Genomic DNA, 114161 nt, shown 5'->3' with positions numbered 1-114161 from the left:
TGCAGTTTGTTGGTCAGATGGTTGCAACCTTTTACTGAAGCCGCATTTGACTCCGTCTGGCCCCGCGGCGTCTGGGGGCGGGCATGGGCCGTGTCGCTTCGACCAGCAGGGTTTCGAACGCGGCCAATGCTGCTGAGTCGGAATCGAAATAGTGCAGTTTCGCGATTGCTGCGCGGGCCTCTGCGCGCATGTCGGTCGTATCCTCAAGGCTCAGACACCATTGAAGAAAGCCCGCCCGCGCCCGTTCCGTCGGATCAATTTGAGAATGTTTTGCGGCCGTCAGTCCGGCCACGATAGTCGTTAAGGTCATAGCGCCCTCCGCGCGTTTGGACCAAGGAGGACAGGCGGAAACCGATATGCCCGAACGCTGCAGAAGCTGGGGCCACCGCATCCGCCGGAACACCCCGTCCGGGTTTGCATTGCTTAGATGGCAGGTCTCCTGACTCGCGTGTCTTTGCCGTTTCGGACCTTCCCGGCGCGGGGCCAGTGGTTCTGCCGAAGAGCTCTTCGCTTACAGTTGCGGGGGCAGTCGCGGATTTACACCACGTTCCCTTTTCATGCCGTTCCTGCCGGAGCAGGGCGGGCAACCATCTGCGCTGACCATGACGGGCCCGTTGGGGCCCGTCAATTCAATTCGCTCAGGCTTTGATGGATTGCCAACGGCATCTCGGACACAGCGTCACCGCGATCCAGAAAAATAGCCCCATAAAGCCAATTCCGAACACAGCGCCGCCGGCCTCTGCCACTGCGGGGTGCAAGGTCAGCATGCCCGCCGTGCCCACCACAACGGCCAAACCCTTTTGCGCTGGGGCGAAGGCTGAACCTGTTGCGATTCCCAAAATCCATAGCGCCCCAAGCAATTCGGTCCCGCCGCCGACCCCCTCGATCAAACTGGTGGCGATGTGCCAGTGACGGGCGGCATCCGACGGCGCGGTGCGATAGATCTCTGGCAAACTAGCCAGCGCGACCACAGCGACAAGCCCCGCCGCAATCACCAGTGCGGACCAGACAAAACCTACTCCGGTGATCCAGCGCCGCCAAAGGGGCGCATCGCGCTCTGACAGGGCCAGCACCAGCATTAGCAGCGCCAGCCCGTTGACCACGTAAATGCTGAAATACCACAGCCGCAACGCGCCGGAATGGGTGACGATAAAGGCGATGGTCCGGATTGACGGCACGCCCGCGGCATCTAGATCTGCCCCAGAAAAGATGGTCGCGTACATCAGCAGGCCAACCAGATAGGTCAGCCCGCACACTGCTGCCGCCAGCGCCGCAAAGGGTCTATCCGACGACCGCATGGCCACGCCCCTTCATGCAGTTGATCACGATGTCTTCTTTCTTGTCTTGGTTTTCGACCGCAACCGTGCCCCCCAGAATGGCGGCGCCCCCCAACGCGCTGCCGACCATGTCGTCATCGTCTGCCACTGCCGACAGCAAAGCCCCCGCGGCCGCTCCGATGGCGGCAGCACCGTAGGCCTCTTGGGTCAATTGGGTCTGGTTCTTGGCCAGTCGCTGGCAGGCAGCCAGATCGCTCTGGAACCCGATCGTGGTGGGGCCGTCATTGATCGGGGTGTAGTTTGCGCCGCTGTCACCGCAGGCGGACAGCAGGGTGCCCGCAAAAAGGGCGAGGATGAAATGCTTCGAGTAACCTTCCATGGTCATGCTCCGTGTCTGAATTGACTGACACGGCTTTTGACCGATTGGTGCAATTTCTCACATGACCGCAGGTGTCACGGACATGACACTTGGTGCCAATTGTTACGCGGGGCGCTGCAGGTGCAGGTAGGTCTCGCGAAAGCGGCGCTCCAGATGGTCGCCCGCCAGCAGTGTTCCGCCCGAGCCAAGGGGGGCGACATTGGTGTCGTAATTCGGGTTAAAGAAAAGCGGGACGCTGACGCGTTCTTGGCTCGTGCCGATGACGCGGTGCAAGGTGGCCTTGATCCGCCCGTTGGTCCAGCTTTCCAGCATTTCGCCGAAATTGATGATGAATGTGCCCGGCTCGGCTTGAACAGCCAGCCAAGCGCCGTCGCGCTGCTGCACTTCCAGTCCCGCAACGCCGTCTGTCGCCAAGAGCGTCACGCAGCCATAGTCCGTATGCGCCGCGATCCCGAAATCATTAGCGCCCGCATCGACCGGACGGGTGGGGTAGTAATTCCCGCGCAGCAAGGTCATCGGCTTGGTAAAGGCTTCGTCAAAGCTGCCCTCGGGCAGGCCGACCGCTGCAATAATCCCGCGAAGTGTGTCCATGGCGACACCGACCGCGCGGTCCGCATAATCTTCGACGGTCTGTTTGAAACCGACGGGCTGATCGGGCCACTGGTTTGGTGCGTAGCAGGTCAGATGGGCCAGTGGGTCATTGGCGGGCAGCGCGAGGCCACTGTCAAAGACCTGCTTGTAGTCGGGGTTCGCGTTGGGATCGACCTGTTCGGAATAGGGTGCACCCCAACCCCGGTTCGCGCCGGTGCGGGCCATGTTCACAGGCTCTTTGGCGGCCTCTGGCAACTGAAAGAACGCGCGATAGGCGTCGATCACGCGCAAGACGTCCTCTGGCGAGAGGTCGCTGTTCACCAAAGTCATGAAGCCGACCTCTTGGGCCGCGCGGCGCAGCTCTGCCATCGTTTCTGGCGCGCGGGAGATCATCTCGCGGGCGTCAATACGGGGGATGGTGGTCATGGCAAGGGCCTTTCGGGTGTCGCGTCGCGGCGGACCCTAGCGCCCTTGGGGTACGGTTTCCAGCGTGTTCGCAGGGCGCGCCATCAGAGCGCCGAAATCCACGACTCCCCAGAAGCCCGCAATCTTGTAGGGCTTGAGTAGGTGTTCTGGTGCAACCAACTGGTCCTGTCGCGAAAGCTCCGAGATTTTCTCGCTCAGCGCCTCAATATCTTGGCGGATCTCCAGCGCGGTTTCGGTTCGCATGCGGCGAGATATGGTAAAGAAATGATCTGCGTTACCGGATGGGGTGCTGATGCCATGCGCGATGAAGCGCAGGTTGACCTCTTTGAGGAGGGGCAGAAGCGGGCCATTGGGTCGAAACCGGATCGGGGCATGCGACAAAAGCCGAATTTTGTTGCCCGCGCCGACCTCTGCCAACCCTAGCCGTTCCAGAGTCATACCCATCTGGTGCAGCCGCGTCGGGCTCAGGTCCATGACCTGTGCGATGTATTCGGGCGCGCGCAGATCACGCAGCAGGATCAGGAAGTAAAAGAGGGGCGGGTCTGCCGCCAAACTTAGTTCGGTCGCCATGGGCAAGACAGTCGCCTCTGCCTTCTGGCGGGCGGCATTGTCGGTCACGTCTGACAGCGACAAATCGAGTGCGTCGCAAATTTCGATGATGCGGCTCAGTTTGCAATCCCGCGCCGCAAAGATGCGTTTGATTGTGGGCTCTGACAGTCCCATCGTGTCAGCCAGATCGGCATAGGTCATGCGCCGTGCGCGCAGAGCCTCTTGCAGGACTTTGAAGACATCTCCGCGCATATGGGCTCCTGTGATACGGAATTGGGTATTGGCGTATCGTTAAGTGATACCAAATCGATGATCTGCGCAATAAGCGTATCACAAGTATAAGTAGTTTTCATCTTAATCGATGGAGATTTCAGAATGACTTTACACTTGAATGTGACCCTCTTGGCAGGTGTGCTGGCGACCTTCACAGCCCATTCGGCAACCGCAGGTGAGTTCGAGTTTCCCGAGTCAGCGATCTTTGACGCGGCGCATAACCGGATCATCGTAAGCAACATCAAAGGTGGCTTCACAGACGCGGATGGAAATGGCTATTTGTCCAGCCTGAACCCTGACGGGACGTTGATGGCACAGCATTGGCTGACGGGCTTTGATGCGCCCAAGGGAATGGCGATCTCGGGGGATCGGCTGTTCGTGGCAGACGTTGCGGGATTGGTCGAAGTGGATTTGGAGAGCGCTGCAGTGGTGGCTATCCACCACGCGAAAACGGCTGAATTCCTCAATGATGTGACGGCGTCCGATGACGCGGTCTATGTCTCTGATCTGATGACCGACACGATCTGGCGCCTGCAGGACGGAAGCTTTGAACCTTGGGTGCAAAGCGCAGCACTCAGCCATCCGAACGGGATAGCCTGGGATGAAGACCGGTTGATCGTCGGGTCTTGGGGGCAGGGCCTGCACGAGGATTTCACCACAGACGCGCCGGGCGATTTGTTGGCGGTTGATGCAGCAAGCCAAGACATTGAGGTGATCGCGGAAGGGGTCGGAAACATCGACGGTGTCGTGATGGTGGACGGACGCCTGATCGTCAGCGACTGGGTGCAGGGGGCCCTGATCGAAGTTCAGGACGGCGGAGCAGAGGTGATCGGTACGTTCCCAGCAGGCTTGGCGGACATTGGGACCGATGGGGTGAACCTGCTGCTGCCGCACATGCTGGAGGGTCGCGTGCAAGTTCTGCCGCTGCCGTGAAACGAAGACCCCCGCGTCCATGTGGGGCGCGGGGGGCACTGTTTAGGCGGTGGTGCTGATCGCTTCGCCAAGAATATCGATCAGGGTATCAATATTCTCTTTCTCAAAAATCAGCGGCGGCGACATTGCAATCGTTTCGCCTGTATAGCGGACCATGGCACCGGCCTTGTAGCACTTGAGGAAGACCTCGTAAGCTCTTGTTCCGAATTCACCTTCGCGGCTTTCCAGTTCCACGCCACCGATCAGGCCGATGTTTCGGATATCCTTGATTGGGCCTTTGTCGCGCAGGCTGTGGACCTTTTCTTCCCAGTAGCTTTCCAGCTCTGCGGCGCGAGTCAGCAACCCGTTCTGCTCGTAAATGTCGAGTGTCGCCAAACCTGCCGCGCAGGCCACGGGGTGACCCGAATAGGTGTAGCCGTGGAACAGTTCGATCATGCCCTCGGGGCCGGTCATGAAGGCGTCGTGGATAAAGCCCTGCGCGAACACAGCGCCCATGGGCAGCGTCCCGTTGGTGATCCCTTTGGCCGTGGTGAACATATCGGGGACAACGCCGAATTTCTGGCTCGCGAAGGGTGTGCCAAGACGGCCGAAACCAGTGATCACCTCGTCAAAGATCAGCAGGATGCCGTGCTGGCTGGTGATCTCGCGCAGGCGCTGCAGATAGCCCTTGGGCGGGATCAACACGCCGGTCGAGCCAGCGACAGGCTCCACGATCACGGCGGCGATGGTTTCCGCACCGTGCAGAGCGATGATCCGCTCCAGATCATCAGCCAGATGCGCACCATGCTCGGGCTGGCCTTTGCTAAACGCATTCTCGGGCAGGTGGGTGTGGGGCAGGTGGTCCACGCCGGTCAGCATTGTGCCAAAGTTTTTGCGGTTGTTGACGATACCGCCCACGGAAATGCCGCCAAACCCGACGCCGTGGTAACCACGCTCGCGACCGATTAGACGGGTGCGCTGGCCTTCGCCGCGCGCACGGTGGTAGGCGAGCGCAATTTTCAGCGCGGTATCTACGGACTCAGAGCCGGATCCGGTGAAAAACACGTGCTTGAATTCGTCGGGCGCAAGGGCGCGCAAACGATCGGCAAATTCAAACGCGATCGGGTGACCCATCTGGAACGCAGGCGCATAGTCCATTTCCAAGAGCTGGTTATAAGCTGCCTTCGCGATCGATTCATAGCCGTGGCCCGCGTTGCAGCACCACAGACCAGCAGTGCCGTCCAAAATATCGCGCCCGTCGTCAGAGGTATAGTGCACCCCCTTGGCCCCAACCAGCATGCGCGGGTCGGCCTTGAACTGGCGGTTGGCGGTAAAAGGCATCCAGAAGGCGTCCAGCGGGATATTGCGCGCAGCTTGATTCATCAGAGCGATCCTATAAGTCGTTTGAGACAGATTACGCCTTTGTTTTGCCAGCGGAAGTCTGTTTTTTGCTTTCTCTAAGATATTGATATAACGATACCGGATCGGAAAACGTTGCGGATCGTGGACATGGTGAACAACTTCGATGACCCAGAAAACGAGGTGGCCATCCGGCTGCGCCGATTGCGGCTTGCGCGGGGGCTCTCCCAACGGGCGTTGGCCAAGGCAGCAGGGGTCAACAATTCCACGGTGTCTCTGATCGAGAGCGGGCAGATGAACCCGTCAGTGGGCGCGCTCAAGCGGGTTCTGACCGGCTTTCCGATTGGAATGGCGGAATTCTTTGCCTTTGACGCTACGCCGAACGAGCAGGTGTTTTTCGCAGCCGAAGAGCTGAAAGAGATTGGCAAGGGTGGTATTTCCTACCGCCAAGTGGGCGGCACTATTCCTGGTCGCACCCTGCAAATTCTGCACGAAACCTACAAAGTCGGGGCGAGCACGGGCACCGTTCTGCTCAGCCACGAGGGCGAAGAAGGCGGCATTGTCATCAAAGGCAGGCTCGAGGTTATCGTAGGGGAGCAGCGCAAGATTTTGGGGCCCGGGGATGCCTATTTGTTCGACAGTCGCATGCCACATTCCTTTCGAGCGATCGGCAAAGATGAATGCGTGGTCATCAGTGCGAGTACGCCGCCAACCTTCTGAGATTTAGCGAAAATCCTAAATACATCGCAGGGAACCGTGGTCCCGCTTTCATGAGTTGTTAGGGCCTCGGCCCGTAGCGTTCCCCCAAGACGCGGTTTTTTAACGAATGGGGGACTGCTTTGGCGAGCGATAGCCTATCAACTCTGACGCTTGAACCGGACGACTGGTTGGACGATCCCGAGACTGCAATCGGGGCGTTGTCCGCTGCGGTTGCCACAGGCGAGGTGTGTGTCGACGCAAGCGGCCCGCGCATGTTGCCAGCGCAAGTTCTACAAATGCTGATTTCGGCCCGCAAATCGGTCGAGGCGCAAGGGGGCCGGTTTGTTCTGCGCGCTCCGTCCGATGGGGTCGTGCGCAGCCTGACCGTTTTGGGCTGTGCCGACTATTTCGAGGGGGCTTTGCAATGACGGCGCTCTCTGTTCTGGCCATCGACGATTCCCGCACCATGCGGATGATGGTGACGGCGGCTTTGGAAAACGCGGGCTTTGACGTAGTGACGGCGGATGACGGCGTTCAAGGGGTCGAAGCCTTTGGTCAGCGCCGCTTTGACGCGGTCATCACCGATATCAATATGCCGAACCTTGACGGGTTTGGCGTGATCGAAGCGATCCGATCCGCCCCGAAGAACCGGCGTGTGCCGGTTTTGGTTCTGACCACGGAAAGCAGCGACGAATTCCGAAATCGCGCACGATCTTTGGGCGCAACCGGTTGGTTGGTGAAGCCCTTCGAAGAAGCTGGCCTCGTTAACACAGTTCGCATCGTGACAGGGCAGGACGTGGCATGAGTATGGACGCCCTAAAGGCCACTTTCTTTGCCGAGTGCGAGGAACTGGTCGAAGCGATGACCGAAGGCCTGCAGCAGATTGCCGGAGACGACTGGGACAGCGAAACGGTCAACGCCATCTTTCGCGCAGTGCATTCGATCAAAGGATCTGCAGGCGCCTTTGGCTTCGAGACGCTGGTCGCTTTCGCCCACCGTTACGAGACGGTACTGGACAAAATTCGCAGCAATACGCTTGGGATCGACGCCGATGTCCTGCGTGTGATTACCCGCGCCAGTGATGTTCTGGCCGAATTGGTCGAGTTGGCGCAAGTCGAACCCGATGCAAAACCGGCGGCCTACGATCCAGTCATGACAGACCTGAACGGGTATATCGAGACGGCGGTAGAGCCAGAGCCCGAAGAGGACTTGTTCGCGCCCGTCGCCTTTGCCGCCCTGCCGCTGGGACTGGACGAGCCCGAAGATGTGCGGATCGAATTCGCCCCGGATGCGAGTTTTTATCGCAATGGACACGAGCCCGAACGGATTTTCACGGCTTTGGGCCCCGATGTTTCGACAGTCTGCGACGCTGATACGGTGCCGCTCCTGTCTGATTTCAACGTCGATACCGGTTATCTGGTGTGGTCGCTCGAGATCAAAGGGAAAACCGAAAGCGAGGTTGCCGAGGCTTTTGAATACGCCAAGGGCCTTGGCCGCATTGATTACCTTTCGGACGACCCACCCACACCGGTAACGCCCGTGCCCGAGATCGCGGTAGAGGTTCCAGCACCGCCTTCGACACAAGCCAAGCCAGCCAAAGCGCGTCCTGCGTCAGCACAAACCCTGCGCATTGATCCAGAACGCGTCGACCGGCTGATCAATACCGTGGGCGAGCTTATTATCAATCAAGCCGTTATTGCCCAGAAGATTGAAGGTGATGGAACGCCTGTTGATCCCGAGGTCGCCAGCGCGTTGGACGATTACCGATATCTCGCCCGCGAGATCCAAGAAGCAGTCATGTCGATCCGTGCTCAGCCGGTGAAGTCTCTGTTCCAGCGCATGGCGCGGGTCGTCCGCGAAGCGGGTGAAGCGACGGGCAAAGAGGTCTCCTTCGAGACCCGCGGCGAGGCGACCGAGATCGACAAAACCTTGATTGAACGTCTGGCAGATCCGCTGACACACATGTTGCGCAACGCTGTGGATCACGGGCTGGAGTCCCCCGAAGATCGCGCAGCCACCGACAAACACGCGACAGGCACGGTCACGCTCAGTGCCGCCCATCGGTCTGGTCATGTGATGATCGAGGTGTCGGACGACGGCGCCGGACTGGACCGCGCCCGCATCCTGAAAAAGGCGATTGGGAACGGGCTTGTTGCCGAGGATGCCAACCTGTCGGACACAGAAATCGACAACCTTTTGTTCGCGCCAGGCTTTTCGACCGCAGATCAGGTGACGAACCTGTCTGGACGCGGGGTTGGCATGGACGTGGTCAAAACATCTATCACTTCGATCGGGGGACGGGTCACAATTGCCAGCGAGCAGGGCCGCGGATCGACCTTTACGATCTTGCTTCCTCTGACTTTGGCTGTGCTGGACGGCATCGTTGTGTCGGTCGCCGACGAAACAATGGTGGTGCCGATTGCGACCATCATCGAAACCATCCGCGCGAGTGCGGATGACGTCATTGAGCTGTCGCCGGATAACTGGGTGCTCAAGGTCCGTGGCGCGTATGTGCCGATCATCGACCTTGCGCCTCTATTGGGGTTCCGAACAGAGCGCAATGCGGCCGGGCCCTTTATCTTGGTCGAAGCAGAAACCGGCGCTGTTTACGCGTTTGCCGTCGATGAAATCTGGGACCAGCGTCAGATCGTGATCAAAAGCCTAGAAGGCAATTACGGCGCCATTCCAGGAATCTCAGCCGCAACCATTCTGGGGGACGGACAGATTGCGTTGATCGTCGATCCAGAGGCGCTGATCGCATTAGCCGGTCCCACTTCAATGACGTCACAGAAGCAAAAAGTGGGGGCCTGACATGACAGATTCAAATGTTTCAGCGGACCAACCGTCCGAATTTGTCTCGCTGACTGCGGGCGGGCAGGGGTTCTGCGTTGATATCCACGCGATACGGGAAATTCGCAGCTGGACTCCCGTCACGACGCTTCCTTTTGCAGAGCCTTCGGTCTTGGGGGTCATGAATTTGCGCGGTGCGGTGATCCCGATCATCGACCTAAAGGATCGCCTTGGTTTGGGAACGACAAGCGAAGACCATCGAAATGTGATCGTCATCGTCAATCTCTCTGGCCGCACGCTGGGCCTACTGGTCGAAGCCGTCTCAGAAATCATTTCGGTGCCCGCAGATGGAATCCTGCCGAACCCGACATCTGCAACCGAAGGCAACCCGGCCCAGATCATTGGCCTGATTTCGCGCGATAACCAGATGTTGCGGGTGCTTGACCTGACCGGCCTTGCGATGGCCGAGACCGAGGATGCCGCATGAGCCAAATAACTGAGTTGGACAGCGTTGAGAGGCCGACGCTTTCAGACGAAGCGTTTCAGCGGATCGCGACCATCGCCAAGGGGAATTGGGGCCTGCATCTCGAAGAGAACAAACGCCCGCTCGTGACGGCTCGTTTGTCCAAGCGTGTGACGGCAACGGGGGTTTCGTCCTTTGCCGACTACATCGCCTTGATCGAAGCAGGGGATGCTGCGGAATGTGACCACTTTGTTTCTGCTCTGACGACGAACGTCACCCACTTCTTTCGAGAGCAGCACCACTTTGACTATCTTGCGGAAACCGTTGCGCCGGCTTTGCAGGGGCACCGGAGCGTGCGGGTTTGGTCGGCGGGCTGTTCGACAGGGCAAGAGCCCTATTCAATCGCCGCAACCCTGTCGCGCGCACTTCCCAACGCCTCTGATCTGCGGATTTTAGCCACGGACGTCGATCAAGACGTTTTGCACAAGGCCGAGGGGGGCACCTACCCTGCGGCAGAGGTCGTCTTTCCGTCGCCCGCGCTCGAAGCGCAGGTCTTTGAGACCAAAGAGCGGGGTCCAAACCGAAGTGTGCGGCCTGAATTGCGCAGCATGGTTACGTTTCGGCGGCTCAATTTGATCCAGCCTTGGCCAGTTTCGGGCGCGTTCGATGCAATCTTTTGCCGGAACGTCGCGATCTATTTCGACAAGCCGACACAGGCAGTGCTCTGGCAGCGCTTTGCGAGCCACCTAAAGCCAAACGGTCATCTTTTCATCGGCCACAGCGAACGCGTCGAGCACCCTGAAACGCTGGGCCTGCAGCCTGCAGGCATCACCCTTTACCGAAAATCACTTGCCTTGGATGGAGGCCGCTAATGTCCTTGAAATCGAAATTGAAAGTCATGGTCGTCGACGACATGTCGGTCAGCCGCGGGCTCTTGGCACAATGTCTCGAGGAAATGGGCCTGCAGAATCTAGAGTACGAAAAGTCTGGCCAAGATGCCTATGCTAAATTGGCTGAAAGCCCCGTCCACCTTGTTATCAGCGATTACAACATGCCGGGGATGAGCGGCCTTGATCTGCTGCAGCACGTGCGCGCAAACAAAGAGACGCAAAAAACCGGTTTCATTCTGGTGACCGGCACGCCCACGCCAGATATCGTCACCCGCGGCCGAAGTCTGGGGCTGAATAACTTGGTGAAAAAACCCTTCACCACGGCGTCGCTCAAATCCTCGATCGAAGCGGTTGTCGGGCGGCTGTGATGGAGGTGCCAACCTCCGCCCTGGTTGCTGTCCTGAATGACGCACGCGCGCAATTCGCAACGTTCGAAGCCGCCCAAGAGCATTCGAACGATGTGAGCGCAGAGGTTCAGGCCTTTGATACGGCGACACAAATCCTCGCCGATCTGTCAACTTTGCTCGCAAGTGCGGTGACAGCCCACGTCGATTTCACCGATGCGGACATTGCCAGTGTCCGGCTCCAGCGGGTGCGCGATGCGCTCTCTGGCGCCTCTTTCGATGCGGCTCAGCCGCAGATCGAACTCTTTTAACTTACCTACCTTGTCATCCGTCAGGAGATCCCAATGTTCAAACGCCTGAGCCAGGCCCGGATTTCGCTACGTTTGCCCGCGTTGATCGTCGGGACGCTGATCATGACTGTGATCGTAGCGAGTGAAACCTACTACCTTCAGTTTCGCAAAGAGGCAGAGATCGCCGCTGAGCAAAAGTCCGAAGTTCTGACCGCGCAGGTCACGAACAGCCTGCAAAACTGGTTCCACTCTCTTGATCAACAGCTCGATACGCTGGCCGAGGATCCAAACACCGCGCTGGCCCTTCAGCGTTTTGGCGACGCGTTGCAAGCGGGCGGCTCGGTGTCTTTGCGGGACGTGCGTCGAATGTACCACGAGAGCAACAGCTTCCCGATGGGTGAGTTGAATAAACTGCAAGATGCAGGCGACGGCAGTCTATATTCAAGTTTCCATCGCAAGGAGCATGGCTTCTTTGACGGCGTGACAGAGCGGTTTGGCTTCTACGACCTGTTCCTGATCGATCCAGACGGCGACGTCATTTACACGGTCTACAAAGAGGCGGATTTCGGCACAAATCTGGTTGCGGGCACCTATGCGTCTTCGGGCTTGGGGCAGGTTTTTCGCGAAGCGATGAGCGCACAAAATGGTGACCTCGCCTTCGTGGATTTCGCCCCTTATGCGCCAAGCGCTGGTGCGCCAGCTGCCTTTATCGCACGCAAAGTGATGACCCAAGACGGTAGTGTCGCCGGCGTTCTGGCCCTGCAACTGCCCCAAGATGGGCCGTTTCAGGTGATTTCCAACATTGCGGGACTCGGTGCAGCCGACGAGGTCTATCTTCTGGGGGAGGATGCTCTGGCACGAACGGTATCCCGCTCGGACACTGACTTGGGACTTTTGGACCCCGCTCCGAACACCGCTGCCGGCGATGCCGTCAGGGCAGAAACCGATGGCTATTTCCCGCACGTCTCCGGTCTGTCAGGAGCGCCTGCAATGGTCACGGTCAGCGAAATCCCTGTATTCGATCAACATTGGCACATCATTGTAGAGCTTGACGAAGCAAGCCAGTTCAATGCCTTAACCCGCCTGCGTCACACCATGTTCGCTTTCGTCGCGATCGGTCTCGTTGCCTCGGCTCTGCTTGGTTGGCTGATGGCGCGATCCATTACGAAACCGCTGGCAGGTTTTGCCCACGCGATGGAGGAAATCGCAAACGAGCGGTACGAGACCAAAATCCCCAATACGGAGCGCGGTGACGAGCTTGGCGGTGTGTCACGGATCCTCGAAGATTTCCGCATCAAGCTTCAACAAAGCAGCGAAGCAGCACGTCTGCGTGAAATGGCGACTGCCGAACAAGAGCGTGTCGTCGCTGATATTTCGGGGGGCCTACGTCGTCTGTCGAGCGGCGACCTGACAAGCGCACTGAATGATCCGTTTGACAACGATTACGAGCAGTTACGGTTGGACTTTAATGCGACTGTCGACACTCTGAATACGCTCATGCTGTCCATCAGTGACAACGCCAGCGAAATTCGCTCGCGGGCCGAAGAGATCAGCGGTTCGTCGGATGACTTGTCTCGCCGGACAGAAAACCAAGCAGCGACGCTGGAACAGACTGCAGCTGCCTTGGATGAGCTTACCTCTAGCGTCCGATCGGCAGCGGACGGCGCAGCAGAGGTCGAGCGTGTCGTAACCGAAGCGCGCGCGGAGGCAGAGCAAAGCGGCAAGGTCGTGAACGACGCGGTTGATGCTATGTCGCAGATCAAGAAATCGTCGGACGAGATTGCGCAAATCATCAACGTGATCGACGACATCGCGTTCCAGACCAATCTGCTGGCCCTTAATGCTGGCGTCGAAGCGGCGCGGGCGGGCGACGCGGGCCGAGGATTTGCAGTCGTGGCCTCCGAAGTGCGTGCACTGGCTCAGCGGTCTTCGGATGCGGCCAAGCAGATCAAGACGCTGATTGGTTCTAGCACCGAGCAAGTGGAAACGGGTGTTGGCCTCGTTGGGCGTGCCGGTGGAGCGCTGACCTCTATCGTGGACCGCGTCGGGCAGATCGCTCAGCTCGTGAGCGGGATCGCAGTGGGCGCAAGAGAGCAGTCTGCGGGCCTAGGTGAAATCAACGTTGGGGTGTCCCAGCTGGATCAGGTCACGCAACAAAACGCTGCTATGGTGCAGGATGCGACAGCCGCAGCCATGACGCTCAAGAGCGAAGCCTCTGGCCTATCGCAACTTGTCTCTCGCTTTCAGCTGTCCGGAAAACCCGCTGAACCACTCACCGCGCCCATGCAATCAGCGCAGCCCTTTCCTGCGGTCATGAATGTCGAAGAGACATTTAGCGGACCTCCGCCCAAGGCCTTTGCCGCGGCGGGAAATGGTCCGACCTGGACCGACTTCTAAGAGGGCACACATGCGTATCATGATTGCCGATACTGATCTGGCGCGCGCGGAGCATGTAAACCGCGCGCTTCAGACAGACCCCAGACTCCGGGTTGCTGGACATTTTTCCAATCTCACCGATTGCTATCACGCTGTCGAGCACCGCCCGCCTGCCATTGTTTTGGTCTCAGCTGCGATGGCGCAGGCCATCGAATTCGAGGTGATGACCCATCTCTTTGACGCGCTTTCGGTGAAGTGGATCCTGCTAGGAACTCACCGAGATGCAGAGGTTTTCAATGCCCGTTCGCGTCCAAAGAGGCAGATTTCGTCAGTCGATCCGCACTGCGCGCCAGCGGACTTGTGCCGCAATATAATCGCCAGTGTGGTCCGATCGAATAGCGCGGCGCCTGACTTCCGGCACGCTCCGCGCTCTGGGACGTGGGATAGACTGTTCTTGATCGGCTCATCGACGGGCGGGGTCGATGCGCTCATGACAGTTTTGGGGACGATGCCCACCGATTGTCCTCCGGTCATGATCGTGCAGCACACGGGCGAAGGGTTCTCGGCAGGTCTTGCGCGTCTGCTTGATAACAATTGCCGCGCCAGTGTCCGAGAGGCACGCGATGGCGATCTGCTTGAACGTGGGACCGTCCTGCTTGCCCCATCGGGGCGACATCACATGAAGCTCGACATGACACGCGGCGCGCGCTGCAAACTAGTCGAAGGCCCTGCGGTCTCCGGCCACAGACCGTCCGTGGACGTACTGTTTCGGTCGGCGCTGCCGGTGGCGCGTCGCTGCGTTGCGACAATCCTCACCGGGATGGGACGCGACGGTGCCGAGGGACTACTGGAGCTTCGGCGCTCTGGCGCTGTGACGTTGGGGCAGAATGAGGAAACCTCGATGGTATATGGGATGCCAAAGGTTGCTTTTGACATCGGCGCTGTTGAGACCCAGCATCCCCTGAGCCAAATCGGACCGCAGATGTTGTCGTCCACACGGGGGCAAGCTGCCTGATGGCGCGGTGCATCGATTGGCCCGAGGGGATGCGCTGTACGCTCCGAACTGTGGTCTCCGGAGACACCTGCGTTACGGCCGAGGACGATCTTGTCATTTCAACGGTCCTCGGTTCGTGCGTGTCGGTCTGCTTATTTGATCCTGTCGCCCGCGTTGGTGGCGCGAACCACTATTTTCTGAGTTCAGGGCGCGGGCAAAACGCGAGCTACGGCGCTGTTGCCATGGAGCTGGTGATCAACGGCCTAATGCGGCGCGGGGCTGAAAGATCGAGGTTACGGGCCAAAGTCTTTGGTGGGGCGCTGATGAAATCAGGCTTGGGGGACATTGGGAAAGAGAACTCCAAATTCGCGCTTGAGTACCTGCAAACCGAACGAATGCCGATCGTTGCCATGGACCTTGGAGGATTTTGGGCGCGCCGGTTGCACTTTCATCCAACTTCCGGACGTGCGCGTGTGGTGCAAACCAAGCAGCCCCAACTTGTGAATGAAGCGGCTACGGTCGCTCCAAATGGCGCGACGCCGGTCGAGTTGTTTTAGTTTTGGTGCGCGTCCCAAGCGCTGACAATCTGTGCGTGGAGGGCAGGGTCGATATTGCTGCCTGACACAACTGCGATAGCGACATGACCTGCGGGAGTATCGCGCAGGGCTGCCGCGACCGCTGTACAGCCACCAAGTTCTGCCCTGATTTTGAGCTCATGCCAGAGCCAGCAGCAGGTGTTTTCCAACTCCGCGACGGAGACGCTCGTGAAACTGGCACGACCTGCGTTTCGCATAATCTTCGCGGGGAGTTTGCCCAAGGTTCGGATCGCGACACCTTCGGTCGATGGCGGTGGCGGAGACATGGGCGGCAGGTCTCCGGCGTCATCCCAAACAATACGCTGGACCCGTTCGTAGGGGCTAAGTTCAACGCCGACAACACTGTTCCCGTCGGTTTCAAAAGCGGTGACCGCACCCGAAAACAGACCTCCGCCGCCTATCGGTGCAAAAACTGTGTAGCCGGTGGTGTCGATTTCCTGTTGAATCTCCAAAAACACGGCGCGGTTGCCTGCGATAATGTCAGGATGGTCGTAACTTGGCACTAGCTGCGCGCCGCTCTCTTCTGCAAAGGTCGTTGCGCACGCCAATGCCATTTCGTAATCCCCGTTGATCAACTGGACCTCGCCGCCTGCGCGCCGGATGGCCTCTAGTTTCTTCGCCGGGGTGGATTCTGGCACCATAATGATAGCTTTAATGCCATGCGCGTGCGCCGCCATTGATAGCCCAATTGCATGATTTCCGGTTGATGCGGTCGTGACAATCCCCGATGGAATTTCGTTCACCGACAGGAAATGTGAGGGGCCTCTGATCTTGAACGACCCGCTCGGCTGCGCACCTTCGTTCTTGATCCAAAGGGTGCGGTCCTGTGGAAGTTTGGCCTCGATCAATGGGGTTCGGATCGGTGTCATGGCGTTCATGCCGAATGTCCTTGTGTAAGTTAAGCCAAACCATAGGCATTCAGAGACTTGGAAAACGGCGGATTTTTGGCCAACATTTGGTTATCTAGGGAGCGTGTGAAGGGGATGTCTCTGAGCGCAGGAGCCGCGCGAGCGATCAGTCGCTGGTTATACTGCAACCGGTAGCGCATGGCCGGCGGAGCGGAAGCTAAGAGGGTGATGATCTCGCGGTCACATCCGGGAGCCACGTAGAAATTCTTGACGAACCCATAGAAGGACGCGCCGAGCGAATAATTGCGGTAGAGTTCGAGCCCCATGAAATCCAACGTTCGATCGCGGGCACCATCGGGCAGGGTCGCGCGCCATGCGGCAAAATGCTTTTGCGGCCAAGGGAACAGGCCGAGTTTGGGCCGGTCGTGGTAAAGAAGCTGGGTTCCAATTTCGTCCGTGATCCCTGCAGCGCCATGTCGGATAAACGCCATGGCCCCGAGATTGCGCCACAACACAGCTTTGGAGATATCGGTAACATGTCCGCGAAGAACGACGCCGCCATCGGGCAGAGCTTGGGTCGCGGTTATTTCGCGGCGGGGGATTGTGTGCTCGGGGCTCTTCGTCGGGTAGGTGAAATTCACGTGGCCCCGCGCCAATGCTGCCTCGCGCAGGTAGCGGTAGACACGTCGAGGCGGCAAAGCCAGCGGCGAGTCCCAGTGCATCACGTCCAGCACGTCGCGCTCCCATCCAAGAGCTTCGCAGAGCTGCGCGGCAACCTCGGAATCCGCGAGGGCGTTCTTGGTCGTAATATGGGTGAAGACATAGTCAGGGGACAGGTTGCGCGCTGCGGCAATCGCCATCAGCACACGGCTGTCTTGTCCCCCTGTCACTGGGAGAATGGTCGGTCCTCTGACAGCGGTTAGGGCATGCATAATTTCGCCATGGCGGACGATGACCCTGTCGATCCCGGCGTCGAGTTCTTCTAGGCTGCTGCAGGTAAAACTCTGATCTTTGGGCCAAAACCTATGCATTTGCCCAGTTTCAAGATCCAAGTAGTGGTTCGGCATGAGCGCGAACACATCCTTGTCCGCCGTATGGCCAAACGCATACCGGCTGACTGTCAGTTCGGCAGGATAAGCGGTCGAAGGCTCGCTTGGCCGCGTTAAAGCCATATGGAGCGTTGATGCGATGCGACCCTGAGCACGGTTGATCAGCGCGCCCATAGATCCCGTTGGGTCGAGGTAAAGACGCTCTTGCGCGCCGTGTCGCAGTAGCGCGATATACCGACCGCCTAGGCCAGAGATATACCGCTCGAGGATCTCGATGTCCGTACTCTCGCTCAGGACGTCTTTCAATCGAGCGTTTCTCGCCAAAGTCCCGGTTGCGTCGACCGCGTGTCCCATGACGATCATCTGTATGGCTTTATCGTGCTTGTCTTTGACTTCGACCTCAGCGATCGGCATGCGAGGGCCCGACAGAAGAAACCATTTTCCGAAAGCGCGCCTTTGGTAGCGGGGTAACTCTTCTCCGGCGTCCGTCGTCAGCAAGAACTGCTGTGCAAAGGCTCTGGTAAAGTTAAGGCCGTGCTCCTCGCACAGACTAAGGGCCTGAACGCTCATACTCGATCCAAAAATGTAAATTGAAGTGTGTAGTAGCGTGCCGCGTAGGCATTCCGCGTAGCAAAGGCGCTCATTTCTACGGCGCGGGTCGATGCACACGGCTGACAAGCCATCGCATATCGGGGCGACTGGTTTCGGAGGAGCGATTGTCCTGTCTTGGATGCGGTCTCTGACAATGTGTTCTCGCAGCTGCTTACGCCGTGATGTGTAAAACCATACTTACAAGAAAATAAGATCAAAATGATATGGCAACAATAAGGTGTACGCCGCTCATGCGTCAACAAAATCGCCGAACATTATCGCAACAGAGATGTACAAGAGTGAAATTCGGAGTGCGAAATGCCGAAGGAACCTGAACACACACGCAGTGCGCCAAAACTGCTTTCGTTCCTGACAGGTCGAATGCTCCAAGTGGGTGTTCTAGGTCATTGCAAGACAAAGGGGAGATCGGCGCCAGCGGAAGGGGCGCGAGATTTCTATTGGACCAATTGAAATGCAGCGAAAATTTTGCAGGAGTCTTGCCCGAGCTCACGGTGCGCGCACATTCATGCTCAAGTAGCTGCACACGGTCAAGAGGTGCACTGAACGCAATGAAAGGGACCAATAAATGGAGTTTGGGGGGGCTGGAACGGCTTGTCGGTGTGGCCTTTGTGGAAGCGGATTGCCGGAAGCTGCAGTCGGTGCCTAAGATACGAGATATTCTGCGGATGCGGGCGGTGCCACGTATCCGGCGCGGAGCGCGTCACCGACCTTGAGCCTAAGAGCTTTTGACGCCGACTTTCACGCAAACGGCGTTCGGGTCATCCGCATCGTAGACATCGTAATCCGAGCTAAAAGCGCGATCGAGCGTGCTGGCCCAGATGCCTTGCCATGTGGAGGCGACGGTTTGCGGCTGCGGACCATGCGCGTCGAAGGTCATCATGCGCTGCGCAGGAATCTCTGCCGCGTGCAGCGCTTCTGGCACACTGTCCGCGGACACATTGGGCGTAGAGATGCGATAGCCGATTGTCATGCGGTAGGAGGCCATGAAGCCGCCGGTGTAGTCGTGGTATACGCAATAGACCATTTCTAACGCCTCAGCGTCGACTTTCGCGCGGTTATCGTCCGATCGAAAAGCATCCCACAATGCGCCGATCTTCGCGGTACCATCGTTGCGGACCACCCCGGACACCCCGATAACCGTGAACCCGTTCTCTTCGCACGTATGTGACCTATGGCTTTTCCCTCAAAGCAATGATTTGTAACTCAGATAACTTATGTCGGAGTTGGTAATGCACCTGTCTGAAACTGGCTAGTGGAGACTTCATGCCTGTCTCGCGTCGGCCATGTTGCCCGATGGCGCACGGGTGCCAGCCCGTGCCCTGGCCGAGTATCACGGGGTTAAACCAAGCTATTTTTCGAAGGCGATGCAAAAGCTTGTGGTCGTCTGACTAGTGCGCTCATTCGAGGGGCGGGCAGGCGGGTTGGCCCTTACGAAACCGGCGGAGGACATCACGGTTCTGCAGATCGTCCTGATGCTCGAAGAGGATCAGGACTTCTTTCGCTGCACCGAGTTGCGTCAGCAGGGGCCCTGCGCGGCCCCTGCCAGTCAATACCAAAAGCCCTGCAATATCGCGCGACTGATGCACCAGGCAGATGCCGAATGGCGGCGCGTGCTGGCGAAGACGTCGCTCTCGGATCTAAGGCAGTCCGTGTTGGACAACCGTGTGCCCGCTGTCACGGAGGCGACCGAAGCCTGGATTGCGGAAACAGGCGCCTTGCGGTGGGGGTAGGCGTCGATTGGCGCCGGATGCGGCGCGACGTCATCGAAACGGTCGTCCATGCGTCGTCCTGCACGGTCCGCTATCGTGGGCAGCTAACGCAATTCTTCGGCGCTCGGCCCCCATTTGATTTGGGAAACAGTGATATCGCGGTCGACCTTCGGGACGAGGCGTGCTGCGGCGACCGGCAATATGTGTCAGCAACCCGGTCTCTGGCAGCGACGGCGTTCGAGCATGGGATCAAGAAATCCGGCGGCGACAAGAGATAGATCGGGCTTGAATGTGCTTTCGCCATTGTGAGCGCAGTGGTCGGCATGACGAGGAGCGGCAGGTCACTCTTTTCAGTAGCGGGTGCGCCCTTCCGAATGAAACCGGGGCCCGTTTGGGGCCCCGGAGTTGGTCTCAGGTCTCGTCCTTCAATTCCTGGTATTCGCCGCGGAGTTGCAGGGTCACTGTCACGTCCGCATTGTCCCGATTGCGCCAGAACCAGCCGTGAGCGCCGTCGAACTGCGCGACCAGCGAACCTTCGGAGCCGCGCGCCTTCTCGTAGGTCGCATTCGCGCCATTGCCATGGCCGTGCATGTCGCAGTTCACCCGACCGCCTGTCACCGTAATGCGGTAGAACACCGTCTGGCCTTCGGTCATCGAAAGCTTCCATTCGGGGTGCTCGCCGGACTCGAGCGTGAAGCTGATCTCGTCACGCCACTCTTCGGCTACGGCGTCCTGCGCGGCGGCAGAACCCACGAAGAGCCCGAAGATGTCGTCGAGCAGAGAGGACTGTTCTTCGATACCGGCGTCCATCTGTCGGTCGGCCTCGGCTTCTGCGCCAAGTTGCTGCTTGATCTCACCCATCTCTGCCAGGCCCAGCATGCCACCCACGCCGGTTGGGTCGATGTTGTATTCGGCCGGTAGCACCACGGTCACGAGGATCGCGATGGCGGACGCGGCCGCGATGGCTGTGGATTGCAGAAGCTGCGCGCTGAAGGGCAACTCTTCGAGCGAGGGTCGTTTGGAATTGAACATGTTGTGTCTCCTATGTCTGAGAGTCAGGCGACGAAGTAGCCGGTCATCTGGTAGCCCGTGAGGATGAAGCCCATGGACATCGTCACCACATTGAAACTGTAAGCCTGGGTCATGAAGCGCTCCGAGCGGCGCTAGTAGCCCATGACGATCAGGATCACGCGAGCGCCAGGATCTGGCCGATTTCGACCCCGACATTGAAGGCCAGAAGGTTGGGAAGCAGCCCATCAGAGGTGATTTCGTATTGCAGGATCTTCGTTGCGAGACCCGTGCCGTGGAAGAAGCCGAAGATCAGCGTGGCGATCTTGGTGTTCGGCTGGACACCGAACCAGCGCTGGTATGCGCCGAGTTCGGCGAGCGTCTTGTAGACCACCGGCAGACCGATGATCGCGTCGACGATGTAGCTGTTGATCCCCCAGCCAAATCAGACGCCGAGCAGCATGGTCGACGAGTGACCGAAAGCGAAGAGACTGAGATAAATCGCCACGTCATTCATCTTGTAGAGGAAGAAGACCATGCCCAGCGGGAACAGGATGCGGGCGTAGCCGGTCACCATGTGCTTGGCGCCGAGGTAGAGGAAGGGGATGAGATGCACCCCCCAGATTTCCTGAATGTAGCCCGCGTCACCTTCTGTAACGTTGTGGGCAGCAGCCTGCGTGGCAAGGGCCAGCAGAAGGAAGGGCAGCGCGACGCGCCTGCCCGCCAGACGGGATGTCATATGATACTCCGATTGTGTCCGTGAAACTCCGATCCTGCAGGATCAGGCTCTTGGCGGACGCAATTGGCGATAGACCGGCGGGGGCTGATACCCGGTGTCGGGCGCATGCCAAAGCACGTCGACTTCGAGCGCCATGACATCGAAGTGATGCTCGGGCAGAAGGGCCACGGAATGGTCGTGGTCCATCTTCTCATGGCTGTGGCCATGCAATGCCCAGGCGATGTCTTCCTCCAACCCGTGCGAGTGGCCGTGTTCGGCAACCATCTCGGCATGATCGGACAGCACCTGGATCAGGCGGGGCACGTGCGGCGTGGGTAGGGCGGTGGCAAGGCTCAAGGTCAGCGCGCACAGAAGCGCGGTCAGACGCCCTGTCCAAGCTGTTCGTCCTGCCGTCATGCGTTATCCCGCGTGCCGCTTGCAGTATCCCCAGGGGAGGTTAGCCAACAGGTGTGATAGAACACCATCTTCACGCAAGTCACCCCAAAGTCGTATCCGGGCTGAAACGCGCTGACGGGCATCTGCGTTTGGTCGTCGCGATGATCGAGGAGGGGCGTTCCTGCCTGGATGTGGCGAAACAGATGCAAGTGGTCGAAGGCAACATTCGCAATGCCAAGCGGTCGCTGATCAACGATAACATGGCCCACTACCTCGATGGCGATCCCGACCGAGAAGAGCTGAAGACGATCTTTCGCTACCTTTGAGGACCCCATGTTCGACATCCTACGCGACCGCACCTACCGACATCTTTTCTTGGCGCAGGTCGTTGTGCGTCTGGGAACGGGCCTGGCGGTCGTTGCACTTAGCCTGCTGGCCTACGATCTCGCAGGGAACAGCGCCGCGATGGTGCTGGCACTGTCTTCACGATCAAGATGGTGGCCTGTGTCGGCATTCTCGGCGTACATAAGGTCACTCATCTTGATGAGGCGACGAGCCAGTGTCTTCGCGTTGAAGGGGAGATTTGTTCGAAGTGAAAAGACCGGAGCATATTTCTTGATGGGGTCCTGATCCTCTCTGGGCCACCATCGAGGCAGATCGGCGTGGCTTGACGCAGTGCAACGGGCAACCGACGGCGCGAAGAGTACAGCTTCGACGCATCGCAAGGTAGGGTGGGAAGCTCCGATTTCGGGCCATGTCCTGAGCCTACTGTGTAGATGGTGTGGACATCGTCATCGAGTCTAAATTGCCAGTATAAAAAAACAGGCGTTATCAGGACTTTGTAAGGATAATGGCTCCGGCGGTAGGGATCGAACCTACGACCAATTGATTAACAGTCAACTGCTCTACCGCTGAGCTACGCCGGAACACTGTAGGGCGCTGTCTAAGAAAATGAGTGCGGGACGTCCATAGGAAAAACGCGGTCGCGCCGAACTTTTTTCAGTTTGCTTCGAATTCGGCTGTCTCGGTTAAGGGGCCGATGTGTCTGGCCTTGGCTTGGTCGCAAAGTGCAATCAGGTGGGCGAGGACGTTGCGGGTCGCGGCTGGGATCAGCGCGGGCGCTATGTCGGTGTAGATACGTTTGGCCAGGTCCTCGGCAGTGCCGCTCTGGGTGGCAAGGGCTGCGATGATCTGCGCTTCGCGGGTCTTACGGTGGGCATACAATTCGGACACGCGGGCGGCAGGATCCGAGGCAGGTGCACCGTGACCGGGGTAGAAAACGCGCGCGGAGGTGCCCTTCAGCTTGTCGAGCGACGACATGAACGCCGTGAGGTCGCCATCCGGCGGCGAGATCATCGAGGTCGCCCAATCCATAACATGGTCGCCACTGAAAACACGGTCGCCTTGGGCGAAACACAGGTGATTACTTAGGTGTCCCGGGGTCCAGATCGCTTGGATGGTCATCCCCCCAAGCGTGATTTCTGCGCCATCAGAAAGTGTTTCATCAGGCGTGAAGGCGTGGTCGATCCCTTCGCCGCCGCCAAGGCCACCGGTCTGACGCAACTGCGACATTGCTTGGCTTTCGCCCGCCAGAGCTGTGCCATAGGCATAAACGGGCGCGCCGGTGTCCATACTCAGGCGCGCCGCCAAGGGCGTATGATCGAGATGGGCGTGGGTGCACAGGATCGCAACGATCTGTTCGCTCGGGCCAAGGGCCCGTAGGATCGCGTCGCGGTGCGTGCTGAGGTCGGGGCCGGGATCAATGACGCAGACTTCGCCTCGGCCCAGCAGATAGGTGTTGGTCCCGTGGAACGTCATGGGCGAGGGGTTCGGCGCCAAAATGCAGCGTACATCCTGCTCTAGAAAAACGCAGTCTCCGGCGGGAGGCGGGGTATAGGCCATCGTTCACTTTCGCAAAGCACTGTCTTTTCCGCGATTGCAACCGCGGCAGAAGCGATTAGCAATAGGGATATGTTTCTCTGGCTGAAAAAATATATGCCGCGCAGCCTCTATGGTCGGGCCGCATTGATCCTCATCCTGCCTGTTTTGACGGTGCAGCTCGTGGTGTCCGTGACATTTATTCAGCGGCACTTCGAGGATGTCACTCGTCAGCTGAGCCAAGGCTTGGCGCTCGAGGTGAACTACATCACCGACCAGATCACCGCACCCGACCGGCTGGACGCGATCGATCAGGGTCGTCCACTTGCACGGCAATTTCAGCTTCAATTCAGTGTTTTGCCCGAGGATGTGACAGGCCCGTTGCCCGAGCGGCGGCGGTTTTACGATTTTTCTGGCAGTATCGTTCAGGACGTTCTCTACCAGATGGTGCCGACAGTTCTGGCAGTGGATTTGCCCGACGACAAACGTGTCTCGCTTTATCTGGCGATGCCGGCGGGGATTGGCGTCTATAATTTTGACCGCACGAAGGTCAGCGCCTCGAACCCGCACCAACTGCTGGTTTGGACCGTGGTGGCGGGAGCCTTTATGACGCTGATCGCCTATTCGTTTTTGCGCAACCAGCTGCGCCCGATCAAGCGAATGGCTGTGGCCGCAGATGCCTTTGGCAAGGGACGGCACGTGCCGTACAAACCTACGGGTGCGGTCGAAGTTCGGGCGGCGGGCAATGCTTTCCTTGAAATGCGCGCGAGGATCGAGCGGCAGATTGAGCAGCGCACGCTGATGCTGTCGGGGGTGAGTCACGATTTGCGGACACCTCTGACGCGGCTGAAGCTCGGCCTGTCGATGATCGAAGACGAGAGCCGCGACGAATTGGTGGGGGACGTCGACGAGATGCAGCATCTGCTGGACGAGTTCCTGAGCTTTGCCAAGGGCGAGGGCGAGGGCGAGCCGGAGCTTCTGAACCCTGCCGATCTGGCGGCGGATATCGTGTCTGGTTTTGAGCGTTCTGGCCATAACGTGACCCTCTTGCCGGTCGAGGGCGAAGGGATGGCACGCCTGCGTCCTGTCGCCGTGCGCCGCGCGGTCGAGAACCTGATCGGGAACGCGGTGCGCTACGGCACCGAGGCGCACCTATCCTGCCGTATTGGCGAAAAATCCGTGCGTTTTCGGGTCGAAGATAACGGGCCGGGCATCGCGCCAGAGATGCGCGGCGAGGCGATCAAACCTTTTTCCAGGCTTGATCCCGCGCGCAACCAGAACAAGGGCAGCGGCGTGGGTCTTGGGCTGGCGATTGTAACTGACATTGCACGGGCGCACGGGGGCAGCTTGCGCCTAGACCAGAGCCCAGAATTAGGTGGGCTCATGGCCGATCTGGTGCTGCCTCGTTAGAGCGCGGCGCGCACGGCGCGGGCAATCACGATCTCTTCGTCCGTTGGGATCACGCGGACGGTGGCGCGGCCCGTGGAGATCACGCTTAGGTGCATGGCGTTCGCGGCTGGATCAAGCTGAATTCCAAGCCATTCCATGCCCTTGCACACCTCGGCACGGATGCGGGTGGAATGCTCTCCGATCCCGCCGCAGAAAACCAGCGTGTCGAGCCCCCCTAGGATCGCTGCCATTGCCCCCAGTTCCCGCCGAATGCGGAAGGTGTAATAGGCGATGGCTTGTTCGGCTTCGGGTGTGCCTGCCTCTTGGAGTGTGCGCATGTCGTTGCTGAGGCCCGAGAGGCCAAGCAGCCCGCTTTCTTTGTAGAGAAGGTTTGTAATCTGAGTGGAATCCATGCCTTCGTGGTCCATCAGATAGAGCAGCACACCGGGGTCCAATTGCCCCGACCGCGTTCCCATGGGCAGACCGTCGAGTGCTGAGAACCCCATGGTCGATCCGATGGATTGCCCGTCTAGAATGGCACACATGGACGCGCCATTGCCCAGATGCGCCACCACGGTCCGGCCGTGGGCGGCATGGTGATCAATCTCGGCCAGACGGCCGGTCACGAAATCATAGCTTAGGCCGTGAAATCCGTAACGCCGCACGCCTTGGTCATAGTACTTGCGGGGCAGGGCAAAGGTGTCATTCACCCATGGGTGATGGCGGTGAAATGCTGTGTCAAAGCAGCCGATCTGCAGTGCATCTGGAAAGGCATTCATCGCTGCGCGCACACCGGCCAGATTATGGGGCTGATGCAGCGGTGCGAGCGGTTCGAACTCTGCCAGCCGAGCCATCACCTCTGGCGTCAGTTGTTTCGGAGCGTCAAAATCGGGGCCGCCATGGACGATCCGGTGTCCGACCGCGACGATCTTGCTTCGCTTCAGGTGGATTCCGATTTCATCAAGTATACGGTTCAAAGCGCCTGCGTGGTCCACTTGGCCCACGTCCGTACGGGTCTGCTGGTTGCCGTGATTGAATTCGATCCGGCCTTCGCCTGATCCAATCCGCTCGATCTGACCGTGGGCGAGGGCGGCGCCATCCCCTGTCGGATAGACCGAGAATTTGATCGAACTGGAGCCCGCATTCAGAGTTAAGAGGACGCTCATACGGGCACCTTCCGTGCATAAAGAGCCGCCACTGCGCAAGAGGCAAGGCGTGCTTTGTCATCGTCGGATCGGGAGGTCAGGATGATCGGACAGCGGGCCCCAAGAACGATCCCGCCTGCCTCGGCCCCAGCAAGGAAAGTCAACTCCTTGGCCAGCATGTTGCCCGATTCAAGGTTCGGCGCGACAAGGATTTCGGCATGCCCTGCGACCGCGGACTTGATGCCCTTGATCCGTGCGGCAGTGATGTCGACTGCGTTGTCCATGGCCAATGGGCCGTCGACGACACCGCCACGGATCTGACCGCGATCCGCCATCTTTGACAGTATGGCGGCGTCTAGCGTCGACGGAATTTTGGGGCTCACGGTTTCGACGGCGGACAGGACGCCGACCTTTGGGACCTCGATCCCCAGCGCGATCGCCAGATCGATCGCGTTCTGGATGATGTCTACCTTGGTTTCCAGATCAGGGGCGATGTTGATGGCGGCGTCCGTTACAAACAGCAAATGATCCAGACTGGGGACATCCATCACGAATACATGGCTCAATCGGCGCCCCATACGCAGACCTGTGCCGGATTTCAGCACCGCTGACAGCAGAACATCTGTGTGGAGATGGCCCTTCATCAGAGCGTTCGCTTGGCCCTCGTGCACCAGTTTGACAGCCATGGCAGCGGCCTCGGTGTGGGAGGGTTGGTCGATGATCTGATACCCACTTAGATCCGCGCCAATCTCTGCGGCGGCGGCCTCGATCTTGGCTTGGCTACCGATCAGGATCGGGCGGATCAGCGTATGCTCGGCCCCGAGGATCGCGCCGCCAAGGCTGTTCGCCTCTTCGGGAGCAACCACGGCGGTTGGGATCGGGGGCAGGGGTTCAGCCTGTTGCAGTAGGCCATCAAAATGCACGTGGCTTTGGACGCGCAAACCAGGGATGTCATGCAGGTCATAGCTTCGCAGTTCGGTTGGCGCTATGACGACCGCTTCTCCTGTCAGGATCGTTGCACCGCCCTTGATTGCGACCGAGGTGTCAAAGCGCACGCGGTTCCCGTCCATCTTTTCTGTGAGCGTGACCGTGGCCACTAGAACGTCGCCTGCATGGGCGCGGCCCGTCCAGTTCAGAGTCTGGCTTTCGTACATTGTGCCGGGCCCTGGCAGACGGTTGCCCAGTACCGAAGAGATCAGTGCCCCGACCCAAGCCGAGGGCGCGACCGCTTCGGGGCGACCATCACCGTCGCCGTCCTCTTTGGGCAGGTGCATGGGGTTCAGGTTACCCGAGCTATGGGCAAAGACATAGAAATCGTCGGCCACGCAGAGATGCTCTGCCTCTGCCTGCATGCCGATGGTCAGCGCGTCAAAGGGCGTGTTCTTCAGAAGGGTCATAAAAGGGCCTTTCGGGCGCAATGCTTAGCTGAGGATGGAATAGCCGCCATCAATCATATGAACACCACCGGTCATGTTCTTGGCCCCGTCGCTGGCCAAAAACGCGGCGCAAGCGCCAACATCCTCGATCGTGGCCAAATGATGGGTCGGTGCGCGGTCTGCCGCATCATTCAAGAGCTGGTCAAAGTGGTCAATGCCGCTGGCCGCACGGGTCGCCAGAGGTCCGGGCGATAGAGCATGCACGCGAATGCCTTTGGGGCCTAGTTCTGCGGCGGTGTAACGCGTCACCGACTCGAGTGCAGATTTCACCGGCCCCATGATATTGTAGTGGTCCACCACCTTTTCCGCTCCGTAATAGCTGACGGTCATGCAGGTGCCACCATCCGGCATCAGCGGCTCGGCCGCTTTGATCAGGCGCAAGAAGGAATGCACCGAGACGTCCATCGCCTGCAAAAAGCCATCGCGTGAACAGTCGGTGACGCGGCCATGCAAATCCTCGGCGGGGCAAAAGGCGATGGAATGCACCATGATATCAACGCCGCCGCAGGTGTCGCTGATGGCGGCAAACAGTGCGTCCTGCTGGTCAGCGTTCGTCACATCCAGCGGCATAAACAAGTTGGCCCCCAGCGCCTCGGCCAGCGGCTCAACATAGGGGCGCGCTTTGGCGTTCAGGTAGGTCAGCACAAGGTCGGCGCCCGCGTCCTTTAGCGCTTTGGCGATCCCGTAGGCGATGGAGTGTTCGTTGGCGATCCCGACCACAAGGGCCGTCTTTCCCTGTAATGAAAACATATGTGCCCTCTGTTTTCCCTGTTTGATCAGAGATTAACGGGCGTTTGTAAATGTTGGGACACAAACAGGCGTCGGTCCGCCAAACTTTTTGCCTGTGCTGCGGAGATAGGCGGCGCGTCGATCTTTCACGCGGCTTTTGTGCAAGGAAAGGGTATACTTGCGCTGCGGTATTCTAAAACCGGCCAGTCGGCGGAGGCCGCATTTGTTTAAGCGTATATTTTTGTACTGGTTTGCCTAAAATCTATTTCTAAGAGCGGGACAGGACATGGACCGGAATCTAATCCACAAGTTGGTGTCACATCAGGTCGACAACCTGTTCTTCATTAATGAAACAGAGAAAGAGTTGCTCGACCTGTATTACCCAGACACAGAGCAAAGGGTGCGCACCTGCTTCGCTGCAAGCACCAACAAATATTATCATCACAACGGTGAAGTCCGTTTTTCACCGTATCATTCCGGCCAGTGGTGCATCTTCCTCTATTTTCTTGCCAACAGCATTTTTCGCAAGGAGAGGCGAGAAGCGGCACGAACGCTTTGCGACAAGCTGTACTTCTTGAACAAAGCGATGAACGGCCTCGACCTGTACTATGAAGTCGAAATGCCAGATATCTTCTTTCTGGATCACCCTGTTGGCACAGTTATGGGGCGAGCCAAATACTCCAACCATTTCAGCTTTGGGCAGAATTGTACGGTTGGGAACAACAAGGGAATTTTCCCCGAAATCGGTGAACGCGTGAACATGATGTCTGGATCAAAGATTTTGGGCAAAAGTCGGATCGGGAACAATGTCATCATCGCGGCCAATGCCTATATCAAAGATCAGGATGTGCCATCGCACACGATTGTCTTTGGCGCCTCGCCCAACCTGACATTCAAGTCAAACACGCTTTAAGAGATGGGAGTGTGCTCGACCTTGCAGTGTCCTAAGGACACGCGTTCTGTAGACAGGTTCACTGGTAGGCCCGGCAGGATTTGAACCCGCAACCAAAGCGTTATGAGCGCTCTGCTCTAACCGTTGAGCTACAGGCCCCCAGTGCGCAAACTCCTATTCATCGCTGTCCGTGGCGTCAAGTGGGAGGTGTGCCCGAAACGATGTTCGCCCGCACGAGTGGTTTTCGCGGGTTTTCAGCTGCGTTCCGGCATCTGCGCCATTGCCCTTGGCGCGGCATTTGGGTATCGCCACGCTAACGCGAAACAAGGGGACTCCTCATGACCGATGGCAAGAATGGGCTGAGCTACGCCGACGCTGGTGTGGACATCGACGCAGGCAACGAGCTGGTCAACCGTATCAAACCGGCAGCGGCTCGCACCAAGCGCAGCGGTGTCATGGCTGGCCTTGGTGGCTTTGGCGCTCTGTTCGATCTAAAAGCCGCGGGCTATGAGGATCCCATTCTGGTGTCTGCCACCGACGGTGTGGGCACCAAGCTGCGTATCGCCATCGACACCGGTTACTTTGAGACTATCGGCGTTGATCTGGTTGCGATGTGCGTGAACGATCTGGTTTGTCAGGGCGCTGAGCCTCTGCTGTTCCTCGACTACTTTGCCACCGGCAAGCTGGAGCTGGACGACGCGGTCACCATCATCAATGGCATCGCTGCAGGCTGCGAGCAGTCCGGTTGCGCCCTGATCGGCGGCGAAACCGCGGAAATGCCCGGCATGTACAGCGATGGTGATTTCGATCTGGCGGGCTTTGCCGTTGGTGCGATGGAACGTGGTGAGGATCTGCCCGCAGGCGTGACCGAAGGCGACGTTCTGCTGGGTCTGGCTTCGAACGGCGTGCACTCGAACGGCTACTCGCTGGTTCGCCGCGTGGTGGATGTGGCTGGTCTGAAGTGGGACGATGCAGCCCCCTTCGCGGCGGGTGAGACCGTGGGTCAAGCACTGTTGGCGCCGACCCGTCTTTACGTCAAACAGTGCCTTGCAGCGGTCAAAGCGGGCGGCGTACACGCGCTGGCTCACATCACAGGCGGCGGCCTGACCGAGAACCTACCTCGCGTTCTGCCCGAGGGCTTGGGCGCAGAGATCGACCTGAACGCATGGGAGCTGCCCGCCGTATTCAAGTGGCTGGCAGACACTGCAAGCATCTCTGAGCCGGAAATGCTCAAGACCTTTAACTGCGGCGTTGGCATGATCCTGTCGGTTTCAGCAGATCAGGCGGATGCTCTGAAAGCGCTTCTCGAAGAGCAGGGCGAGACGGTCTATAACCTCGGCTCCGTGGTTGCAGGAGAGGGCGTCAGCTACAAGGGCGCTCTGCTTTGATCCGGACGGCCATCCTGATTTCAGGCGGCGGATCGAATATGGTCCGCCTGGCCGAGTCCATGACCGGCGACCACCCCGCACGCCCTGTGCTGGTGATGTCGAACCGCCCCGATGCGGGCGGCCTGTTCAAGGCGCGCGATATGGGGATCGAGACCGCGGTCGTCGATCACAAGGAGTTCGAGGATCGCGCAGCCTTTGAAACCAAACTGCACGACGCGCTGTTGGCGGCGAACCCCGACGTGATTTGTCTGGCGGGGTTCATGCGCGTGCTAACCGCAGAGTTCGTCCAGAAGTGGCAGGGCCGGATGCTGAACATCCACCCCTCGCTTTTGCCCAAATACAAGGGACTGCACACCCACAAGCGTGCAATCGAAGCGGGCGACACTCAGGCTGGCGTTACTGTCCACATGGTGACCCCTGCGCTCGATGATGGTCCGATTTTGGGTCAGGCGCGTGTGCCGATCCACGCAGGCGACACGCCCGACGATCTGGAAGCGCGTGTTCTGACAGCAGAACATTCGCTTTATCCTGCTGTTTTCCGGCGCTTTGCCGAGCAACTGAAATAATTACGCGCACCGTCTTGGCAAGCCGCGGTCCGCGGCTTTAGCCTGCACCGCGACCCAAGAACAAGAAGATTGCGTTTATGAAAACCATCACCACCACCCAAGAGCTGGAAGCGTTTTGCCAAGCGGCGGCAAAAACGCCCTATGTGACAGTCGATACCGAGTTCCTGCGCGAGCGCACCTATTACTCGAAGCTCTGTCTGATCCAGCTGGCCTACCGTGGCGATGGTGAAAACGACGCGGTACTGGTGGACCCGCTGGTTGATGGCTTGGACCTGTCGCCGCTCTACACCCTGTTCGAGGACGCGGGCGTGGTGAAAGTCTTCCACGCGGCCCGTCAGGATCTGGAAATCTTCTACGTTGATCGTCAGATTATTCCCCATCCATTGTTCGACACGCAGGTCGCCGCCATGGTCTGCGGTTTCGGCGAGCAGGTGGGGTATGAGACGCTGGTTCGTAAAATCCCCAAGAAGTCGCTGGACAAAACCTCGCGCTTTACCGATTGGTCGCGCCGCCCGCTGACTGATGCACAAAAGACCTATGCGCTGGCAGATGTGACCCACCTGCGCGATATCTATGAATATCTGAACGAACGCCTCCAGCGCTCGGGCCGGTCGAAATGGGTGTCTGAGGAACTGAGCACGCTGACAACGCCGGAAACTTACATCACCGACCCTGATGATGCGTGGATGCGGATCAAGACGCGCACCAACTCGGGTAAATTTCTGGCGATTGTGCGCGAACTGGCCCGCTTCCGCGAGGCTTATGCTCAGAAAAACGACATTCCGCGAAGCCGGATCATGAAGGACGACGCCATCCTTGAGTTGGCCTCGACCAAGCCCAGCGATCACAAGGATCTGGGCCGTTCACGACTTCTGCTGCGCGAAGCGCGCAAAGGTGAAATTGCGGATGGTATTCTAACCGCCGTCAAAGCCGGCGTGAATTGCCCGCCCGAGGACATGCCCAAGGTCGCGGACAGTAATGACAAGCTCAAGGTTAATCCGGCGCTTGCCGATCTCCTTCGCGTACTGCTCAAGGCCAAGACCGCTGAGTCCGACGTGGCGCAGAAGCTGATCGCCTCGGCCAATGAACTGGACGCGATTGCAGCGGGTCAACGCGATGTTGCGGCGCTGCGCGGTTGGCGCAAAGAGGTGTTCGGCAATGACGCCCTGCGTCTGTGCGATGGAGAGATTGCCCTGACGGCCAAGGGCGAGAAGGTTCGTATTATCGAACTGTGACCCTTTGGCTGGATACCACGAAAAAAGGGGCCTATAGGGCCCCTTTGTCATTTCTAGCTATAAGCAGATGTTAGCGGCGAACCGACAACACATTCGCGGCAGAGCGCACGCGCAGGGTCCGTATGCCTTCGAGTCCGCGGTTGGTCAGCTTGGTCGCGACGGTCAGTTCGCGGCTGCGCTCTGTGCCCACGCGGGTCGCCACATCCGGCGGTAGGGCGACGAAATCGAAAAGCATTACGCCTGCTTCGTCTGTCGGCACGGGGACGAGCACGGCGCTGTGGTATTGCTGACGTGCCGAGACGCCGACGGCATGCAGGATCAGGCCCCCAGGGATAGGCTCCGCGTTCAGCGATTTCAGGCCAGCGACCAGCGGTAGGGCGGTCGCCTCTTCCATGATCTCGGACATATCCGAGTCCGAAACGGCAACAGCATCAGCAGGGCCACTCGGTCCGCTGTCGAACCAGTTCATAGGATTGAGCCGGCTGCCACAGCCAGAAACCAGCAAGACGGCGCAAAGAGCGACAGGCAGGGTGCGGAACATCGAAACAAGCCCTCTGAGAATTGATTGATCACAGGGCTAACCGATCCTGTCTGCGTTGAAAAGCCTTTGCGGGCTGGACCTTGGCCCCTGCAGGACTTAGATCACACTCAGGACCTGAAAGGAGCACCCATGGCAACCGAAGCATTCGAAGCAATTGTCGAGGATTTCGAGTTTCTGGAGGATTGGGAGGACCGGTACCGCATGGTCATCGAAATGGGCAAGGACATGGCCCCGATGGACGATGCGCTCAAGGTGCCCGCGACCAAGGTGGACGGCTGCGCCAGTCAAGTGTGGATCCACCCAGAGGTCAAAGAGGGCCGTTTCGATTTCCAAGGCGACAGTGACGCGATGATCGTTCGCGGTCTGATCGCCTTGTTACACACGCTCTATTCCGGATTGCCACCAGCCGAAGCCGCGCAGGTCGACGCCAAAGCGGAACTGACGCGTCTGGGACTTGAGGAAAACCTGTCCTCTCAGCGGTCAAATGGCCTCCGTGCCATGATCCAGCGCCTCAAGGAAAGCAGCGCAGCGGCAGCGGCCTAAGCGCTGCCGACAAATTTCTGCATTTCATTGGCCAGATCGCCATATCCAGTAAAGCGCCGTTCGAATGGCAAGCCCAAGCGCGCGGCGCAGTCCTCGGCTTTGGCCGTAAGGACCGGATCATCGGTTTGTGCTTGGTAGACCAGCTTTTCGTAGTTTCCGAAGTACATGTCCTTGAGCGATGGATGTTTGTCGAGCCCAAGGGGTTTCCAGACAAAAGCATCGAATTGGCGGACCAGAAAATCCGTTAGGTAGAACGCTGTGAATTCGTCCCGCGCTGCAAAGGCCGCGTTCCCCTCGAAAAAGCTGTAGCAATGCGGGCCGCGGAGCATCTCGACGCCGAGTTCTCCGCATGTTGCCTGAAGCAGACCGCCGGTCCCACAGTCCGCATAGAGCACATAAATCTTGTCATAGGACGTGCGGTGTTTCTCAACAGCGGCACTGACGGCTGCGGGAATCTTTTCCGGCGTATTGTGCAGGATCGCGGGCAAGCACGTGACGGTGATGTGCGACCAGCCGTTGCCCTCGCAAATGGCCAGAACCTCGCGGGCCAAGGCGCCGCAGGCTATCAGCAGAACCGATTTGGTGCCTGTCTGCAGGGCAACATCAGAGTAAATGAGGTCGGAATCATTTGGCGTGATCGCCATGGGCCACCTATGCGCGGATCAATCTGGATCACGACGCTAAGGCAAACTCCGACGGCTTCCAAGGTGTGGTCGCGACCACATCGCGCAGGATTGCGGCAACCTCGTGCCGCTTCATCACAAAGCGCGCGGTTGTCCCGTACGCAGCAGGACGATCAACCAATTCGGGGAAGAGGCTCAGGACCTCGACCCGCGCCTCGTCGGTCAGGCAGGTCATCGCATAGTCGCCGGGATGAAAGCTTTCGGCCAGAACGCCGTTGGCCAGTACGATCTGATGACGGTCGAACATCATGTGCATGTAGGTGACCTTGGCCTGCGGCGCGACACGCACATCCGCACCGTTCACCATATGCTTGGCCATCGCCAGACCGTCTTCTTCGCCCAAGTGCAGGGCGAGCGATGCACCGAAAAGGTACATCCGGTGGTTTGGAGAAACCTTGAGAACCCGCTCAGACCCTAGGCTGCCCGCCGCAAACTCGATGGGCGCCAGATCGCCCGTGCCGTCGACGTCTTTGCTGCCGATCCAGCGTAGGGGCTGTAGACCGTCATCCATCGTCCAGATCATGTCACCGGGGCGCAAGTCCTCGATTGGGCGCTCGCCGTTGGAGGTCAGGATCATGGTGCCTTTGGTAAAGCACGTCACGAATTCAAAGGTTTGGCGGTCCTCGTTCAGGCCAAGAGAGGAGTCAGTTTCGAGCGAGTCCAGCGTGACCATCCGAATGCCGCGATATTCGAGGTAGGTCTGGTCTTGGTTTTCGCTGTATTCGGGCGCGAGAAAGGTGTTGCCATACCGATCTTGGAACACAACAGCCGTGATCTGGGCTGTTTCGCCATTCATGTAGGTCAGGGTTGCGTTGTAGACGACGGTCGAGTCCATCTCGAGCACATAAGACGTCCCATCCTGCGCCGTCACTCGGAAGTCGTCGTAAGTGTCACCCCAGCCGGAGTTGTCCGTGCGGTAGTACCCGTCTTGGTTCGATACCTTGGAAAATTCGTAGTAGCTGTCTTGGATCGGCGCGTCTTGCGTGCCAAAGGTCATCCCGACCAAAGCATCCGCATTTTCGGCAACATAGTTGCCCTCGTTGGTATCGAGGTCGACCAGATTGCCCAGAAATAGAACGTTAAACGTCGTCGCCACAACGGAAACTCGCACTAAAGTTAATCAGTACGTCCGGAGGTATTAACTAATTGTGGCTAAATTTAGGAAAGATGCATTTACGTTTTTGCAATTAGTGCATGAGGGCGGGTGTCGTGGCGTTAGTCTTGGGTTTTAGCATGCTCTGAACAAGCTTGGCTTCGTATCCGCGCAGAACCGGACGGGCGACTTCGCCAAAGCCGTCGGCGCCAAAGAACCTAATCTCTGGAAATAAAGCGATAATCTCCGATTGGCTCGCCCGAGAGAGCATGGACCACGACTTGTCACCGGGGTGGAAGCTTTCGCTTGGCATTCCTTCGGCATAGATGATTTCGTGCCTGTCAAAGAGCAGATGCACGTAGGTGACATTCCCGCCGGTCTGCAAGGTGATGTCACTTCCGTTAACAAGATTTTTGGCCGCGGTCAGGGCCTCTCTTGCGCCAGAGACAAGTTCGGTCTGCCAACCGGACAGCAGCACGCGATGTTGCTGCGACAGGCTGATCGCGCGTTTGTTGCCCATGGCGCCCGATGCGAAGCGCACGGGGGCAAAGGCGCCGGAGGCTACGACCTCTTTCTTGCCGATCCAGCGCAGGGGTTGCAGGCCATGATCCACGGTCTTGACCAGATCACCTGCGCGCAGGGTTTCGACAGGGCGCTCGCCCGTCGCTGTCTCAATCAGCGTTCCAGCGGTAAAACACACCGCGTAATTCCACGTCTGACGGTCGGCAGTCATGCCGTTGTAGTCCGACTTGTTGACGGAGTTCAGCGTTAGCGACCGGATCGGTTTAACCTCGAGCTGATCCTGCGAGGCGCCAGCAGCCGCAAAGGGGGCCATATAGGTGTTGCCGGCATCGTCCTGAAACACCGCGACGACCATATCCGCCGTCGTCCCATCGACATAAGTGATGGTGGCATTGTAAGCGACGATCGCGTCGAAGTTGGCTTGATTGGTGCCGTCGACCGTAAAGGGCTCGGTCGCTTCCCAGTTGTCCTGATTGTAGTAGTCGCCGGTAAAACCAGCCGGCGCGATCTCCACAAAGTCGTTTACCAAAGCGTCATTTTCGCCGCCAAAGGTCATGCCAACAAGCGCACCTGCATTCTCGGCGTTATAGTTCCCTTCGGTCGGGTCGATCAGCGCATGCTGGCCCAGATAGATCGCGTTGAAGGTTGTAGACATGACACTCGTGCTCCCAGAATATCTTTATTCTAGTGATGATTAACGACTTGTGAATGTTAGATTTTATCGTTGCTTAGAGCATCACTTTGGTGGTGTCAAAGGTATGTAATACTTACATAATGCGCAAAAAGAAAACCGCGCTTTTGCAAGCGCGGCTTTTAATCAAATCGATTTTAGCGTGGATGACGCTTAGGCGTTCATCTGGTTGTGACGACGCGAGATGAAGTCTTTGGCCATCTCGACCGCAACGGCTGCGTCGCGGCAGTAGCCGTCAGCGCCGATCGCTTTGCCGAACTCTTCGTTCAGGGGTGCACCACCGACCAGAACGATGTAGTCGTCACGAATGCCTTGCTCCTGCATGGTGTCGATCACGACCTTCATGTAAGGCATGGTAGTGGTCAGCAGAGCGGACATGCCCAGAATATCGGGCTTCTCGGCTTCCAGCGTCTCCAGATAGGCTTCAACGGCGTTGTTGATGCCCATATCGACCACTTCAAAGCCAGCGCCTTCCATCATCATCGCAACAAGGTTCTTGCCGATGTCGTGGATGTCGCCTTTGACGGTGCCGATGACCATCTTGCCCATGCGCGGTGCGCCGGTTTCGGCCAGCAGAGGCTTCAGAATGGCCATGCCGCCCTTCATCGCGTTGGCGGCCAGCAGCACTTCGGGAACGAACAGGATGCCGTCGCGGAAATCGTGGCCCACGATGGTCATGCCTGCAACCAACGCTTTGGTCAGGATGTCGTAGGGGGCCCAACCGCGTTCGAGCAGAATGTTAACGGCCTCTTCGATCTCTTCCTTGAGACCGTCATAGAGGTCGTCCATCATCTGTTCGACCAGTTCCTCGTCATTCAGTTCCGAGAGGATGATGTCGTCTTCTTCCGACATGGCGCGTATCCTTGCAAAGAGATGGGGCCCGAAGGCGCTGCGATTTTCTTTGGTTTTACTGTCGTAAATCTGTGATCGGGCTGTGCATTTACGACATTCCCGATCACTTCACCGACTTCTGTTAATTAGCTGCGACGACGGCTGCGGCGCGAACGGGCAGGGGCATCGCTCTGGTCGCCCGTTCCGTCGCTGGCCGAAGAGAATCCGCCCATCTTTTCGGCGATATCTTCGAGCGTCGGACGCGGGCCTTTGGGCGTGTTTTCCAGTGCGGCGCGCATGGCTGCCAAATGCTCGGGCATGGTGCCACAGCATCCGCCAATAATCCGCGCGCCCATGTCCCGTGCCAGAACGGCGTACTGGCCCATCAACTCGGGGGTGCCGTCATAGTGGATGTGGCCATCGTGGTATTTGGGAATGCCCGCGTTGCCCTTGGCGATCACAGGGATTTCGGTGCCAGTTGCGACAAAGCCCGCCACGGTCCGCAGCAGGTCCGCCGCGCCAACGCCGCAGTTTGCGCCGAACGCCAGCGGCTTGTTGTCCAGCGCGTTCACCATGTCGACCATGGACTGGCTGGTGACGCCCATCATGGTGCGGCCTGCGGTGTCAAAGCTCATGGTGCCACACCACGGCATGCCCGCCAGCGCAAAGGCTTCGGCGGCTGCTTGGTATTCTTCGGGGGCAGAGATGGTTTCCAGCCAGAGCACGTCCGCGCCGCCTTCTTTCAGGCCCTCGGCCTGTTCGTGGAACATCTCGACGGCGGCGGCATGGGTCAGCGGGCCCATGGGTTCAAAAATCTCGCCGGTCGGGCCGACAGAGCCTGCGACGATCACGGGGCGGCCAGCGGCATCTGCCACTTCACGGCCGAGTTCAGCCGCCAGACGGTTCAATTCGCGCACACGGTTTTCCGCGCTGTGGAGTTTGAGGCGCGAGGCGTTCCCGCCAAAAGAGTTGGTCAAGAAGATGTCGCTGCCCGCATTCACGGCAAGGCTATAGAGCTTCTTGATCTTTTCAGGTTCGTCGGCATTCCACAGTTCGGGCGCGTCCCCAGAGGAGAGCCCCATGTTGAACAGGTTGGTGCCCGTCGCCCCGTCGGCCATGAGCCAGTCACGTTCAGAAAGCAGTTTGGTCAGCGCATCGGTCATTATGTGTCGTCCTGTGTGTTCGTTTTCCAGCGGGTGCCACGGATTGGCGACGGGATCAAATCTGAAATCGTCATAAACATCATGAAGGGGTTGCCGCCATACCGGAAAACGACACTCGGTCTGGGGTGTCGCGCTTATGATGGGCTAGCGTCAGGCGCCGTCGTCTACCTTTTGCCGGGCAGTGGCGTCGATCGCGTCCATCTTGACCGCCAAGGTTGCCGCAGAAATGGCGTCCTGTAGATCGTCGCTCAGGCGATCCAAGAGTGTATCACATTGATCCAAGTCGCGCGGCGCACAGACCTGATCGTGAACAATGCTGTCGACATAGTCCTGCGCTTCGGGCCCCGTTTTGCCCATCAGGTCCGCAGCCCAAGCCGCCATCATGCGGCTGCGCAACGCCGACACGCGGAACGCTTTGTCCTCTTCGTGGGCGAAGCGCGCTTCAAACGCGCGCTGGCGGTCGTCAAATAGTCCCATCGGGTTCTCCTGTGTGCTGCCTGTAAAGCCTAGCATGTTAGCGCCCTGATTCCGCCTGACTGCATGGATAGGTGACACCCCGTCTTGCGACATTCCAAGGCTTGCTCTATGAGGGCGCTTTAAGGCCCTTGTTCGGGCCAAACTCAGGAGACCGACACAGCTCATGGCACGGCGCACGAAAATCTACGAAGGCAAGGCGAAAATTCTGTACGAAGGCCCCGAGCCGGGCACCATCGTTCAGTATTTCAAAGACGACGCCACCGCTTTCAATGCCGAGAAGAAGGACGTGATCGACGGTAAGGGCGTGTTGAACAACCGTCTGTCCGAGTTCTTTATGACCGGCCTGAACAATATCGGTGTCCCGACGCACTTCTTGCGTCGTCTGAATATGCGCGAGCAGCTCTGCCGTTCTTGCGAGATCATTCCTCTGGAAGTGATTGTCCGCAACTACGCGGCTGGTTCGCTGTCCAAGCGTTTGGGGATCGAAGAGGGCACGCCGCTGCCCCGTCCCATCGTGGAATATTGCTACAAAGACGACAAGCTGGGTGATCCGCTGGTGTCCGAAGAGCACATCGCGGCATTTGGTTGGGCCAGCCAGCAGGACATGGACGACATCGTTAGCCTTGCGCTGCGCGTCAACGACTTCATGTCGGGCGTGATGATGGCCGTCGGCATCCGTCTGGTGGACTTCAAGATCGAGATTGGCCGCGTGTACGAAGGTGACTTCCAGCGTCTGGTCGTTGCGGATGAAATCAGCCCCGATAGCTGCCGCCTCTGGGACCTGAAGACCGGCCAGAAGCTGGACAAAGACGTGTTCCGCCGTGATCTGGGCAGCCTGACCGATGCGTATGCCGAAGTGGCCCGCCGTCTGGGGATCATCCCCGAGGGCAACAACGGCACCGGCCCCGTAGCCGTCAACTAATACTCGTGGCGCTGGGGTCCCCTCAGCGCCATTTGACTTTACCAAAGACTGACGGGGCCATGCCCCCAAGCGACATGCCGAGGAGACTGCCATGAAGGCGCGCGTTCATGTGATGCTGAAAGAAGGGGTTCTGGACCCGCAAGGCGAGGCTGTGCGCCACGCTCTTGGTGCATTGGGCTTTGACGGCGTTGGCGGTGTGCGTCAGGGCAAAGTGATCGAACTGGATCTGCCCGAAGGCACCACCGAAGAGACCGTGACCCAGATGTGCGAACAGCTGCTGGCAAACACCGTGATCGAAAAATACGAGATCGAGCTGGTCTGATGCGCGCAGCAGTCATCACCTTTCCCGGATCGAACTGTGACCGCGATCTCGCGGTTGCGTTCGAGAGCGCTGGCGCGGAGGTTGTTCGCGTTTGGCACAAGGATGCAGAGCTGCCCGTAAATGTCGACGTGATCGGCATTCCCGGCGGCTTTTCGTTCGGTGACTATCTGCGTTGCGGCGCGATTGCGGCGAATTCGCCGGTCTGCCGCGCCGTCGTCGATCACGCGAACCGCGGCGGCTATGTGCTTGGGATCTGTAATGGTTTTCAGGTTCTGACCGAGACCCGTCTGGTTCCCGGCGCGCTGATCCGCAACACCAACCTCAAGTTCGTGTGCAAGCCTGTTGGCCTGAAGGTCGAGAATGCGGAAACCGATTTCACCAGCGGCTACGCGGCTGGCGCTGAAATCACCATTCCTGTCGCGCACCACGATGGTAACTACCGCGCCGATGACGAGCTGCTGGCTCGTCTGCAAGGCGAAGGTCAGGTGGCATTCACCTATACCGACAACCCCAACGGGTCGGCTGGCGACATCGCCGGTGTCTTCTCCGAGAACCGCCGCGTTCTGGGGATGATGCCGCACCCTGAGCGGGCGATTGAGCCTTTGCAAGGAAGTGCCGATGGACAGGCGCTTTTCCGCACACTGATCGACGGCTTTGTTTCTGCCTGACTTGAGGCTAAAGGGGGCTTGGCATAGTCTTTGACCATGAACCAAGCCGCTCGGACAAAACCACGTTCCTTGCGTCATCGCAAACGGGTCTGGGTGACCCGCTTTGCGGTGGCGCTTTTGCTTTTGGTGGCCGTGGCGATTGTCTGGGGCACCAAGGTTTGGCTGACCTCGCGCTTCATCGAGACCACGCAAAATAGGGCCGAGGTGCGCTTGGCCTTGTATTCCGGCCAGTTGCTGAGTGAGCTCCGCCGCAACGCCATTGTGCCACAGCTTTTGGCGCGCGATCCCTCGCTGATCGGGGCGCTTAATTCGCAAGATTTCTCGCGCAGTTCCCAGCGTCTGATTTCGTTCGTGGATGAAATCGGGGCTGCGTCCCTGATGCTGCTGGACCGTGACGGGCGGACCGTGGCGGCAACGGCGCGGGAACGTCTTGGTAGCACGCACCGGAACTCGAATTACTTTGTCGAAGCTTTGCGCTCGAACGGGACCGTTTTCACCAAAACCCTGCGTCCCACGGGGGCTTTCGTATTCGCCTATTCCCGCCGGATCGAAGAGGGCGGCGTCCCCATCGGCGTCATTGTTGTCGAAGCAGACTTGGGCAAATTCGAAAGCGCTTGGGCGGGGATCACCGATGCGGTGATCGTGACTGATAGTGAAGGGCAGATCATTCTGGCCACAGAACCCAAGTGGCGCGGCCTGAGCGAAGATGCAGCGCTGGAACGGCAGCCTGCCACGACAGCGATCGAACGCGCTTTGCAGGCGACCGCCGAGTGGACAGGCGATGTGAACGACGTCTACCTGCGCGGCGAAGCCGTGATGCGGCTGTCTGGCCGGATCCCGTTCCGTGGCTGGAATATCGTCACCTACACCAATTACAGCAGTGTTCGCGAGAAAGTGAACGGCGTTCTGGCGCTGGAAATCATGGCCTTTGCGATCGCGCTTGCGCTTGGATTTTATTTTCTGAGCCGCAAGAACGCCACGCGGGTGATGTTGGTACAGCGCGAAAGTGCAGAGCTGCGCGCCCTGAACCTGCGTTTGCAGCGAGAAATCGCCGAACGCGAGCGCGTTCAGGAGACACTGGCTGTGACCGAGCAATCCCTGGCACAGTCGTCGAAACTGGCAGCTTTGGGCGAGATGTCTGCGGCTGTCAGTCACGAGCTGAACCAGCCGCTGGCCGCGATGAAGACTTATTTGGCGGGGGCGCGACTGCTGCTGAGCCGAAACCGCGCCGAAGAGGCGCTGGCCTCGATCCAGCGCATCGACGACCTGATCGAACGCATGGGCGCCATCACCAAGCAGCTGAAATCCTACGCTCGCAAGGGGTCGGATCAGCTGCAACCCGTTGATATGAAAGAAGCGCTGTCCTCGGCCTTGTCGATGATGGAGCCGCAATTGCGCCAAGGCCGTGTGCGTCTGGAAAAGGCTGTGCCTGAAAACCCTGTGGTCGTCATGGGCGACCGCGTCCGGATCGAGCAGGTCATGATCAATCTCGTGCGCAATGCATTGGATGCTGTTGGCGGGCGGACGGATGCGCGTGTCGATGTGCTATTGAGCGCAGGCGAGACGGCGACCTTGACCGTGCGGGACAATGGGCACGGGATCGAAGATCTCGATGAATTGTTCGAACCCTTTTACACCACCAAACAGCCTGGCGAAGGTGTCGGCCTTGGTTTGGCGATCTCGTCTGGGATTGTAACGGACCTTGGCGGGCGCCTGACGGCCCGGAACGCCGAAGGCGGGGGGGCTGTTTTTGAAATGCAATTACCTATCTACCTCGAAGATATTGAAGCCGCGGAGTAAACTATGTCGCAAGTGATTAAGATCGCCATTGTGGATGACGAACAGGATATGCGTCAGTCCATTAGCCAGTGGCTGGCGCTTTCTGGCTTCGACACAGAGACGTTTTCCTCGGCCGAGGATGCGCTGACCAAGATCGGCAGTGACTATCCGGGCATCGTGATCAGCGACATCAAAATGCCGGGCATCGGCGGTATGGGTCTGCTGAAAAAGCTGATGGGCAACGATAGCAGCCTGCCGGTGATCATGATCACAGGGCACGGCGATGTGCCGATCGCGGTCGAAGCGATGCGTTTGGGCGCGTTCGACTTCCTTGAGAAACCGTTCAATCCAGACAAGATGACCGAGATTGCCCGCAAGGCTGTGAACCAGCGGCGTCTGGTTTTGGACAACCGCGCACTGCGCCGCGAGCTGTCCGACGGGGCAGGACTGATGAACAAAATCATCGGTACAGGCCCCGATATGACCCGTTTGAAAGAGGATATCCTCGATCTGGGTCAGGCGGATGGTCATGTCATGATCGATGGCGAAACGGGGACCGGCAAAACCCTGACGGCCCACGCGTTGCACGCGGTCGGCAGTCGGGCAGGGCGCAAGTTCGTTCTGTTGTCCTGCTCTGCCTATGACGAAGATACGCTCACCAAACGCCTGTTTGGCCCGATGCAGCCCGAAGACACCCAATTGCCTGCGGTCGAAGAGGCCCGTGGCGGGACGCTCGTTCTAGAAGACATTGAAACGCTGAGCGACACCGTTCAGGCCCGACTGTTGTCCTTTATCAATGAGCAAGGCACGCCTGCCGAGACCCGCATCATCGGCATTTGCAACATGCAAGAGCAGGGCAAGACAGTCGAAGACGCGCTGCGCAATGACTTGTTCTACCGCTTGGCCGCCCTCCGGATCACTCTGCCGCCTCTGCGTAATCGTGGCGAAGACATCCTGACCCTGTTCAACCGCCATGCCGAACAGTTCGCAGATGAATACGGCTGTGATGCGCCCGAACCCAGCGCCCAAGAGGCGGCGCAACTTTTGCAGGCGCCTTGGCCCGGCAACGTGCGCCAGTTGATCAATGTTGCCGAGCGCGCAGTTCTGCAGTCGCGCCGAGGCTCGGGCACCATCGCCAGCCTCTTGATGGCGGATAATGACGATTTGCGGCCCGTGGTGACGACCGAAGGCAAACCGCTCAAGGAATACGTCGAGGCATTCGAACGCATGTTGATCGACAACACCATGCGCCGCCACAAGGGTTCAATCGCCAGCGTGATGGACGAGTTGTGCCTTCCGCGCCGGACCCTGAACGAAAAGATGGCCAAATACGGTCTTCAGCGCGCCGATTATCTGTAAGCGACTTGGCCAAAGGCAATTTATTCATTGTCTTTTCGGGAATTTCGCCTTTAAGGTGGAAGAACAGGCGCATTCTCTGCGTTCTGAACAGTTTTCTCGCCGCAAAGGCCGCGCGCCTACCAGAGCCGCCCTTTCCGACGGAACCGCTTGGGGCCTGCACACAGGTCCAAAGAAATCAGCCCGGCACGCGAACAGCGACGGGCCATAAACATGGCGCCACAAGGCGTCGGAGAAGAACCGCGATGAAACGCGCAAACGTAAGTTTAGTGAAGTGTAGGGCGCAATCCGCGCCCACTCTTTGCGCGTTTCCGCTCGCCCTTACAAAACACAGCCACACCGCGCGCGTCCGGCATGTTCCGGACCCCGATGGACTGTGCAAAGAGATACCATGGGAAAGAAAATGCTCATCGACGCCACCCACGCGGAAGAGACCCGCGTCGTGGTGGTTGACGGAAACAAGGTTGAGGAATTTGACTTTGAGTCCGAAAACAAACGCCAGCTTGCTGGCAACATCTATCTAGCAAAAGTTACAAGGGTCGAACCCTCTCTTCAGGCAGCATTTGTAGATTACGGCGGAAACCGCCACGGGTTCTTGGCGTTCTCGGAAATCCACCCCGATTACTACCAGATTCCGGTTGCAGATCGCGAAGCGCTTATGGCCGAAGAGCGTGCTCTGGCCGCTGAACAGCAATCCGACGACGAAGAAGAGAACGATCGCCCCAAGCGGTCGCGGTCCCGCTCGCGCCGGAAGAAGTCGGACAAGCCCGAAGCGGCCAAGACTGACGCGTCTACCGAAGACCAGGCAACCGAGGATAAGTCCGAAGCACCTGCTGAAGCTACCTCGTCCGAAAACGCCGTAGAGCCTGTAGCGGTCGAAGAGCCCGCAGCAGCTGTCGCCGATGCGCCGGTTGCCGAAGAAGCGCCCGCTGAAGCCGAGGCGGCTCCTGCCGAAGCAGAAGCCTCTGCGGAACCTGCCGCTGAGGAAGCGCCCGCAGCCGAGACCGCTACTGAAGAAGCGTCTGTCGAAGAAGCGCCTGCCGCAGAAGCCGAAGACGCTTCGGTCGAAGAGCAGGCGGCGGAAGAGACCCAAGCCGAAGATTCAGCGGCAGAAGAGGCTAAGGACGAAGATGGCGATGACCGTCCGCGTCCCGCTCAGGCTGCGCGCAACGATGACAGCGATGACGCGGTGGAAACCCGCGAAATCTCTGGCATGGAAACCATCGACCTTGATGACGCGGAAGAGGGCGCATCCGAAGAGACCAACGCCGACGACGCTCAGACATCTGACGACGCTCCGAAAGCGGAGGAGGCGGCCAAAGACGAAGGCGAAGCCAAGCAGCCGTCGAAGCCTAAGCGTAGCCCGCGCAAGTCGACCAAGAAAGCTGCCGTGGAAGAAACCGAAGAGGAGTCTGACGCAGACCCCAAATCGGAGATCGAATCGGTCGCCGAAGAGGACGAGTCCGAGGATATTCGCCCTGCGCGCAAGCCCCGCGCTCGCCGTTACAAGATCCAAGAAGTGATCAAGGTGCGCCAGATCATGCTGGTGCAGGTCGTGAAAGAAGAGCGCGGCAACAAAGGCGCGGCTCTGACAACCTACCTCAGCCTTGCTGGTCGGTATTGCGTCCTTATGCCCAACACGGCGCGTGGCGGTGGCATCAGCCGCAAGATCACCAATGCGGCTGACCGCAAGAAGCTGAAAGAGATCGCCGGTGAATTGGCCGTGCCGCTTGGCGCTGGCCTGATCATCCGCACCGCAGGCGCGCAGCGCACCAAGTCCGAGATCAAGCGCGACTACGAATACCTGCAGCGCATGTGGGAACAGATCCGTGAAAACACGCTGCAATCCGTCGCGCCCTGCAAGATCTACGAAGAAGGCGATCTGATCAAACGCTCGATCCGCGACCTGTACAACCGCGAGATTGACGAAGTTCTGGTAGAAGGCGATCGCGGCTACCGCAACGCCAAGGACTTCATGAAAATGATCATGCCGTCCCACGCCAAGAACGTGAAGCACTACAACGAGCGGATGCCTTTGTTCGCGCGCTACCAGGTGGAAAGCTACCTGAGCAGCATGTTCAACCCGACCGTCCAGCTGAAATCCGGCGGCTACATCGTGATCGGTGTGACCGAGGCGCTGGTGGCGATCGACGTGAACTCGGGCAAGGCGACCAAAGAAGGCTCGATCGAAGAGACCGCGCTGAAGACCAACCTCGAGGCCGCCGAAGAGGTGGCGCGCCAGCTTCGTCTGCGCGACTTGGCCGGTCTGATCGTCATCGACTTCATCGATATGGACGAGCGCAAGAACAACACCGCCGTCGAAAAGCGGATGAAGGACAAGCTCAAGACCGACCGCGCCCGCATTCAGGTGGGCCGCATCTCGGGCTTCGGCCTGATGGAAATGAGCCGTCAGCGTCTGCGTCCGGGTATGATCGAGGCGACCACCCAGCCGTGCCCCCATTGTCACGGCACAGGTCTGCTGCGCTCGGATGACAACGTGGCTCTGGCCATCCTGCGCCAGCTCGAGGAAGAGGGCGTGCGCGGGCGTAGCAAAGAAGCCTTGGTCAAGGTGCCGCTGCAGATCGCGAACTACCTGTTCAACCACAAGCGTGAACACATGGCGATGATCGAGAACCGCTACGGCATGGCCGTGCGGATCGAGGTTGACGGCAACCTGATCAGCCCTGATTTCTCGATCGAGAAGTTCAAGACAGCGGTCCGTGTGATCGGTGGCTTTGTCCCCGAGGCGGAAACGCTGGATACGTCGATCATGGATGCGCTGGACGCGGATAGCGACCAGCCCTCGGATGAGGACGACACCGCAGAAGAAGCGGCCGAAGCGAAAGCGCCCGAGCAGAAGCCCGAAGGGGATGACAACGGCAAGCCCAAGAAGCGCCGTCGCCGTCGCCGCCGTGGTGGCAAGAATAAAGAGGGCGATGAGGCCAAGTCGCAAGACGCCGAGGGCAAATCAGAGAATACCTCTGATGATAATGCTCAGGCCGTAGACAAACCCTCAGAGGCGCCCGCCGCAGACAGCACAAGCGAGCCCGCGCCTGCAACCGAAGAGCCGGCCAAGGAGGAGGCGCAGCCCGCGAGCGACGCGCCCGCGTCCGAAGAGCCTGCGCCTGAGGCCCCCGCTGAACCTGCTGAGCCCGCTGTCGAAGAGCAGCCTGCTGCCCCCAAAGCGCCTGTCGATTCACCCATTGTCGAGACCACAACGCCCGTCGAAGTGCCCGAGCCCGTCAGCGAACAGCCAGCGCCGGTGAGCGAAGTGCCCGAGCCTGTTCAAGAGGATACCGCACCCTCTGCGCCAGAGCCCGAGATTGCGCCTGAAGAGCCGTCGAATGAACCGCCGAAGCCCAAACGCACCGGCTGGTGGAGCGTATAACGATCCCAAGGGCGTCCCAAGCGGGCGCCCTTTTTCAATCGGACGCAGCGTAGATCGTTTGGCTGCATTGACCCGCCCAACAAACTTGTGAGAGGTCGCGACGTGACGCACGCGCGCCACATGCGGTAAGGAGAGATCATGTTCGGAATCGACCTCTTTGATGCAGGGCTTTTGCCCGCCATGATCGTTGCGCTGATCGCTGGGGTGATCAGTTTCCTTAGCCCGTGCGTGTTGCCGATTGTCCCGCCGTATCTGGCCTACATGAGCGGCGTCAGCCTGAATGACATGACCAAGGACGGCAGTGCCCGGGGGCGGACCTTGCTGGCCGCGCTTTTTTTCGTCTTGGGTCTGTCGACCGTCTTTCTGCTGCTCGGCTTTGCTGCCTCGGCGGTGGGGCGGGCGTTTCTGTCGTACCAAGGGTATTTTAACACCGGCGCAGGCATCCTCGTGATGGTGTTCGGCATGCACTTCCTTGGGGTGATCCGGATTGGCTTTCTCAGCCGCGAAGCGCGGATTGATGTTGGCGATCAGGGGGGATCGGCGTTCGGGGCCTATATCCTTGGGCTCGCGTTTGCCTTCGGTTGGACGCCCTGCATTGGCCCGCAGCTTGGCGCAATCTTGTCGCTGGCTGCCAGCGAGGCGAGCGTTGCGCGGGGCACGACGCTGTTGGCGGTGTATGCTTTGGGCCTTGGCCTGCCGTTCCTGATTGTGGCGGCGTTCCTGCCGCAAATGGGCGGGATCATGGGCTGGATGAAGCGCCACATGGAGCAGATCGAGCGTGTGATGGGCTTGCTGCTGTGGACCATTGGTCTGCTGATGCTGACAGGTGGCTTCTCGCGGTTCTCTTATTGGCTGCTGGAAACTTTTCCGGCTCTAGCGACACTGGGCTGAACTTTAGCCCTATCCCTTGGCCCATCTGCCATGTTTAATGCCCTTATATTAAGGGGTTGGCATGGACGAACGCTTTGACAGACCAGTGCGCCGTCGCCGGGTGTTTTACATTCCGGGGTTCGATCCCTATCCGCCGCGCCGCTACCGCGAATTCTATCGCAAAGAGGGTGCTGACCAAGCGCGCTACTCGGGATATCGGATCGCTCTGCGCGGGGCCGGCCCCGCAGCGTGGGAGGTGGATGCGACGATTGAGGACCAAGATGTGTCGGCCCGCGTCGACGTTTTGGTTTGGTCAGACATCGTAAATGCCTCGATGGATCAGGGGATCTTTGCGACTTACCTGCAGATGGTCCGGACGGCGTGGATTTATATCGGCTCGGGCGCACTGTTTCGTTTGATGCGGTTGCGGCGTGGGCCGGTGATCGCGGCGCTCTATCCGGTTGCGTTCCTGATGCTGCAATTGATCCTTGCGGCGACGGTTGCGGGATTGCTGGGATATATCGGCTACGAGTTGCTCCCGCTTAGCCTCTGCTGGATCGGCTTTGTTTTCGGCTTGGTCGCGGCGGTGATGCTGCTGCGCGCGGGGCGGCGGATGGATAATCGTATTCTCGCCTATTACCTGATGCACGACTACGCATTTTCCGCAGGTCTGCGCGGGGCCTATCCGCCCGCGCTCGAGTCGCGCTTAAACGCGTTTCAGGATCAGATCGCGGCCGCTATGGCCGACCCAGACACGGACGAAGTGCTGGTGGTCGGCCATTCTTCAGGGGCTTATCTTGGTGTGTCTGTGCTGGCCGATCTTCTCCGCGATGGGCGACTGGGGCAGAGCCATGCGGCCGTTGGATTTCTAAGTCTGGGGCAGGTGGTTCCGATGGTGTCCTTTCTGCCCAATGCCGACAGATTGCGGCGTGACCTTCATGATCTGAGCCAAACAGACGCTCTGGCGTGGGTCGATATCACCGCCCTTGGCGATGGCTGTGCCTTTGCGCTGTGTGATCCGGTTGCGGTGAGCGGCGTGGCACCAGAGGCTGGCCAGCGTTGGCCGCTTGTCATCTCTGCTGCCTTCTCGCGTACGCTTGGGGCAGAGCAGTGGAAGCGTCTGCGCCGTGCGTGGTTTCGTCTGCATTTCCAATATCTTTACGCGCTGCCACAGGCCGAGGATTACGACTATTTCCGCGTGACGGCGGGGCCACAGACTTTGGCGGCGCGCTATGCGGAACGCGCCCCATCGCCATCGACGATCCGCAAACCGATCTCTGGCTACCGGAGTATGTCCTCGTGATCCCGCCAAAGCCCGCCGCCCGACAGGACAAGGTGTCCCTCTGGCGCTACCTCAAACTCTTTCGCCAAGATATCCTGTCCGCGCAACCGCAACGCCTGTATCGGGCGTGGATGGCCGAATTCAAAACGGCGTTCTTTCGGTCCTATTTGGTGAATCAGCCTGAACTGGTTGATTTGGTGCTCAAGGGCAGGCCGATGGACTTTCCCAAGTCCGACCGCGTGAGCGAAGGGTTGCGGCCGCTTCTTGGGCGGTCCGTCTTTTTGACCAACGGGGCAGAGTGGGAACGGCAGCGCCGCATTATTGACCCTGCCTTCGAAGGTGGGCGTTTGCGCGACACCTATCCGGCCATGTGGGCCGCTGCTCAGGCGGCGGTTCAACGCATGGATGGCCATGTGGGGCAGGTGATTGATATCGAGCCAGAGACAAGCCACGTCGCAGCTGATGTTATATTTCGCACATTGTTCACAATTCCGATCGAGCATGAAATCGCGAGCCAAGTCTTCCACGAATTTCGCGCGTATCAGCGCAGCCAGCCGATCCTGAATTTGGCAGCCTTTATCCCACTGCCAAAATGGATGCCGCGGTTTTTTCGCAAGGACACCAAGGACAGTGCGCGCCTGATCCGCCGGTTGATCACCCAACTGACGGCCGAACGTATGGACGCCATTCGCGCGGGGACCGCGCCCGACGATCTGGCGACCAAGATTATGACCACCGCGGACCCCGAAACCGGAGAGACCTTTACCACCGAGGAGATGGTGGATCAGGTGGCGATCTTCTTCTTGGCGGGGCATGAAACCAGCGCGTCGGCGTTGGGCTGGTCGCTCTATCTGATGGCGCTCTATCCAGAATGGCAGGACAAAGTCGCCGCAGAGGCCGAGGCATTGAAAACAGGTGATTTTTCCGAGGTTTCTTCGTTGAAGATCAGCCGAGATGTGTTCCGCGAGGCTTTGCGGCTTTACCCGCCCGTGCCCATGATGGTCCGCGAAACGACACAGCCCGAGTGCTTCCGTGATCGCAAGGTCCCCAAGGGGTCGCAGATCGTCCTCAGCCCATGGCATCAGCAGCGGCACGAACGGCTGTGGGACAACCCCGACGGCTTTGATCCCGACCGGACCAAAACCGAAGAGGGCCGCGCCGCATCGCGCTGCGCCTACATGCCGTTTTCAGCGGGGCCGCGCGTCTGTACAGGGGCGGGCTTTGCGATGGTCGAGGGGCCGTTGATCCTGTCGATGCTGCTCAAGCATTTCCGGTTCAAACTCACCGATTCTGCGCCGCCAATACCGGTCGCACACCTCACTTTGCGGTCCGCCAATGGCATATATCTGGAGGTCGAGCGCCGTTAGCGTTAAATGTTAGCGTTAAACATAACAGTGTTTGCGCTAAACATCACTTAAAACTCTATGCTGATCCCGTGAGATGGGTTAAAAACCCCACAAGGTTTTAACGCATCGAAGGGATTTTCAGATCATGGCCAAGGACACTGTACTCGAGCAGAGCCAAGCCGATCGCATTGCAGCGGGCGCGGGTTTTATTGCCGCTTTGGACCAGAGCGGTGGCTCGACCCCCAAGGCTCTGAAGCAGTACGGCGTTGAAGAGGATGCGTACTCGACCGAAGAAGAGATGTTCGGTCTGATCCACGACATGCGCTGCCGCATCATGACCGCGCCCGAGTTTACTTCGGAAAAGGTTCTAGGTGCGATCCTGTTCGAGCGCACCATGCGCGGTGAAGTCGCCGGCATGCCCGTGCCCACCTACCTGTGGGAAGAGCGCGGCGTTGTTCCCTTCCTGAAGATCGACAAGGGCATGGAAGACGTCAAAGACGGCGCTCAGATCCTGAAGCCGATCCCCGGCCTGACCGAACTGCTGGCGACTGCCCGTGAGTTCGGCATCTTTGGCACCAAAGAGCGCTCGGTGATCCACGAAGCGAACGAAACCGGCATTGCAGCGGTTGTGGCGCAGCAGTTTGAACTGGGCAAAGAAGTCATCGCAGCTGGTCTGGTGCCGATCGTCGAGCCCGAAGTTCTGATCGACAGCCCCACCAAAGCCGAAGCAGAAACCATTCTGAAGGCCGAGATCGAAAAGCAGCTGGACCTGCTGGACGAGACCCAGAACGTCGTTCTGAAGCTGACCATCCCCACCGAAGCTGGCCTCTATGACAGCCTCGCTGATCATCCCCGCGTTCTGCGCGTTGTGGCTCTGTCGGGTGGTTACTCGACCGCAGATGCTTGCGAGAAGCTCTCGAAGAACGAGAAGATGATCGCATCGTTCAGCCGTGCACTGGCCGAAGGCCTGAGCGCACAGCAGTCGGATGACGAGTTCAATGCCGCGCTGGCAGAGAACATCAACAAGATCTATAGCGCCTCGGTCTAATCCGAGCGTTTACAGATAGATAGAGCGGGGTCTTCATCCAGAAGGCCCCGTTTTTCTTTGCAGGAATGGGTGGGGAATTCAGTCCAGTTTCGCCTGATACCAGCGCAGCACAAAGACCCGAATGGCCGAGGCCAGCCCCTCGCTTTCCGGATCGCGTCGAACGTCGATTTCAGCCGCGAGCTGATTGATCGGTTTTTCCTGAGCCTCGGCAATAGCGCGGAAGGCTTGCCAGAACGGCTCTTCCAAAGAAACAGAGGTCCGATGCCCGCGCAGGGTCAGTGACCGTTTGATGGGGCCGCCGCTCATTCGTCGTCGCGCTTGTGCTGGTTTAGGTGACGCTCGGCTTTCTCGGCCTCAATAGCGTCGCGCTGCTTTTCGGCTTTGGTGCGTCCGAATTTGGCAGCGTTCTGATCAGCACGGGCCTTTTTCTCGGCCCGTGCTTTGTCTTTGCGAAACCGGTTCAGATTGACCGGCGCGGCCATTACTTGGGGCCGATCATGTCTTCGGGGCGGACAACGCGGTCAAAGGTTTCTTCGTCCACAAAGCCAAGAGCGATCGCCTCTTCTTTCAGAGTGGTGCCGTTCTTGTGCGCGGTCTTCGCAACCTTGGTGGCGTTGTCGTAGCCGATGGTCGGGGCCAATGCGGTTACCAGCATCAGCGACTCTTTCATCAGCTTGTCGATGCGCGCGGTGTTCGCCTGCGTGCCAACAACCATGTTGTCGGTGAAGGCAGAAGCGGCATCACCCAAGAGCTGGATCGACTGCAGAACGTTGTACGACATCATCGGGTTGTACACGTTCAGTTCGAAGTGACCCTGCGAGCCCGCGAAACCAACTGCCGCATCGTTGCCCATGACGTGGGCGCACACCATGGTCAGCGCTTCGGCCTGAGTGGGGTTCACTTTGCCGGGCATGATCGACGAGCCGGGCTCGTTTTCGGGCAGGATCAGTTCGCCAAGACCCGAACGGGGACCCGAACCCAAGAGACGCATGTCGTTCGCGATTTTGAACAGCGAACCGGCCACAGTCTTCAGCGCGCCCGAGAACATGACCATTGCGTCGTGCGCGGCCAGTGCTTCGAACTTGTTGGGGGCGGTGACGAAGGGCAGGCCGGTGATCGCTGCGATCTCGGCGGCGACCTTCTCGGCAAAGCCCTTGCGGGTGTTCAGACCGGTGCCAACCGCGGTGCCGCCCTGCGCCAGTTCGTAGATGTCGGGCAGGCAGGCTTCGACGCGCTTGATGCCTTGAGCAACCTGATGGGCGTAGCCACCGAATTCCTGACCCAGAGTCAGCGGGGTCGCGTCTTGGGTGTGGGTCCGGCCGATCTTGATGATCTCCTTGAACTCTTCGGACTTGGCGGCCAGAGCGGCGTGCAGCTTGCGCAGGCCGGGCAGCAGGACGTCGCGGGTGTGCATGCCGATGGCGACGTGCATCGCAGTCGGGAAGGTGTCGTTCGACGACTGGCCCATGTTGCAGTGATCGTTCGGGTGCACGGGCTTTTTGCTGGCCAACTCGCCACCCAGCATTTCGATCGCGCGGTTCGAGATGACCTCGTTCGCGTTCATGTTCGACTGGGTGCCGGAACCGGTCTGCCAGACAACCAGCGGGAAGTTGTCGTCAAACTTGCCTTCGATCACTTCGGTGGCAGCGGCTTGGATCGCCTTGGAAAGTTCCGCGTCCAGATCGCCAAAGCTTTCGTTCACGATGGCCGCAGCCTTTTTCACCACACCCAGAGCGCGGATGACAGGCACGGGCTGCTTTTCCCAGCCGATGGGGAAGTTCATGATCGAGCGCTGGGTCTGCGCGCCCCAATACTTGTCTGCGGGAACTTCGAGAGGACCAAAGCTGTCGGTTTCGGTACGGGTATCGGCCATGAGGCAACCTCCTGTATAACGGTTGCCGTGGGTTTACAGGCAGAAAAGCCCTGTCGCAATCGCGTCAGGGCCTTGGATAGCGTTAACGGGGTCGAAAAATCGCCTATGTGATCACAAATTTAAAGGGTGTGATCGCAGTTACTTGCGGAATTTGTCCAAGCTGACGATTTCGGCGTCGGTGGTGGGCTCTTCCTCAACCTCGGCCAGTTCGATGTCGAGTTCATCCTCTTCCTCGTCCTCTTCGCCAACGCTTTCGAAGCGGAGGCCAAATTCGACCGAGGGGTCCACGAAAGTGCGGATCGCATCATAGGGGATATACAGGCGTTCGGGGCTGTCACCGAAGTTCAGCGTGACGCCAAAGCCATCGGGATCAACATCCAGAGAGTCGAACCAGTGCTGCAGCACGACAGTCATTTCCGTGGGATAGCGCTGAACCAGCCAGTCCGCCAGCTCGACACCCTCGGCACCCGTGGAGAAAGTGATAAAGAAATGGTGCTCACCCGGCAGGCCGTCCTGTGCCACGCCTTCCAGAACCTGACGGATCAGGCCCCGCATCGCAGCGTGCATCAGATTGCCGTAGTCGATATCGCCCATTTCAAGTGCCTCCGATTTTCAATCAGCATAGTACATCGAAAAGCAAACTAAAGGGGAGAATGCAATCAGATTGCGTAGATGCCTGATGCCAAGCCGAAAATTGCGGTCACAAGAAGGGTCTTTTCGATCCCAATCTTCAGCAACAGCAGCATAACGGCAGCCTGCAATGCCAATGCCACCGAGATCAGATCCAGCGAGGCCCAGTCTGGCGCAATGACATTCACGGGACCAAGGGACGCTTCGCCCACGGAGCCAAAGAAAACATGGGCTGCGAACCAGATCGACAGGTTCAGAATGACCCCAACCACCGCCGCTGTGATGGCGGCCAGCGCCCCTCTGAGGCGGGGCATCGAGGACAGCAAATCGAGGTAGGGCGCGCCCACAAAGATCCACAGAAAGCATGGCACAAAGGTCACCCAGAGAGACAGGGCGCCCGCGGCCAGCGCCACCGCAGGACCGCCCTCGGCAAAGCCGGCGAGCAGCGCGACGAACTCTGTCACCAGAATCAGCGGGCCCGGTGTCGTTTCGGCAAGGCCGAGCGCGTCGATCATTGCTTCGGGGGAAATCCAGCCATAAGCGGACACGACTTCTTGGGCCATATAAGCGAGGACCGCGTAGGCTCCGCCAAAGGTCACAATCGCCAGCTTGCTGAAGAAGAGTGCGATGTCAGTGAAAAATGGTGCCTCCAGCGCAATGCAAAGCGCGATGGGAGCGGTCCACAAGGCAGACCAGAAGATCAGCGTTTGAAGGGTTTTGGGCTTGACGACAGGGTCTGATGGTGTCGCGCTGTCGTTCTTACTGCGGATCGCACCAATGATCCCTGCAACCGCGATAACGATAGGAAATGGGATATGCAGCGCAAAGAGGCTGAGAAAGCCCGCACCTGCGATTATCCAGTCGGTCGCATGGTGCAGCGCCCGCTTTGCTACCTTGTAGAGCGCCTGAAGGACGATGATCGTCACAGTCGCCTTGATCCCGACGAAGGCGGCTTGGACCCAAGGGATGTTCCCGAAATAGGCGTACCCCAGCGCGAGCGCCGCAACGACCAGCGCGCCAGGGATCACAAATAGCAGGCCCGCAATCAGACCACCCAAGGTCCCGCGCAGTCTCCAGCCTGCATAGGTGGCCAGCTGCATCGCCTCTGGTCCCGGCAAGAGCATGCAGAACGAGAGTGCACGCAGAAACTGCTCTTCTTTCAGCCAGTCCCGATCTTCGACCAACTCTTTGTGCATCAACGCAATCTGCGCGGCCGGTCCGCCAAAGGACAGAACGCCGATGCGGCCAAAGACTTGGAAGAGCGTGCGAATGTCAGGAGCCATCAAGAAAGCCCTCGTATGTGTCGTGCGCCGGTAGGCCTATGGGCTTGGCAGGGAAACGCAAGCGAAATCAGCGCACTGTGATGAAACCTTCACATAGCGCCGTGATGCGTGCGGCTGTCCAAAGGCGCTTCGTCGCGCGCCTCCATCCCGTAGTCGCGCATCACATGGGACACGCGCAGTCGGTAATCCTCGAAAAAGCGCTGACGCCCCATCTCTTGGGCGCCGCGATGGGCGGTGAGCTTGCGCCAGCGTTGGACGGCCTCTTCATCTTCCCAAAATGACAGAGATAAAAGCTTGCCCGGTGTGGTCAGGCTTTCAAATCGCTCCACGCTGATGAATCCGTCGAACCCCTCAAGGTGCTCTTTCATGCGGGCGGCCATATCTAGATAGGGGCCCATCATGCCCTCTTTTGGGGTCACTTCGAAAATCACTGCGATCATATCTCTCCTCCCACGATGCCGAGGTAGAGTGTCCGAGCCGTGCTGATTGTCAAAGGATTTTGTTGCGGGCGCCGTTCGGCAGCCCGCGGGGTTAGCGCGCGGAGCTCAGGTAAGAAACGGCAGCCTGCGCGAGAGTGGCCGAAGCAGCGACACCGTCGATCAAGACCACGCCTGTGCGCGTGGTCAGATCCTGCCGCAAGGGGGCCATTCCCGCACAGCCCAAGATAACCGCGCCAGCCTTGGTGTCGCGTGCCGCCTGATTGATGCAGGTCGCAAGATGAGCGCGGGTTTCTTCTGACCCCTCGTCGATGGTCAGGACGGGCAGGTCGCTGGCCAGAACGCCCGCACAGTTGGGGGCGTAGCCGCCGCTATTGATATTGCCCTCGATCACAGGAATCGAAATCGGCAAAGAGGTCATGACTGCGAACCTTCGCCCCAGAACCGCGGCCATCACATAAGAGGACTGACCGATCCCAAGGACGGGCAGGGATGTCATGCCCTGCGCCTCGGCCAATCCTGTGTCGTCAAAGCAGCCGATCACGACAGCATCTGCCCCGTCTGCCTCGGCCTGCGCAATCCGCGCCAGCACGCCTGGCAAGGCCGCTTCGCCATCCGCCGCCCCTTGGATCGCGGGCGGTCCGTCATGGTTGGTCAAGCCGATGATCTGCGCGCTCGGTAGAACCTGCGCTGCGACCGCGACCATGGCGTCTGTCATCGCCACAGTCGCGTTGGGGTTCACGTAAGCGATTTTCATCAGACCGCTTTCCCAGCGTCATTGCCCATCTTGGCGCGGCGTTTCGCCATAATCCGGACCGATATCAGGAAGACCCCGATAATGCCAAAAGAGAAGAGCGTGGTCAGCGTGCCGAGCGCATAGATCACCGGTGTGGTCACGTTGGTGGTCATGCCAAACACCTCAAGCGGTAGGGTGTTGTAGCTCCCCGATGTCAGCAGGGTCCGCGCGAATTCGTCGTAGGACAAGGTGAACCCGAACAAAGCCACACCAATCAGAGAGGGTGCAATGATGGGCAGAACCACGTGGCGGATGGTTTGCCACTGGGTCGCCCCTTGGTCCCGCGCGGCTTCCTCGTAGGATTTGTCAAATCGGTTGAAGACGGCAAACATGATCAGCAGACCAAAGGGCAGGGTCCATGTCAGCTGCGAGCCAAACCCAGAGGTCGCCCAATGAATTTTTAGGCCCAGCTGGTTAAAGATTAGGCCGACCCCCAGCGAGATCAGGATCGACGGGATCACCAACGATGTGATCGCCATGTAGAACAGAACGCCAGAGCCCTTGAACCGTTTGCGGAAGGCCAGACCGGACATTACCGACACGACAACGGTTGTGACCATGACCATTAGCCCCAAGGCAAAGGACCGGCGAAACGCGCCCCAGATATCCCCGACGGCCTGCTGCTCGAAGAGCTCGCGGAACCAGTGGAGTGACACGCCGCGCATGGGGAAGGTCAGACCGCCCGTGGGCCCTTGGAACGACAGAATGCCAATGGTCAGCGTGGGACCATACAGGAACAGAACAAACAGGCCAAAGAACGCTGCCAGTACGTAGAAGGAAAGAGACCGCTTTTCCATGACTTACAGCTCCTTGCGAATGTTGACAAAGCGCAGCAGGATCCCGATCACAATCAGAACGGTGATCAGTAGCACCACAGAGGTCGCCGCTGCTGACGGATACTGTAGCAGCGAAATATCGTTGGAGATCAGACGGCCGACATTGGCCTTTTGTGAGCCAGACATGAAGCGCACGGTGATAAAGTCGCCCATCACCAGCGTCACCACAAAGATCGTGCCGATCATGATGCCAGGCTTGGTGAGCGGCAGGATCACATGACGCAGGGTTTGCATCGCGGTGGCGCCGTTATCGACCGCCGCTTCGATCAGGGACCGATCGATCCGCATCATGGTGTTAAAGATCGGGACCACCATGAACAGCGTATAGAGGTGGACAAACGCCAGAATGACCGAGAAATCCGAATAAAGCAGCCATTCCAGCGGCTCATCAATTACGCCCCACGAAATCAGCGTCGAGTTTGCGATCCCGTTGCGCCCCAGAAACGGAATCCAAGAGATCATCCGGATGATGTTCGAGGTCCAGAACGGAATGGTACACAGCAAAAACAGTGCGATTTGCATTGACTGCGTGCGTACATGGAATGCCAGAAAATATGCCACCGTAAACCCGATGGCCAAGGTAAACGCCCACGTAATGAAGGCGTATTTGAAGGTCGCAAAGAACACCTTCCACACCACAGCCGATCCGAACAGATAGCTGTAGTTGTCAAACTGAAAGGCAGGATAGATCGAAAACTCGGTCGCGCCCCAAAAGCTTACCACGACGATCATGATAATAGGTGCAATTAGGAAACACCCTAGAACCACGGTCAGAGGCACAGCCTGGAGCCACCCTGTGACATGCCGGCTCATCGCCATAAATCCATCCCCGGGGCGACTGCCCCTTTCATCTTTGCGCTAAATACTCTGGGGTGAATGGGCGGGCCCAAAGGCCCGTCCAGAGGGGCAACGCCCCTGCAAATCCGCCGCTTATGCCGCGATGAATTCGTTCCACTTGCGAACCATGTACTGGTTCTCGTCCATGACGGCGTTCCAGCACGCCACCGAACCCATGCGCTCTTCGAACGAGCCACCGTCGCGGGTTTCGCCCGCTTGGGCCAGCACGTCGCCGAAGGGCGAGGTGATTTCGCCGGTCGCTTCTTTGCCCTCGAACCAGTAGCCCCATTCGTTTTCGGACATGTAGTTCTTGGAGGTTTCGGGAACCGCCGAGTAGTAGCCCTGACGCATCAGGAAGCCGCCGACCCAGCCGTCGAGGTACCAGTTGATGTATTCGTAGGCTGCATCCAGCTCCATGCCGCTCAGCGACTTGGACAGGCCCAGACCGCCGCCCCACGAACGGTAGCCTTCCTTCAGAGGCTGGTAGACGCAGGGGATGCCGCGCGATTTCACAGCGGTGATCGCAGGCGACCACATGGACTGGATCACAACCTCGCCCGACGCCATCAGGTTGACCGACTCGTCAAAGGTTTTCCAGAACGCGCGGAACTGGCCAGCACGCTTGGCTTCGGTAAAGATCGCAAAAGTCGCGTCGATCTCTTCCTTGGTCATGTTGCCTTTGTCGCCGTACTGGATTTCGCCCATGGCTTCGCAGACCATTGCCATGTCCATGATACCGATCGACGAAATGTCGAGGATCGAAGCTTTGCCTTTGAACTCGGGGTTCAGCAGCTCGGCCCAAGTGTTGATGGGTCGGTTGATCAGGTCAGGACGGATGCCCAGAGTGTCTGCGTTATAGATGGTGGGGATCAAGGTCATCCAGTTGGTTTCCTGATCCGCAAAGGTGGTTGCGCCGGGCTCTTCGACAAAGCCAACGGTGTGGGGTGCAGTGCCCTGCGCGATGGTGCTTTCGGGGGTCAGTTTACCCGAACGGAAGATGCCAACGATCTTGTCGTAGTTCTTGATCTTGCTGGTATCCATCGCCTGCAGGTTGCCGGTCGGCCAAACCTTTTTACAGATCCAGTATTCGATATCCGCAATATCAAAGCTGTCGGGCTGGGTCGCTGCACGCTGGGTCACGCTGTCGGAATCCAGAGCGGTCATTTCCAGAGTGAAGCCAAGATCTTCTTTCACCTTCTGGCCGACTTCGTTCAGGTTCGACACGCCCGTGCCGAACTGGCGCAGGGTGATGTCTTTGATCTCCTGAGCCCAGACCATGGGTGCGGGCAGGGTCGATGCCGCAACGGCTGCTGCGCCGCTTTTCAGGATGGATCGACGGGAATAACGCATTTTCGACATAGTACTAAATCCCTGTTGTGGATTGAGGAGTTGCTTATGCTTGGAGGCGGTGAACCCGCCCTTCGTCCCAGACGAAGCTGACCGCTTCGCCGGTTTCTTTTGGTGCAGCAAAGAAGGCTGCTTCGGGCACGAGAGCCACGATCTCTTCTCCGGCGGGGGTGATCGCTGTCAGCGACACGTGGGCGCCTTGGTATTCCACGGCAGTCACGGTGGCGGGCAAGCCGGTGTCGGCCATGCGGACCTCATCGGCGCGCAATGCAATCTTGTGCCCTTCGAAGGAGATGACGTTGTGGCCGCCCATAAAGCGGGCCACGAATTCGGTGCGGGGGGCCATCCAGACGTCACGCGCCGGACCCGCCTGTTCGATGACGGCGTTGTTCATCACCACGATCTCGTCCGCCAGCGCCAGCGCTTCGTCCTGACCGTGGGTCACGTGAATAAAGGTGATGCCAAGTTCGCGCTGCAGCCGCTTAAGTTCAGTCCGCATGCGAATGCGCAGAAAGGGGTCGAGCGCGGACAGCGGTTCATCCAGCAAAAGGACGCGAGGTTTGGTCACCAGAGCGCGCGCCAGAGCCACACGCTGCTGCTGACCGCCAGAGAGTTGGTCGGGCAAGCGGTCGGCAAGGTGGGTCATGTCCACCAGTTCCAACATCTCGTCAGCCGCCTTGTGTCGGGTCGGCTTGTCCACGCCCTTCATGTGCAAGGAAAAAGCGACGTTGTCGCGCACGCTCAGGTGCGGAAACAGGGCGTAGTTCTGGAACATCATCGCCGTGCCGCGCTGTGCGGGCGACAGGTGCGAGATATCGTGCCCATCCAGCACAATCGAGCCGTCCGACACGCTCTCGTGTCCTGCGATCATGCGCAGGGTCGAGGACTTGCCGCAGCCCGAGGGTCCCAGAAGGCACACATAAGAGCCATTCAGAAACACATGATTGATGTTGTCCACCGCGGTGGTGTCCCCGTAGCGTTTGCTCAGGTGTACCAGTTCCAGATCCTGACCCGATCGCATGTGCTGTGCCCCTATGAGTTGCGTCTTGGGTTCACGTTGGTCTGTAAATTTCCTGACCGTGAAGAAAAAATCCGCATACGGCAGTGCAGAAACTTGAGATGGCGCGAAATTGAGCAGCTGGTGCAAAGCTGTGCACAAATCATAATCCAAAATCGTATACAATATCGTGCACGGAGGAATGCAGGACCTCCTGACTTGCGATTCGGGCCCGAAGTGGGGATCAGTGAAGCAATAAAATAGGGGTTCGGGCACATGGCACCCAAGGAAAAGGCAACAGATACAGCAAGCACCAAGGTCGCAGAGGCGCTGGCCGAAGCGATCCACGAGCATCGGATCGCCCCCGGAACGAAGTTGAACGAAGACGAAGTTGGCGAAGTCTATGGCGTCAGCCGGACAGTCATTCGCGCTGCATTGCAGCAGTTAGCCCATCAACGCTTGGTAGAGTTGAAGCGGAACCGTGGTGCTTTCGTTGCGCGGCCCACAGTGAAAGAGGCACGCGAAGTCTTTGAGGCCCGCGCGCTGCTCGAGCCGACCATGACCCGACACGCCGCAGAGCGGATGACCGAAGCGGACCTAGCGGTTTTGCAGTCCCACATTGATGCAGAGCACGCAGCACTCGCCGCAGGACAAACGGGCAAAGCACTGCAGCTCTCGGGGCAGTTCCACGTAGAGGTCGCGCGGATCGCGGATCAGGACACAATCGAAGAGATCATCGCACAGCTCGTCGCACGATCTTCGCTGATCATCGCGCTCTATTGGCAGAGGCGGGCGGCCCTGTGCGAAAGCAACGCGCACCACGCACTGATCAAGGCGCTGGCCAACAAGGATGGCGCATTGGCCGAAGAATTAATGAAGAACCACCTCTTGGACCTGCTGACATCGCTTGATCTGCGCGAGCAAACCTCGGCACCGCAGTCGCTGTCCGAAGCGTTAAAGGTCTGACGATGGTGGAAAGTGGAGGTTTCTGTTGCCAGGTACCTCCGAACCCCGCCTTACGCTGCTAGGCACAAGGACTTAGATTTCGGAAACTCCGACTGCTTACGCAGCCATTGCTACCGGAGCACGATTGTCGTTTGCAATTGTACTTGTTGAACCGATAACGGCGGTATCACACCGGGACAAAGCAAACCCCTTTAGACGTTCGTCGATCCTGTTTCGGCCCCATGATCCCAAACGATAGGATTTTTGGTGGAGCCGCCGGGTACCGCCCCCGGGTCCGATCCGCTTATTACGAGCGCGTTTATGTCCATAGTCGGTTGCCCGACGCGCTTAACCTACGAACTTATTGGCGGAATTCAAGAGGTCGTCTTCAGAATCCTGTATGGATTTTCTTGCCTGCGGGGGCGGGCTCGGTTTTCATAACCCCCGAGGATCGATTGCAAAAACACCGACAAAGGCGGGAACGTCCGATGCTGACCAAAGAATATTGCATAACGATGGCACGGTATAACGCGTGGCAGAACAGGGGGCTGCGCAAAATCCTGCAAGAGATGCCACGCGCCGAACTCACCAAGGATCGCGGCGCATTTTTTGGATCTATTTTTGCGACTGTGAATCATTTGCTGTGGGCGGACACCATGTGGATGTCCCGCTTCGAAGGAAAGCCGTCGCCGGGCGGGACGACCGAAGAGAGCAAGACATTTCAGCCCACTGCCGCCTCATGGTCCGGCGAGCGGTTCCGCATGGACGGCCACATCCTGATTTGGGCAGAAAGGGTGCGCGCGCTTGATTTGGTGTCGGACCTCAGTTGGCACTCTGGGCTTCTGGGGCGCGAGGTGTCGAAAAAAATGGGTGATTGCGTGATGCACTTTTTCAACCACCAAACCCATCATCGCGGGCAGGTGCACGTTATGTTGACCCAGATCGGGATCACACCAGAGCCAACAGATCTGTTCCTGATGCCCGAGTCGGGGCCATGGCTTTGACAGCTTTGAAATATTTCGACTTTTTGTGAACCATTGAGTGATCCGGAGCGTTTTGCCCAACGTACTAGTATGTAATTAAAACCAAGAGGCATTGCGTGGCAGAGACTTCTCCTATCATCGTCTGGTTCCGTCGGGACCTTCGTTTGTCCGACCATCCAGCACTTTGGGCCGCAATGTCGTCCGGACGCCCTGTCCTTCCAGTTTTCATTTGCGACAGGCTCGTCGAGCAGTTGGGCGCCGCGCCGAAATGGCGTTTGGGCCTTGGGGTGGAGCACCTGTCTGGATCGCTCAAGGACATTGGAAGCCGTCTCATCTTGCGCAAGGGCGACCCGACAGAGGTGCTTCGTGCGCTGATCGAAGAGACCGGCGCAGACACGGTGTATTGGTCGCGGGCCTATGATCCAGACAGTGTGGAGCGTGACAAGACGGTGAAAGCTGCTCTCAAAGACGATGGGATTGCGGCGGAAAGCCACCTTGGCCACTTGATGTTCGAACCCTGGACGGTCGAAACGGGCACGGGCGGCTACTACAAAGTCTTTACACCTTATTGGAAGAATGTGCGCGATCACGACGTTCCGCAGCCTTTGGGCCGCGTATCGAGCCTTGAGGCTCCATCGTCGTGGCCGGATTCGGACGATCTTGAGGACTGGGGCTTGGCCGATGACATGCGTCGTGGCGCGGATGTGGTCCGCCCGTTCGTCCAGTTGGGCGAGGATGCGGCGCAGGATCGTTTGGCCCACTTCATTGAAGACATCGTCGATGATTACGACACCCTTCGTGACTTACCCTCCGAAGATGGCACCAGCTGTCTGTCTGAAAACCTGTCCCTTGGCGAAATCAGCCCGCGCCAATGCTGGCATGCGGCTGCGCGCAAGCAGCACGAGGGCAGCAAAGGCGCTGAAACCTTTATGAAGGAATTGGCGTGGCGCGAGTTTGCCTACCATCTGATCTGGCACACGCCGCAAATCGCAACCGATAATTGGCGTGAAGAGTGGTCTGCATTCCCTTGGAACGAAAAGGAAAATGACGAGGTCAGGGCGTGGAAGCAGGGGCGGACAGGGATCCAGTTCGTCGACGCCGCCATGCGAGAACTTTATGTCACTGGTCGGATGCACAATCGGGCCCGCATGATTGTGGCCAGCTACTTGACCAAACATCTGCTGACTCATTGGAAAATCGGACAAAAATGGTTTGAGGACTGTTTGATTGATTGGGACCCCGCGTCGAACGCGATGGGGTGGCAATGGTCGGCAGGGTCAGGACCAGATGCCACGCCCTACTTCCGCGTATTCAACCCGGTGACGCAGCTCGACAAGTTCGACAAGCAGCGCAACTACGTGTCACGCTGGATCGCCGAAGGGCGCGGAAATCCCCACGAGGACGCTCTGAAGTATTTTGACGCGGTGCCGCGCAGCTGGAACCTGTCGCCGGACGACGATTATCCGAATGCGATCGTTAGCGCCGATGCGGGGCGGAAACGGGCACTTGATGCTTATGAAAACCGCGATTTTTGAAGACACAATAAAAAGATTTGCGGCGGTCCGCTTCAAGGACCTAGCCTAGAAATATCCACAGGGAGAAGAACCATGATCCTGACAGACACCAAAGGCCAGACCGAACTGCCCCGTTATCTGGGCTCCGTCCTGTCGATGATGGAAGGCATGCGGGCAGGGCGCTTGGACATCCGACTTGAGGATGGGCGCGTGTTCCGGTGCGAGGGCAAATTGCCCGGTCCGGTCGCAGAGATTGTAATCCATCATCCGGACGTGTTCAGCCGCCTGATCCGCGAGGGCGATCTGGGTTTTTGCGATTCCTATCTGGATGGCTGGTGGAGCAGTCCGGACCTTCAGGCCTTTATGGATCTGGTGCATGACCAGCAAGAGTCGGTCTATGACGGCTTTCCGGGGCAATCGCTTGTTCGCGCGATGGAAAAATTCCGTTTCTGGCTGCAGTCAAATACCAAGCGCCAAGCGCGCAAAAATATTTCATATCATTATGATCTTGGGAACGACTTCTATAGCCTATGGCTGGACGATACGATGACTTACTCGTCGGCGATCTTTAAGTCTGGCCAAGAAGATTTGGAGACTGCGCAGATCGAAAAATACAAGTCGATGGTCGACCGGATGGGCGTAAAGCCCGGGGATCACGTGCTCGAGATCGGCTGCGGTTGGGGCGGGTTCGCCGAATATGCCGCCAAGGAGCGTGGGCTCAAGGTTACAGGCCTTACGATCAGCAAAGAGCAGCTTGCCTATGCGCAAAAGCGCATCGCAGACGCAGGTTTGTCGGATCAGGTAACGCTCAAATTGCAGGACTATCGTGATGAGACAGGCGTCTATGACGGTATCGCAAGCATCGAGATGTTCGAAGCTGTTGGAGAGAAATACTGGCCCACATATTTCAAGACCGTGCATAACTGTCTAAAGCCTGGCGCCTCGGCAACGCTTCAGATCATTTTGATCGAGGACAAGCGTTGGGACACCTACCGTAAGGGCGTGGATTTCATCCAGAAATACATCTTTCCGGGCGGAATGCTGCCGTCTCCGCGTGTCCTTCGTAATCAGGTCGAGCAAGCTGGGCTCAAAGTCCGTGATACCTTTGAGTTTGGCCAAAGCTACAGCCAAACCCTGCGCCGCTGGCACGAGACCTTTAACGAACGTTGGGATCAGGTTGCCAGCCACGGCTTCGATGAACGTTTCCGCCGCATGTGGAATTTCTACCTGACAGCTTGCGCTGGCTCGTTCAAAGGCGGTATTTGCGATGTAACGCAAATGACAATCGAAAGACCTGCTTAAACATGCCTACCGCGTCCCGCCTGATTGCAGCACTTCTGATGGCAGGGACGGGTATCATTTTGGCGCTTGAGTTGCGCGAGCTGCGGGACAGCTTGCGCTTCTACCCATTCTTTATCGAGTTTAACGCTTTGCTTGGGGCGGTCATCGGTTGGAAACTGGTCGGGGCACGCGTTGGATATGGATGGGCACGGGCCGCAGCCACAGGGATCAGCGGCGGCTTCGTTACCCTTATCCTTGTCGTATTCGGATTGGCATTTCGGGAAATGCTAAATCGAGCGTTTCGAAAATTCTACGATCATGCTTTAGAGGCCATTCTAGCCGCAGTGAAAATTGGAATAACCGACTTGTTGGCGATTTCTGCGACTGCGATGATCTTGCCCGTGATTATGGGGGCAGTGTTGTCCGGTTTGGGGGCCGAAGCCGCAGAGCGCCGCTGGAGATAAAAAATGAACGACTTTTTCGTTTATGGCACGCTGCGCCATAAACCCCTTCTCGATCTGGTAGCTGGCGCCCCGGTCGAGGCCATCCCCGCACGTATTTCGGGCTTTGCCGTATATTGGGCGGCGGGCGAGAGCTTCCCCATGATTACTGCCGAAGAGGGCGGCCAGGCCGAGGGTCTGTTGCTGCGCAATCTCACAGGCATTCAGCGAGATCGACTGGACTATTACGAACTGGCTTTCGGGTATCAGCGCGCCGATGTCTGCGTAGACCCCGGAACGGGCCATGAGATGGCGTCATGTTACATCGCCGCGCGGCAGCTCTATTCCCAAGGTGAACCCTTTGATTTGGACGCATGGATCGGAAAATGGGCCCCGACGTCCATGCGTGCCGCCGAAGAGGTCATGATGTCTTTTGGCAACGAGGACCCGCGCGATGTTGGGACACGCTTTGGAACCATCAGGATGCGCGCCTCAAGCTATGCCAATGCACAGGCTGATCCCAGCGCGCTGACCCCGTCTGGCCTGACAGCGCAGAACGTGATCAGCCATCGCCGCATGATCCCCTACGCGAATTACTTTGCGGTGGATGAGCATGACCTTTCGTTTCAACGCCACGATGGGTCCCCCAGCGAGGTGGTGAACCGTGCGACGTTTATGGCGGCAGATGCGGTAATTGTGCTGCCCTATGATCCGGTGCGGGACCGCGTTCTGCTGGTCGAACAATTCCGTGCAGGACCCTATTTCCGTGGTGATCCGCATTGTTGGGCGCTGGAACCTGTCGCAGGCCGTATCGATCCGGGCGAAACTGCGATCGAAGCTGCCGAGCGCGAAACCCGCGAGGAAGCACGGCTGGAGATGTCGCGCCTGATTCCGGTGAATCGCGGATATCCATCGCCCGGATGCTCCAGCGAGTATTACCACCTGTTTGTTGGCCTTGCGGACCTGCCCGATGACATCGTTGGCGTCGGCGGCGAAGAAACCGAGGCAGAGGATATCCGGACCCATCTTTTCAGCTACACAGAACTTATGGAGATGGTCGACAACGACCGGATTAGCACGCAGCCGACCTGCCTTTTGGCGCTTTGGTTATCACGGGCACGCGACGGATTGCGCCAGACGGGTTGAGTTCGCCCACAGACACCCATATTCATGTCGCTGTAACACGAGAAAGGGCGCATGATGCGAATTGCACAGGATCTGGCCGGAGCCATCGGGAACACCCCTCTGATCAAGCTGAAGAAGGCCAGCGAAGAGACCGGGTGCACGATTCTGGGCAAATGTGAGTTCATGAACCCAGGTCAGTCGGTCAAGGACCGCGCGGCGCTCTACATCATCAAAGACGCGCTGGAGAAAGGCCTGTTGGAGCCCGGCGGCACCATTGTCGAGGGCACAGCCGGTAACACCGGTATTGGTCTGGCACTGGTCGGCGCCTCCATGGGCTTCCGCACTGTGATTGTCATCCCCGAGACCCAGTCTCAGGAAAAGAAGGACATGATCCGTCTGGCGGGCGCAGAACTGGTGCAGGTGCCCGCAGCGCCTTATCGCAACCCGAACAACTACGTGCGCTACTCGGGTCGTCTGGCCGAGGAACTGGCCAAGTCCGAACAGCACGGTGCGATCTGGGCCAACCAGTTCGACAACGTCGCGAACAAGCGCGCCCACGTGGAAACCACCGGCCCCGAAATCTGGGAACAGACCGGCGGCAAAGTGGACGGTTTCGTCTGCGCTGTCGGCTCGGGCGGCACCTTGGCCGGTGTGGCAGAGGCTCTGCAGCCCAAAGGTGTCAAAATCGGTCTAGCTGATCCCATGGGTGCGGCGCTGTATAGCTTCTACACCAGCGGCGAGTTGAAGTCCGAAGGTGGCTCGATCACCGAAGGCATCGGGCAGGGGCGCATTACGGCGAACCTCGAAGGGTTCACCCCCGACATGGCCTACCAGATCCCCGACGAAGAGGCGCTGCCGATCGTCTTTGACACCCTGTCCGAAGAGGGCCTGTGCCTTGGCGGCAGCTCCGGCATCAACATCGCCGGCGCGATCCGTATGGCCAAGGAGATGGGACCGGGCCACACCATCGTGACCATCCTGTGTGACTACGGCACCCGCTACCAGTCGAAGCTGTTCAATCCCAGCTTCCTCAAGGAAAAGGGTCTGCCTGTCCCAGATTGGATGACCGTCGGCCCTAAGAGCATCCCGGGTGTCTTTGTTGACAACTAAGGCCTTTACGATGATGCGGCGGCTCCTCTGGGCCGCCGTTTTTGTGACACTCGTTCCCTTTGCGGCGCTCGCGCAGGCCGACAGGGTAGATTACAGCGCATGGAACGATCTGACCCAAGAGGTCGAGGCCGAGATCGAGGCAGAACCGCACGATGTAGACGCGCTTGAAACCTTGCGCGGCCGGATCTCCGATTTCCGAAATCAGTTCCAAACCGCCCAAGACGCAAATAGCGAGCGCATTGATACACTAAAGGCGCAGATTAGTGCCTTGGGCGAACCTCCAGCCGAGGGCGAGACCGAGCCCCAAGCCATCGCAGAGCGTCGCGAGGACTTGAATGACCAGCTGCAAGAGGCTGAAGTTCCACGCGTAAAAGCGGATGAGGCTTACCGCCAGGCGGATGGCTTGATCGCTGAAATCGACCGCATCATTCGCCGCGAACAAGCAGAGCGGCTGTTCTCCTTGGGGCCTACGCCGCTTAATCCCGTGATGTGGAATGAGACCAGCAAAGCGCTGATCCGCTATGGCAGCGCGCTGGTCCAAGAGGTGCGCGATGTCTTTGCGGACAGCAACCGCCTGAATGACGCGCGCGAAGATGTGCTCCCCGCGATCTTGTTCATTATCGTCGGCGTTCTGTTTCTGACCCGTGCACCCGACTGGATCGAGGCGCTGGTCACAACGATTTGGCATCGGATCAGACGTGGGCCAGGTGTGTGGAGCCTGCTCATCTCGCTCGGCAAAGTGATTGTGCCGGTGCTTGGGGTGGCCATGATCGTCTCTGGCTTGCAGGTGTTGCAGCTGACAGGCGAGCGGGGGGCCGCACTGCTGTCGGACATGCTGCTCTATGTGGGCGTGATCATGTTTGCGGGCTGGCTGTCTGGTCTGCTGTTCCCTGACGGTGATTTTCGTGCCATCACCTCGATCCCTCAGGAAAAGCGCAAAAAAGTACGGCGCAGTGGCATATTGCTCGGGGTATGCCTCGCGGCGGATTTGTTGGTGAATGACGTCTCCAACCGAGAGGAATTCTCGGTCGGGGTGACGGCCGTTCTTATTTTTCCGATCCTGCTGGTGACGGCTTTTACGCTGCTGCATTTGGTTAATACCCTACGCCACAGCATGAAAAGCGAGTCCGAAGAGAGCGATGGGACGGCATCAAACGTCGCGCAGATATCTCTTCGGATCATGGCTTTAGCGGCCATTCTTGCACCGATCATCGCAGCAGTGGGCTACCGAAACGCGGCCGAAGGTCTGCTGTATCCGATGGTCGGCTCGCTTGCGCTGTATGGCATCTACGTGGTTCTGCAGCAGTTCATCCGTGATCTATATGCGATGCTCTCGACGCAACCCGAAAGCGCCGACGACGCGCTGCTACCGGTGCTCTTGGGATACCTGCTGGCGCTTGGTCTGCTACCGGTTCTGGCGCTGATTTGGGGTGCGCGGATCTCTGATCTGACCGAGCTCTGGGCACGGTTTCGAGCGGGCTATACCGTCGGCGATACCAATATCTCGCCCACGGATTTCATCAGCTTTGCCGTGGTTTTTGTCATCGGCTACGGTCTAACACGGTTGCTGCAACGGGCGCTGAAAACCTCGATCCTGCCGAAAACCCGTCTCGATCTAGGGGGTCGAAACGCAATGGTGTCCGGCATGGGCTATGTCGGGGTTTTTATCGCGGCAATGGCGGCGGTTGGCGCAGCTGGGATTGACCTGTCGAACCTTGCGATCGTTGCGGGTGCGCTGTCTGTTGGTATCGGTTTCGGTCTGCAAAATATCGTGTCGAACTTTGTGTCGGGCATCATCCTGCTGATCGAACGCCCGATTTCCGAGGGGGATTGGATCGAGGTCGGCGGCGAGATGGGCTATGTCCGCTCTATTTCTGTTCGCTCAACGCGGATCGAAACCTTTGACCGCACGGATGTGATCGTTCCGAACTCGGATCTAGTCAGTGGCAAGGTCACGAACTGGACGCGTGGCAATACGATTGGTCGCGTGATTGTACCGGTCGGCGTGGCCTATGGCAGCGACACACACAAAGTCGAAGAAATCTTGATGGAAATTGCCAAAGAGCATCCAATGGTTCTGCTACAACCACCGCCCTTTATCTATTTCAAGGGGTTCGGGGATAGCTCGATGGATTTTGAAATCCGTGCGATCATTCGCGATGTGAACTGGGTGCTGAACGTGAGTTCAGACTTCAATCACGCCATTGCCAAGCGCTTTGCAGAAGAGCAGATCGAAATTCCGTTCCCGCAGCGCGACTTGTGGATGCGTGGCTACCCCAGCGCGCAGCCTGTGCCGACGGACGACACACCAACCCACCAACCGGCAGCGGGCCTGCCGGACGTTTCTGACAATGGAGCTGATGAATGACCGATCCTCTGTTCCGCGACGACGCGTATTTGCGCTCGGCTGATGGCAATGTAACCCGCCTGACGGACGAAGGCGGAATCGTGCTGGACCAAACCGTGTTCTATCCCACAGGCGGCGGCCAACCTGGTGACAGCGGAATTCTGACGTGGGACGGGGGCCGGATCGAGATCGCGACCACCATCAAGGGCGAGGGGGATGAGATCATCCTTGTCCCCGGAGAGCCTGCGCCTTTGCCCTCCGTTGGCTCTGTGGTTCGTCAGGAATTGGATTGGGAACGGCGGCACCATCACATGCGAGTGCACACAGCGCTGCACCTGTTGTCTGTTGTGGTGCCTTTGCCCGTCACGGGGGGCTCTATCTCCGAAGAAAAGGGGCGTCTCGACTTTGACATGGAAGAGGCGCCCGAGGACAAGCAAGCGATTCAGGATGCCTTGAACGCCTTGGTTGATCGGGATCTCATGGTGACCACCCAATGGATCAGCGACGAAGATCTGGATGCAAATCCCGGTTTGGTTAAGACCATGTCGGTCAAACCACCACGCGGGACAGGGCGCGTGCGCCTGGTCAGGATTGGCGACACGACCGAACAAGTTGATCTACAGCCCTGCGGCGGCACCCACGTGCGCTCGACCTCAGAGATCGGATCTGTCCGGATTGGCAAGGTCGAGAAAAAAGGCCGCCAGAACCGGCGGATAAACCTGCATATTGACTGAAATTCGGTGTTGCAGCCGCTGAATGTGTGGATATAAGGGTCCGCACTGGACAGTTGGCCGAGTGGTCGAAGGCGCACGCCTGGAAAGTGTGTAGGCGGGGAACCGTCTCGAGGGTTCGAATCCCTCACTGTCCGCCACACCTCCCTACCTCTGAGCTTTGCTATGTTGGGTGCATGTTCTTCTGCGCTGTCAGTGTAGAGCTTCACCTGAACAATGACGTCCTCACCCCGCCAGTATGCTGTGCACTTTGATGGGATTATTTGTTCTGCAATTCGAATTTCGTACGGTTTTGCAAATACGTCCAATCAAGCCCTTTCATTTTTATTTATATCAAATTAATACTAATAATTGATTGGATCGTTGAATCAGTTCAATTGTTTATTTTGATTGACGCAACCTGAATTTTCCAAGGTTTTATCAAAAATCATGCCCTAGGGCTGAACTCGTGCAGACTAGCTTTAGATACGTGGCTGCTCAGGGTTGCGCTTCGATTTGATGTCAGAGTGCCATTTTATTGTTTTTAATAAAGAAATTAAAACATCTGAAACGGGATTGATATGCTGATTACCGGAACCAGCGAGCGTGACACTCTCAGGGCAGAGGAAGAGGGCGTCGTTGTAGATGCGCTTGGCGGGAATGATTTCATCTTTAATAACGTGGCAGGCACAACGCTGATCGGCGGCGCGGGAAACGATCACTATCGTTTGTACAATGGCGATACGACAATCATCGAAGAGCTCAACGGCGGCTATGATGTCATCTGGGCCTATGATCATGTAGTGATGCCCGACAATATCGAGGCTCTGGAATTCAAGCGGACGTCGAATTGGTACACGATCCAAGGGAACGCGCTCGACAATAACATCATTGCAGGGGCAGGCGACCAAGCCATCGCTGGTGATGCTGGCGATGATACCATGACGGGCGGCGAAGGGCGCGATCAGTTCTCGTTCTCTTTGGAAGACGGGCACGATATCATCACGGATTTCGCAGTAGGTGAGGATATTCTCACTTTCTGGGATATGGGGGTAGATCAGTTCTCGGACTTGATGGCGTTGGCCTCAGACACGATGGACGGGCTTTTGTTTACCTTTTCTGCCGAGCAATCGGTTCTGCTAGAAGGGGTCACTTCGGACGACTTCTCTGAAGCGGACGTTCTGGTTGAAACGCTGGATCCCGCGCTTTTCGAGAATGCAAAGATCGTGTTCGAGGATAACTTTGATAGCGAGGCATCGTTGACCAGTGGCCTTTGGACGACGACACCTGCGAACGGTCATCCAGTGACCAATGCGATCGCACGTGGGAACCGCTTCCAGCAGTATGTCGATGCGGACTCGACCACAAGCGACGGCACTCCGATCAACGTGAACCCGTTCAGCGTCGAGGATGGTGTTCTGTCGATCACTGCGACACGGACGCCCGAAGCCCTGCAGGATCAGATCGAGGAGGAGTGGCTCTCAGGAAGTCTGGAGACCCACGGAACCTTTGAACAAACCTACGGATATTTCGAGGTCCGCGCCAAAACGCCTGCGGGGCAAGGGCTTTGGCCAGCCTTCTGGTTTGTGCCCTCCGACTACACTTGGCCGCCTGAGTCTGACGTTCTAGAGGCGCTTGGGAGCTTGCCCAATGTGTATCGTGCGGCGACCCACGGGGAACTCTGGGGGGATAAGGTCACGATGGCGGATTCGTGGCTTGTCCCAGATACCAGCGAGTCGTTTCACACCTATGGGGTTCTCTGGACACCGGAAAAGCTGGTCTACACCTTTGATGGAAAGGTCATGCTCGAAACACCTACGCCAGCGAGCATGCACAAACCTCATTCGTTGCACCTGAACCTAGCTTTGGGCGGATGGGACGGCGACCCCGACGAAACGACACCAGATGGGGCCTCGTTCGACGTTGATTACGTAAGAGTTTGGGACATTCCTGAGCTGGCAGAACAAGCGGCCAATACCGACATGAGCGCTTACGGCGATCTGGAGAATGGCATCCTTTATACCAGCGAATTTGGCGAGACTGATTTGTATGGGGATGACGTCGTGCGCGCTTCTGAAGGAGGGCCCGATTTGACGCTTGCTGTAGACGGGCAGAGCACTCTGGTCGGCACCGCAGACGCAAATGTCTTGACCGGCAACGATCAAGGTACGGTATTTAACGGACTGGCAGGACATGACAAAATCGTCGCTTTGGGTGGTGCGGATTACCTAATTGGCGAATCTGGAGACGACACCCTTGATGGGGGCCAAGGGGCGGATACGCTGGTTGGCGGCGCAGGGGACGATACCTACATTCTGCGCGCGGGTGACGGTGGGGATGGCCCATCGGCCGAGCTGATCATTGAGACCGCGGGCGAAGGTTTCGACCAGATCGTTTTTGCAGATCTAAGGCCAGATGATGTCCGCAGCTACATTGATTGGGCGCGTTGGCATATCGTGGTCGATGGTGCGGATGGTCTTGAATATTTTTCGGTCAAGGTCACACCCGGACTCGGGGGGCACGATGTTGGTTCGTATATCGAGCAAGTGGTCTTTGCAGATGGGACTGTTTGGGACATGACTGGCGCGCTCTATCTGCGCGGCGACGACGAGGCGAATGTCAGCTCCGGTTCGGTTCATGACGACACCATCCTTGGCGAAGGCGGAGATGATACGCTGGTAGGTATGAACGGCGACGATACGATTGACGGCGGGGATGGCGTAGATATGCTCTACGGCTGGAAGGGCGCAGATGTACTGACAGACAGCGGCTTCGAAGATGGCGACCGGATGTATGGTGAGGGCGGCAATGACACGCTGACCGGCGGTGTTGGCTACGACTCACTGTACGGCGGGGCTGGCAAAGACACTCTCAGGGCCAGTCGAGACGCCGATTTTCTGGATGGTGGCGCGGGCAATGATACCTTGCTCGGCAACGGCGCTCGGGACACGATGAATGGCGGTGCCGGAGACGACATGATCAAGGGCAACGGCAACCGCGACTGGATTGACGGCGGCGAGGGCGACGACAAGCTGGTCGGCGGCGGCGGCAACGATATCATGTCGGGGGGCGCAGGGAACGACGTTGTCAGTGGCGGTACGCGTCATGACCTACTGTATGGCGACGATGGTAACGACAAACTCGTCGGTCAAAAAGGCGATGACACCCTGTATGGCGGCGAGGGCCGTGATGTTCTGACCGGAGGCGAAGGTGCGGATTTGTACATTCTGGATGTGACGCAGACGGATGATTTGGATTTCATTCAGGGCTTTGATCAGTCCGAAGGAGATCGCTTCAATATTATCGGGCTGACGGCTGGCGACATCCTAAGCTTTGACGTCTTCGAGCATCAGAACGGCAATATCTTCCTTGAAGTCGATATCAATGGCGAAACAACGCGGCTGGCCAAGATCACAGACTTCGTCGCCAGTGATCTGACGGTTGAAATGCTTGCGGATCAAACCGAGGCCTATCTCATCTGATGTGCTTTATCAAACTCTGCCCGGTGCATTACTGGGCAGAGTCGTCTGTTTACGCCGTAGTCACGTCTGCGAGGGCGGCAAAACGGCGCCACGGGGTTTGGCGGCCGATCAAACGCTCCAGCTTCTCGACATCACGGGCATAGTAGTCGGTTAGATAGCGCTCTGTGTCCGCGGTCATAGGCGCCACCACATCGCGGATCGACTGGCGGTTTGACGCGCGGAGTTGTTTGATCGGAGGTACGGCTTTGGCCGTTTCAACAATCCGGCCCATGCCGTTTTTTCGCGCGAAATTTCCGAACTTCCACAGGGTCTCTCCAACAGCGGCATTCTTGTAGCGCACGCTCTCGTTCGCACGCAGATCCAAGAAGTCGTCCAAGGGCCGCAGGCCCAACGCATCCGTGACCTGTCGCGCCATGGCGGCGCGGTCGATATGGATGTCTTCTTGAAACATCACGTGGATCTGGTCTGCGGGAAAGACATCGTACCATCGCTTTAGGTGATGCGCGTACCGACCCTGATCGCGGTAGAGCGGATTGTTGTCGAGTGCAGTTTCAAAGACAGTATTCTTGCCAGAGGCATGCCCTTTGCGGACCTCATGCAAATGGTTGGAAAAGCACCGCGCGACGGGATCCCGCAAAGTGACAAAGACAGTCATTTTAGGGTTGTAGGCATATGCCCGTGCGGGTGCATCTGGGTGGATGAAATATGAAGGCGAGATTTCACCGCGCGCGATGCTGGGACTGTCACACGCAAAATGACGATCGTACCACTCGTAGCCGCGGTCGAAATAATAGCTAAAGAAATCGACCTCCTTGTCTTCGCTCACCTGCACATCTGGGCTCTGTTGCAGCACACCATATAGCCAGGTCGACGCGCATTTCTGCGCCCCGATCCCCACGAAGGTTGCCCGTGTATCGTTCATCGGTGTCTCCAAAAAATCTTTGTTTTTAAATGTCGGGTAGTGGTCGGTCATCATTAACTGAGCCCAATCAATTGACGCAGCGCTTCCTGACCGATCCCCTCAACGAGCAGGCTGTCCTCGTCCGAAAAAATAATCTGCGTCCCCTCTGGGACGTCGCGGAATCGCCAGTCCGCTCGGGTTGCGTTGAGCGCGTCCGAAAACAACAGGCTGTGGTTCGGACCAAAGCCACGCAGCTGATCTTGCGCGCTGGGCAGATCAATACTGACCCGCACATTCGCTAGGTCTTGAGGAAGGACAAATAAGTCATTTCCCACGCTGCCTTCTAGCGTGACGTTCTTTACCGTCGTCTCGAGCCTGCTTCCTTCTGGTCGCGCGGTGAGCGTGATGCCTTGGGCCTGTGCGATCGCGCGTTCAATGTTCGCAGGGACCACCATGTCGATGCGCGAGATGATTTCGTCAACGCCGCCGTCTATGGGTTCGTCGATCACGGTTTCAGGGTGCGTGACAAAATAGCGGTCCGAGCCAGATGTCCCGACCATCCTAACCGGTGCGCCATCGTCTGTGTACCACGCCTCTGGGTCATCACTGTTTAATACGCCATCGCCGTCGGTATCGCTGAGCGCTGCGCTGGGTTTCAGGGCATTCACCCGCCAATGGTCCAAAGGCACCGGCCATTTGACGTCAAACTGATGAGGAGAGAATGCTTCTACGGCCGTCTCTTTGAAAATAACGGTATGAGGATCACCAGGGTCCGCACCTGTCGGCAGCCAAACGTCGGGACCCACCTGAGTCAGACGCTTCATGGCGCTCGCTGAGGAGGCAAAGGGATATCCCTCTAGCGTCACAACATCATCTGGCCCAAAACCCGAAATGACCTTGTTAAAGCGACTCCGGGTCAGTCCAATCTGGTCGCGCCCACCAGTTAGGTGAACCACATCAAAGCCATCCCCTGGCGCGATATAATCGTCCCCCTGCGTGTCAAACACTCCGGTGCTACGATGATCGAAAGCAGAGGCCCCGTCTGCCAAAGAGAGTTTGGTTTCAGGACTCAAAGCTCGCACCACGACGCTTTGCACTACGAAAGCGTTCTGAGGGTCGAGAACACGGTCAATCGCGTTCGGGCGCGGGGACCAGAAGCCCCCGCGCGCCGTAAACTGGTCATTCGCGATCAAAAACATGGGATCGTGCACGTCATCGGGCGTTGGTGTCCGGTAAACTTCCCTTAGACTGTCGCGGTCCTTGCCGAAGTAAAAGACGATGCTCTCTGGCGACCACATGACCGCATAAGTATGAAAGTCATCGTAGATATTCGCTTTGAACTCGCCTTGCGCATCAACCAGCCGCCAGAAATTATAGACAGTCGTGTTGCCGCGCTCTTTTGACTTAGGGACGGCGTTTTCCAGCTGCTCGGCAAAGGGGTTCGTGATGTTGACCTCGTGGGTCTCCTCCATGTTCCGATCCCGTGCATCAAAGAACACGGCGGTATTGAAAGTGTTGTCTTTGGGCGTCGGCTGATCGAGACCCGCGCCATACGCTTCGACGACATCGATCTCTGGCGGCCAGCCAAGCCCAGCGTGGGTTAACCAAAAAGCGGGCCATCGGCCTTTGCCCCGTGGAAACCGTGCGACAATCTCGAAATACCCATATGTCTGCGCCCACGTTTGCGACGTTGTAATCTCGGCACTCGCATAGCGCACGCGCTCCGCTTGCTTTCCTTGGCCGGTGCGGTGCATGTAATCACGAACAGCCTCTTGGGTCACGGCAGGTAAACGCGCAGACCGAAGGTGGAGTCCGTCCTTCGTTGGCGCGTGAAGAACAGGCAGCGCGTCATCGGCATCTCCCTCAAGAACGCCATGATCCAGAAATACCGCTTCGGCAGCGTTGGTCATGAGCCGCCCATTTCGGGGTAGAGTGCTCCACAGTCCTTTCACGCCGTCATATCGGTTCAGCCCCTGTTCAAACCGTTCTTCCAAAATAAGAATCGTGTTCGATAGGTCTGGCCCCGAATGACCTTGCGTACCCGTTACCCCTATCGAAATGATTGCCGCCCAAAGGTGGAGATATTTCGGGAAATGTACGGCGAAATGCATTGTCTGACGTCCAAATCGATACATTGAAAATTGCAAATACAACTATGCCGCGATATTGATAAATGCGGACTATTGCCATTTCACTAGCATTATAGCAAAGGCTCTGTCATTAAGAAGCTATTAATTGGCAAATATACGGCATCGTGGATTGCATCATGCAGGCGGATACTTCGGCGGGCGTTGCGCCCCGTTCTCCATTTCGAGAGATATTTAAGAAAGCTGCGTCTTTGCTTGGGGCGCGGGTATTTGGCAATACACTGACATTAGGATATACCGTTCTGATAGCAAGGTTGGTGCCCGCAGCGGAATTTGGTATCGTCATGGCCGGGTTCTCTTGGGCGATGCTCTTGTCTATTGTTCTGTCGCTGAATGTTGAATCCGGATCTATTCGTTTCCTTGTTGGATACATTGATGCTGGAAATCGAAGCCTTGCGACTGGCTTTGTTCACTATAATCGTCTGCTGATTGGTGCATTCAGTGGTCTGTCTCTTGTTGCTTTCGCACTGCTGTGTTGGGCAGATGTCCTCGATGCGTCTCAAGAGGTCGTGCAAATATTTGGGGTCGCGTTGATCGCCGCGCCAATCGTTGCTCTGACCCGCGTGTACGGTCGTCACGCAACAGCTTTGGGCCAAGTCTTGCGGGGCGGATTGCCGATTATGCTTGCACGGCCGGCAACAATTTTCTGTCTTGTTGGGATCGTTTGGCTGAGTGGTGCGCAACCAACTGCGCTGCAATTGATCTGCCTTATCTTGGCTGCTTTTGTTGTGACAGCGGGCATGCAGGCCTACCTACTTCGTCAAACCTTCGGGTTCGCCCAAGGTGCCGCTCCAAATTATGCCGATCAACGCAAGTGGCTCGAGACCGGCTTGGCGATGGCACCCTTGCTTTTGCTGCGTGACAACCTGAAACACGTGATTGTCGCGAGTGCGGGGCTTGTTTTGAGCGCTACGGAAGTTGGTCAAGTTGCCCTCGCGCTGTCGATCATGAGCCTGCTGTACTTTGCGATCAAGGCAGTCGACATCTCTTTGAGCCCGCAATTATCCAGAGCCCTGCAGGCCAAGAAGACCCAGCGCGTTACCGAATTGGTTGGCGCCTCTGCCAAGCTCAAGCTCGCCGTTTTGGTGTCTGGTGCCGTAGGGGTGATCGTTCTCGGTGACTGGGTTTTGGGACTGTTTGGGGAAGAATACCTTGCGGCCCACATGGCATTGTTGGCCGCAGCGATGATCCCGCTTGCGGATGGCCTGTTTGGGCCAGCGCAAATTGTTCTGAATGTAAGCGGGCACCAGCGATACGTCTTCGTGGTTGCGGGTTTTGGCGCAATACTGTTGTTCTTGGCGACACTTTTGGGGGGCTGGGGCGGTGGTGCCATCGGTGCAATCATTGGTGCAAGTCTAGCCTACACAATTCAACAATACCTTTTGTGTTTAATGTCAAATCGATCCGCAGGGATCGACACTTCTGCTTTAAGTGTTTTGCGTTAATAATCGATCAATCGACTCCCTGCGTTTATTTAACCTTCTGAATATGGAATTTGGTCGTTCTTCGGGGCTGTATTGATCAATTTGCAATTCCAACTGCATTTATTCAATTGCCTACAAATATCATTTAGGTACATTGATTGGGAATCGGATGGTTAAGTGCCTCTGAAATAAATTTCGTAATAATTAATTACACAATTTATTTGTGTCCCTATTTCGTGGAGAGAGTGCCGTGCGCTTTGATATGACGGAGCGAGATCGTTTCATGCCCGAAGTTGATCTAGGCGACGTGCTTCGGAATATGCAGCAAAAGCTGTTCCGTAGATGGCACCTGATTGCGGTATTCGTTTTCATTGCGGCTGCTTTGGCTGTGATCTACGTGGCGCGTGCAACGCCGCAGTACACGGCGAATGCGTCGATCCTTATTGACCCACGAACCGGGCTGAACCCTGGCCAAAACGAAGGTTTGGCGCCGGGGCTTCTGACCTCTGACGGACTGACTGTGGATTCCGAGCTTCGCATCCTGGGTTCGCGCGAAGTCACTGCCCGTGTGGTCAGTGCGCTCGGCCTAGAAGAGGTTGAAGAAGACAGCGAGGAAAGCTCTGGTCTTGGTTTGATGGATCTGGTCAAGGGTCTGATGGCGGGCCTGCGCGGTTCCGAAGCAGACGCGGATCCAGAGGGATTGTCTGATGAGCTGGTCCGCCAGCGCGAACTCGAAGTGCTGAGGACCGAGTTTGTGCGCGGCCTTGAGATTCGCCGATCAGGCGACAGCTATATCATCGACATTTCCTATACCTCTCCAGATCTGGAATTTGCGCCTTTGGCGGTGAATACGCTGATCACCGAATACCTTGAGTTATCGCGCGAGCAGAACATCGCGGGGGTTGAGCGGAACCAGCAGTGGCTGGCTGGCCGTATCGAAGAACTTGGCAAAGACGTGGAGGAGGCGGAAAATGCAGTCTCCGTCTTCCGCCAAGAGAACAATTTGCTGAGCCCCGAAGGATCGCTTCTGCCGATCGAGGTTGCGCTAAATGCTGCGATTGACGAGCAGGTCCGCCTGAGCACACAGGCGCTGGCGCTTGACGTCCAGATCGAACAACTTGGCGAACAGACCGCTGCAGGGCAGTTGGACGCTGTCCAAGTCCAGCCCGAAGACCGCACCAAAGCGCTCGAGGAATTCGAAGCGATCTACGTGGAATTGCTGCAGCAGGAGCGGATCGTTCTGCTGAACCGCGACGAAGAGTCTGCGGCAGCGATCAACTTGCGCAACCGGATTGAGCAGCAAGAAACGCTGATCCTAGAAGAATACGGCCAAGTGAAAGAACGGCTCGAAGCGAGAAGTGCGTCCTTGCACCGCCAGATCGCTGCGACCGAAACCCTGATCGAAGGGCTGAGTGCTGACTACGGGGATGACTCGCAAAAGACCGTGGAATTGCGCGGCCTCGAGCGCGAAGCGAACGCCAAGCGCGAACTCTATGAGCGCCTGCTCGAGCAATACAACAGCGCCTCGCAGTTGGTTAGCTTTGACGCGACTTCGGCACGGGTGATTGCGTGGGCCGTGCCGCCGGACAGCAAGTCGGCCCCCAGGTCCAAGCAGATCGTCGCAATCGCAATCTTTAGTGGCTTGGTTCTGGCTGTCGGTTTGATCGTTGTGCTTGAGGCTTGGGACAACAGCTACCGCAACAAACAAGATATCTCTCAGGAGTTGGGGCTCGACTTCCTTGGCATTTCGCCGCGGTTCGGCTCTGATCGTAGCTTCCGCCGGAATGCGCTGTCGACCAAGTGGAAAGCATTGCGGTCGCGTGGTGGCGCTCTGTCGCAGATGGACCGCAGTGCCATGTGGTTTGACTTTGCTGCGTCCCATCCAACGTCGATTTTCGCGCAAACCATGCGGGCGATCCACTTCAACCTGACGATGCTGCGGCGCAAATCGTCTCAGACGCGGCAAGGGATGGTTGTTGGTGTCACGTCGTCTGTCAAAAACGAGGGCAAGACCAGCACTGCGCTGAACCTTGCGACCTATCTAGCAAGCCAAGGCGAGCGCACTGTTTTTGTGGATCTGGACGTCATGTCGTCCGAGGCAACGCATTTGCTGAATCCTGCCGTGCCGGAAACGAACAGCCTGTCCATGTTGTTACAAAACGCAGAGCAGACGGCTGCGCGGCTCGAGCCGGTTCCTGACACCCCGAGCCTGACCCTGATTGGCAATTTCGACCAGATTTCCAGCCTTGGCCCGCAGCATAGCGATGCTCTGGCCGAAGCATTGGCGCACCTGCAGACCAAGTACGACTACGTGGTCGCGGACTTGCCCCCGTTCCACGGGGTTGCAGAGACGACATTCCTGTCTGGTCTGTGCTCGAGCCTCGTCTTCGTCGTCAAATGGGGGGGCACACAGCGTCCAGAAGTGAAGTCCGCCCTCCGCAAGGCAGGCGATGCCAAGTCCAAGATACTGGGCATCGTGTTCACCCAAGTGCGCCTCAAGGCCTACGACGCCACCAGCCGCCACGAAAGCTACTACCTCTGAACCGTTCATGGGGCCCAGAGACCCGACACGCCGATTTTGAACCGATTGAGACGATGATGAAACTTCATTCCATTCAATATTTGCGCGCATTGGCGGCGCTGGCGGTCGTGGGCCTTCATGCCAGCAAGCGGGTCGAGGATCAGCTGCCTGAGGCGGCGCTTCCACTTTTCCAGCTGGGGCACGCGGGCGTGGATTTGTTTTTTGTGATCAGCGGTTTCATCATTTGGTTCATTGGCAAAGGCTCACAGCAAGATCCTGCCACGTTCCTGATGCGCCGCGTCCTTCGGATCGCACCGATGTACTGGGGGGCAACGTTGCTTTGGCTTTTGATGGTCCAAGCGACTGGCGCTGGATGGATTTCGATCACGCCAGAGCACGTGATCCAATCCCTAACGTTCATACCGCATTTTAACCCAACATTTCCCGAGCGGATTTGGCCTGTGCTCATTCCCGGTTGGACGCTGAACTATGAGATGTTCTTTTATCTGGTCTTCGCTTCGATGCTTATTCTGCCAGAACGTCAGAGGCTCCTCGGGATCGTTTCTGTGATGATGGGTCTTGCGTCCTTGGGGGTGGTGACGTTCCCGAGTTCGGCTTTAGCGCAAGCGTACACTAGCCCGATGCTACTGGAGTTTGCGGCTGGGTGTCTGGTGGCAGAACTTTGGTTCCGTGCTCAGGGCGGACCGCTGCGCAATGTGCTGATGATTGGACTTGGCGTGTCCTTGTTCGCGATCTACGGGCCCGGCGTTGCTGAGAGTGACCACTGGAGCAGAGCTTTGTTCTTTGGCATTCCTGCGGCGCTGGTCTTGTCTGGCGTGGTAGGGCTTGGTGCGGCGATCCCCGCCATGCCGCGCCTAGAGCAGCTTGGCGACGCGAGCTACGCCATCTACCTCTTCCACGTGATTTTATTGGTCCCCGCAGAACGTGTCTGGTCCATGCTGCCGGCGTTTCATGGGTCACAAAGCGGTTTCGTGTTCATCGCTGTGTATCTCGCCATGACCTGCGTCATCGGCGTCTGGATATTCGGGCGCGTTGAAACGCCGATGCAGCGTTCTCTCGGAAAACTCGTCTCATTCTCTAAAGGAAAGCAAGCCTATGAGAAGTGATAGCCCCACACTCCAAGCCCCCAAGCGAATAGAAGTCTTTGGCTTTGATGTGGCTGAAATCTCGCAAATTCGCCGGATCAGAGCGCTGGCTGCGCTGGGTCACCAAGTGCACAGCTTTACCATGCGGCGAGAGAACATGAACAAGGCGTTCGAGCCCGATTGGCCGAACACGCACCTGTTTATGACCGAGAACGAGAACCTAAAAAAGCGTGTAGCAGTTGTTGCGAAATCCATCTGGAAGATGCGGCGATACCGCAAGAGCCTCGCGACGGCGGATATGATCATTGCGCGCAATCTGGACATGCTGGCGATTGCCTGCGCCGCGCGTGTGATTTCTGGGGCTGCGCGTACGCCCATTGTCTACGAATGTCTGGATATCAATGGGGCGCTTTGCAGAAACGATCTAAAGAGCCGGCTCATGCGTGCAGCCGAACGGTTTCTGCTGCGCCACGTTCAGTTGCTGGTGGTGTCGTCTCCGGGCTTTGTCAGAGAATATTTTGCGCCGATCCAGAAGTATGTTGGTCCAACGGCGCTGTGGGAAAACAAGCTGGCGGCTGGGTGCCATTTGCCCGCGCGGCCGACGCAGCGACCATTGGTGGATCGGCCGCTCCGGATCGGGTGGGTCGGCACTATTCGCTGTGCGCCAAGCTTGCATATCTTGGCCGACCTCGCGGACAGGCTTGGACCCAAGGTCGAAATCCGGATTCACGGTGTCGTCCATCGCCATGCGCTTCCGGATTTTGATGATGTCGTCGCGGCGCGCCCCTCGATGACGTTTCGTGGCGGTTACGCGTATCCCGATGATCTGACCCGCGTCTACGAGGACTGCGATATCGTGTGGGCGCAGGATCTGTGGCAGCGGGGGAATAACTCTGACTGGCTCCTCCCCAACCGGATTTACGAAGCTAGTTGGGCAGGGTGCCCCAGCATCGCTCTGGCTGACACCGAAACTGGGCGCCGGATCGAGGCTGATGACTTGGGCTGGGTGATCCCATCGGGTGACGGCAGAGCCTTGGCGGAACTCCTCAGCACCCTTTCGCCTTCAGCAATTCAGGCCAAGGGCCAAGCGCTGCTCGATCGTCCCGAAACCGATTTTGTCCAATCCTACGAAGAGATTGAAACCGTTGTGAGGCAACTGTGCAGCCAGAAAAAAGGATCAATCTCATGAACGCCTTAAGCCAGTCCTTTTACACGGCGAACGCGCTTGATCCGCGTTCGGTTTTGGTCGCTATCCCCACTTTTAACGAAGAGGCGCATATCGCGAACACCTTGCAAGAGCTATTGGATAACGATGTCGCCATGCTGGGTGTTAAGATCGTGGTCGCGGACGGGGGGAGCACAGACCGCACCTGCGAAATCGTGAGCCGATTGGCCGAGCGTTACCCCAATCTAGAACTCATCCATAACCCCGACAGAATCCAAGCCGCAGCAATAAATCGGGTGGTCGAAACATGCGCCGAAGCGCATCACGAGTACCTTGTCCGGGTCGATGCCCATGCCAAGTACCCGCGCGGCTATGTCTTGCGCGTCGCTAAGGCGTTGATGGTTCATGATGCCGCCGCGGTCGCGACCGTCATGGATTCTGTCGGCGACAATTGCTTTCAGCGTGGTTCCGCATGGGCCATGGAGACGATACTGGGGACTGGCGGCTCCAGCCACAGGGGCGGGCATAAGTCTGGCTATGTCGATCACGGACATCATGCAGGGTTTCGTTTGGACTTCTGGCGCCAGACCGGTGGGTATGACACCACCTTCATTGCGAACGAGGACGCGGAGCTCGACTATCGGCTGGGAATGATCGGCGGGAAGATCTGGCTCGATGCCACGATCCGCCTTGACTACATCATGCGGGCTACGGCGATGAAACTTGCCAAGCAATATTGGAACTACGGCACGGGCAGGGCGCAGACGATCCTTCATCACAAAATTCAGCCGCGTCTGCGCCAGATGATGCCGCCGGTAATTTTGCTGGTGAATTTGTTCAGCATTCTTCTCGCGACGACGTTCCCTATGCTCATCCTTTTGCCTGTTTCATACGTGCTGATCCTCGCTGGAACAGCGTTGTTTCTGGCGGCAAAGCATCGCTGTAAATGCGCCCTGATGGCGGCGCCAGCGCTGTTCATTATGCACCAATGCTGGGGGGCGGGGTTCCTTGTCTACATGTTGCGGAACGTGAGGCGCTGGGTATGAAGATCGACGTTTGCATCTGTACCTACCGACGCGCTCATATCCGCGACACGCTGCTTTCGGTTGGGGCGGCAACGATCCCAGACGGTGCGGCCGTGAACACTATCGTCATTGATAACGATGTGACACCCAGCGCATCAGAGCGCGTTGCCGAGGCGGCAAAAGCGTCTCATTTGCCGATCTCTTACCATCACGTGGCGGGTGCGAATATCTCGATCGCGCGCAACGCAGCGCTGGACCGCGCAAGTGCGGACTGGATTGCATTTCTGGACGACGACGAGGTGGTTGATCCCGATTGGCTGACCAATCTCATCGCTCGGCAGGTCGAGACTGGAGCAGATGGCGTCTTTGGTCCGAGTTATGCCAACTATGGCAAAGATGCGCCCGCATGGATCCGCGAGGGCGACTTTCATTCGCAGTTCGCAGCGCCGCGTGATGGGATTGTTCAAACTGGCCACACCTGCAACGGCCTGCTGCGTTGGCGCGGCACCCCTTGGCAATCGCAGCGCTTTGACATCACGCGGGGCAAGTCCGGCGGTGAGGATACCGAGTTCTTTTTCCGACTTTGGCGTATGGGGGCAGTCTACGCGATTGCCACAGATGCCATTGTCCGCGAAGACGTACCGCCAGCGCGCCTCTCGTTGCATTGGCTCCTCAGTCGCCGTTTCCGCATGGGGCAGAGCTACGCGGCCTCTGCGCAGTCGCCGATGCGTCGGGCACAACTCTTCAGCTTAGCGGCGGTGAAGTCGGCTTACTGCTATCTCCGCACGGTGCAAAATCTGCGTAACCCAGTCAAAAAAGCGTTCTGGATGATGCGCGCGACCATGCACGCGGGCGTTTGCGCGGGGTGTTTGGGGGTGCGTCAACCAGAGTTATACGGAGGGTAGGATGCAGCCAACAACCAAGCTTGACGGATTGCAATGCGGGCGCGCAGTGGCGGCGCTTATGGTCGCTGTGTTCCACGCCAACGTCTTTCTCTTGCCCGCCAAGTTCTATGATGGCCAAGGCGCTGGCGCGATATTCGGCTTTGGCTATGCAGGGGTCGAGTTCTTCTTTGTTTTGTCTGGATTTATCATGATGTTTGTCCATGGCCGTGACCTTGGACATCCGGACAAAGTGGGCACTTTCCTGTCAAAGCGCATTTTGCGTATTTACCCAATCTACTGGATCATTCTTACGGTCTTACTGCTTCTCTATGTTCTGTCACCTGGCAGCGGGCCGCAGCATGCGCAGGATCCGATCGCGATCTTGGCTTCATATCTGCTGTTTCCACAGCCGGACAACGGTCCGATTATGCGGGTGGCGTGGACCCTGCAGCACGAGATGCTGTTCTATCTGATCTTTGCTACTCTCCTGATCAACCTCCGCCTTGGCATTGCGTTGAGTGCGGTTTGGGTCTGTGGTTGCCTTGCTGTGCTGGTCTCTGGTGTCGATACCGCGTATCCCGTGGGCTTTTTCTTTAAATCGCACAACCTATTGTTTTTATTCGGTGTTGCCGTTGGCGCGGTTGTCCGCCGCGTGCCACAGAGCATGGCCCGCATCTGCTTCTGGGGAGGGGCGCTCGCCTTTGTCAGTCTCGGAGCTTTCGAAAGCCTCAACGACGCGCCGCTTCCCGAAGCATGGATGCCGATCCCCTATGGTGTGGCTTCGGCATTTATCATTATCGGCCTCGCGAACGGCGTTCTGCCCGCACCGCGCTGGCTGACCCTGCTGGGGGATGCGTCCTACGCGATCTACCTCGTTCACATGCCAACCATGACCATCGCTGCGGTGTTTATCGCGCGATCAGGCCTCCACCACATCTTGCATCCTTTGGCGATGCTCGGACTCATTCTCCTCCTGGTGAGTGTGGTGGGGGTCTTTGTTCACAGGGCCGTCGAAAAGCCTTTGCTTTCGTATTTCAAGCGGCGTGCCTCTCCTATTGTAAAAGCTCAGATTTAAGAGTCTCTTATGTCCAACACACTCAAAAGACTGCCTCATTTTATTATCATTGGTGCCATGAAGTCGGGGACGACCAGCCTCTATCGCTATCTGGCCGAACATCCCGACATCGAGATGTCCCGAGAAAAGGAAACAGACTTCTTTGTCGCGGAGAAGAATTGGGAACTCGGGATGGATTGGTATTCCAGCCAGTTCTCCTCTGATAAGAAGGTGCGCGGAGAGGCGAGCCCGAACTACACCAAGCAGCGCGACTTTCCCGGCGTCGCAGAGCGCATGCATGCGCTGTGTCCCGAACTGAAGCTCATCTACATCGTTCGCGATCCGGTGTTGCGTGCGGTGTCCCAGTTCAAGCACAGCTTTATTCAAGGCACACTCAATCCGGAAATTCAGACCTTTTACGGGAGCCACGAATACGAGCACATCATGGACGCGAGCAAATATGCCTCGCAAATGGATGCCTATCTCGCTGTATATCCCAAAGAATCTATTCTGGTTCTGGATTTCGATGACTTGGCGACGACACCGCAAAAGTGCATGGATCAAATCACCGACCACATCGGGATCGCGCGTCATGCTATTTTCCGCAAAGGCAAGCAAAACGATAGCGTGGAGCTGTCGCGCATTCCCGCGCCGATCCTCCGCTTTGCCCAGACACGCAGCGGGCAGCGGATGGCCGCGATGGTTCCGCGTAATGCAAGGGACAAAGTGCGCGGTCTGCTCGCACGTGGCAAAGAGCGTCGCGCGCCCGAATTCCCTGCGGATTTGTTGGCAACGATGAAGAGCGAACTTTCCGCGGAAACCGCACGGTTTCGTGCGATGACAGGGCACCAATTCGCGAATTGGTCTGTTTAACCTGACATCTGAAGATGGTCTTGAAACTCTGATGAGCCGGCGCCTGATCGCGCCGGTTTTTTCGTTTCAGCCCGCAAGGTCCGCAGACACCACCAGGATATCGCCAGGCATGAGTTCGGTGTTGATCGTGACGACCTGCGCCGCAAAACTCTCGGCGCGCGGCCCCAGGATTTCGAACACAATGCTCGCACCACCCGTGACGTTCGACAAGCTATCAAGGCCGCCAGTCAGAAGTGCGATTTCGTTCAACGAAAGCAGGTAGTTCTGCTGCGCACTCGCCAAACGGCTTTTGGCGTTTTGCAGTTGGACCAAAGCGGTCTGGCGCTGCTCCGACAGATGGTTCAGCCGCGTCCGCTCTGCCATCCCGATCGCGCGCCGCGCCGTCAATTTCGCATTCTCGAGCGCGAGCAGATCTTCGCGTTCTTCAGCCAGCCGGCGCCATGCTTCGAGCGCGCGGGAATTGGTACTCAGTCCTTTCTGCTGAAGCGCGTTGGTGTTGTCCAATTCACTGGTCAGTTGCGCGATGATCTCTCCCTTGAGGGCGATGCGCTGATCCAAGAGCTCGATCTGCTTGCCACCCTCTGCGATCTCTTGTTCCCATGACTGCAGCAACGCGGCATCGCTTTGCCGTTTGCTGGTCAGAATGATGTTTTCTCCTTCGAGCCGCTGCTCGATGTCCGCGTCTGTAAGGTTCGGGATGGCGTCGCGCATTTCGTTCGTCAGGGTCGCAGGCTGGTCATCTTCTGAAAGAAAGGCGTTCAGCCGTGCCATCAGCAGGATGTTCGCAGCGATCTGGTCCGCATGCTCCATCGACCTGCGCCGCGCCGCCATTGAGGCGACCTCGAGTCCGTCGCCACTCCGATGCAGTGTATCGCTACCGCCCGCCATCGCGAGCGCGACCCCGACCGTCATACCGGGCACGAAATCATACGCGCCGCCTTTTTCTGCCAGACCCGCGATGATCACGGGAGCGTACTCTATGATCTCGACCGACACTGTCGGGATGCCGCTGAACCCTGCATCCAGCATTTGACCTGAAATTTCCTGCTCCATTTCATCGAGCGTCCAGCCCTGGGCAGGAATGCTCCCGAGCTCTGGTAGACGCAGGTTGCCGTCTAGGTCGATGGTTGAGGTGCGGGGGCTCTCGATCAGATCGTATTGCAAAGAGAGTTGATCACCGATGGCCAACCTGTAGGGCTCTGCTTGCGCGCTAGCACCGAAAGAGATGGCAACAAGAGCCGATGTGAGCATGAAAAAGCGCATGATTTGATGCCTCCCTAATAAGAGTGCGACGTGGATGTTATTGGGTCAGTTTCTATTGGCTTTAGTGGGTCGCGCCGTCCGCTGGCCTGCACAGGAAAGCGCGGGTAGAAGTGCTGTTTGTACTGACGCATGTCTTCTTGGGCGGACACGGTTATCGCGATGATCAAAACGATCATGAATTCGTGCCCGCGGTAGAAGGACGGCCCGAGCAAAGAAGTGATCACCACGGCTGCTAAAATAGTCAGTCCAAGAGCGGCCGAGACGGACTGATAGCGCGCCAGATAGATCCAAAGCCTGCTCCAGCTAGTGAGCAGGATAGCGAGGATCGATAGGACACCGAGCCAACCACAGCCAACCAGAATTTCCATTATAAAGTTGTGAAATGACACGCTGGTCGTTGCGCCCGCGTGCTGGGTCAACAGCCTCTCATATGCAAACTCCGGCGCGGCCCAGAACGCGGAATAGCCCACCCCAAAAATTGGATGCTCTTGACTGACATCAGCCGCGACCGACCACAATTGGGTCCGTCCCGTAAGCGTTGCATCTTTGCCAACACTGTCGAGCACGGTCTGAACCGGATCAATCCCCGCCATAACCAACGCGGCAGGCACGAGCGCAATCGCAAGCCCAGAAAGGATCGCCAGCGCCGTAAATAATTGGGACGGGATATGTCTGCGGCTCAGGATGATGAACAGGGCGACCATCGGAGGCAGCAACAGCACAGATGTCATGGACCGAGAGAGAGCGAGCGCTAGCACCGTGCCCCCAAGACTGAGAAACGCTGCCGCTTTAAAGGGAAGGGAAGTCTGCCATCGCGCCATCAACAGTGTTGCAATGATCGCCAGTGCGCAGAACAGCGCTCTTTGGCCAAGCATGTTCTTGTGGGAATAGATTCCAACCAGTCCGCCGGCATTGCTATACACTTTCCATGGAAAGACACCGCTGGCCCAGTGCATCAGAGACAGCGCGACTGTGATGCTGAGCACAACGACGATGGCTTTGACAATCACGTCAAGCGAGTAGCGCCATCCCAGATAAGAGGCGATCAGGAATGTTATGGTCAGCTGAAACGCTGAAACCATCGTCTCTGCCGGTGCTTGGGACCACACAACAGAAGCCAGACACGTCAGCGGATAGGCGAATAGCAGCTTGTTCCGCATCAACATCTCAAAAACGAGTGGCCAGTTCATGAGGACGCGCAGCAAGGTGAGCGCGTAACACAGCAGCCAAATCAAGGACTGGCCAAACCCCAAGTAAATCAGCGCATCGGAACTCACCAACATAACAACGAACAACAGCCCAACATCCACCAGCGCCCAAAATGGCGTCGCGATATGTTGCGTGGGCATGAGCGCCGGACTGAAATCCAGAAACTGGGTCATGAGGATTGTGGCGCCGTGGCGTTGCGAACAGCGCTCGCGGTTGTTCTGGGCTTCGACGCGCGTAGCTCTTTGGCGAAATCGTAGATTTCCAAATCTGGCGAACACAGCTCTTTGAACTTCGCCATCTGACCGTCGCTATAGGGTGGTTTCTTGTCCGGTGCAGAATTCAAACGTGCCATCTTGAGCGGGACGCCAAAGACCTTTTTGTAGTTTGCGAAGAAGCTCTCCGTATCGTCCAGAAAACCGACCAGCGCGAAGCCTGCCAGTCGCTCCTTTGCCATAGCGACCATACGGTCGGTGTCGGCGGGATCGATGTCGTTTCGGCCCGACAGGTAGCGCAGATACACCTGAGCGTGTCTTCTGGCGACAGGGCTTTCCAGATATTCATCAACGTCTTCGCCGACGATCCCCGCACGCTGAGTCATCCGGAAATTGGAGACCATCCGTGCCACCGGATCCCGCAGCAGCGTCACATATTTGTAGGAATTGTCAAAGTGAGTCTGCGCTTTGTCAGACCAGAAGACATGGCCGTGGATGAGCATCGTCCCCCACGCCATATGCTGCAGCATCATCGCCTCGCGCAGGTCAAACGTGTGCTGCCCATGCTCTAAATCCTCATGGCACAGGAAACGGTCGTTTTGATCAAAATGCATCATAGCAGCCGCCGAGCGGGTGGAAACTGCGTCGATCACCCCAATGCGTTCATTGAACGGAACCGTGGCATACATTGCCTCGGATAGCGAAGTGCCCCCACATTTTGGCATGTGAACAAAGACACTTTTGTGGTTTGGCGCCGCGCCGGGCAGGCTGCGACGGCTCCGGCCCCGAAGGATCGCCAGTCGCCGGGTCAGTCGTTCGGTGAAGGGGGCATTGCGTGCCATGAAAATTCCTTGGTGCTCGTTAAATCTGCTGTTTCAATCTCGTATTGCGAGGCGTTCGCTGAACCAACCAGCCTCGGCGGCACGCTTTCCAAAGAGTTGCGCGCCCTGTAGCGTCCAATGGGTGTCGTCATACATGGTTTTCAGCCCTTTGGGCGTCACCAATGTGCATTCTTTCAATGTTGGACATATTAAATCACGTCTTGATAGGAATTGCACATTGGCATTTTTTGCAATTAGGCGAATTCTTTCTTCAAGAGATTTGCTGCTTGGGCGCTCGTACTTTGGTGCGATCCGATTCAACGTTTGTATCGCACTTGATCCAGCAGACTTCTGAATGAACCAATCAAATAAAGGTTGCGATCCACCGGCCTCGAATTCAGCACTTGGGCCTAGAACGATGATCTTCTTGCCTGTCGGTACAAGTGTCGACAACATGCGCTCTAATGATGTCGCGTATTCGCGATAATAACGCGATGCGATAACAATCGTGTCCGATTTGGAAAAATTAGGGGTATTCCTGAGCTGTTCGAGCCCTTCTGACACCGATTTTCGATGAATGTTGAACCGCGCGACTTCGATATCAGGAAAAAGATCTGCGTTGAGGGTCAGAGCGTTGTAGACGTCTTTGGAATGAGAATCCCCGATCAGAAGGACCTTTCGAGTAGGCGTATCGCTAAACCAAAGGTCATTCAATTCGTGGTGTGACGGCCGCAGCGCATTCCAAGACCCTATATCCTCGTCAGGAGATAGCGCGTCCAGCAACGACCAACTCGCCTGTGCCAGCATCTTGTTGTCAATTTCATTTTCCCCATAGAGTTCAGCGAGAGACTGCATTTTCGAGGTTTGTTGTAGCGTGCCACTCGTGACCAATGCCGCACCCGCGATGATCGGGAGAAGAGCGGCCCCGCAAATCGTAGCAAAGCGCATAGGTGGCATCGAGAAACGGAAGGGACGTTCGATGAAACGATAGCCCAGATAGGACGCCCCGAATGTGGCTGCGACCCAAATGCCCATCTCTGAAAGCGTGGGAGAGCCGACTGTACTGAGACGCCCGAAAGCAAAGATCGGAAAATGCCAGAGGTATAGGGAGTACGAAAGCTTACCAATCTCGACGATAGGTTTACTTGAAAGCAGACGGGTGAGTGGTTGATGAGGCGTCAAAAACCAGAGAAGCGCGCAGGTTGCGATAACCACAGGCAGCGTAACGAAACCCGGATGCGCGATTGTACTCAGATGTAACGTCGCGATGGAGACGCCAAAGACCATAAGTGCGAGAGCTGGCGCGACCCGTTCGAGAGCGCCGCCAATGAGCGCTTCTGGTCTCTTTAGCCTGAGGATCGCCAAAAGTGCGCCAGCGAGCATTTCCCACGCTCGGCTGCTGGGGGCATAGAAAGAAAATGCAGGATGGAAGCGCGTAAGGCCCTCTGCCGCAACAAGGCTTAGGACCAAACCGACAGACACCGCCCAGAAAACAGTTCGCACTGTCCCTAATTTAAAGAGGATGATCAGAAGCGGGGGGAAGATCAGGTAAAACTGCTCTTCAATCGCGAGGCTCCATGTATGGAGAAACGGCTGGAGCAGTCCAGATTGAGCGCCATATTCGCTCAGTTCAAAGAACCAGAAGAAATTGCTGACAAATCCGAGGGCGCTCAGCAAAGAAAGGGCGAAGCGATCGAGCTCGCTCGGGAGCAGGATCATCCACGCTGCCGGCAGAGACGCCAGCATCACGAGAAGCAACGGCGGCAAAATGCGCTTGGCGCGGCGCCAATAGAAATCTGCGATACTGATACGCCCTGTACTCTCGAATTCTCGGATCAGGATTTGCGTGATCAAGAAGCCCGACAGCACGAAGAAAATATCGACACCGAGAAATCCACCGGGCAGCAAGCTTTCATCGCCGATAGGTATTTTCAGGTGGTACACGATGACCGAGAGCACCGCGATCGCGCGCAGCCCATCAATTTCAGGTCGGTAAGCCAATGAATGATGCTGAGAGGCCATGGTGCATACTGACGCCAGTAAAAAGATCTTGGGCACAGTTCACATCGGGCCCCAAATTGGCCCGCATATATTCCGTGCACCGTGGTCCCAAGACCGCTGTTGAAAATCTGAGTGGCTCGCTTCAGAGACACGAAGGATGAAAGCCGGAATGGGCAAGATCCCAGAGCGAGATTTAATAAGACCCAAGGGCCAACCACGAAGGGCGGCCCCTGAAATTTTTATCGCGTGATGGCGATTACATGACCCAGTCGACTTCCGCGGCCAGTTCTGCGGCGGTCAGGCCTTCGAACAGGACGGTCGAGCCGTTGTCCAGTTCCATCACCGCGCCTTTGCTGGTTTCGGTGATGTCTGCAACGGTCACGCCATCTTCAAGACGGATGATGTCCTCGTCGATGGTGAAGTCTTTGACCTTGCTGTTGCCGTCGGTTTCGTCACCGAAGACAAAGGTGTCAGAGTCTGCGCCGCCAAACAGGATGTTGTTGCCGCCGCCACCATAGATGATGTCGTTGCCGTTGCCGCCGGCGATACGGTCGTTGCCGAGGCCACCAACCAGCTTGTCGTCGCCGTCGCCACCGCTCAGGGTGTCGTTGCCTTCGCCGCCAACGAGCGTGTCGTCGCCGGTGCCGCCTTTGATGGAGTCGTCGCCAGTGCCACCTTTGACAAAGTCGTCGCCGCCAGCGGTCGAGATGGTGTCGTCACCACCTTCACCATTGATGACGAGCGACACGCTTTCAGTGGCGACAAGTTCTTGGTCGCCGAGGCCGAGATTCAAAGAGATGCTCATTTCATAGCCTTCCTAAATTTAGGTAAAGAATCTATTCCAAAATTTATCCAGCCTTTCCACTCGCGCTAACGAGCTTCAGTCGGACAATTCATAGTTATTTAATTTTGATAGAATTCGCAATTGTCCAAATTGCATATTTATACATTTTGTTTTTGTTTATTTCGACTACAGATTGGGGGGCGTTGCAATATTAGTGATCGTCGTAAATTGCAGGTATAATTTAGCAAATATGCAAAGATTTGTTGATTAACCTATGCGGTCTAATGAGTATTGCTATGATTTGAGTGCGGGTACGAAGTAGATATCGTAAACCATACTGTCATAACGCTATTATTTCGCCAATATATTCATCTAAAATATGATGATTGCAATATCTGAGAGTGATCCGTTTTTTGGGCCGGTCCGATTCGAATATCATTGACATTTGAATAAATTGACCGTGCTGTGGCCGCATATATTTGCTTCATCCGAATGTAATGCGTTCTAGGTGCGACAAGGGCCGGCGCGCGATGTGCGACAGAAACCGTACAATCCTGCCTCAAAGTTATCGTAAAAATGTAATATTGAAGCACAATCAAAGGTTGCATGTCCCTGTGCGCTCGTCTTCGAGCAAATAAGTCGATCGAGTTTAATGCCAGACTGACGCTTTGTTGCAGTAGTCGCTGTGTCATTGTGGGACTATTGCGGCTTTGTGGTGGTGCATCTCTCGATATCTGGGGCGGAAAGATTCTATGACGATCTCGCATAATGATCAACGCATGGGACCCCTGCGGGCACACCAGAAGTTTCGTTTTTCCGCGATCGCAGGGGGTGCTCAGACCCTGCAAACAAGCCCCGCATGCCATCATTCTGGGCAAACCGGTCAGGACGCAGGATGCTATGGCTACGAACGAGGTCAGCGTTACGCCTTGCCTCTTACGTCCTTTGCGCCATCTCCAAAGGCATGGCCCACCCAAAAAGGGGCCGCGACACCCAAAGACTGGAGGATCTATGCGTTTCGTATCTACGTTCCTGGCAGCTACCGTGTTGGCCGCCCCCGCGCTTGCAGAAGATGTTGCCTATGAGGTGGATGGTGAAAGCTTCACCGGATACTGGGCCGAGGCTGAAAATCCCAAGGGGCTTGTCCTTCTTGTCCATGACTGGGACGGCATGACCGACTACGAGCGCCAGCGCGCCGATATGCTGGCAGAGATGGGCTACAACGCTTTCGCGCTCGATATGTTCGGGGATGAGACCCCGACGGAGACAATGGATCATCGACGCGCCGCGACAGGCGCTCTTTATCAGGACCGCGCTCGCATGCGCGCGCTGATCGAAGCGGGGATCGCCCAAGCGACGGAGCGCTCGAGTACAGATCAGATGGTCGTCGCAGGCTACTGCTTTGGCGGGGCAGTGACTTTGGAAATGGCGCGCAGTGACATGGCCGATACGGCAGCAGGATATGCTACATTCCATGGCGGCCTCGGAACGCCCGACGGGCAATCTTGGGACGGTGACGAGCCGCCCGTCCTAATCCTACATGGCGGCGCTGACACCTCGATTACAATGTCCGATGTCGCCACGTTCGCCGAAGAGATGGAGGCCGCGGGCGGCACATATACCATCGAAGTCTATTCCAAGGCGCCCCACGCCTTTACCGTTTTCGGCTCTGATCGCTATCAAGAGCGTGCAGACACCGAGAGCTGGGAGGCCTTCACCAGTTTTCTAGGTGACCAGCTGAGCTAAATTCGATTGGGCCCGCGCGATAAACGCAGGGCCTTTTCCATGTTTGGAGGCGCTATGAAACGGTTGCTCTTTGTATTGCTGTTCCTGCCATCTCTTGCGGTTGCCAATGACTGGGACGCTCTGCGCCAAGAGGGCGCGATCGCGATCATGCGCCACGCTTTGGCGCCCGGCGTTGGCGACCCCGAGCCGTTCCAGATCGGCGATTGCAGCACCCAAAGGAACCTTGATGATCGGGGCCGTGAACAGGCGCGGGCAACCGGAGCAGAGCTTCGAGAGCGCGGGATTGCTTTTGATCGCGTCCTGACCAGTCAATGGTGCCGGACGCGCGAGACAGCGACATTGTTGGACGTGGGCCCAGTCGAGGATGCGCAGGCGCTCAATTCCTTTTTCCGCGACTTTTCGAGTAGGGAAGCGCAGTCCAAAGAAGCGCTCGCGCTGATCGACCAACTCGATGGCAAGCTCATGCTGGTGTCGCATCAGGTGAACATTTCAGCGCTGACGGGTCAAAGCACGCGCTCTGGCGAGGTGCTCGTGGCCAAGCGCAGTGGCGACGGGCTGAAGGTGATCGGAAGTATTCTGATCGCACCGGACTGAGGCAAAAGACGCTCCGAAAGAATCTGATCGGCGGATCCGAATACATGTTATGGTTGTGTCTGTAACTGTGTTAGGAGGGCGTGCGATGTCTGGACGGACAGTTGGATTAACCGTAGGCGCGCTGGGGCTGGTCGCCGTCTTGATGTTGGCCGTGATGCAGCCGACCGCGCCGGATCCGGAAGCAGAGCCCGACACCCCTGAAACACCGAGCGAAGATGACGTTGGCCGCTATATAGCAGAGGCGCTTGCGTCGCGTCCGACCGCGCCGGGCAGCAAACCGATCGCGCAACAAAGACGCCGTGACCAAGACGCGCCCGATCCGATTGCGATTTTGCTCGCACCGGAAACGGGGGTAAGTTTGGGCTGGGGGTGGAACGCCTTTCATGGCGAGGCAATCCCGACCCGCTGTGTGGAGTTCACGACGGCCAGGCCCTTTGAGGGACAGACCAGCGCTTTAGACTTCACAGAGGTGAACGACCAATTCGAGCTTCAGCAAGCGATGGATATGAGCGCCGAAGCCTCGGTCAAGACGTTGGCCTACGAGGCCAAAGGCGAAGCAAAGTTCAGTAAAACCGCCAAAGTGACCCTGTCCGCGCTGACATACCTGATCGAGGCCGAGGTGCTGAATGCCCCGCATATGGCCATGCCCCCCGAAGCGGCCGAAAGCAGATCGGTCACGCTGACCCCTTATGCAGAGCGCCTCGCCAATCGTGACATAGAACTGTTCAAAGACGTTTGCGGCACAGGCTACATCTCTGGCACATATGGCGGCGCCAAGCTTTCGGTGCTGATTTCGATTACGGCCAGCAGCCGACAAGAGCGCGAAACCGTATCGGCCGAGGTCGAGGGAAAAGGGTGGGGCGCCAAGGTCAGTGCCGCGATGAACGGAGACTCGCAGACTGGAAGCAGCGAGGCCAAGCGCGAAATCCATTTTTATCAATCTGGCGGCAAACCGCAGAAACTCCCCACTGAGCCGGACGCATTGATCGGGATGGCCGAGGATCTGGCGCTTCAGGCCGATCAGGCAGAGCGCATTTTCCGCATCTCCGTGTCCCCTTACGAAGTGCTGCAGAACTGGCCGCGCGAGGAAAATCTGTCTGGATCGGAGATTGAGTACGAGGAGCTGGCCGCTCTTTGGGGCAGTTTCCAGTCCATGTACTCAGACATTCAGGCGGCTTTGGACGAGCCCGACCAATATGTCGTGCCAAAACAGCTCTGCGAGGGCGCGGGTTGTGAGACCCGCTTTGTGCCGGTTACGTCAGGTGAAGCCCAATCGCGGTTGCGCGCGCTCCAAGACGATGTGCTGATCTGGCTTGATCGGCTCGAAATCGCTGCAAAGGATTGCATCAGCGCCGAGGAGATGTGCGAAACCGACATGGTGCACTACCGGTCGCCCTATGCTTATCTGACGCAAATGCCTGTGCTCGCATCGCTTCTGACCGCCGAAGAGGATGCACCAGTGGTGCCGCCACTTGTGCTCTACAAGACAATGTTGATCGAAGAGCCCGCCAAAGGACGCTGCGCGCTGGGCTCTTTAACACCGGGTTGCCTGAGTAATAGTGCGATCGACGCGTGGGGCGCACGGATCGGACAGGTTTCCATCATTCTGGAAAGCCGTTCGGATATCGAGGCTGTGCGCGCAACGCTACCGGATCGCCCATCGTCGACGTTCTCGGGCACAGGCCCCAATCTGCGGGCAGAGGGTGAAGCCTCCGTTTGTTACGCAGATGTGTTCCACACCGCTGATCCCGAAACCGAGTTGACCTCGAGCCTGTGGGGACCGCCTGCCTGCATTGCGAACTTGCAGCGCGTGCGGGATTAATGAGCGACCCTCATCAGTGCCTTGATGATCACGATGATTATTATCTGCCACCAGACGCCATAGATCACAATCAACGGCGGGGGACCCCGCCAGAGACCTATGGAAAGGAGACAGATGATGATCCTGCAAGAGACACAAACCCTGCCGAACGGCGTGGATATCCCCAAGCTTGCTCTGGGCACTTGGATGATTGACGACGACAAAGTGGCCGACGCGGTCAAAGCGGCGGTTGAAATTGGCTACCGTCATATCGACACCGCCCAAGCCTATGGCAATGAGCGCGGCGTGGGCGAAGGCGTCCGCACCTGCGGCATTCCCCGCGAAGAGCTGTTCGTGCAGACCAAGCTGGCCGCAGAGGTCAAAGATTACGAAGGGGCCAAGGCCGCCAACGATGTGTCGCTCGAAACCATGGGTCTGGACTACCTTGACCTGATGATCATCCACAGCCCGCAGCCTTGGGAAAACTGGGCCGGCGAAGACCGCTTTTTCGAGGGCAATCTGGCGGCTTGGAAAGCTCTGGAAGAGGCCGTAGAGGCGGGCAAAATCCGCGCGATTGGCGTGTCGAACTTCCAAAAGCAGGACCTTGATAACCTGCTAGAGAATGCGACGATCAAGCCGATGATTAATCAGGTGCTGGCGCACGTCGGCAACACCCCGTTTGATCTGATCGACTACGCGAAATCCAATGGCATGCTGGTCGAGGCGTATTCGCCCATCGCCCACGGCAAAATCCTTGATAACGCCGAGATTGGTGCCATCGCCGAGAAGTATGATGTGAGTGTTCCGCAGCTGTGCATCCGCTACATCCTGCAACTAGACCTGCTGGCACTACCCAAAACCGCGAACCCTGACCACATGAAGAGCAACGCGGACGTGGATTTCGAAATCTCGGCCGAAGATATGGATGCTCTGAAATCGCTGACCGCCAAGGACTACGGCGACGCATCGGTCTTTCCCGTGTACAGCGGCGCGGCCTAAGCCAAGGGCTTTTTGACCTCGGGTGAAGAGCGGCTTCATCCGGGTCAGAAAGAAAGGGGCGCTTCCTTTGCAACCAAGGAAGCGCCCCTTTTTTGTATCATCCCGTTGTGATCAATCCGCGCGTTCTATCCGGACCTCAATTGGCCCAGACCGGCTGAGCGTCGAAAAATCACCGTCAAACTCTCCCAACCGCACCAGCCCGCGCGACGCTTGAAACGGCGCGACAAAAATCGCGATGTTTTTCCATGGGGCGTACTGAGTGATGTCGCCACCCTTGGGCGCGTAGCTGTCCGGACTGTCCGAGGCATCCAGCTTGCGGCCCAGATCGGCGACCTTTTCGATACCGTGGTAATCTTCGAGCGTCAGAGTGAGTGGCAGCATGGACGCAAAGTCCTGAGCGGCGGCGGTGTCGTCGAGCGTGGCGCTCAGGGCTGTGTCGCCAGCGTGTACGGTAATTTTCATCGGGTCGGTCTTGTCTTGGGACAGGGCCATGGCGGGGACGAATGTCATCGCGACCATGGCCATTAGGAACTGTTTCATCGCAAAAAAGCGGGGACCGTTTGAGCCCCCGCCTTCATATTAACCAAAGCTGTGCTTTGACAGAGGCAGACTGCGGATGCGCTGACCGGTGAGGGCCGCAACCGCATTTACGATTGCCGGGCCAACTGCGGGCAGGCCAGGCTCGCCCACACCGCCCATCTCGGAACCGCTTTCCACGATTTCGACATGCACTTCGGGCATCTGGTCCGGACGCAGGATCGAGTAGAGGTCAAAGTTCCGCGCAGTGGGCTCGCCATTCTCGTAGATCAGCTCTTCGGCCAAGGTTTGCGATACGCCAAGGGCCGTCGCCGACTGCACCTGCGCCTCAATCACCGCAGGGTTCACGATCTGGCCGGGGTCAATCGCGGTCCAGATGTTGTGCACCTTGACCTCGCCGCCGTCGATAGAGACTTCGGCGATGGTCGCGGCTTCGGACCCAAAGGGCGAGGCCATCGCGACACCGCGCGCGCGGGTGGACCCATCTTCGGCCTCATAGGTGCCAGCTTTCCAACCGCCGGACAGAGTGCCGACCGTCTGCAGTAGGGTGTGGTGACGCTCTGATCCGGACAGCAGGGACAACCGCATTTCGAACGGATCAAGGCCCGCCGCCTCGGCCAATTCGTCGAGGAAGCTTTCGTACATGAAGTCGTGCATCGAATGCCCAACAGCTCGCCAGTAGCCGATCACCGCAGGGTTATCGGTGTAGACCTGACCGATGGCTTTGTTCGCAATGGCGTAGGGTTTCCCAGATAGACCTTCGGTGGCCGACGGGTCCTTGCCCGCAGGGGCGCCATACCAACGGCCCGTGGGGCCTTCGCCCACCGCTTCGATGCTGAGGGCAGTGGGGCCTTCAGGTCCGACGGCTGCACGGAAGCGCGCCAGTCCCAAGGGACGGGGCGCATCGCGCAGGAAGTCCTCTTCTCTGGTCCAGATCAGTTTGACCGGCCGGCCTGTGGCTTGGGCCAGAGCGATCGCTTGGGGGAACGGGTTCGCGGTTTCATACAGGAAGTGACGGCCAAAGAAGCCACCCAGCATCTGCGAATGCAGCTTGACCTGCGAGGGATCAATGCCTGCCGCCTCTGCGGCGCGGCCAACGAACTGTTCGGGCGCTTGGTTCGGCAACCACAGGTCCAAAGAACCATCTTCTTTCATGCGCGCCGTCGCCGACGGTGGCTCCAACTGACCATGCACCACGTAGGGTGCGTCATATGTGGCCTCGATCACCGTTTCGGCGGCGTCCAGCGTCCCAGCGGCATCGCCTTCGCTTTCGACCGACACCACATCGCCCGTGAAGCCCGCCAGCGTGTCGCGGAACCCTCGGGACGAGAAATCTGCGGGCATGGGCCATTTCGCATCGCCCTCGGTCCACTCAATCTCTGCAGCGTCGATGGCCTTGCGGGCCTGCCAAAACTTATCGGCAACGACCGCGACCGCACCGTCCAGCATGTGGACCGAATGCACGCCGCGCATGGCTTCGATATCGGATTGGTTGGTCACTGCAGACGGGGCCATCCCCAGACGAGGCGCGTGACGGACGGCCGCCAGCAGCATGCCCTCGACCTCGACATCAATCGAGTATTGCGCCTTGCCCGTGGATTTGTCGCGGACATCAATCCGCGGGGTGCCGCTACGGATATAGCGGAAATCGGCGGGGTCGCGCAGCGCGACATCCGCAGGGACAGGCATATCCATCGCAGCCTCTGCCAACGCGCCATAACCGATCTTCCGGCCCGAGGCGCTGTGCACCACTTGGCCCGGCTCGGTCGTCAGTTCAGACGCCTCAACGCCCAATTCTTGCGCCGCAGCCTCGATCAGCATTGCGCGGGCCGAAGCGCCAAGCCGGCGCATGAGTGTATAGGAGCTACGGGTCGAGGCACTGCCACCGGTGATACGGAAGCCGCCCATGACACCGAACGGACCGCCCGGCGGCGCAATCTCGACGCTGAAATTCTCTGGTGCGAGGTCCAGTTCTTCGCCGACAATTTGTGCCATTGCGGTGTAAACACCCTGACCGCCTTCGATCCACGGGCTCATGAGGTGGGCCGTGCCATCGGGGCGCAATTCGAGGAATGCGGGAACGTCAGGCCCGGCCTCGGCCTCTTGGCCGCGCACAGGGCGCGAGGGCAGGGAGGTTGCCAGCACAAGAGAGCCCGCACCGGCCAGAAACCCGCGGCGGGACACATTGATCGGGGTCTTCTTCAACAGATCCATCACACCCATGATTACGCCTCCGATGCGTCGCGCACAGCGGCACGGATCTTGTTATACGTGCCGCAACGGCACAGGTTGGTCATCGCATATTCGATGTCCTCGTCCGTGGGCTGGGGTGTTTCGGTCAGAAGCGCGGTCGCGGCCAGCACCTGACCCGACTGGCAGTACCCACATTGCGGCACTTGATTTTCAACCCAAGCTTCGACGACGCGGCGACCGGTTTCGGTCTCCTCGACGGTTTCGATGGTTGAAATGCTTTGACCAGCCACGGACTCGGCTGGGGTGACGCAGGACCGTGTTGCAACACCATTGACCAAGACAGTGCAGGCCCCGCATTGTGCGATCCCGCATCCGTATTTCGTGCCGGTCAGGCCCAATTCTTCGCGGATGACCCACAGTAGCGGGGTGTCTGGATCGACGTCGACCTCGTGTGATGTTCCGTTGACGGTCAGTTGCATGAAAGCTTCCTTTGTCGGTTGATCTCGGATGGGCATAGCGCCCGATACCTAATGAATGTGGGCGCACGGACACGCAGGACAATGCAGATAGATCGATAGGAGTGATGAATCGCACTCATGACCGGAGTTGCACTTCTGCGCGCGCACCCCGAATTGATGAGATCGCTTCATCATTGCATCCCAATTTGAACCAAGGACTTTGCCTGTCCCGCAGCTTACCGTTCTCAGTGCGCAGGGCGCTCTGGACGAGCTGCTTTCTCCTCCCAGGTGGAACCCATCGTCCAGTCCGTCTTGCGTGCCCGTGTCGGCGCATAATGCAGAGCAGCTATCTGAAATAATCCGTCGACCTTATGAATTTTCATCATATATAGAGAGGGGTTGATGATTACCGAGCCAGAGGCTGTTACCTCTCCCATGATCCGCGAAAATATTACCGATCTCATTGCCTTTGCTGCCGTCGCAGAAGAGCGCAGTTTTACCCGTGCCGCCGCAAGGCTAAATGTCTCGCAATCCGCTTTGTCCCACACAATCAAGGGGCTAGAGCAGCGTCTTGGCTTGCGCCTGTTGACGCGCACCACCCGTACGGTGGCTCCGACGCTAGAGGGCGAAGACCTGCTCGCCACACTCAATCCCTGTTTCGAACGGATTGAAAACCGTCTGCAAGCGCTGAACGAGACCCGCGACGAGCCGACGGGCACGGTAAGGATTGTCGCCGTCGAATATGCGATCGAGAGCATTCTGTGGCCCAAGCTTTCGCCGATGCTGCGCAAGTATCCAGCGGTGAATGTCGAACTGGTCATGGAATACGAATACACCGATCTGGCGCATTCTCGCTGCGATGCGGGCGTGCGATATGGTGATCAGGTGGCAGAGGGCATGATTGCCATGCGGATCTGACCGGACGAACGGATGATCTGCGTCGGCGCGCCGTCCTATTTCGCAACGGCCAAAACGCCAGAGCATCCCAACGACCTGACGGAGCACGCCTGTATTAACCTGCGCTTGTCGAACCATGGCGCGCTTTATGCGTGGGAATTCGAGGACGAAGAGGGCAAAGAAATCCGCGTAAAGGTCGAAGGACAGGCGACTTTTAACACGATTAATGCGGTGATCCGAGCGGCCTTGGACGGCCATGGGTTGGCCTGTGTGCCCGAACGATTGGCCAAGCCGCATCTCGATGCAGGCACGCTAAAAACGTGTCTGGACGCGTATTGCCCCAGCTTTCCGGGGTTCCATCTGTACTATCCCAGCCGTCAGCGGTCCTCTTCGGCGTTCGAAGTTGTGCTCGAAGCGCTGCGCCATCGGGATTGATGATCTGCGCTCATCATTGTACTGCGGGATTTCTGCATTAAGTTTTCCGCTAGGGAAACCACCTCTGTGGGGTAACGCCGAACAAAAAGGAGTCACCCCATGAAAACCCATCTCGCCGCCTCTGCAATCGCTTTGATGGGCACCCAGTCCTTTGCTCAGGATCTGAGCAAGACACTCCCCGATAGCGTCGCGTCTGTCGCGCCTGCGCTTCAATCGTATGCAGCCGAAGATCTGTTTGGCACGGTTTGGAACGCAGAAACTCTCTCCGTGCGCGATCGTGCTCTGGTCACATTCGCTGCGATGGTTACACGCCATGAGGCGGATCAACTTGGCCGCTTTACCGACCTTGCGCTTGATGCCGGCGTGACCGCACCAGAGCTTAGCGAAACCATCACGCATCTGGCCTTTTACACCGGTTGGGGCAATGCCACCGCCGCCGCCGAAGCTATGGCACCAGTTTATGCCGAGCGCGGCATCACCGCTGACGATCTGCCCGGCGCCGATCCTGAACTGCTTCCCTTGGACGAAGAGGCCGAAGCCCAGCGTCAGAACATGGTCCAAGACAATTACGGCAGCACGAGCCAAGGCGTCGTGGACTACACTGAGTCCTATCTTTTCCGCGATCTATGGCTGCGTCCTGATCTGGCGCCCCGTGACCGCAGCCTCGTCACCGTGGCAGGCCTGATCGCCGCCGGTCAGCCGGAACAGATGACCTTTCACCTGAACCGCGCCATGGACAACGGTCTGACCCAAGAAGAGGCGGGCGGCATGCTGGCCCATCTGGCCTTCTACGCTGGCTGGCCGCGTGTGTTCTCGGCGATGCCGGTGGCCAAAGAAGTCTTTGCCAATCGCGCCGAATAACCCATTGATGGCGCGCAGGAACATTGGCGCGCCATCCACTTGGAGACACTTATGAAGATCGCAATTCTTGGCTCTGGTTTGATGGGCTCGGCGCTAGGCCGTGTCTGGGCCAAAGCAGGCCATGACATTATTTTTAGCTATTCCAGAAGCGCCTCGAAACTAGAGCGGCTTGCCTCTGAGACAGGCGGCGCGGCGGCCTCGGTCGCGGATGCGGTAGACCAAGCGGACGCTGTTCTGCTGTCGGTGCACTGGTCGAATGTCGATGACGTTTTGACCCAAGCAGGCGATTTGGCGGGCAAAGTTGTGCTGAACTGCTGCGTGCCCCTCGATGATGCCAATGACTCGCTCGTTCTAGGTCCCAAAACGTCTGGTGCCGAAGAGTTGGCGCGCCTGCGTCCCCAAGCGATTTGGGTCAGCTGTTTCAACACCGCTCCCTCTGAAAGCTTCGCGCCCGTGTACGCGAACAAAGGGCAGGGCACGCCGCCGGATCTGTTGATGTACGGCGACGCCCCGCAAGCCAAAGCGGTCGCGAAACAATTGATCAAAGACGCAGGCTTTGCCCCGCTCGAGGCTGGCGGACTGAAGACGGGCCGCTACGCCGAACCCTTTGCCATGGTCACCGCCGTGCTCGCTTACGGACAACCGGGCGGGCCAGCTCTGACCTATAACTTTAAGAAACTCTGAAAGGAGACACTCATGAAAATCACTCGTTCTGGCGCAAACGCCTCTGTCCCTGGACCCGAAGATTACTTCACCGGCACCGTCCGTATCGATCCAATGTTCCAAGCCGAAGATCCCGGCCGTGTGGCGGGCAGCCATGTGACCTTTGAGCCCGGTGCGCGCACCGCATGGCATACGCACCCCGCAGGACAGACCTTGATCGTGACCTTTGGTCGGGGCCGTGTGCAGCGCGAAGGCGGTCCGGTCGAGGAGATCAGCCAAGGCGACGTGGTCTGGTTCCCCGCAGGTGAAAAACACTGGCACGGCGCGGCGCCCGACACCGCCATGAGCCACATTGCTGTACAAGAGGCCATCGACGGCGAAGCCGTGACATGGTTGGAAAAGGTCTCTGACGCCGATTATAGCGTCGACTGATCCATCAAAGCCCCGCCCATGCGTCCCATGGGCGGGGCTTTTTGGTTAGACGATCAGCGCGCCGATCCATAGGCCGATGCCGAACCACGTATGGGCAATCAGGCCGAACAGGCGGCCTTTGTTCGGGTTCGGCGTTTTAGACAGCGCCACCCCAAGGCCCATGCCTGGCTGCAGCAGGAACCACCCAGCCGCGATGGTCAGCAGCGCATAAATCCAAACGGGCAGGAAGGTTGGCTCTGCAAGCCATGCGGCGCCCGCGATCAGCCCAAAGAAGATCCCGTAGATGATCCCGACCCCATAGTGCACAGCCCATCCCAGCGCCAACTCGTTCTGAACAGGCGCGGCAGCTGCGATGTCATCGTGAAAGACCTTGCCCGAGGGCAGATGTCCGGCCCAGCGTCCGACCATGGCCCAATTCGGCAGAGGCATTCCCGCGATCTGGCGCAGGACCAAAGCCCAGATGTCCATCACGATGGTCGCCACGAGGCCCATCACCAATCCTTCGATCACAGCACTCATCAGGGGCTTCCTCCATTCCGACGGACGTTTGCGCTATCAAAGGCGCAATCGGCCCGCATGTTCAACCCGTGATAGGCGAACTTGGATGCGAGAGCACTCTTTCACGGACCATCCGAAGCAGAGTCACCGCCGCCGCTGGCAAGACGCGGTGCCGTTTCGTGACGATTTGATAGGGGACCACGGTGACGGGACGGGTCAGGGCGAGTTTCTTGAAGTTCGCAGAAACGGGCGGTTCCAGCATCATGTCCAGAACTTCTTGGGACATGGGGGCGACCGCGTCGGACTGGCTGACCAAAGCAACGATCACCAGAAGCGACGAAGTGGTGATCACATCTTTTGGGGAATGCAGTCCCTCTTCGGCAAAGGCGGTTTCGATGGCAGCGCGGATCGGGGTGCCGCGGTCCTGCAAAATCCAAGGCAGATTCTCTAGCGCCGCCATGTCCACGGGCGCCTGACACAGCAGCGGATGACCATCGCGAACCAGCAATCGCACCACTTCGTCTTGGGCAATCTCTACCGCAAAGTCCCGCCAGTCGGCCGAGGCTGGGACCCGCCCCAAGACGAAATCCAAATCGCCGCGATCTAGCGCTTGGATCAACTGCACAGATGGCGCCACCTCCACCGAAATTTCGACCCCCGGCGCGTCGGACTTCAGTTTCTGGATCGCAGGAACCAGCTGGCCAAGGGCAGGGCCGGTCACCGCTCCGACCCGCACAGTCCCACCCAAGCCGTCCTTCAGGTCATTGAACTCCTGCGACATCTGCCAAAGGTCGTTCGCGATGCGTTCGGCATGGCGGACCATCACCCAGCCAGCGGGTGTCGGCTCCATCCCCTTGGGCGTGCGGTCAAAGAGTTTGGTGGACAGGTTCTTTTCGATCTCGGCCAACATGCGCGAGGCGGCGGGCTGTGTCATCTGGCAGACGCCGGCGGCCACCTGCAATTGCCCGTGCGACGCCACCGCCGCGATCAGCCGCGCCTGTGCGGGCCGCAAATTCATCAGATAGTCCATCATCTACTTACCATTATTGGAATGCAGAATACTTGTATTGGTATTTGAATGGTATGTCACGCCTCTCTACGGTGCTGAGCACGGCCAAAAGGTCGACAGGGGTGCAGGAGGACGCACCCACAGGGAGGATACATTATGAAATTCATGAAACTCGCGGGTGCGCTCGCGATCTCTGCTGTTGCATTCGCAGCGGCCGCAGATGCAGCGGACAAAGGCACTGTCGGCATTTCTATGCCCACCAAGTCGTCGTCGCGCTGGATCTCGGACGGCAACTCGATGGTCGAACAGTTTCAGGCCGCGGGCTACGAGACCGACCTGCAATACGCAGAGGATGACATCCCCAACCAGCTGGCGCAGATCGAGAACATGATCACCAAAGGTGTGGACGTTCTGGTCATCGCAGCTATCGACGGCACCACTCTGTCGAACGCGCTGGCGAACGCAGCCGCGTCGGACATTGATGTGATCGCTTACGACCGCCTGATCCGCGACTCCGGTGACGTCAGCTACTACGCGACCTTTGACAACTTCAAAGTCGGCGTGCAGCAGGCAACCAGCGTTGTGAACGGCCTGAAAGAGCGCTTTGGCGATGGCCCCTATAACGTCGAACTGTTCGGCGGCTCGCCCGACGACAACAACGCGTACTTCTTCTATGATGGCGCAATGAGCGTCCTGCAGCCGATGATCGACAGCGGTGACATCGTGATCCAGTCCGGCCAGATGGGCATGGATAAGGTCGGCACCCTGCGTTGGGACGGCGCGGTCGCTCAGGCGCGCATGGATAACATACTGTCCGCCAACTACACCGACAAAGAAGTCCACGGCGTTCTGTCGCCCTATGACGGTCTGTCGATCGGCATTCTGTCCTCGCTCAAGGGCGTCGGCTATGGCTCCGGCGATCTGAAGATGCCGATCGTGTCCGGTCAAGATGCCGAAATCCCCTCGGTCAAGTCGATCCTGGCTGGTGAACAGTACGCGACCGTCTTCAAGGACACCCGCGAACTGGCCCGCGTCACCGTGGGCATGGTCGAAGCGGTCCTGAACGATGCAGAGCCTGAAATCAACGACACCAGCACCTATGACAATGGCGTCAAAGTAGTGCCCTCCTACCTGCTGGAGCCGGTTCCGGTCGATGCCAGCAACTGGGAAGAGGTGCTGATCGGCTCGGGTTACTACACCGAAGACCAGATCAAGTAATACCTCCCAAGGGTCTGGCCGCCTGCGTCCTCGGGTGTGGGCGGCCTTTTTTATACAATTCCCACAGACGAGGGTCCGCCCCATGTCGATCCTTCTCGAAATGCGAGAGATCACCAAGGAATTCCCCGGTGTCAAAGCGCTTGACCGCGTGAACCTGCAGGTGGCCGAAGGGGAAATCCACGCCATCTGCGGCGAGAATGGCGCTGGTAAGTCCACCCTGATGAAGGTGCTGTCAGGTGTTTATCCCGCAGGCAGCTATGACGGCGAAATCCATTATGACGGCCAATTGGCCGAGTTCCGCACCCTGCGCGACAGCGAAGACCGCGGCATCGTGATTATTCACCAAGAGCTTGCTCTGGTGCCCGAACTGTCGATCGCAGAGAATCTGTTTATCGGCAACGAGCGCGCCCAAAAGGGCGTCATGAACTGGCACGAAACCTTTCAGCAGACTGAACAACTGTTGAAGAAGGTCGGGCTGAAGGATTCCCCCGGCACGCAGGTCGACAAGATCGGCGTCGGCAAACAGCAGTTGGTCGAGATCGCCAAAGCCTTGGCCAAAGACGTGCGCTTGCTGATCCTAGACGAGCCGACGGCGGCCCTGCAAGAGAATGACAGCCGCAAGCTCTTGGACCTGATGCTGGAACTGAAGGCGCAGGGTGTCACCTGCATCATCATCAGCCACAAGTTGAATGAAGTCCGCTATGTCGCTGATAGTGTGACAGTTATTCGCGATGGCATGACCGTCTCGACCTTGGACGCCAAGGCCGGATTGTCCGAAGATGACATTGTCCGTGACATGGTGGGCCGCGATATGTCCAACCGCTATCCGGACCGCGAACGCCGCGCTGGTGATCTGCTGCTCGAGGTAGAGGACTGGAACGTCTGGCACCCCGAACACTCGGAACGTCAGGTGATCAAGGACATCAGCTTCAACGTCCGCGCGGGCGAAGTCGTCGGGATCGCGGGGGTTATGGGCTCTGGTCGCACAGAACTGGCCATGTCGATCTTTGGCCAGAGCTGGGGGCGTAACATCAGCGGAACTGCGAAACTGCGTGGCAGCGCGATGGATGTCTCCACCGTGGACCGCGCGATTAATGGCGGCTTGGCCTATGTGACCGAGGACCGCAAATCGCTGGGGCTCGTGCTGGACGAGACGATCCAGTTCAACACCACGCTCGCGAACCTCGAAGAGGTCTCGGCCAAGGGCGTTTTGAACCCGAACGAAGAAACCAAGGCCGCCGAGTACTATCGCAAGGCCCTGCGCACCCGCACCCCCAGCGTTTTCCAGAAAGTCGGAAACCTGTCGGGCGGCAACCAGCAGAAGGTTGTCCTTGGCAAATGGCTGTTCACCGGACCAGAAGTTCTGATCCTCGACGAGCCGACCCGCGGGATCGACGTGGGCGCCAAATACGAAATCTACGCGATCATCAACGAGCTGTCCGCCCAAGGCAAAGGCGTCGTGATGATCAGCTCTGAAATGCCCGAGCTACTGGGCATGTGCGATCGCATCTACGTCATGAACGAAGGGGCCTTTGTCGGCGAAATGCCAGCTGCCGAGGCCACCCAAGAGCGCATCATGTCGCTCATCGTCACGGAATAAGGGAACACCGGAATGACGAGCCAAAACAACGGTTTAAAATCCTATCTTTCAGCGCATATGAAAGACTACGGCCTCTTGTTCGCGCTGATCGCGATCATGGCGTTTTTCCAGATTATGACGGACGGCACGCTGATGCGGCCCGTCAACATCACCAACCTGTTCCTGCAAAACAGCTACATCATCGTGATGGCGCTGGGGATGCTGATCGTCATTGTCGCGGGGCATATCGACCTGTCCGTGGGGTCCGTCATGGGCTTCATCGGGGCCTTGGCGGCGGTGATGATCGTGAATTGGGACATGCCCGTGTGGGTGACAATTCCGATCTGCGTGGCCTTGGGCGGCGTGATTGGCGCGGCGCAGGGCTACTGGGTGGCCTATTGGAAAATTCCAAGCTTTATCGCGACCTTGGCGGGCATGCTTGTGTTCCGCGGCGCGTCCCTATGGCTGCTCGAAGGGCAATCCGTGGGTCCGTTTCCCCAGAGCTTCCAAGTCCTATCGACAGGCTTCATCGGCGACTTCTTCAGCCGTGAAACCACTGCGCCGATCGCTGAACTTGTCGGGTCGCGCAACTTCAACGTCCTGAGCTTGTCGGTTGGCGTAATCGCTGCCATGGTCATCGTGTGGCTCGGTCTGCGCCAACGCGCACGGGGCAAAGCTTATGGGATCGAAGGCGAACCCAGCGCATTTTTCTGGGGTCGGAATATCATCGTCCTTGGCGCGCTGATATTCCTGTCGTTCAAGCTGGCGACCTTCCGCGGCCTGCCGAACGTGCTGCTGACCATGGGTATCCTCATCGTCTTCTACGCTTTTGTGACCGAAAAGACTGTGATTGGCCGCCGGATTTATGCCCTTGGCGGCAACGAGAAGGCTGCCAAGCTCTCGGGGATCAAAACCGAACGCCTGACCTTCTTTGCCTTTGTGAACATGGGCGTTCTGGCGGCGATTGCGGGCCTGATCTTTGCGGCCCGTCTAAACACCGCGACCCCCAAAGCCGGCTTCGGCATGGAGCTGGACGTGATCGCGGCGGTCTTTATCGGTGGTGCGTCGATGTCCGGCGGCTCTGGTAAGATCGTGGGCGCTGTGGTCGGTGCCTTTATCATGGGCGTTCTGAACAACGGCATGTCCATCCTTGGCATCGGGATCGATTACCAGCAGATGATCAAAGGCCTCGTGCTCTTGGCTGCGGTTGTCTTCGACGTCTACAACAAACAGAAACAGGCCTAAGATCATGCATTTGTCCGAACTCAAAGCCGGTGGTGTGATCGTCCGCGATGGCGACGACGCCCGCCTGATCCCCGCGATCAAAACCGTTTACGCCTTGGCCGAACTGGCCGTGAACAAGGGCTGCAAGATCGGCGATGTGATCCCCGATGGTGGGGAGCCTGTCGATGTGGCGGCTCTGGCATCCGAGGGCAAGCTGGATGTCCCCGTCCGCCATCCCGAACCGGCTCGGATGTACCTGTGCGGCACGGGTCTGACGCACCTTGGGTCCGCCTCGACCCGCAACGCGATGCACGCAGCGGCCACCGAAGATGTGTCCGACTCTATGAAAATGTTCCAGATGGGTGTCGAGGGCGGCAAGCCTACGGATGGTGCGGTCGGCGCGCAGCCTGAATGGTTCTACAAAGGGCCGGGCACCGAGGCTGTCGCCCCCGGCGATCCGCTGCTTAGCCCCGGTTTTGCGCTGGACGGCGGTGAGGAACCAGAGATCGCGGGCTTCTACCTGATCGGCGCAGATGGCACGCCGAACCGCATCGGCTTTACCCTGTCGAACGAATTCTCGGATCATGTGACCGAACGGATCAACTATCTGTTCCTCGCTCATTCGAAACTGCGTCCGGCATCCTTTGGACCCGAGCTTCTGGTGGGCGATCTGCCCCGCCATATCGAAGGCCGCAGCCGCATCGTGCGCGGGGGCGAGGTGATCTTTGATCAGCCCTTTGTGTCGGGTGAGGACAACATGTCCCACACCATCGCGAACCTTGAACACCATCATTTCAAATACGCGCCGTTCCGGCGGGCAGGGGATCTGCACGTCCACATGTTCGGCACCGCCACTTTGTCCTTCGGGACTGGTGTGAAAACCGAAGATGGCGATGTGTTTGAAATCAGCGCGCCCGCGTTTGGTGCGCCCCTGCGCAACGCACTGCAGACGCAGGCCGATGGCGGCCTCGTCACCACCCGCACTCTCTAACACTCCGGAGCTGACCCCATGTCGACAAAGTTTACGCCCGCCCCTTGGCCCCGTCGTCTGCGCTCGCAGGAATGGTATGCGGGCAATTCGCGGGATACGATCTATCACCGTGGCTGGATGAAGAACCAAGGCTATCCGCACGATCTGTTCGACGGACGCCCGATTATCGGCATCCTGAATACGTGGTCGGACCTGACCCCCTGCAACGGCCACCTGCGCGAGCTGTCGGAAAAGGTGAAGGCCGGCATCTGGGAAGCTGGGGGCTTTCCGGTTGAAGTGCCAGTGTTCAGCGCGTCCGAAAATACCTTCCGCCCCACGGCGATGATGTTCCGGAACCTTGCCGCCCTGTCGATCGAGGAAACCATTCGCGGGCAGCCTATCGACGGCGCGGTTCTGCTGGTCGGCTGTGACAAGACGACCCCAAGCCTGCTGATGGCGGCGGCCTCCTGTGATATTCCGTCCATCGTTGTGACCGGCGGGCCGATGTTGAACGGCTATTTCCGTGGGGAACGCGTTGGCAGCGGAACGCATCTTTGGAAGTTCTCCGAGGCGGTGAAAGCCGGAGAGATGACCCAAGAAGACTTCCTAGAGGCGGAGCAGAGCATGTCGCGCTCCTCTGGCACCTGCAACACGATGGGGACCGCTAGCACGATGGCCTCGATGGCCGAAGCTCTGGGTATGGCCCTGTCCGGCAACGCGGCCATTCCGGCGGTGGACAGCCGCCGCCGCGTGATGGCGCAGCTTTCGGGCCGCCGCATTGTGCAAATGGTCAAGGACGATTTGAAGCCTTCGGATATCATGACCAAAGAGGCCTTTGAAAACGCAATCCGCTGCAACGGTGCAATTGGCGGTTCGACAAATGCCGTGATCCACTTGCTGGCGGTTGCAGGCCGTGTTGGCGTTGATTTGACGCTGGACGACTGGGACCGCTGCGGTCGGGATGTGGCGACGATTGTGAACCTTATGCCGTCAGGTGAATACCTGATGGAAGAGTTCTTCTACGCGGGCGGTCTGCCTGTGGTCCTGAAACGCTTGGGCGAGGGCGGCCAGCTGCACAAAGAGGCTCTGACCGTCTCTGGTGAAACGATCTGGGACGAGGTCAAGGACGTGGTCAATCACAACGAAGATGTGATCGTGCCACTGGACAAGGCCCTGACCGACCAAGGCGGCATCGCTGTTCTGAAGGGCAATCTCGCGCCAAATGGCGCGGTGCTGAAGCCGTCGGCGGCGAGCCCGAACCTCTTGCAGCACCGCGGGCGCGCTGTCGTGTTCGAGGATATCGATGACTACAAAGCCAAGATCAACGATCCGGATCTGGATATTGACGAGACCTGCGTGATGGTGCTGAAAAATTGCGGTCCCAAGGGCTATCCTGGCATGGCAGAGGTCGGGAACATGGGCCTGCCGCCAAAGGTTCTAAAGAAAGGCATCACCGATATGGTGCGCATTTCGGACGCGCGTATGTCGGGCACGGCCTATGGGACCGTGGTCCTGCACACCTCGCCCGAGGCGGCGGCTGGGGGGCCTCTGGCGGTGATCCGCGACGGGGACATGATCGAGATGGACGTGCCAAACCGTCGTTTGCACGTCGATATTTCCGAGGAAGAGATGGCCGCCCGTCTGGCCGCGTGGCACCCTGCGCATGAGCAGGCCGGCAGCGGGTATGCATGGCTGCATCAGACACATGTGCAAGGTGCTGACACTGGTGCTGACCTCGATTTCCTGAAAGGGTGCCGTGGGAATGCTGTCGGAAAAGACAGCCACTGAGTGTGCTCTTGGCTGGGGGCGTGTGCCTCCGGCGGGAGTATTTTTGCAAAGATGAAAGATGGAGCGTTTTGTGGGTTGGCTGTTGAGCTGGCTTGGAGCGCAGAGGAGATGAGAGATGGGATTTGAACCGCACGGCAAGCATTTGGTGGCCGGAGAGTGGGTTGC

The 114161-nt window shown here is 58.1% G+C and carries 104 protein-coding genes, 3 tRNA genes, 1 other RNA gene, 4 pseudogenes and 1 riboswitch; of the genes and pseudogenes, 63 read left to right on the top strand and 49 right to left on the bottom strand.

The window, feature by feature from the left end; genetic code table 11:
* Positions 1-31: 31 nt before the first annotated feature.
* From N4A58_RS01635 to N4A58_RS01615, 5 genes are all read right to left on the bottom strand, one after another.
* Entirely contained in the window at positions 32-310 is a 279-nt protein-coding gene (locus N4A58_RS01635; protein WP_293707312.1) for a hypothetical protein, read from the bottom strand.
* Positions 311-411: 101 nt separating this feature from the next.
* A riboswitch (cobalamin riboswitch) is annotated at positions 412-607 on the bottom strand.
* Positions 608-638: 31 nt separating this feature from the next.
* Complete coding sequence (locus N4A58_RS01630) at positions 639-1298, bottom strand: hypothetical protein (RefSeq protein WP_293707310.1); 660 nt, start codon at positions 1296-1298, stop codon at positions 639-641.
* Positions 1282-1656: a glycine zipper family protein gene (locus N4A58_RS01625; protein ID WP_293707308.1), complete on the bottom strand. Its 375-nt coding sequence runs from the start codon at positions 1654-1656 to the stop codon at positions 1282-1284. Before N4A58_RS01625 ends, N4A58_RS01630 begins: the two co-directional genes overlap by 17 nt.
* A gap of 102 nt (positions 1657-1758) precedes the next feature.
* Positions 1759-2673, bottom strand: coding sequence for a 2-oxoglutarate and iron-dependent oxygenase domain-containing protein (locus N4A58_RS01620; RefSeq protein WP_293707307.1), 915 nt, complete (start codon positions 2671-2673; stop codon positions 1759-1761).
* Between the two features lie 36 nt (positions 2674-2709).
* Positions 2710-3474 (bottom strand): helix-turn-helix transcriptional regulator, encoded by a 765-nt coding sequence (locus tag N4A58_RS01615; RefSeq protein WP_293707306.1) that lies wholly within the window; start codon positions 3472-3474, stop codon positions 2710-2712.
* Positions 3475-3597: 123 nt separating this feature from the next.
* Here N4A58_RS01615 and N4A58_RS01610 point away from each other — a divergent pair, with 123 nt between their 5' ends.
* Positions 3598-4428, top strand: coding sequence for a hypothetical protein (locus N4A58_RS01610; protein WP_293707305.1), 831 nt, complete (start codon positions 3598-3600; stop codon positions 4426-4428).
* 42 nt (positions 4429-4470) lie between these two features.
* On the opposite strand, the gene N4A58_RS01605 is transcribed toward N4A58_RS01610, so the two are convergent.
* On the bottom strand, positions 4471-5790 hold the full coding sequence (locus N4A58_RS01605) for an aspartate aminotransferase family protein (protein ID WP_072706319.1): 1320 nt from the start codon (positions 5788-5790) through the stop codon (positions 4471-4473).
* 126 nt (positions 5791-5916) lie between these two features.
* Between N4A58_RS01605 and N4A58_RS01600 the strand changes: the two genes are divergently transcribed.
* The 11 genes from N4A58_RS01600 (at position 5917) to N4A58_RS01550 (ending at position 15169) form a co-directional block, all read left to right on the top strand.
* Complete coding sequence (locus tag N4A58_RS01600) at positions 5917-6486, top strand: cupin domain-containing protein (protein WP_293707304.1); 570 nt, start codon at positions 5917-5919, stop codon at positions 6484-6486.
* Positions 6487-6605: 119 nt separating this feature from the next.
* Positions 6606-6893, top strand: a complete 288-nt coding sequence (locus N4A58_RS01595; protein WP_293707302.1) for an STAS domain-containing protein — start codon at positions 6606-6608, stop codon at positions 6891-6893.
* On the top strand, positions 6890-7270 hold the full coding sequence (locus N4A58_RS01590; RefSeq protein ID WP_072706322.1) for a response regulator: 381 nt from the start codon (positions 6890-6892) through the stop codon (positions 7268-7270). The genes N4A58_RS01595 and N4A58_RS01590 overlap by 4 nt, the downstream gene beginning before the upstream one ends.
* Complete coding sequence (locus N4A58_RS01585; protein ID WP_293707298.1) at positions 7267-9276, top strand: chemotaxis protein CheA; 2010 nt, start codon at positions 7267-7269, stop codon at positions 9274-9276. The genes N4A58_RS01590 and N4A58_RS01585 overlap by 4 nt, the downstream gene beginning before the upstream one ends.
* Before the next feature lies 1 nt (position 9277).
* The gene (locus N4A58_RS01580; protein WP_293707295.1) at positions 9278-9742 is read left to right on the top strand and encodes a chemotaxis protein CheW; all 465 of its coding nucleotides are present in this window, start codon (positions 9278-9280) and stop codon (positions 9740-9742) included.
* Positions 9739-10590 carry a protein-glutamate O-methyltransferase CheR gene (locus tag N4A58_RS01575; protein WP_293707293.1) on the top strand — a complete coding sequence of 284 codons (852 nt, stop codon included), beginning with the start codon at positions 9739-9741 and terminating at the stop codon, positions 10588-10590. Before N4A58_RS01580 ends, N4A58_RS01575 begins: the two co-directional genes overlap by 4 nt.
* A complete protein-coding gene (locus N4A58_RS01570) occupies positions 10590-10976 on the top strand; it encodes a response regulator (protein WP_293707291.1) in 387 nt (128 codons plus the stop codon). The genes N4A58_RS01575 and N4A58_RS01570 overlap by 1 nt, the downstream gene beginning before the upstream one ends.
* On the top strand, positions 10976-11263 hold the full coding sequence (locus N4A58_RS01565; protein WP_293707288.1) for a hypothetical protein: 288 nt from the start codon (positions 10976-10978) through the stop codon (positions 11261-11263). Before N4A58_RS01570 ends, N4A58_RS01565 begins: the two co-directional genes overlap by 1 nt.
* A 33-nt stretch (positions 11264-11296) precedes the next feature.
* Positions 11297-13639, top strand: a complete 2343-nt coding sequence (locus tag N4A58_RS01560) for a methyl-accepting chemotaxis protein (protein WP_293707285.1) — start codon at positions 11297-11299, stop codon at positions 13637-13639.
* 10 nt (positions 13640-13649) lie between these two features.
* Positions 13650-14633: a chemotaxis protein CheB gene (locus tag N4A58_RS01555; RefSeq protein WP_293707282.1), complete on the top strand. Its 984-nt coding sequence runs from the start codon at positions 13650-13652 to the stop codon at positions 14631-14633.
* The gene (locus N4A58_RS01550) at positions 14633-15169 is read left to right on the top strand and encodes a chemotaxis protein CheD (RefSeq protein WP_293707279.1); all 537 of its coding nucleotides are present in this window, start codon (positions 14633-14635) and stop codon (positions 15167-15169) included. Before N4A58_RS01555 ends, N4A58_RS01550 begins: the two co-directional genes overlap by 1 nt.
* On the opposite strand, the gene N4A58_RS01545 is transcribed toward N4A58_RS01550, so the two are convergent.
* The 3 genes and pseudogenes from N4A58_RS01545 to N4A58_RS01535 form a co-directional block, all read right to left on the bottom strand.
* Positions 15166-16086: a threonine/serine dehydratase gene (locus tag N4A58_RS01545; RefSeq protein WP_293707277.1), complete on the bottom strand. Its 921-nt coding sequence runs from the start codon at positions 16084-16086 to the stop codon at positions 15166-15168. The genes N4A58_RS01550 and N4A58_RS01545 overlap by 4 nt on opposite strands.
* Before the next feature lie 20 nt (positions 16087-16106).
* On the bottom strand, positions 16107-17519 hold the full coding sequence (locus N4A58_RS01540) for a hypothetical protein (RefSeq protein WP_293707274.1): 1413 nt from the start codon (positions 17517-17519) through the stop codon (positions 16107-16109).
* Positions 17520-18432: 913 nt separating this feature from the next.
* A pseudogene (locus N4A58_RS01535) lies at positions 18433-18864 on the bottom strand (GyrI-like domain-containing protein); the annotation flags it as partial.
* A gap of 244 nt (positions 18865-19108) precedes the next feature.
* Here N4A58_RS01535 and N4A58_RS01530 point away from each other — a divergent pair.
* On the top strand, positions 19109-19447 hold the full coding sequence (locus N4A58_RS01530; RefSeq protein WP_293707271.1) for an Rrf2 family transcriptional regulator: 339 nt from the start codon (positions 19109-19111) through the stop codon (positions 19445-19447).
* Positions 19448-19837: 390 nt separating this feature from the next.
* Here the strand turns inward: N4A58_RS01530 and N4A58_RS01525 are convergent, their stop codons facing one another.
* The 3 genes and pseudogenes from N4A58_RS01525 to N4A58_RS01515 form a co-directional block, all read right to left on the bottom strand.
* Entirely contained in the window at positions 19838-20458 is a 621-nt protein-coding gene (locus N4A58_RS01525; protein ID WP_293707268.1) for a transmembrane anchor protein, read from the bottom strand.
* A 23-nt stretch (positions 20459-20481) separates the two neighbouring features.
* A pseudogene (locus tag N4A58_RS01520) lies at positions 20482-21173 on the bottom strand (HupE/UreJ family protein).
* Positions 21174-21215: 42 nt separating this feature from the next.
* Complete coding sequence (locus N4A58_RS01515) at positions 21216-21569, bottom strand: hypothetical protein (RefSeq protein WP_293707265.1); 354 nt, start codon at positions 21567-21569, stop codon at positions 21216-21218.
* A 53-nt stretch (positions 21570-21622) separates the two neighbouring features.
* Between N4A58_RS01515 and N4A58_RS01510 the strand changes: the two genes are divergently transcribed.
* Both N4A58_RS01510 and N4A58_RS01505 read left to right on the top strand, forming a co-directional pair.
* On the top strand, positions 21623-21874 hold the full coding sequence (locus N4A58_RS01510; RefSeq protein ID WP_293707262.1) for a metal-sensing transcriptional repressor: 252 nt from the start codon (positions 21623-21625) through the stop codon (positions 21872-21874).
* A 7-nt stretch (positions 21875-21881) separates the two neighbouring features.
* Positions 21882-22063, top strand: a pseudogene (locus tag N4A58_RS01505) (MFS transporter); the annotation flags it as partial.
* 336 nt (positions 22064-22399) lie between these two features.
* On the opposite strand, the gene N4A58_RS01500 reads toward N4A58_RS01505, so the two are convergent.
* Both N4A58_RS01500 and N4A58_RS01495 read right to left on the bottom strand, forming a co-directional pair.
* Positions 22400-22474 (bottom strand) — tRNA-Asn (locus N4A58_RS01500).
* A gap of 73 nt (positions 22475-22547) precedes the next feature.
* Complete coding sequence (locus N4A58_RS01495; protein ID WP_293707259.1) at positions 22548-23450, bottom strand: MBL fold metallo-hydrolase; 903 nt, start codon at positions 23448-23450, stop codon at positions 22548-22550.
* A gap of 93 nt (positions 23451-23543) precedes the next feature.
* On the opposite strand from N4A58_RS01495, the gene N4A58_RS01490 reads away from it, so the two are divergent.
* Positions 23544-24836 (top strand): ATP-binding protein, encoded by a 1293-nt coding sequence (locus N4A58_RS01490; protein WP_293707256.1) that lies wholly within the window; start codon positions 23544-23546, stop codon positions 24834-24836.
* On the opposite strand, the gene N4A58_RS01485 is transcribed toward N4A58_RS01490, so the two are convergent.
* Genes N4A58_RS01485 through fabI form a run of 3 tightly spaced genes read right to left on the bottom strand, consistent with a single transcriptional unit; the run spans position 24833 to position 28146 of the window.
* Entirely contained in the window at positions 24833-25981 is a 1149-nt protein-coding gene (locus N4A58_RS01485; RefSeq protein ID WP_293707254.1) for an acetate/propionate family kinase, read from the bottom strand. The genes N4A58_RS01490 and N4A58_RS01485 overlap by 4 nt on opposite strands.
* Positions 25978-27357 (bottom strand): bifunctional enoyl-CoA hydratase/phosphate acetyltransferase, encoded by a 1380-nt coding sequence (locus N4A58_RS01480; protein WP_293707252.1) that lies wholly within the window; start codon positions 27355-27357, stop codon positions 25978-25980. The genes N4A58_RS01485 and N4A58_RS01480 overlap by 4 nt, the downstream gene beginning before the upstream one ends.
* A 24-nt stretch (positions 27358-27381) precedes the next feature.
* Positions 27382-28146: an enoyl-ACP reductase FabI gene (gene fabI, locus N4A58_RS01475; protein ID WP_293707250.1), complete on the bottom strand. Its 765-nt coding sequence runs from the start codon at positions 28144-28146 to the stop codon at positions 27382-27384.
* A 265-nt stretch (positions 28147-28411) separates the two neighbouring features.
* Between fabI and N4A58_RS01470 the strand changes: the two genes are divergently transcribed.
* Positions 28412-29038 carry a hypothetical protein gene (locus tag N4A58_RS01470; protein WP_293707248.1) on the top strand — a complete coding sequence of 209 codons (627 nt, stop codon included), beginning with the start codon at positions 28412-28414 and terminating at the stop codon, positions 29036-29038.
* Positions 29039-29100: 62 nt separating this feature from the next.
* Here the strand turns inward: N4A58_RS01470 and N4A58_RS01465 are convergent.
* Positions 29101-29176, bottom strand: a tRNA-Ile gene (locus N4A58_RS01465).
* A gap of 179 nt (positions 29177-29355) precedes the next feature.
* On the opposite strand from N4A58_RS01465, the gene purM reads away from it, so the two are divergent.
* The 3 genes from purM (at position 29356) to rnd (ending at position 32206) form a co-directional block, all read left to right on the top strand.
* Entirely contained in the window at positions 29356-30405 is a 1050-nt protein-coding gene (gene purM, locus N4A58_RS01460; RefSeq protein ID WP_293707246.1) for a phosphoribosylformylglycinamidine cyclo-ligase, read from the top strand.
* Positions 30402-30971 carry a phosphoribosylglycinamide formyltransferase gene (gene purN, locus N4A58_RS01455; RefSeq protein ID WP_293707244.1) on the top strand — a complete coding sequence of 190 codons (570 nt, stop codon included), beginning with the start codon at positions 30402-30404 and terminating at the stop codon, positions 30969-30971. The genes purM and purN overlap by 4 nt, the downstream gene beginning before the upstream one ends.
* Before the next feature lie 77 nt (positions 30972-31048).
* Positions 31049-32206, top strand: coding sequence for a ribonuclease D (gene rnd / locus N4A58_RS01450; protein ID WP_072706342.1), 1158 nt, complete (start codon positions 31049-31051; stop codon positions 32204-32206).
* 70 nt (positions 32207-32276) lie between these two features.
* Here rnd and N4A58_RS01445 read toward each other — a convergent pair whose 3' ends face one another.
* Complete coding sequence (locus N4A58_RS01445) at positions 32277-32747, bottom strand: hypothetical protein (RefSeq protein ID WP_293707241.1); 471 nt, start codon at positions 32745-32747, stop codon at positions 32277-32279.
* A gap of 129 nt (positions 32748-32876) precedes the next feature.
* Here N4A58_RS01445 and N4A58_RS01440 point away from each other — a divergent pair, with 129 nt between their 5' ends.
* Entirely contained in the window at positions 32877-33290 is a 414-nt protein-coding gene (locus tag N4A58_RS01440) for a SufE family protein (protein ID WP_293707239.1), read from the top strand.
* On the opposite strand, the gene N4A58_RS01435 is transcribed toward N4A58_RS01440, so the two are convergent.
* The 6 genes from N4A58_RS01435 to N4A58_RS01410 form a co-directional block, all read right to left on the bottom strand.
* The gene (locus N4A58_RS01435; RefSeq protein ID WP_293707237.1) at positions 33287-33934 is read right to left on the bottom strand and encodes a DUF1638 domain-containing protein; all 648 of its coding nucleotides are present in this window, start codon (positions 33932-33934) and stop codon (positions 33287-33289) included. The two genes, N4A58_RS01440 and N4A58_RS01435, sit on opposite strands and share 4 nt — an antisense overlap.
* Positions 33935-33962: 28 nt before the next feature.
* Positions 33963-35069 (bottom strand): Hint domain-containing protein, encoded by a 1107-nt coding sequence (locus N4A58_RS01430; protein WP_293707235.1) that lies wholly within the window; start codon positions 35067-35069, stop codon positions 33963-33965.
* Between the two features lie 91 nt (positions 35070-35160).
* Complete coding sequence (locus N4A58_RS01425; protein ID WP_293707234.1) at positions 35161-36243, bottom strand: Hint domain-containing protein; 1083 nt, start codon at positions 36241-36243, stop codon at positions 35161-35163.
* A 189-nt stretch (positions 36244-36432) separates the two neighbouring features.
* Positions 36433-37131: a B12-binding domain-containing protein gene (locus tag N4A58_RS01420; RefSeq protein WP_293707233.1), complete on the bottom strand. Its 699-nt coding sequence runs from the start codon at positions 37129-37131 to the stop codon at positions 36433-36435.
* A 125-nt stretch (positions 37132-37256) separates the two neighbouring features.
* Entirely contained in the window at positions 37257-38273 is a 1017-nt protein-coding gene (gene bmt / locus N4A58_RS01415; RefSeq protein ID WP_293707231.1) for a betaine--homocysteine S-methyltransferase, read from the bottom strand.
* Positions 38274-38423: 150 nt separating this feature from the next.
* On the bottom strand, positions 38424-38750 hold the full coding sequence (locus N4A58_RS01410) for a DUF1476 domain-containing protein (protein ID WP_293707229.1): 327 nt from the start codon (positions 38748-38750) through the stop codon (positions 38424-38426).
* A 163-nt stretch (positions 38751-38913) separates the two neighbouring features.
* Here N4A58_RS01410 and purC point away from each other — a divergent pair, with 163 nt between their 5' ends.
* The 10 genes from purC (at position 38914) to N4A58_RS01360 (ending at position 51731) form a co-directional block, all read left to right on the top strand.
* On the top strand, positions 38914-39672 hold the full coding sequence (gene purC / locus N4A58_RS01405; RefSeq protein WP_293707227.1) for a phosphoribosylaminoimidazolesuccinocarboxamide synthase: 759 nt from the start codon (positions 38914-38916) through the stop codon (positions 39670-39672).
* Positions 39673-39763: 91 nt separating this feature from the next.
* On the top strand, positions 39764-39994 hold the full coding sequence (gene purS / locus N4A58_RS01400) for a phosphoribosylformylglycinamidine synthase subunit PurS (protein ID WP_072706350.1): 231 nt from the start codon (positions 39764-39766) through the stop codon (positions 39992-39994).
* Complete coding sequence (gene purQ / locus N4A58_RS01395) at positions 39994-40662, top strand: phosphoribosylformylglycinamidine synthase subunit PurQ (protein WP_293707222.1); 669 nt, start codon at positions 39994-39996, stop codon at positions 40660-40662. The genes purS and purQ overlap by 1 nt, the downstream gene beginning before the upstream one ends.
* A gap of 36 nt (positions 40663-40698) precedes the next feature.
* A complete protein-coding gene (locus N4A58_RS01390) occupies positions 40699-42462 on the top strand; it encodes an ATP-binding protein (protein WP_083595667.1) in 1764 nt (587 codons plus the stop codon).
* A gap of 3 nt (positions 42463-42465) precedes the next feature.
* Positions 42466-43800, top strand: a complete 1335-nt coding sequence (locus tag N4A58_RS01385; protein WP_072706353.1) for a sigma-54 dependent transcriptional regulator — start codon at positions 42466-42468, stop codon at positions 43798-43800.
* 388 nt (positions 43801-44188) lie between these two features.
* Positions 44189-47185: an Rne/Rng family ribonuclease gene (locus N4A58_RS01380; protein WP_293707220.1), complete on the top strand. Its 2997-nt coding sequence runs from the start codon at positions 44189-44191 to the stop codon at positions 47183-47185.
* Positions 47186-47323: 138 nt separating this feature from the next.
* Positions 47324-48076 (top strand): cytochrome c biogenesis protein CcdA, encoded by a 753-nt coding sequence (locus tag N4A58_RS01375; RefSeq protein WP_293707218.1) that lies wholly within the window; start codon positions 47324-47326, stop codon positions 48074-48076.
* Between the two features lie 61 nt (positions 48077-48137).
* Entirely contained in the window at positions 48138-49358 is a 1221-nt protein-coding gene (locus N4A58_RS01370) for a hypothetical protein (RefSeq protein WP_293707216.1), read from the top strand.
* Positions 49355-50704 (top strand): cytochrome P450, encoded by a 1350-nt coding sequence (locus N4A58_RS01365; protein ID WP_293707214.1) that lies wholly within the window; start codon positions 49355-49357, stop codon positions 50702-50704. Before N4A58_RS01370 ends, N4A58_RS01365 begins: the two co-directional genes overlap by 4 nt.
* A 124-nt stretch (positions 50705-50828) precedes the next feature.
* Entirely contained in the window at positions 50829-51731 is a 903-nt protein-coding gene (locus N4A58_RS01360) for a fructose bisphosphate aldolase (RefSeq protein WP_293707212.1), read from the top strand.
* 78 nt (positions 51732-51809) lie between these two features.
* Here N4A58_RS01360 and N4A58_RS01355 read toward each other — a convergent pair whose 3' ends face one another.
* The 11 genes from N4A58_RS01355 to N4A58_RS01305 all read right to left on the bottom strand — a co-directional run bounded on the left by N4A58_RS01355 (position 51810) and on the right by N4A58_RS01305 (position 60791).
* A complete protein-coding gene (locus tag N4A58_RS01355; RefSeq protein ID WP_293707211.1) occupies positions 51810-52037 on the bottom strand; it encodes a ribbon-helix-helix domain-containing protein in 228 nt (75 codons plus the stop codon).
* Entirely contained in the window at positions 52034-52213 is a 180-nt protein-coding gene (locus N4A58_RS01350) for a DUF4169 family protein (RefSeq protein WP_293707210.1), read from the bottom strand. The genes N4A58_RS01355 and N4A58_RS01350 overlap by 4 nt, the downstream gene beginning before the upstream one ends.
* Positions 52213-53604, bottom strand: coding sequence for a class II fumarate hydratase (fumC, locus tag N4A58_RS01345; protein ID WP_293707206.1), 1392 nt, complete (start codon positions 53602-53604; stop codon positions 52213-52215). Before fumC ends, N4A58_RS01350 begins: the two co-directional genes overlap by 1 nt.
* Positions 53605-53742: 138 nt before the next feature.
* Positions 53743-54198 carry an SspB family protein gene (locus N4A58_RS01340; RefSeq protein ID WP_293707203.1) on the bottom strand — a complete coding sequence of 152 codons (456 nt, stop codon included), beginning with the start codon at positions 54196-54198 and terminating at the stop codon, positions 53743-53745.
* 65 nt (positions 54199-54263) lie between these two features.
* Positions 54264-55517, bottom strand: a complete 1254-nt coding sequence (chrA, locus tag N4A58_RS01335; protein WP_293707200.1) for a chromate efflux transporter — start codon at positions 55515-55517, stop codon at positions 54264-54266.
* An 89-nt stretch (positions 55518-55606) separates the two neighbouring features.
* Complete coding sequence (locus N4A58_RS01330) at positions 55607-55957, bottom strand: antibiotic biosynthesis monooxygenase (protein ID WP_293707197.1); 351 nt, start codon at positions 55955-55957, stop codon at positions 55607-55609.
* Positions 55958-56048: 91 nt separating this feature from the next.
* On the bottom strand, positions 56049-56711 hold the full coding sequence (locus N4A58_RS01325; RefSeq protein WP_293707194.1) for an aspartate/glutamate racemase family protein: 663 nt from the start codon (positions 56709-56711) through the stop codon (positions 56049-56051).
* Positions 56711-57547: an ABC transporter permease gene (locus N4A58_RS01320; protein WP_072706366.1), complete on the bottom strand. Its 837-nt coding sequence runs from the start codon at positions 57545-57547 to the stop codon at positions 56711-56713. The genes N4A58_RS01325 and N4A58_RS01320 overlap by 1 nt, the downstream gene beginning before the upstream one ends.
* A 3-nt stretch (positions 57548-57550) precedes the next feature.
* The gene (locus tag N4A58_RS01315; protein WP_072706367.1) at positions 57551-58405 is read right to left on the bottom strand and encodes an ABC transporter permease; all 855 of its coding nucleotides are present in this window, start codon (positions 58403-58405) and stop codon (positions 57551-57553) included.
* Positions 58406-58516: 111 nt separating this feature from the next.
* Entirely contained in the window at positions 58517-59782 is a 1266-nt protein-coding gene (locus N4A58_RS01310) for a PotD/PotF family extracellular solute-binding protein (RefSeq protein WP_072706368.1), read from the bottom strand.
* Positions 59783-59816: 34 nt separating this feature from the next.
* A complete protein-coding gene (locus N4A58_RS01305) occupies positions 59817-60791 on the bottom strand; it encodes an ABC transporter ATP-binding protein (protein ID WP_293707185.1) in 975 nt (324 codons plus the stop codon).
* A 252-nt stretch (positions 60792-61043) separates the two neighbouring features.
* Here N4A58_RS01305 and N4A58_RS01300 point away from each other — a divergent pair, with 252 nt between their 5' ends.
* On the top strand, positions 61044-61733 hold the full coding sequence (locus N4A58_RS01300) for a GntR family transcriptional regulator (protein WP_072706370.1): 690 nt from the start codon (positions 61044-61046) through the stop codon (positions 61731-61733).
* An 11-nt stretch (positions 61734-61744) separates the two neighbouring features.
* On the opposite strand, the gene ssrA is transcribed toward N4A58_RS01300, so the two are convergent.
* Positions 61745-62094: a transfer-messenger RNA gene (gene ssrA / locus N4A58_RS01295) on the bottom strand.
* A 106-nt stretch (positions 62095-62200) separates the two neighbouring features.
* Between ssrA and N4A58_RS01290 the strand changes: the two genes are divergently transcribed.
* The 10 genes from N4A58_RS01290 (at position 62201) to N4A58_RS01245 (ending at position 74704) form a co-directional block, all read left to right on the top strand.
* Positions 62201-62716: a DinB family protein gene (locus N4A58_RS01290; protein ID WP_293707181.1), complete on the top strand. Its 516-nt coding sequence runs from the start codon at positions 62201-62203 to the stop codon at positions 62714-62716.
* A 95-nt stretch (positions 62717-62811) separates the two neighbouring features.
* Positions 62812-64230, top strand: coding sequence for a deoxyribodipyrimidine photo-lyase (locus N4A58_RS01285; RefSeq protein ID WP_293707178.1), 1419 nt, complete (start codon positions 62812-62814; stop codon positions 64228-64230).
* 72 nt (positions 64231-64302) lie between these two features.
* Positions 64303-65511 (top strand): cyclopropane-fatty-acyl-phospholipid synthase family protein, encoded by a 1209-nt coding sequence (locus tag N4A58_RS01280; RefSeq protein WP_293707175.1) that lies wholly within the window; start codon positions 64303-64305, stop codon positions 65509-65511.
* Positions 65512-65513: 2 nt separating this feature from the next.
* Entirely contained in the window at positions 65514-65954 is a 441-nt protein-coding gene (locus N4A58_RS01275) for a TrgA family protein (protein WP_293707172.1), read from the top strand.
* Between the two features lie 3 nt (positions 65955-65957).
* Complete coding sequence (locus N4A58_RS01270) at positions 65958-67076, top strand: NUDIX domain-containing protein (protein WP_293707169.1); 1119 nt, start codon at positions 65958-65960, stop codon at positions 67074-67076.
* 54 nt (positions 67077-67130) lie between these two features.
* A complete protein-coding gene (locus N4A58_RS01265) occupies positions 67131-68165 on the top strand; it encodes a cysteine synthase A (protein ID WP_293707349.1) in 1035 nt (344 codons plus the stop codon).
* Complete coding sequence (locus N4A58_RS01260) at positions 68146-70533, top strand: DUF3772 domain-containing protein (RefSeq protein WP_293707167.1); 2388 nt, start codon at positions 68146-68148, stop codon at positions 70531-70533. Before N4A58_RS01265 ends, N4A58_RS01260 begins: the two co-directional genes overlap by 20 nt.
* Positions 70530-71246: an alanyl-tRNA editing protein gene (locus tag N4A58_RS01255; protein WP_293707164.1), complete on the top strand. Its 717-nt coding sequence runs from the start codon at positions 70530-70532 to the stop codon at positions 71244-71246. Before N4A58_RS01260 ends, N4A58_RS01255 begins: the two co-directional genes overlap by 4 nt.
* 47 nt (positions 71247-71293) lie before the next feature.
* Positions 71294-71383 (top strand) — tRNA-Ser (locus tag N4A58_RS01250).
* 420 nt (positions 71384-71803) lie between these two features.
* A complete protein-coding gene (locus N4A58_RS01245; RefSeq protein WP_293707161.1) occupies positions 71804-74704 on the top strand; it encodes a family 16 glycosylhydrolase in 2901 nt (966 codons plus the stop codon).
* Between the two features lie 49 nt (positions 74705-74753).
* On the opposite strand, the gene N4A58_RS01240 is transcribed toward N4A58_RS01245, so the two are convergent.
* On the bottom strand, positions 74754-75626 hold the full coding sequence (locus tag N4A58_RS01240; protein ID WP_293707159.1) for a sulfotransferase: 873 nt from the start codon (positions 75624-75626) through the stop codon (positions 74754-74756).
* Between the two features lie 53 nt (positions 75627-75679).
* Positions 75680-77515, bottom strand: coding sequence for a glycoside hydrolase family 16 protein (locus N4A58_RS01235; RefSeq protein ID WP_293707157.1), 1836 nt, complete (start codon positions 77513-77515; stop codon positions 75680-75682).
* A gap of 356 nt (positions 77516-77871) precedes the next feature.
* On the opposite strand from N4A58_RS01235, the gene N4A58_RS01230 reads away from it, so the two are divergent.
* From N4A58_RS01230 to N4A58_RS01195, 8 genes are all read left to right on the top strand, one after another.
* Positions 77872-79197 carry an MATE family efflux transporter gene (locus tag N4A58_RS01230; RefSeq protein ID WP_293707155.1) on the top strand — a complete coding sequence of 442 codons (1326 nt, stop codon included), beginning with the start codon at positions 77872-77874 and terminating at the stop codon, positions 79195-79197.
* A gap of 262 nt (positions 79198-79459) precedes the next feature.
* Positions 79460-81718: a Wzz/FepE/Etk N-terminal domain-containing protein gene (locus tag N4A58_RS01225; RefSeq protein ID WP_293707153.1), complete on the top strand. Its 2259-nt coding sequence runs from the start codon at positions 79460-79462 to the stop codon at positions 81716-81718.
* A gap of 56 nt (positions 81719-81774) precedes the next feature.
* Complete coding sequence (locus N4A58_RS01220; protein WP_293707150.1) at positions 81775-82824, top strand: acyltransferase; 1050 nt, start codon at positions 81775-81777, stop codon at positions 82822-82824.
* Entirely contained in the window at positions 82814-83992 is a 1179-nt protein-coding gene (locus N4A58_RS01215) for a glycosyltransferase (protein ID WP_293707149.1), read from the top strand. The genes N4A58_RS01220 and N4A58_RS01215 overlap by 11 nt, the downstream gene beginning before the upstream one ends.
* Positions 83989-85014 carry a glycosyltransferase family 2 protein gene (locus tag N4A58_RS01210; RefSeq protein ID WP_293707147.1) on the top strand — a complete coding sequence of 342 codons (1026 nt, stop codon included), beginning with the start codon at positions 83989-83991 and terminating at the stop codon, positions 85012-85014. Before N4A58_RS01215 ends, N4A58_RS01210 begins: the two co-directional genes overlap by 4 nt.
* Entirely contained in the window at positions 85011-85898 is an 888-nt protein-coding gene (locus N4A58_RS01205; RefSeq protein ID WP_293707145.1) for a glycosyltransferase family 2 protein, read from the top strand. The genes N4A58_RS01210 and N4A58_RS01205 overlap by 4 nt, the downstream gene beginning before the upstream one ends.
* 1 nt (position 85899) lies before the next feature.
* Complete coding sequence (locus N4A58_RS01200) at positions 85900-86952, top strand: acyltransferase (RefSeq protein WP_293707144.1); 1053 nt, start codon at positions 85900-85902, stop codon at positions 86950-86952.
* 9 nt (positions 86953-86961) lie between these two features.
* Positions 86962-87804 (top strand): sulfotransferase, encoded by an 843-nt coding sequence (locus N4A58_RS01195; RefSeq protein WP_072706397.1) that lies wholly within the window; start codon positions 86962-86964, stop codon positions 87802-87804.
* A 66-nt stretch (positions 87805-87870) separates the two neighbouring features.
* Here the strand turns inward: N4A58_RS01195 and N4A58_RS01190 are convergent, their stop codons facing one another.
* The 5 genes from N4A58_RS01190 to N4A58_RS01170 form a co-directional block, all read right to left on the bottom strand.
* Positions 87871-89067 carry a polysaccharide biosynthesis/export family protein gene (locus N4A58_RS01190; protein WP_293707143.1) on the bottom strand — a complete coding sequence of 399 codons (1197 nt, stop codon included), beginning with the start codon at positions 89065-89067 and terminating at the stop codon, positions 87871-87873.
* Between the two features lie 14 nt (positions 89068-89081).
* Positions 89082-90449 carry an O-antigen ligase gene (locus tag N4A58_RS01185; protein WP_293707141.1) on the bottom strand — a complete coding sequence of 456 codons (1368 nt, stop codon included), beginning with the start codon at positions 90447-90449 and terminating at the stop codon, positions 89082-89084.
* A complete protein-coding gene (locus N4A58_RS01180) occupies positions 90446-91330 on the bottom strand; it encodes a sulfotransferase family 2 domain-containing protein (protein WP_293707140.1) in 885 nt (294 codons plus the stop codon). The genes N4A58_RS01185 and N4A58_RS01180 overlap by 4 nt, the downstream gene beginning before the upstream one ends.
* Before the next feature lie 33 nt (positions 91331-91363).
* Positions 91364-93367, bottom strand: a complete 2004-nt coding sequence (locus tag N4A58_RS01175; RefSeq protein WP_293707138.1) for an acyltransferase family protein — start codon at positions 93365-93367, stop codon at positions 91364-91366.
* Between the two features lie 199 nt (positions 93368-93566).
* Positions 93567-94115: a calcium-binding protein gene (locus N4A58_RS01170; protein WP_293707136.1), complete on the bottom strand. Its 549-nt coding sequence runs from the start codon at positions 94113-94115 to the stop codon at positions 93567-93569.
* Between the two features lie 990 nt (positions 94116-95105).
* Between N4A58_RS01170 and N4A58_RS01165 the strand changes: the two genes are divergently transcribed.
* From N4A58_RS01165 to N4A58_RS01150, 4 genes are all read left to right on the top strand, one after another.
* Positions 95106-95840: a dienelactone hydrolase family protein gene (locus N4A58_RS01165; RefSeq protein WP_293707135.1), complete on the top strand. Its 735-nt coding sequence runs from the start codon at positions 95106-95108 to the stop codon at positions 95838-95840.
* Between the two features lie 54 nt (positions 95841-95894).
* Entirely contained in the window at positions 95895-96434 is a 540-nt protein-coding gene (locus N4A58_RS01160; RefSeq protein ID WP_293707133.1) for a histidine phosphatase family protein, read from the top strand.
* Between the two features lie 85 nt (positions 96435-96519).
* A complete protein-coding gene (locus N4A58_RS01155; protein ID WP_293707132.1) occupies positions 96520-98256 on the top strand; it encodes a hypothetical protein in 1737 nt (578 codons plus the stop codon).
* 117 nt (positions 98257-98373) lie between these two features.
* Positions 98374-99234, top strand: coding sequence for an aldo/keto reductase (locus tag N4A58_RS01150; RefSeq protein WP_293707131.1), 861 nt, complete (start codon positions 98374-98376; stop codon positions 99232-99234).
* A 111-nt stretch (positions 99235-99345) separates the two neighbouring features.
* Here N4A58_RS01150 and N4A58_RS01145 read toward each other — a convergent pair whose 3' ends face one another.
* From N4A58_RS01145 to N4A58_RS01135, 3 genes are read right to left on the bottom strand one after another with little or no spacing between them, the layout of a single operon-like run.
* Positions 99346-99774 (bottom strand): cyclophilin-like fold protein, encoded by a 429-nt coding sequence (locus tag N4A58_RS01145; RefSeq protein WP_293707130.1) that lies wholly within the window; start codon positions 99772-99774, stop codon positions 99346-99348.
* Between the two features lie 39 nt (positions 99775-99813).
* Positions 99814-101994 (bottom strand): xanthine dehydrogenase family protein molybdopterin-binding subunit, encoded by a 2181-nt coding sequence (locus N4A58_RS01140; RefSeq protein ID WP_293707129.1) that lies wholly within the window; start codon positions 101992-101994, stop codon positions 99814-99816.
* 2 nt (positions 101995-101996) lie between these two features.
* Positions 101997-102443 (bottom strand): (2Fe-2S)-binding protein, encoded by a 447-nt coding sequence (locus tag N4A58_RS01135; RefSeq protein ID WP_072706407.1) that lies wholly within the window; start codon positions 102441-102443, stop codon positions 101997-101999.
* A 381-nt stretch (positions 102444-102824) separates the two neighbouring features.
* On the opposite strand from N4A58_RS01135, the pseudogene N4A58_RS01130 reads away from it, so the two are divergent.
* The 4 genes and pseudogenes from N4A58_RS01130 to N4A58_RS01115 all read left to right on the top strand — a co-directional run bounded on the left by N4A58_RS01130 (position 102825) and on the right by N4A58_RS01115 (position 105710).
* Positions 102825-103754: pseudogene (locus N4A58_RS01130) on the top strand (LysR family transcriptional regulator).
* A 99-nt stretch (positions 103755-103853) separates the two neighbouring features.
* Positions 103854-104615: a carboxymuconolactone decarboxylase family protein gene (locus tag N4A58_RS01125; RefSeq protein ID WP_293707126.1), complete on the top strand. Its 762-nt coding sequence runs from the start codon at positions 103854-103856 to the stop codon at positions 104613-104615.
* A 51-nt stretch (positions 104616-104666) separates the two neighbouring features.
* Entirely contained in the window at positions 104667-105299 is a 633-nt protein-coding gene (locus tag N4A58_RS01120; RefSeq protein WP_293707124.1) for an NAD(P)-binding domain-containing protein, read from the top strand.
* 12 nt (positions 105300-105311) lie between these two features.
* On the top strand, positions 105312-105710 hold the full coding sequence (locus N4A58_RS01115; RefSeq protein WP_293707122.1) for a cupin domain-containing protein: 399 nt from the start codon (positions 105312-105314) through the stop codon (positions 105708-105710).
* Between the two features lie 45 nt (positions 105711-105755).
* Here the strand turns inward: N4A58_RS01115 and N4A58_RS01110 are convergent, their stop codons facing one another.
* Complete coding sequence (locus N4A58_RS01110) at positions 105756-106229, bottom strand: DUF2938 domain-containing protein (protein ID WP_293707120.1); 474 nt, start codon at positions 106227-106229, stop codon at positions 105756-105758.
* Positions 106230-106290: 61 nt separating this feature from the next.
* Positions 106291-107241, bottom strand: a complete 951-nt coding sequence (locus tag N4A58_RS01105; protein WP_293707118.1) for a LysR family transcriptional regulator — start codon at positions 107239-107241, stop codon at positions 106291-106293.
* A gap of 132 nt (positions 107242-107373) precedes the next feature.
* Between N4A58_RS01105 and chvE the strand changes: the two genes are divergently transcribed.
* The 5 genes from chvE (at position 107374) to araD (ending at position 113996) form a co-directional block, all read left to right on the top strand.
* Positions 107374-108435 carry a multiple monosaccharide ABC transporter substrate-binding protein gene (gene chvE, locus N4A58_RS01100; protein ID WP_293707117.1) on the top strand — a complete coding sequence of 354 codons (1062 nt, stop codon included), beginning with the start codon at positions 107374-107376 and terminating at the stop codon, positions 108433-108435.
* A gap of 82 nt (positions 108436-108517) precedes the next feature.
* Entirely contained in the window at positions 108518-110035 is a 1518-nt protein-coding gene (gene mmsA / locus N4A58_RS01095) for a multiple monosaccharide ABC transporter ATP-binding protein (protein WP_293707115.1), read from the top strand.
* Positions 110036-110047: 12 nt separating this feature from the next.
* A complete protein-coding gene (gene mmsB / locus N4A58_RS01090) occupies positions 110048-111259 on the top strand; it encodes a multiple monosaccharide ABC transporter permease (protein WP_293707113.1) in 1212 nt (403 codons plus the stop codon).
* A gap of 4 nt (positions 111260-111263) precedes the next feature.
* Positions 111264-112229: an AraD1 family protein gene (gene araD1, locus N4A58_RS01085; RefSeq protein WP_293707112.1), complete on the top strand. Its 966-nt coding sequence runs from the start codon at positions 111264-111266 to the stop codon at positions 112227-112229.
* A gap of 18 nt (positions 112230-112247) precedes the next feature.
* The gene (gene araD, locus N4A58_RS01080) at positions 112248-113996 is read left to right on the top strand and encodes an L-arabinonate dehydratase (protein WP_293707110.1); all 1749 of its coding nucleotides are present in this window, start codon (positions 112248-112250) and stop codon (positions 113994-113996) included.
* Positions 113997-114161: the final 165 nt, after the last annotated feature.

The sequence above is a fragment of the Donghicola sp. genome (assembly GCF_025210255.1).
GTDB classification, from domain to species: domain Bacteria; phylum Pseudomonadota; class Alphaproteobacteria; order Rhodobacterales; family Rhodobacteraceae; genus Donghicola; species Donghicola eburneus.
This window is presented reverse-complemented; position numbering and strand designations above follow the sequence as displayed.

What these genes read in the sequence shown, in the direction of transcription:
- N4A58_RS01635 (WP_293707312.1), bottom strand. Translation starts at nt 310, where the DNA reads ATGACCTTAACGACTATCGTGGCCGGACTGACGGCCGCAAAACATTCT.
- N4A58_RS01630 (WP_293707310.1), bottom strand. Translation starts at nt 1,298, where the DNA reads ATGCGGTCGTCGGATAGACCCTTTGCGGCGCTGGCGGCAGCAGTGTGC.
- N4A58_RS01625 (WP_293707308.1), bottom strand. Translation starts at nt 1,656, where the DNA reads ATGGAAGGTTACTCGAAGCATTTCATCCTCGCCCTTTTTGCGGGCACC.
- N4A58_RS01620 (WP_293707307.1), bottom strand. Translation starts at nt 2,673, where the DNA reads ATGACCACCATCCCCCGTATTGACGCCCGCGAGATGATCTCCCGCGCG.
- N4A58_RS01615 (WP_293707306.1), bottom strand. Translation starts at nt 3,474, where the DNA reads ATGCGCGGAGATGTCTTCAAAGTCCTGCAAGAGGCTCTGCGCGCACGG.
- N4A58_RS01610 (WP_293707305.1), top strand. Translation starts at nt 3,598, where the DNA reads ATGACTTTACACTTGAATGTGACCCTCTTGGCAGGTGTGCTGGCGACC.
- N4A58_RS01605 (WP_072706319.1), bottom strand. Translation starts at nt 5,790, where the DNA reads ATGAATCAAGCTGCGCGCAATATCCCGCTGGACGCCTTCTGGATGCCT.
- N4A58_RS01600 (WP_293707304.1), top strand. Translation starts at nt 5,917, where the DNA reads ATGGTGAACAACTTCGATGACCCAGAAAACGAGGTGGCCATCCGGCTG.
- N4A58_RS01590 (WP_072706322.1), top strand. Translation starts at nt 6,890, where the DNA reads ATGACGGCGCTCTCTGTTCTGGCCATCGACGATTCCCGCACCATGCGG.
- N4A58_RS01585 (WP_293707298.1), top strand. Translation starts at nt 7,267, where the DNA reads ATGAGTATGGACGCCCTAAAGGCCACTTTCTTTGCCGAGTGCGAGGAA.
- N4A58_RS01580 (WP_293707295.1), top strand. Translation starts at nt 9,278, where the DNA reads ATGACAGATTCAAATGTTTCAGCGGACCAACCGTCCGAATTTGTCTCG.
- N4A58_RS01575 (WP_293707293.1), top strand. Translation starts at nt 9,739, where the DNA reads ATGAGCCAAATAACTGAGTTGGACAGCGTTGAGAGGCCGACGCTTTCA.
- N4A58_RS01570 (WP_293707291.1), top strand. Translation starts at nt 10,590, where the DNA reads ATGTCCTTGAAATCGAAATTGAAAGTCATGGTCGTCGACGACATGTCG.
- N4A58_RS01565 (WP_293707288.1), top strand. Translation starts at nt 10,976, where the DNA reads ATGGAGGTGCCAACCTCCGCCCTGGTTGCTGTCCTGAATGACGCACGC.
- N4A58_RS01560 (WP_293707285.1), top strand. Translation starts at nt 11,297, where the DNA reads ATGTTCAAACGCCTGAGCCAGGCCCGGATTTCGCTACGTTTGCCCGCG.
- N4A58_RS01555 (WP_293707282.1), top strand. Translation starts at nt 13,650, where the DNA reads ATGCGTATCATGATTGCCGATACTGATCTGGCGCGCGCGGAGCATGTA.
- N4A58_RS01550 (WP_293707279.1), top strand. Translation starts at nt 14,633, where the DNA reads ATGGCGCGGTGCATCGATTGGCCCGAGGGGATGCGCTGTACGCTCCGA.
- N4A58_RS01545 (WP_293707277.1), bottom strand. Translation starts at nt 16,086, where the DNA reads ATGAACGCCATGACACCGATCCGAACCCCATTGATCGAGGCCAAACTT.
- N4A58_RS01540 (WP_293707274.1), bottom strand. Translation starts at nt 17,519, where the DNA reads ATGCCGATCGCTGAGGTCGAAGTCAAAGACAAGCACGATAAAGCCATA.
- N4A58_RS01525 (WP_293707268.1), bottom strand. Translation starts at nt 20,458, where the DNA reads ATGTTCAATTCCAAACGACCCTCGCTCGAAGAGTTGCCCTTCAGCGCG.
- N4A58_RS01515 (WP_293707265.1), bottom strand. Translation starts at nt 21,569, where the DNA reads ATGACGGCAGGACGAACAGCTTGGACAGGGCGTCTGACCGCGCTTCTG.
- N4A58_RS01495 (WP_293707259.1), bottom strand. Translation starts at nt 23,450, where the DNA reads ATGGCCTATACCCCGCCTCCCGCCGGAGACTGCGTTTTTCTAGAGCAG.
- N4A58_RS01490 (WP_293707256.1), top strand. Translation starts at nt 23,544, where the DNA reads ATGCCGCGCAGCCTCTATGGTCGGGCCGCATTGATCCTCATCCTGCCT.
- N4A58_RS01485 (WP_293707254.1), bottom strand. Translation starts at nt 25,981, where the DNA reads ATGAGCGTCCTCTTAACTCTGAATGCGGGCTCCAGTTCGATCAAATTC.
- N4A58_RS01480 (WP_293707252.1), bottom strand. Translation starts at nt 27,357, where the DNA reads ATGACCCTTCTGAAGAACACGCCCTTTGACGCGCTGACCATCGGCATG.
- fabI (WP_293707250.1), bottom strand. Translation starts at nt 28,146, where the DNA reads ATGTTTTCATTACAGGGAAAGACGGCCCTTGTGGTCGGGATCGCCAAC.
- N4A58_RS01470 (WP_293707248.1), top strand. Translation starts at nt 28,412, where the DNA reads ATGGACCGGAATCTAATCCACAAGTTGGTGTCACATCAGGTCGACAAC.
- purM (WP_293707246.1), top strand. Translation starts at nt 29,356, where the DNA reads ATGACCGATGGCAAGAATGGGCTGAGCTACGCCGACGCTGGTGTGGAC.
- rnd (WP_072706342.1), top strand. Translation starts at nt 31,049, where the DNA reads ATGAAAACCATCACCACCACCCAAGAGCTGGAAGCGTTTTGCCAAGCG.
- N4A58_RS01445 (WP_293707241.1), bottom strand. Translation starts at nt 32,747, where the DNA reads ATGTTCCGCACCCTGCCTGTCGCTCTTTGCGCCGTCTTGCTGGTTTCT.
- N4A58_RS01440 (WP_293707239.1), top strand. Translation starts at nt 32,877, where the DNA reads ATGGCAACCGAAGCATTCGAAGCAATTGTCGAGGATTTCGAGTTTCTG.
- N4A58_RS01435 (WP_293707237.1), bottom strand. Translation starts at nt 33,934, where the DNA reads ATGGCGATCACGCCAAATGATTCCGACCTCATTTACTCTGATGTTGCC.
- N4A58_RS01425 (WP_293707234.1), bottom strand. Translation starts at nt 36,243, where the DNA reads ATGTCTACAACCTTCAACGCGATCTATCTGGGCCAGCATGCGCTGATC.
- N4A58_RS01420 (WP_293707233.1), bottom strand. Translation starts at nt 37,131, where the DNA reads ATGTCGGAAGAAGACGACATCATCCTCTCGGAACTGAATGACGAGGAA.
- bmt (WP_293707231.1), bottom strand. Translation starts at nt 38,273, where the DNA reads ATGACCGATGCGCTGACCAAACTGCTTTCTGAACGTGACTGGCTCATG.
- N4A58_RS01410 (WP_293707229.1), bottom strand. Translation starts at nt 38,750, where the DNA reads ATGGGACTATTTGACGACCGCCAGCGCGCGTTTGAAGCGCGCTTCGCC.
- purC (WP_293707227.1), top strand. Translation starts at nt 38,914, where the DNA reads ATGGCACGGCGCACGAAAATCTACGAAGGCAAGGCGAAAATTCTGTAC.
- purS (WP_072706350.1), top strand. Translation starts at nt 39,764, where the DNA reads ATGAAGGCGCGCGTTCATGTGATGCTGAAAGAAGGGGTTCTGGACCCG.
- purQ (WP_293707222.1), top strand. Translation starts at nt 39,994, where the DNA reads ATGCGCGCAGCAGTCATCACCTTTCCCGGATCGAACTGTGACCGCGAT.
- N4A58_RS01390 (WP_083595667.1), top strand. Translation starts at nt 40,699, where the DNA reads ATGAACCAAGCCGCTCGGACAAAACCACGTTCCTTGCGTCATCGCAAA.
- N4A58_RS01385 (WP_072706353.1), top strand. Translation starts at nt 42,466, where the DNA reads ATGTCGCAAGTGATTAAGATCGCCATTGTGGATGACGAACAGGATATG.
- N4A58_RS01380 (WP_293707220.1), top strand. Translation starts at nt 44,189, where the DNA reads ATGGGAAAGAAAATGCTCATCGACGCCACCCACGCGGAAGAGACCCGC.
- N4A58_RS01375 (WP_293707218.1), top strand. Translation starts at nt 47,324, where the DNA reads ATGTTCGGAATCGACCTCTTTGATGCAGGGCTTTTGCCCGCCATGATC.
- N4A58_RS01370 (WP_293707216.1), top strand. Translation starts at nt 48,138, where the DNA reads ATGGACGAACGCTTTGACAGACCAGTGCGCCGTCGCCGGGTGTTTTAC.
- N4A58_RS01360 (WP_293707212.1), top strand. Translation starts at nt 50,829, where the DNA reads ATGGCCAAGGACACTGTACTCGAGCAGAGCCAAGCCGATCGCATTGCA.
- N4A58_RS01355 (WP_293707211.1), bottom strand. Translation starts at nt 52,037, where the DNA reads ATGAGCGGCGGCCCCATCAAACGGTCACTGACCCTGCGCGGGCATCGG.
- N4A58_RS01350 (WP_293707210.1), bottom strand. Translation starts at nt 52,213, where the DNA reads ATGGCCGCGCCGGTCAATCTGAACCGGTTTCGCAAAGACAAAGCACGG.
- fumC (WP_293707206.1), bottom strand. Translation starts at nt 53,604, where the DNA reads ATGGCCGATACCCGTACCGAAACCGACAGCTTTGGTCCTCTCGAAGTT.
- N4A58_RS01340 (WP_293707203.1), bottom strand. Translation starts at nt 54,198, where the DNA reads ATGGGCGATATCGACTACGGCAATCTGATGCACGCTGCGATGCGGGGC.
- chrA (WP_293707200.1), bottom strand. Translation starts at nt 55,517, where the DNA reads ATGGCTCCTGACATTCGCACGCTCTTCCAAGTCTTTGGCCGCATCGGC.
- N4A58_RS01330 (WP_293707197.1), bottom strand. Translation starts at nt 55,957, where the DNA reads ATGATCGCAGTGATTTTCGAAGTGACCCCAAAAGAGGGCATGATGGGC.
- N4A58_RS01325 (WP_293707194.1), bottom strand. Translation starts at nt 56,711, where the DNA reads ATGAAAATCGCTTACGTGAACCCCAACGCGACTGTGGCGATGACAGAC.
- N4A58_RS01320 (WP_072706366.1), bottom strand. Translation starts at nt 57,547, where the DNA reads ATGGAAAAGCGGTCTCTTTCCTTCTACGTACTGGCAGCGTTCTTTGGC.
- N4A58_RS01315 (WP_072706367.1), bottom strand. Translation starts at nt 58,405, where the DNA reads ATGGCGATGAGCCGGCATGTCACAGGGTGGCTCCAGGCTGTGCCTCTG.
- N4A58_RS01310 (WP_072706368.1), bottom strand. Translation starts at nt 59,782, where the DNA reads ATGTCGAAAATGCGTTATTCCCGTCGATCCATCCTGAAAAGCGGCGCA.
- N4A58_RS01305 (WP_293707185.1), bottom strand. Translation starts at nt 60,791, where the DNA reads ATGCGATCGGGTCAGGATCTGGAACTGGTACACCTGAGCAAACGCTAC.
- N4A58_RS01300 (WP_072706370.1), top strand. Translation starts at nt 61,044, where the DNA reads ATGGCACCCAAGGAAAAGGCAACAGATACAGCAAGCACCAAGGTCGCA.
- N4A58_RS01290 (WP_293707181.1), top strand. Translation starts at nt 62,201, where the DNA reads ATGCTGACCAAAGAATATTGCATAACGATGGCACGGTATAACGCGTGG.
- N4A58_RS01280 (WP_293707175.1), top strand. Translation starts at nt 64,303, where the DNA reads ATGATCCTGACAGACACCAAAGGCCAGACCGAACTGCCCCGTTATCTG.
- N4A58_RS01275 (WP_293707172.1), top strand. Translation starts at nt 65,514, where the DNA reads ATGCCTACCGCGTCCCGCCTGATTGCAGCACTTCTGATGGCAGGGACG.
- N4A58_RS01270 (WP_293707169.1), top strand. Translation starts at nt 65,958, where the DNA reads ATGAACGACTTTTTCGTTTATGGCACGCTGCGCCATAAACCCCTTCTC.
- N4A58_RS01265 (WP_293707349.1), top strand. Translation starts at nt 67,131, where the DNA reads ATGCGAATTGCACAGGATCTGGCCGGAGCCATCGGGAACACCCCTCTG.
- N4A58_RS01255 (WP_293707164.1), top strand. Translation starts at nt 70,530, where the DNA reads ATGACCGATCCTCTGTTCCGCGACGACGCGTATTTGCGCTCGGCTGAT.
- N4A58_RS01245 (WP_293707161.1), top strand. Translation starts at nt 71,804, where the DNA reads ATGCTGATTACCGGAACCAGCGAGCGTGACACTCTCAGGGCAGAGGAA.
- N4A58_RS01240 (WP_293707159.1), bottom strand. Translation starts at nt 75,626, where the DNA reads ATGAACGATACACGGGCAACCTTCGTGGGGATCGGGGCGCAGAAATGC.
- N4A58_RS01235 (WP_293707157.1), bottom strand. Translation starts at nt 77,515, where the DNA reads ATGACCAACGCTGCCGAAGCGGTATTTCTGGATCATGGCGTTCTTGAG.
- N4A58_RS01230 (WP_293707155.1), top strand. Translation starts at nt 77,872, where the DNA reads ATGCAGGCGGATACTTCGGCGGGCGTTGCGCCCCGTTCTCCATTTCGA.
- N4A58_RS01225 (WP_293707153.1), top strand. Translation starts at nt 79,460, where the DNA reads ATGCCCGAAGTTGATCTAGGCGACGTGCTTCGGAATATGCAGCAAAAG.
- N4A58_RS01220 (WP_293707150.1), top strand. Translation starts at nt 81,775, where the DNA reads ATGAAACTTCATTCCATTCAATATTTGCGCGCATTGGCGGCGCTGGCG.
- N4A58_RS01215 (WP_293707149.1), top strand. Translation starts at nt 82,814, where the DNA reads ATGAGAAGTGATAGCCCCACACTCCAAGCCCCCAAGCGAATAGAAGTC.
- N4A58_RS01210 (WP_293707147.1), top strand. Translation starts at nt 83,989, where the DNA reads ATGAACGCCTTAAGCCAGTCCTTTTACACGGCGAACGCGCTTGATCCG.
- N4A58_RS01205 (WP_293707145.1), top strand. Translation starts at nt 85,011, where the DNA reads ATGAAGATCGACGTTTGCATCTGTACCTACCGACGCGCTCATATCCGC.
- N4A58_RS01200 (WP_293707144.1), top strand. Translation starts at nt 85,900, where the DNA reads ATGCAGCCAACAACCAAGCTTGACGGATTGCAATGCGGGCGCGCAGTG.
- N4A58_RS01195 (WP_072706397.1), top strand. Translation starts at nt 86,962, where the DNA reads ATGTCCAACACACTCAAAAGACTGCCTCATTTTATTATCATTGGTGCC.
- N4A58_RS01190 (WP_293707143.1), bottom strand. Translation starts at nt 89,067, where the DNA reads ATGCGCTTTTTCATGCTCACATCGGCTCTTGTTGCCATCTCTTTCGGT.
- N4A58_RS01185 (WP_293707141.1), bottom strand. Translation starts at nt 90,449, where the DNA reads ATGACCCAGTTTCTGGATTTCAGTCCGGCGCTCATGCCCACGCAACAT.
- N4A58_RS01180 (WP_293707140.1), bottom strand. Translation starts at nt 91,330, where the DNA reads ATGGCACGCAATGCCCCCTTCACCGAACGACTGACCCGGCGACTGGCG.
- N4A58_RS01170 (WP_293707136.1), bottom strand. Translation starts at nt 94,115, where the DNA reads ATGAGCATCTCTTTGAATCTCGGCCTCGGCGACCAAGAACTTGTCGCC.
- N4A58_RS01165 (WP_293707135.1), top strand. Translation starts at nt 95,106, where the DNA reads ATGCGTTTCGTATCTACGTTCCTGGCAGCTACCGTGTTGGCCGCCCCC.
- N4A58_RS01160 (WP_293707133.1), top strand. Translation starts at nt 95,895, where the DNA reads ATGAAACGGTTGCTCTTTGTATTGCTGTTCCTGCCATCTCTTGCGGTT.
- N4A58_RS01155 (WP_293707132.1), top strand. Translation starts at nt 96,520, where the DNA reads ATGTCTGGACGGACAGTTGGATTAACCGTAGGCGCGCTGGGGCTGGTC.
- N4A58_RS01150 (WP_293707131.1), top strand. Translation starts at nt 98,374, where the DNA reads ATGATCCTGCAAGAGACACAAACCCTGCCGAACGGCGTGGATATCCCC.
- N4A58_RS01145 (WP_293707130.1), bottom strand. Translation starts at nt 99,774, where the DNA reads ATGAAACAGTTCCTAATGGCCATGGTCGCGATGACATTCGTCCCCGCC.
- N4A58_RS01140 (WP_293707129.1), bottom strand. Translation starts at nt 101,994, where the DNA reads ATGGGTGTGATGGATCTGTTGAAGAAGACCCCGATCAATGTGTCCCGC.
- N4A58_RS01135 (WP_072706407.1), bottom strand. Translation starts at nt 102,443, where the DNA reads ATGCAACTGACCGTCAACGGAACATCACACGAGGTCGACGTCGATCCA.
- N4A58_RS01125 (WP_293707126.1), top strand. Translation starts at nt 103,854, where the DNA reads ATGAAAACCCATCTCGCCGCCTCTGCAATCGCTTTGATGGGCACCCAG.
- N4A58_RS01120 (WP_293707124.1), top strand. Translation starts at nt 104,667, where the DNA reads ATGAAGATCGCAATTCTTGGCTCTGGTTTGATGGGCTCGGCGCTAGGC.
- N4A58_RS01115 (WP_293707122.1), top strand. Translation starts at nt 105,312, where the DNA reads ATGAAAATCACTCGTTCTGGCGCAAACGCCTCTGTCCCTGGACCCGAA.
- N4A58_RS01110 (WP_293707120.1), bottom strand. Translation starts at nt 106,229, where the DNA reads ATGAGTGCTGTGATCGAAGGATTGGTGATGGGCCTCGTGGCGACCATC.
- N4A58_RS01105 (WP_293707118.1), bottom strand. Translation starts at nt 107,241, where the DNA reads ATGATGGACTATCTGATGAATTTGCGGCCCGCACAGGCGCGGCTGATC.
- chvE (WP_293707117.1), top strand. Translation starts at nt 107,374, where the DNA reads ATGAAATTCATGAAACTCGCGGGTGCGCTCGCGATCTCTGCTGTTGCA.
- mmsA (WP_293707115.1), top strand. Translation starts at nt 108,518, where the DNA reads ATGTCGATCCTTCTCGAAATGCGAGAGATCACCAAGGAATTCCCCGGT.
- mmsB (WP_293707113.1), top strand. Translation starts at nt 110,048, where the DNA reads ATGACGAGCCAAAACAACGGTTTAAAATCCTATCTTTCAGCGCATATG.
- araD1 (WP_293707112.1), top strand. Translation starts at nt 111,264, where the DNA reads ATGCATTTGTCCGAACTCAAAGCCGGTGGTGTGATCGTCCGCGATGGC.
- araD (WP_293707110.1), top strand. Translation starts at nt 112,248, where the DNA reads ATGTCGACAAAGTTTACGCCCGCCCCTTGGCCCCGTCGTCTGCGCTCG.